The following is a 112577-nucleotide window of genomic DNA, read 5'->3' on the forward strand; positions in this document are numbered from 1 at the left end:
TAGACGTGGTCGGTGATCGACTTCTGCGCGGACTTCTGGGTCTGCGGGTCCAGGGTCGTCCGGATCGTCATGCCGCCCTGGTTCCACCGCTTGGCCCGCGCCTCCTTCGTCTTGCCGAAGACGGGGTCCTGCAGGAACACCTCGCGCACGTAGTCGCAGAAGAAGCCGGCGCCGTTGACGGCGGTGATGCAGCCGCTCTTGGGACGGCTGATCTTGAGCTTGAGCGGCTTGGCCTGGGCCGCCGCGGCCTCGGCCGGGGTGATGTTCTTCGTCTCGGCCATGCGCTGCAGCACGATGTTGCGGCGCTTGGTGGCTTCCTTCGGGGCGTTGACCGGGTCGAAGCGGCTCGGCGACTGGACGATGCCGGCCAGCAGCGCGGACTCGTCGAGGGTCAGGTCCTTGGCCCGCTTGCTGAAGTAGCGCTGGGCGGCGGCCTCCACGCCGTAGGACTGCTGCCCGAAGAAGGTGATGTTCAGGTAGTTGTTGAGGATGCGCTCCTTGCCGAGTTCCTTCTCGACCTGGATGGCGTACTTCAGCTCCTTGACCTTGCGGCCGATGGTTTGCTGAGTGGCGACGGCGACCTTGGCCGGGTCGTCGCCCGCTTCCTCGACGAAGACGTTCTTGACGTACTGCTGGGTGAGCGTCGAGGCGCCTTCGGAGACGCCGCCGGACTGCGCGTTCTTGTTGAGCGCGCGGAGCACGCCCTTGAGGTCCACGGCGCCGTGCTCGTAGAAGCGGGCGTCCTCGATCGCGACGATCGCCTTCCGCATGTACGGCGAGATCTGACTCAGCGGCACGACTGTGCGGTCGCGGGAGTACACCTTCGCTATCTCGCCGCCCTGGGCGTCGAGGATGGTGGTGCGCTGGCTCAGGGGCGGGGTTTTGAGATTGGCCGGGATCTCGTCGAATCCTTCGACGGACTCCTTGGCAGCCAGCCCCATCGCCCCGATGGCCGGCAGGGCCAGACCCGCCAGGACCGCTCCGGAGAGCACGCTGACGCCTAGGAATTTCGCGGCCTGCCGGGTCACGGTGGGGCCCTCGCCCGAGCGCTTCTTAGCCATAGGAGGAAGCCTACGTTCTCATTCGGCGGACAGACGCCTGTGTGTTCGCCTACGCTGTTTCACGCCAGTAACTGTGGTGCGGTTCCGCATCACCGCCGCTCTCACTCTTGTGAGTGATGAGACGTGTCCGTATTGCCGCCTGTGTTACCGGGTGCCCGCCGCGACAAGGGTGGATCGCCCCGGTGTGCGGGGGTTGGTCGCTGATGTCGCCAGGTCACTCCGTTGGGTGATCTGCCGCGTACGCATAGTCCGTTCGGGCCATTCAAGATTGGGCCCGAAGGGGGTGTTGCCCCCTGCCTGCCTTCCGTAACGTCCTCAACTGGCAACGGTGAATATGCCGCTGCCGCCGTGGGGGAGCCTCGATTCGGGAGAGGACGGCGCCAGCATGAGCTGGGTAACCGACTGGAGTGCGCAGGCAGCCTGCCGCACTACCGATCCGGATGAACTATTCGTTCAGGGCGCAGCGCAGAACAGGGCCAAGGCGGTCTGCACCGGGTGTCCGGTGCGTACGGAGTGTCTGGCCGACGCGCTGGACAACCGTGTGGAGTTCGGCGTGTGGGGTGGGATGACCGAGCGCGAGCGGCGGGCGCTGCTGCGCCGTCGGCCCACGGTCACGTCGTGGCGCCGGCTCCTGGAGACGGCCCGTACGGAGTACGAGCGCGGTTCCGGAATCCTGCCGCTGGGCGACGAGGAGTACGACGAGTACGCCGCCGTCGGGTAGCCGACGGCGCCTGTGCCGGTGCCCGTGCCCATGGAGGTACCGGCGTCGGTCGCGATTGCGCGCACGCCGACGTTCTTCGGTGACGTCGAGCGGTGACGTCGGGCTGTCGTCAGCGGTGACGTCGCGCGTGGTGGCACCCGGGCAGTCGTCCGGTGCCGACGATGCCGGTGCCGTGCCGACTCGGTACCGGGGCGCGTCCGCGCTTCTCGCTGCGTGTTTCTCACGGCGCTCTGAGCGCCGCCGTGCCCTAGGGATCTCCTGACGTGCCCTAGGGGCTTTCTCCTACAGGCTCTTGGTGTCCTTGCCGTCGGCGGTGGCCTCTGCAGGGGCGGCGTCGTGCCGGGCCGACTGGACCGCGAGACGTTCACCGATCGCCCGCAGGCCTGCCAGATCGTGTACATCTCCGGGCAGGGCAGCCACCTCGGCCACAGGGACCTCGGGGTGCAGCGAAGTGAAGCGGTCGCGCGTACGACGCTCACGGGTGAGGACCTGTATGCGCTCGGCGTGCAGGCGCAGCAGTCCCGCGGTGAGGCGCGCGGTGGAGTCCGTGGACGGCGCGGGTGGTGCGGGGTCTCCAGAGGGCGCGGGCTGGGGGGAGCCGCTCCCGGGAGAGGAGGTGTCGGAGGGAGTGCGGGTGCCGGGGTCATCGGCGGTACGTGACCCAGTCTGCCCGCTGTCTCGATCCACAATGCCGACGCCATCAAGATTTTCTGAGGAATCCGGGGTGCGCGAGACTCCCGAGCCGTCCGCCAGGGCCTGCGCGGCGGCCAGGGCCCGCTCGGCCGAGAGTCGGGCCGCCCCGCTGCCGTGGACCCGGTTCAGTACGAGCCCGGCCAGCGGCATCCGTTCGGCGGCCAGCCGTTCGACGAAGTAGGCCGCTTCCCGGAGGGCGTCCCGCTCCGGGGCGGCGACGACCAGGAAAGCCGTGCCGGGGGCCTGGAGCAGCCGGTAGGTGGCGTCCGCGCGGGTACGGAAGCCTCCGAACATGGTGTCCATGGCGGAGACGAAGGTCTGTACGTCCCGCAGGAGCTGTCCCCCCATCAGCTTGTTGAGCGGGCCGCTCATCATCGACATGCCGACGCCCAGGAACTTCATCCCGGCCCGGCCGCCGATCTTCGCCGGCGTCATCAGGACCTTGATGAACTTCCCGTCCAGGAAGGACCCCAGGCGGCTCGGCGCGTCGAGGAAGTCGAGCGCGGAGCGGCTCGGCGGGGTGTCGACGACGATCAGGTCCCACTCGTCGCGGGCGCGCAGCTGGCCGAGCTTCTCCATGGCCATGTACTCCTGCGTACCGGCGAAGCCGGCCGACAGGGACTGGTAGAAGGGGTTCTCCAGGATCGCCCGGGCGCGCTCCTTGTCGGCATGCGTCTCGACGATCTCGTCGAACGTCCGCTTCATGTCGAGCATCATGGCGTGCAGTTCGCCACCGGCGGAGGTGTCAATTCCGGTTACTGGGCGGGGCACGTTGTCGAGTTCGTCGATGCCCATCGACTGGGCCAGCCGACGGGCCGGGTCGATGGTGAGGACGACGACCTTCCGGCCGCGCTCGGCGGCCCGTACGCCCAGCGCGGCGGCGGTCGTGGTCTTGCCGACGCCGCCCGAACCGCAGCACACCACGATGCGGGTGCGGGGGTTGTCCAGGACCGGGTCGATGTCGAGGACGGACGCCGGGTCGAGGCCGTTCGCCCAAGCGCCGGCCGCCCCCGCCGTGGCCGCGTCCCCTGCGGTGACAGTCACCGAGCCACTCCTTGCTTCCGCAGTTCGCGTGCCATGCGGTACAGACCCGCCAGATGCACGCCGTCGCCGAGCAGTTCCAGTTCGTATGTGGGGAGGCCGAGCCCGGATATCTCGGCGCGGCCGCGTCGCTCCAGGGCGACCCGTTCGGTGTGCTCGCGGGCCTGCTCGACCAGCGGGTCGACCAGCTGCTCGACGAGGCCGGCACGGTCCGCCGCGGCGAACCCGGTCTGGGCCAAGGCCTCCGACAGCGCTCGCGCCACGGCCGCGCGCCGACCATTGGCGGCGACGTCGACGGATGCCGCGTCGAGTATTTCCGGCCGCACCATATTGATCACCACGCTGCCCACCGGCAGCTTCGCGGCGCGCAGTTCGGCGATGCCGTCGACGGTCTCCTGGACGGGCATCTCCTCCAGCAGCGTCACCAGGTGCACCGCCGTCTCCGGGGACTTCAGCACCCGCATGACGGCCTGCGCCTGATGGTGGATCGGGCCGATCCGGGCCAGCCCCGCCACCTCGTCGTTGACGTTGAGGAAGCGGGTGATGCGGCCGGTGGGCGGGGCGTCCATGACGACGTGGTCGTAGACGAAGTTGCCCAGGCGGTCCTTGCGGCGCACCGCCTCGCACGCCTTGCCCGTCAGCAGGACGTCCCGCAGTCCGGGCGCGATGGTTGTCGCGAAATCGATCGCGCCGAGCTTCTTCAGCGCCCGCCCGGCGCTGCCGAGCTTGTAGAACATCTGGAGGTAGTCCAGGAGCGCGCGCTCGGCGTCGATGGCGAGCGCGAAGACCTCGCCCCCGCCACCCGGCGCTACCGCGATCTTGCGTTCCTCATAGGGCAGCGCCTCCGTCTCGAAGAGCTGCGCGATGCCCTGTCTGCCTTCGACCTCGACCAGCAGGGTGCGCTTGCCCTCGGCGGCGAGGGCGAGCGCGAGGGCAGCGGCGACCGTGGTCTTGCCGGTGCCGCCCTTGCCGCTTACGACATGGAGCCTGCTCATGATTCGGAGCCTAACCAGTCCCCGAGCGGGCTACGCACGAGGCTGTCGGTGTGAGGCATTACAGTCGGGCCCATGACCAAGTGGGAATACGCGACTGTGCCGCTGCTCGTCCATGCGACCAAGCAGATTCTGGACACCTGGGGCGAGGACGGCTGGGAGCTCGTCCAGGTCGTGCCGGGGCCGAACAACCCCGAGCAGCTGGTGGCCTACCTCAAGCGGGAAAAGGCGTGAGCGCCGTCGAGGCCCGGCTCGCCGAGCTGGGCCTGACCCTGCCGGACGTCGTGCCGCCGCTGGCCGCGTACCAGCCCGCCGTGCGGACGGGTGACTACGTCTACACCGCCGGTCAGCTGCCCATGGTCAAGGGCTCCGTGCCCGCGACCGGCAAGGTCGGCGCCGAGGTCAGCGCGGAGCAGGCCAAGGAGCTGGCGGCCGTCTGCGCGCTCAACGCCCTGGCCGCCGTGAAGTCGGTCGTCGGCGACCTCGACAAGATCGTGCGCGTGGTCAAGGTCGTGGGCTTCGTCGCCTCCGCCCCGGACTTCACCGCACAGCCGGGTGTCCTCAACGGCGCCAGTGAGCTGCTGGGCGAGGTCCTGGGCGACAAGGGCGTGCACGCGCGCTCCGCAGTCGGCGTCACGGTGCTGCCGCTGGACGCGCCGGTCGAGGTCGAGATCCTGGTGGAAGTACGGGACTGACCGCGGGAGGGGTCCCGAGCGGTCCCCTCGAACATCCGCGCGTGAGCGCATAGCATCCGGCCATGTCGACTTCGAACGGCCAGTGGTACCCGCCGGAGTGGCCGGACCGGATCAGAGCGCTCACCCGCGGGGAGTTCCAGCCCGCAGCGCCCCGCCGCGCCGCGACCGTACTGCTGGTGCGTGACACCACCGGCGGCCCGACCGTTCATATGCTGCGCAGACGCGCCTCCATGGCTTTCGCCGGAGGCGCGTACGCGTATCCGGGGGGTTCCGTGGACCCCCGTGACGAGCGGGACGTGCCCTGGGCCGGGCCCTCACGCACCGAGTGGGCCCGCCGTCTCGGCGTCGACGCCGCCACCGCCCAGGCCATCGTCTGCGCCGCCGTCCGCGAGACCTTCGAGGAAGCGGGCGTGCTGCTGGCGGGCCCGACGCCGGAGTCGGTCGTCGCGGACACCACCGGCGCCGACTGGGAGGCCGACCGGGCGGCGCTCGTCACCCGCGAGCTGTCCTTCGCGGACTTCCTCGACCGGCGCGGTCTGGTGCTGCGCAGCGATCTCCTCGGGGGCTGGGCGCGCTGGATCACCCCGAAGTTCGAACCGCGCCGCTATGACACCTGGTTCTTCGTCGCGGCGCTCCCCGAGGGCCAGCGCACCCGCAACGCGTCCACGGAGGCGGACCATACCGTCTGGGCCGCCCCTGCCGACGCGGCCGCCGGCTACGACCGGGGCGAGCTGCTGATGATGCCGCCGACCATCTCCACGCTGCGCGCGCTCCTGCCGTACGGGACCGTCGCCGAAGTCCTGACGGCGGCGCGCGAGGCGGACCTCACACCCGTGCTCGCGCAAGCCCGCCTCGTCGAGGGCGAGATCGTGTTGAGCTGGCCGGGACACGACGAATTCACCAAACACATCTCCTCAGGGGCCGACGCATGACGTTCGCAGCAGCTCTTCCCGGCAAGCCGCGCGAGGGCGCCATCGGCGGCCCCGCGACCGCCCGCGCGGTCTGCGTGCTGGCTTCCAACCCGTCCGCCATGACGCTCGACGGCACCAATACCTGGATCGTCTCCGAACCCGACTCCGACCTGGCCGTCGTCATCGACCCGGGGCCGCTGGACGACACCCACCTGCGGGCCGTCATCGCCACGGCCGAGTCGGCGGGCAAGCGCATCGCGCTGACGCTGCTCAGCCACGGTCACCCCGACCACTCGGACGGCGCCGGGCGCTTCGCCGAGCTGACCGGTACGTCCGTACGGGCGCTGGATCCCGCGCTGCGCCTCGGCGGCGAGGGACTCGGCGTGGGCGATGTCATCACCACGGGCGGCCTGGAGCTGCACGTCCTGTCCACTCCGGGGCACACCGCCGACTCCCTGTGCTTCCACCTGCCCGCCGACCGGGCGGTCCTCACGGGGGACACCGTCCTGGGACGCGGCACCACGGTCGTCGCCCACCCCGACGGGCGGCTCGGCGACTACCTGGACTCGCTGCGCCGACTGCGCTCGCTCGCGGTCGACGAGGACGTGGTCACGGTGCTACCCGGCCACGGGCCCGTGCTCGACGACGCCCGGGGCGCCATCGAGTACTACCTGGCCCACCGCGCCAAGCGCCTCGCCCAGGTCGAGACCGCGGTCGAGAACGGTCACGGCACCCCGGAGGAGGTCGTCGCCCATGTCTACGCGGACGTCGACCGCTCGCTGTGGCCCGCGGCGGAACTCTCGGTGCGGGCGCAATTGGACTACCTCGGCGAGCACGGGCTGATCTGACCGAGCCGGAGCCGAACGGGCCATCGGACCTGCCCATGAACCACAGGGCAGAGCTCCGGCGGCGTACAGGTTGATCTGAGGGCCCGACGGGCGCCCGGTGGCTCCCGGGTACGCGAAAGCCCCTGCCGCACGCCTGAGCGGGCGGCAGGGGCTTTTACGAGTGTGCGTACGAACGCCCCCGGGTCAGCGGGAGCGCTTGGCGAGCCGCTCCACGTCCAGGAGGATCACGGCACGGGCCTCCAAGCGGAGCCAGCCGCGGCCCGCGAAGTCCGCGAGCGCCTTGTTGACGGTCTCCCGGGACGCACCGACCAGCTGGGCCAGCTCCTCCTGGGTGAGGTCGTGCACGACGTGGATGCCCTCTTCGGACTGGACGCCGAAACGGCGGGACAGGTCGAGGAGAGCCTTCGCGACACGGCCGGGGACGTCGGAGAAGACCAGGTCCGACATCGAGTCGTTGGTGCGCCGCAGTCGGCGGGCGACCGCGCGCAGCAGGGCGGTGGCCACCTCCGGGCGGGCGTTGAGCCAGGGCTGGAGGTCACCGTGGCCGAGGCCGAGGAGCTTGACCTCGGTCAGGGCGGTGGCGGTGGCCGTGCGCGGGCCGGGGTCGAAGAGCGACAGCTCACCGATCAGCTCGCCCGGGCCCAGGACGGCCAGCATGTTCTCGCGGCCGTCGGGGGAGGTGCGGTGGAGCTTCACCTTGCCCTCGGTCACCACGTAGAGCCGGTCGCCGGGGTCCCCTTCGTGGAACAGGGCGTCGCCCCTCGCGAGGGTGACCTCGCCCATGGAGGCGCGCAGCTCAGCGGCCTGCTCGTCATCGAGCGCCGCGAAAAGCGGGGCGCGCCGCAGAACGTCGTCCACGAGTTCTCTCCTTGTCGACATGCACAGAGGACCGTGGTCCCCATGATGCCCGTCGGTAAAACTGTGTGATCAAACACAAGTGTGGCGCATCGTCGACCGAAGCCCTACGGCAGGGGTCCGATTGGGCTGCGGTTTTCCTGCGGCCGGGGCGGATGTCAGTGCCGGGCTCTAGTCTGGCCGGGTGTCCAATACGCCGGTGAGAGCACAGGGCAGGGGGACCGGGAGGGTGATCCCGGCCCGCGATTCCGCTGTGGGCGAACGTGTGTCCGCGAAGAAGACGAATGCCGCGACCGGGCCCAAACCGCCAGGTGGCGATGCGGCCGCGAAGATCGGCGAGGCCGACGGATCCATCGCCGCTCCTGCCTCGGGCTCCGCCTCCGGACCGACTGGTTCCGCCATCGGATCCGGCTCCGTGCCCACCTCCAGGAGATCAGTGAAGGCCGCTGCCGCCAAACCGGCGAAGCCGGAGTCCCGGACCGCGCTCGTCCGCCGGGCGCGTCGTATCAATCGCGAGCTCGCCGAGGTCTATCCGTACGCCCACCCCGAGCTGGACTTCGAGAACCCGTTCCAGCTGCTGGTAGCCACCGTGCTCTCCGCCCAGACCACGGATCTGCGGGTCAACCAGACGACTCCCGCCCTCTTCGCGGCCTACCCCACGCCGGAGGACATGGCGGCGGCCGACCCCGAGACGCTGGAGCAGCTCATCCGGCCGACGGGCTTCTTCCGCGCCAAGGCCAGGTCCCTGCTCGGTATCTCCGCCGCGCTGCACGAGCGCTTCGACGACGAGGTGCCGGGGCGCATAGAAGACCTGGTGTCCCTGCCCGGCGTGGGCAGAAAGACCGCCCATGTGGTGCTGGGCAACGCCTTCGGTATGCCCGGGATCACCGTCGACACGCACTTCGGGCGACTCGTCCGGCGCTGGAAGTGGACGGACCAGCAGGACCCGGAGAAGGTCGAGGCGGAAATCTGCTCGCTCTTCCCGAAGAGCGACTGGACGATGCTCTCGCACCGCGTGATCTTCCACGGCCGGCGCATCTGCCACTCCCGCAAGCCCGCCTGCGGCGCCTGCCCGATCGCGCCACTGTGTCCTTCCTACGGGGAGGGCGAGACGGACCCCGAGAAGGCACGGAAGCTGCTCAAGTACGAGAAGGGCGGCCAGCCCGGTCAGCGGCTCAAGCCTCCGCCCGACTACCCGGGCCTGCCGGGCCGTCCACTGGGAGCCGAGTGACCGCAGGCCCACCAGTGACCGCACACACGCCGAGGGGACAGGCATGACGAGCACGTACGGCGGTGGGACCGCCATCACCTCCGAGGGGCTGCCCGAGTGGCTCGCACCCGTGGCCCAGGCTTCGAGGACGATCGAGCCGCACCAGCTGAGCCGCTTCCTGCCGCCGGAGACGGGCGGTCGGCAGTCCGCCGTGCTGGTGCTCTTCGGCGAGGGTGAGCAGGGGCCCGAGCTGCTGCTCCTGGAGCGGGCCGGGACGTTGCGCTCGCACGCGGGCCAGCCGTCGTTCCCCGGCGGCGCGCTCGATCCGGAGGACGGCGACCCGGCCGGTGACGGACTGCTGCGGGCCGCGCTGCGCGAGGCCGAGGAGGAGACCGGCCTCGACGCGTCCGGTGTGCAGATCTTCGGGGTCCTGCCGCAGCTCTACATCCCTGTGAGTGGTTTCGTCGTGACGCCGGTGCTCGGTTGGTGGCGCGAGCCCAGCCCGGTCGGCGCGGTCGACCAGGCGGAGACGGCCAGAGTGTTCACGGTCCCGGTCACCGAGCTCACCGACCCGGGGAACCGGGCGATGGCCGTCCACCCGAGCGGTCACCGGGGTCCGGCCTTCCGCGTCGGCGGCGCGATGGTCTGGGGGTTCACCGCCGGGGTGATCGACCGGATCCTGCACTACGCGGGCTGGGAGCGCCCCTGGGACCGCGAGCGCGAGGTCTCCTTGGACTGGCAGGGCTGATCCGCGTGAGACGGTGGCCTGCGAGCCACCCGACCCGAGGCCGACGACCGCGCCGGCCCCTTCAATGCGAGGCATTTTTCGGTGAACGTGCTGGACATCGTGCTGCTGCTCGCCGCCGTGTGGTTCGCGGTCGTCGGCTACCGCCAGGGCTTCGTCGTCGGCGTGCTGTCGGTGATCGGCTTCCTCGGCGGCGGCCTGGTCGCCGTCTACCTCCTCCCGGTGATCTGGGACAGCGCCACCGAGGCCGCACCGGGCACGGCGGCCGCCATCGCGGCCGTCGTGATCGTCATCGTCTGTGCCTCGGTGGGCCAGGCCGCCACCACCCACCTCGGCAGTAAGCTCCGCCGCCACATCACCTGGTCGCCCGCGCGCGCACTGGACGCGGCGGGCGGCGCACTCGTCAATGTCGCCGCGATGCTGCTGGTGGCCTGGCTGATCGGCTCCGCCCTCGCCGGCACCTCCCTGCCCACCCTCGGCAAGGAGGTCCGGAACTCCAAGGTGCTGCTGGGCGTCGCCCGGGTGGTTCCGGCCCAGGCCAACACCTGGTTCGCCGACTTCAGCACGGCCCTCTCCCAGAACGGGTTCCCGCAGGTCTTCGCGCCCTTCTCCAACGAGCCCATCACCTCCGTTCCCGCACCCGACCCCAGGCTCGCCGGCAGCCCCGTCGCCACGGCGGCCCAGCGCAGCATCGTCAAGGTCGTGGGCACCGCGCCCAGCTGCGGCAAGGTCCTGGAAGGCACCGGCTTCGTCTTCGCACCGCACCGGGTGATGACCAACGCCCACGTCGTCGGCGGCGTCGACGAGCCGACCGTGCAGATCGGCGGCCAGGGCCGACGCTACGACGCGACCGTCGTCCTCTACGACTGGAAGCGTGACATCGCCGTCCTCGACGTGCCGTCACTCGACGCGCCCGTGCTGCGCTTCGCCCGGGACGACGCGGAAAGCGGCAAGAGCGCCATCGTCGCGGGCTTCCCCGAGAACGGCTCGTACGACGTGCGCGCCGCCCGCGTCCGAAGCCGCGTCCAGGCCAACGGACCGGACATCTACCACCGCGGCAATGTCCGGCGTGATGTGTACTCCCTCTTCACCACGGTCCGCCAGGGCAACTCCGGCGGCCCGCTGCTCACCCCGGACGGCAGGGTCTACGGCGTGGTCTTCGCGAAGTCGCTGGACGACGCGGACACCGGCTACGCCCTGACGGCGGACGAGGTGCGTGAGGACGCCGTCGTCGGCAGCACGGCCACGGGGAGGGCGGACAGCCAGGGCTGCGCGCTCTGAGGCGGTGGTTGCCGGTCCGGAGCGGTCCGGGAGTGGTCAGCGGCCGCGTGGATGGCGCAGCCGCGCCGACACCCATCGGGCGCGGCGGCGGATGATGCGCGGAATGCCGAGGTGGGGGTCATGACAGGCCTCCGGCCCGTGATCACCCCGCATCGCGCTCTCGGATGCCTCCGTCACGGCCAGCGCGGCATCGCCCTCGGCGCCGCGCTGCTGCGTCACATCACGGTAGTCGTGCGTCCAGCCCATACCGAGGTCTGTGCCCGGCCCCAAAGGTCTGTAATCGCCTGGGGGTCCGTCAATTGGCCTATGCGCCGGGCAATTGGCCATTCGACGGACAGGTGTTCCCATGTGTTCGAGGGTGAGCCCGGGGCGAGAGGGGCCGACGGGGCGGCTCGGGGGACCCGCTGTTCCCGGGAAGGGGGGCAACCCCCGGACCCCCGGCCCGGCCCTCTGCTGTGGTGGCTAGCGGTCCGGTTCGGGGTCCTTGAGCCAGTTGATGAGCTCCGTCGAGTACGCCACCGGATCCTCCTCATGCGGGCTGTGTCTCCCGGGGGGGGCAACCCCCGGACCCCCGGCCCGGCCCTCTGCTGTGGTGGCTAGCGGTCCGGTTCGGGGTCCTTGAGCCAATTGATGAGCTCAGTCGAGTACGCCACCGGATCCTCCTCATGCGGGAAGTGTCCGAGCCCGTCGAACAGCCGCCAGCGGTACGGGGCCTCCACGTACTCCCCGGAGCCCGCCGCGCTGCGGGTGCGCATCACTGGATCGAGGGATCCGTGCAGGTGCAGTGTCGGCACCCGCACCGGCCGCTTCATGCGGCGGTTGAACTGGAGGCCGTCCGGGCGTGCCATCGACCGCACCATCCATCGGTACGGCTCGATCGAGCAGTGGGCCGTCGAGGGGATCGACATGGCCCGCCGGTAGGTGTCGACCGCTTCGTCGTCCGGCAGCCGGGGCCCCGACCACTCGCGGATCAGCCGGCCCACCAGTGCGGCGTCGTCCGCGACGAGCTGGCGCTCCGGCAACCAGGGGCGCTGGAAGCCCCAGATGTACGAGCCCGCCGCGCTCTGCTTGAGGTCGGCGAGCATCGACGAGCGCCAGCGGCGCGGGTGCGGCATCGAGGACACCACGAGCCGCCGCACCAGCTTCGGCCGCATCACGGCCGCCGTCCATGCCAGATAGCCGCCCAGATCATGGCCGACCAGCGCGGCGTCCGGCTCGCCGAGGGAGCGGATCACGCCGGTGATGTCGAGGGCGAGATTCGCCGGGTCGTAACCCCGGGGCGTCCGGTCGCTGCCACCCACACCGCGCAGGTCCATCGCCACCGCCCGGAACCCCGCGTCCGCGAGCGCCGGCAGCTGGTGCCGCCACGTCCACCAGAACTGCGGAAAGCCGTGCAACAGCAGCACCAGCGGCCCCTCGCCCATCTCGGCGATATGGAAGCGCGCACCGTTGGCCGCGACCTCCCGGTGGGTCCAGGGCCCGTCGGGGCGTACGACCGCCGTGGGCGAGGACGCGGAGCCGGTGGGCGCGGGCGGGAAGACCGGTGAGTCGGGTTCGGGGGACGCGGGCGCTGCGGAAGTATCGGGCACCGTCATACGGACGAGCGTGTCACAGATGCGTCCGCCTGGCTCGTGCCGACCAGCGGACGCGGGTGCGGCTTGACCGTGCCCAGCACGGCCGCCGTTTCCTTGGCCGAGGCGATGCTCTTCTCCGGCTTGCTGACCTTCTTGAACTTGGCCACCGCCAGCAGCCCGAGAAGCGCCGCGATCACCAGGAACGCCCCGCCGACGATCAGGAAGGACCAGGCGAGCCCGAGACCCAGATTGTGGATCCCGTAGGCCGCCGCGAAGCTCAGCACCGGCAGGGAGAAGAGCGCCAGGGTGCCGGCGGCGGCGATCGCACCGCCGCCGATGCCGACGCGCTTGGCATCCTGCCGCAGCTCGGCCTTGGCCAGTGCGATCTCGTCGTGCACCAGCGCGGACAGCTCGGTGGTGGCCGTCGCCACCAGCTGGCCGAGGCTGCGGTTGGCACCGTCGTCGGCTGCGCTCATCGGCTGCTCCCTCATCTTCATCAGCTTCGTCATCTGCGGGTCTTGGGCGCGTCTTCAGCGGATGTAAAGACCCTTAGATCATGCCGGACCATCGTCGCCGGTGGTGTGCCCGGAGGCGACTTCGGCCAGCCTGCGGTGTTCTGCGGCCTTCGCTTCGTGGATGGCTGCCATCCGGAGGTGGTAATCCGGGTTGCCCTGCTCGTAAATGTCCGGTATTCCGTCCTCGTCCTCGTCCCGCTCCTCATCCGCGCACAGCTTCTTGTACTTGTTGTCGCGCAGCTTGAGCAGTGTGCCCGCGATGACGGCCGCTATCAGCGAACCGATGAGTACGGCCGCCTTCACCTCATCGGTCAGAAGTTGGTCACCCGCGAAGGCCAGCTCGCCGATCAGCAGGGAAACGGTGAAGCCGATACCGGCCAGTGAGGCGACGGCCAGCACATCCGGCCACTCGAGGTCGGGGTTCAGCTCGGCCTTCGTGAAACGTGCCGCCAGCCATGTTCCGCCGAACACGCCTATCGCCTTGCCGACCACCAGGCCGAGGACGACCCCGAGCGTCTCGGGCTTGCGGAAGACATCCGACAGCGCGCCGCCGGAGAGTGCGACGCCCGCTGAGAACAGCGCGAACAGCGGCACGGCCAGCCCGGCGGACAGGGGGCGGACTATGTGCTCGATGTGCTCACCGGGGGAGTACCGCTCGCCCTCGTGGCGCGTGCAGCGCAGCATCAGCCCCATGGCGACGCCCGCGATGGTCGCGTGCACGCCGCTGTTGTACATCAGCGCCCAGTTGACGATCGCCAGCGGCACGTAGATGTACCAGCCGCGGACGCCCTTGCGCAGCAGCAGCCAGAAGACGGCCAGGCCCAGTACGGCGAAGCCGAGGGCGGCGAAGTTGAGCTCCGAGGTGAAGAAGACCGCGATGATCAATATCGCGAAGAGATCGTCGACGACGGCGAGGGTCAACAGGAACGCGCGCAGCGCCGAGGGCAGGGCCGTTCCGATCACCGCCAGTACGGCGAGGGCGAAGGCGATGTCCGTGGCGGTGGGCACGGCCCAGCCGTCCAGCGCGCCGCCACCGGTCTTCGTGACGGTGAAGTAGACGAGCGCGGGGGCGGCCATGCCGCAGATCGCGGCGATGACGGGAAGGGCGGCCGCCTTCGGGTCGCGCAGCTCGCCGGCGACCAGCTCGCGCTTGAGTTCGATGCCCGCGACGAAGAAGAAGACGGCCAGCAGGCCGTCTGCGGCCCAGTGCTGCACCGAGAGGTCGAGGCCGAGGGCACCCGGGCCGAGGTGGAAGCCGCGGATGGTCTCGTAGCTGTCGCGCAGCGGGGTGTTCGCCCAGATCAGCGCGGCCACGGCCGCGACGAGCAGCAGCACGCCACCGACGGTTTCGGTGCGGAGTGCTTCCGCCAGGTAATTGCGCTCGGGCAGCGGCAGCCGTCCGAGGAAAACGGAACGGCGGTGGTTCTTGGGCGCGGCCACGGCGGTGGACCTCCTGGGGGCGACTGGATACACGTGTGCTGTGTGCCGACCAGACTTCCCGGCGCGCCTTTGATTCTTGTCGCGATTTTTACGCGATGAGTACTTACCTTAACCGGAAAGAGTGAAGGGCACCCGGTCGCGCCGGGTGCCCTTCACGGTTGCCTGCTTCCGCGCGCCCGACTTCGGGCGGCGGTCGAGTGGCTGGACCGGGTCAGTCCTCGCTGCTCGCGGCGGGGAGCTGGGACTGGATCAGGCTCATGACCGAGGAGTCGGTCAGCGTGGTCACATCGCCGAGCGTGCGGTTCTCGGCGACGTCCCGCAGCAGTCGGCGCATGATCTTGCCCGAGCGGGTCTTGGGCAGCTCGGCGACCGGCAGGATCCGCTTCGGCTTGGCGATCGGGCCGAGCTGCTTGGCGACATGCGCCCGCAGCTCCTCGACCAGACCCGCCTCTTCCGCGTCGGCGTTGCCCCGCAGGATGACGAAGGCGCAGATGGCCTGGGTGGTCTGCGGGTCGTTCGCACCGACGACGGCGGCTTCGGCGACCTTGGGGTGCGAGACGAGGGCGGACTCGACCTCGGTGGTGGAGATGTTGTGGCCCGAGACCAGCATCACGTCATCCACCCGGCCGAGCAGCCAGATGTCGCCGTCGTCGTCCTTCTTGGCGCCGTCGCCCGCGAAGTACTTGTGCTCGAAGCGCGACCAGTACGTGTCGATGTAGCGCTGGTCGTCGCCCCAGATGGTGCGGAGCATCGCCGGCCACGGCTCGGTGAGGACGAGGTAGCCGCCGGCCCCGTCGGGCACCTCGTTGGCGTCGTCGTCCACGACGGTCGCCGCGATGCCGGGCAGGGGCACCTGCGCCGAACCGGGCTTGGTCTCGGTGACCCCCGGCAGCGGACTGATCATCATGGCGCCGGTCTCGGTCTGCCACCAGGTGTCGACCACGGGCGTCCTGTCGGCACCGATGTGCTTGCGGTACCAGACCCAGGCCTCGGGGTTGATGGGCTCGCCGACCGAGCCGAGGATCCGCAGGCTGCTCAGGTCGAACTTGGCCGGGATGTCGTCGCCCCACTTCATGGCGGCGCGGATCGCGGTGGGGGCGGTGTAGAGGATCGTCACGCCGTACTTCTGGACGATCTCCCACCAGCGCCCCTGGTGCGGGCTGTCCGGGGTGCCCTCGTAGAGGACCTCGGTCGCGCCGTTGCTCAGCGGTCCGTAGACGATGTAGGAGTGGCCGGTCACCCAGCCGACGTCGGCGGTGCACCAGAAGACGTCCGTCTCCGGCTTGAGGTCGAAGACGGCGTGGTGGGTGTACGAGGCCTGGGTGAGATAGCCGCCGGTGGTGTGCAGGATGCCCTTCGGCTTACCGGTGGTGCCCGAGGTGTAGAGGATGAACAGCGGGTGCTCGGCGTCGAACGCCTGGGGCGTGTGCCGGTCCGACTGACGCTCGACCAGGTCGTGCCACCAGACGTCGCGGCCCTCGGTCCAGGCGACGTCGTCCTGGCCGGTGCGGCGGACGACGAGGACGCTGCGGACGTCTTCCGTGCCGGGGCGGGTCAGGGCCTCGTCGACGGCGGGCTTGAGGGCGGAGGCCTTGCCGCGCCGGTAACCGCCGTCGGCGGTGATGACCACGCGCGCGTCCGCGTCCTTGATGCGGGTCGCGAGGGCGTCCGCCGAGAAACCGCCGAAGACGAGCGAGTGCGGGGCGCCGATCCGGGCGCAGGCCAGCATCGAGACGACCGCTTCGGGGATCATCGGCAGGTAGATGGCGACCCGGTCCCCGGCCTGGACGCCGAGCTCGGTCAGGGCGTTGGCGGCCTTGGAGACCTCACGCTGCAACTCGGCGTAGGTGATCGAGCGGGTGTCACCCGGCTCACCCTCGAAGTGGATGGCCACGCGGTCGCCGAGGCCGTTCTCCACATGGCGGTCGACGCAGTTGTACGCCACATTGAGCTTGCCGTCGGCGAACCACTTGGCGAACGGCGGGTTCGACCAGTCCAGGGTCTCGGTCGGCTCGGTCTCCCAGCTCAGGCGGCGGGCCTGCGCGGCCCAGAAGCCCAGCCGATCAGCCTTCGCCTCCTCGTACGCCTCCGCCGAGACATTGGCCTTTGCGGCCAGGTCGGCAGGCGGTGCGAAGCGGCGCTCCTCCTTCAAGAGGTTGGCCAGGCTTTCGTTGCTCACGACATCTCCCTTTCCCAGGGTGCCCGTTGCGTCCCGTCCATAGCTCATCAGCCCGGGGCACACCCTGACAAGGGGTGTGGACAAAAATTGGTTTAGACCTGTCCTTTATTGGGGTTTCACGAGGTCAGACGGGTCGACGGCGGATGGGGACACGCGCGGGGGCCCGCTTTCGCACCGCCCGGCAGCGACGCGTCACACGGCGTCCAAAACTTTCGGGCGGACCGCGGTGAAGGTGCGCGACCGCTCGTCCAGCACATACGCCTGCGCTTCCGCCACGTGGAAGTACATGCCCTGCAACCGCAGCGCCCCCTCGGCCACCCGTCGGGCGACGCAGGCGTGGGCCCTGAGGTGATCGAGCTGCTGGAGCACGTTGACGAGGGCGAGCCGTTCGACGTCATCGGACACGGGCCGGTCGGCGAGCGCCACTTCTCCGCGCCCGAGCCGTCCGATGCGCTGCATACGAGCCACGCTCGGTCGGCCATGCCGGAGCCAGCGGCCGAGCGGGGTCGGTGCGCCGGGCTCGGGGGCGGAGGTGTCGAGGAGCGCCTGCATCGCGCCGCACCCCGAGTGCCCGCACACGGTGATGCTGCCGACCTTCAGTACCTCGACCGCGTACTCCACCGCGGCCCCGACCGAGTCGCATGTGCCGTCGCTGCCGGGCGGCGGCATCAGATTGCCGACGTTGCGCACGGTGAAGAGATCGCCGGGCCCGCTCGAGGTGATCATGCTGGTCACCAGCCGGGAGTCGGCGCAGGTCAGAAAGAGCTGGCTGGGGGTCTGCCCCTCGCGGGCCAGCCGCGCCAGCTCGTCCCGTACGAGGGGTGCCGTATTGCGCTGAAAAGCGCTCACCCCGCCGAGGAGTTGCTGATCACCGCTGTGCTTGATGCCGGGCTGCACGACTGCGGGGGTGCGGGTGCAGTGGTGGTTGTGCCAGGGGGTCCAGGGGCGGCACACGTGCGTGCTGGCGGGCTCCGCGATGGGCCGGCCGTGACGGCCTCGCAGAGTGACCCATCCGCCACCTGCCCGATGGGCGTGGGACCAGGTTTGCAGCGCGTCATACGCCGCATGGTCCATAAAGGAGCCACCCAGCTCGACCACCGCGTTGGCCTCGGCGGGCACCTGCGCGAGCGCCCGGGACAGCCGTGGGACCGCGAGGAACGTCAACTGGCCATTGACGCGCACCCGGTGGCAGTCCCTGTCCGCGTCCACGGTGATACGGGTGTGGGCGAGACGCCGCAGGGAGAGGAAGGCCGCGATCGCGATGCCGACGGCGACTCCTTGCAGCACGCCCAGGAGCACCACGGCCCCGAGTGTCGCCGCGTACATGGGGAATTCGCGGTGCCGCTGTACGTGCTTGATGTGTGCGAAGCTCACCATCCGCACACCGACCGCCATCACCAGCGCGGCCAGCGCGGCTAGTGGGATCAGCTCGAGCACGGTGCTGAGCAGCCCGGCGCAGACCAGCACCCACACCCCGTGCAGGACCGTGGCCTTCCGCGTGGCGGCGCCCGCCTTGACGTTGGCCGTGCCGCGGATCGCGCCGCCCGCGATCGGCAGCCCGCCGAGCAGCCCGGACACCACGTTTGCCGCGCCCTGGCCCGCGAGTTCGCGATCCAGTGAGGCGGGAGGGTGCTCGCCGTCCGCCCGCGCGGCACGCAGGCGGTCCACCGCGACGGCGGACAGCAACGACTCCATACTGGCCACGAGCGTGACGGTGAGCACGGCCGCGAACACCCCGAGCACCGGGCCGTCCGGCAGGGCCGGCAGCACGCGCAATTCCCACTGGGGAAGGCTGACCCGTGGCAGATCCATGCCGACACCGACCGCGGTGGCGGCTGCCACGGCCGCGAGCGGCGCCGGAAGCGTACGGGCCCACCGTCCGGCCCGGCCGGGCAGCCTGGGCCAGCCCGCCACCACGGCCACCGTGATCCCCCCGATCAACAATGCGGCCGGGTGCGGGTCCGCCAGACGCGAGGGCAGCGCCGCGAGGTTCTCCAGCGCGGAGATGCTGGGCCGGTCGCCCAACACGACGGGCAGCTGGCCGAGCGCGATCGTGACGCCGATGCCGGCGAGCATGCCGTGCACGATGGCCGGGCTGACGGCCAGCGCGCTACGGGCCACTCGGGCTGCGCCGAGGGCGAGTTGAGCAAGCCCCGCGAGCGCGGTGATCGCGCACGTCGCCCGCCAGCCGTAACGCTGCACGAGCTCGGCAGTGACGACCACCAGACCGGTGGCGGCGCCGCTGACCTGGAGTGGGGCCCCACCCAGCAGGCCGGCGACGATCCCGCCGACCGCTGCCGCGACCAGCCCCGCCTGGAGCGGCGCGCCCGTCGCGAGCGCGATACCGAGTGAGAGCGGGATCGCGATCAGAAAGATGACCACGGAGGCGGAGAGGTCCTGGCGCCAACCGCGAGGGCGCCGGTCCGGCAAGTTCTGGCCGTCCGGCCGGGGCGGGGGCGTCGGGTGAGTCGTCTGCGTCGGCTGAGCGTGCATGGGCGTTCCCGTCTTCGTCGGGGCGGCGCGGCCGCGGTGGGAGGCGCGGCCGTGGTCACGGCGTGCAGCGGCGGGAGCGGCTGCGGTGGCGGGCTTTTATCAACTCTCGGTAAACGAATCGTAATGCAGAGTAAAGAGGCGGGGAAGTTCGTCAGGGCTGCCGGAAGGCGACTTCCTCCCAACGAGTGAATCCGTGCGTCTATGTGCTTGTCGTTTCGTACCTCTATCGACCCATGCGGCACCGGTGTTGGGCGCGGCCGGACGTCGGACGGAGGGTGGGGAGCCTCGGGCCGGTCGGAGAAAGCGGGGGAGGGTCCGGCCTTTGCTCTCTCGCTGGTGCGCGGGTTTGCCGTCCGGGGTCGGAATTCACCCCCGGTTGGCATAAAACCGAACATCCGGCACCTGGGGGAGGTGAGGGGGTTACGTGCAAGTGAATGGCGTGTACATGCTCTGACCTGGTGGTCGTTTTCGCCGGCGTTGAGCGCGTGGAGGGCTATGGCTCAATCCACGGGGGTCGGGCCGAAAGTCGATGAAAACGGGACCCATTTCAGCTCTTGCTTCCGTGGGTCGGTGGCGGACCGGCCGACTGGTCGATCGAGAAGTGGACGGGAGAAATCCGGAATGCGGGAGCGTCGGCCAAGAGTGGAAGCGTAGGGACCGGTATCGCGGGCGGGGCGCCGCCCGTCGTTCCTCGAACGGTGAGAAAACTCCTCGACGGATAGGCCATCCGTCCGGGCGGGCCGCCGGAGACCTATTCCGGCGGCCGGGCCTCTCTCGGGCTCCCTGGTCAGGGGAGTTCCTCAACCGCCGTCTGTGGACGGCCGATCGGTGAGTTCAGACGGGCTGCGGAGCGGCCAACAGTCGCTCGTTCAGAACGAAACTCGGATCGACCTGGGCCGCCAGGTCGGCGCCTGTCTTCGCGTTGCCCCAACTCTCCGCGTTCTTCAGGTGGAAGTGCACCATCTGGCGGGTGTAGCGCTGCCAGTCGCGCCGCTCGTACGCGCCGTCCGCCGCCTCGCGCAGCGTGCGCAGCGCCTCGCGGTTGGGCCCCTCGAGGAGTTCGAAGAGGGGTGGCCGGCCCTTCTCCATGGCGCGCACCCAGTCGGAGTGGGCCAGCGTGGTGAGCAGGTCCTCGCCGACCTCCTCGCGCAGGAAGTCCAGGTCGTCGGCGCCCTGCACCTTGTTGCCGACCACCTTCAGGCAGACGCCGAAGTCACGGGCGTACTCCTTGTACTGGCGGTAGACCGAGACGCCCTTACGGGTCGGTTCGGCGACCAGGAACGTCATGTCGAAACGGGTGAACATCCCGGAGGCGAAGGAGTCGCTGCCTGCCGTCATGTCGACGACGACGTACTCACCGGGCCCGTCGACAAGGTGATTGAGGCACAGCTCGACCGCGCCGACCTTGGAGTGGTAGCAGGCCACGCCCAGGTCCGACTCGGTGAAGGGGCCGGTCGCCATCAGCCGGACGGCGGCATCTTCGTCCAGTCGTACGGTGCGGGCGCAGGCCTCGAGGATCGGGTTCTCCTCGCTGATCCGCAGCAGTCGCGAGCCCTCACCCGGCGGCGTCGTCTTGATCATGGTTTCGGCGGAGGCGATGCGAGGGTTCGTGCCGCGCAGATAGTCCTTGATCAGCGGCAAGTGTGCGCCCATCGCGGGGAGTGCGGCCGTCTCCGCCTCGTCCAGACCGAGCGCCGCGCCCAGATGTTGATTGATGTCGGCGTCTACCGCGATGACGGGGGCCCGGTCGGCGGCGAGATGGCGGATGAACAGTGAGGACAGCGTGGTCTTGCCGCTGCCGCCCTTCCCTACGAAAGCGATCTTCATGTTCACCAAGCGTAGGTGTGCAAGCGCGGAAAGTGAGAGATGTGAGTGAAGAAAACCACTCCTTCGAGGGGTGTGAGGCCGAAGTGCGTACTGTCTTACCCATGAGTACGACAGCCGATCCGCTCGCCGCCCTGGGCTCGCTTCCTGGCGTTGCCGACTCCGTGGACTCCGTACGCAAGGCGGTGGACCGCGTGTACGGCCACCGGGTGATGCGCCGCCGCAGTAACGAGGTCACCGCTGAGGCGGCGCTGCGTGGCGCCCGGGGGTCGGCCGCGCTGTCAGGGGCCGACTGGGCGCTCGAGGAGGTGCGCCGACGGTCCGACTTCGGCGCCGAGGGCGAGCCGCGCACGGTGGGCGCGGCGCTGCGGCTGACCGCCGAGTCGGGGCAACTGCTGAGTGTGTGGCGGCAGTCGCCGCTGCGTGTGCTGGCCAGGCTGCACCTGGTGGCCGCGGGTGGAGCCCGGCCGGACGACACCGTGGGGCGCCCGCGGCTAGCGGGTGAGCCGGTGGACGAGCCGTTGATCGAGCTGGCGCTGCCGGGCGCGGACGAGGTGGCCGGTCGGCTCGAAGGGCTGGCCGGGCTGCTGATCGCGGGTAGCGAGGCGCCCGCGCTGGTGACAGCGGCGGTGGTGCACGGCGAGCTGCTCGCCCTGCGGCCGTTCGGCTCGTGCAACGGCCTGGTCGCGCGGGCTGCTGAGCGGATCGTACTGATCGGCAGTGGACTGGACCCCAAGTCGATCTGTCCGTCGGAGGTGGGACACGCGGAGTTGGGGCGCGCGGCTTATTTGGGCGCGCTCGACGGCTACGCGTCCGGGACCCCGGAAGGTATGGCGGCCTGGATCACGCACTGCGCCCGTGCTGTCGAGCTGGGTGTGCGGGAGAGCACGGCCGTGTGCGAGGCGCTTCAACGCGGCGCTGCCTGACGGCTCTCCGTCGCACGCGACTCCGGGGGAGTCTCCGTCAGCACGCGCTGAGCAGAGACGGATGCGCCCGGAGGGTGCGGGTGTGCCCCGGTCGCGCTCGGGCGGTGCCGATGTCCGTCCGGGCATATGCAGGAGGCGGACAGGGTTGCGGCGGTACCGGTGAGGCTTTGGTACCGCCGCTGGCACGTCGGCCGAGTTACCATGCGTGCACGAGATTTGCCCATCAGGCCGGGATCTTCGCCCGTTACCTGGTGCGGCTGGCCCGTAATCGACGGGTCGGCGTCGCGTGGGTGCTCGGCTTTCGTGCTTCGGTCCGTGGGGCCTACTGCGTGAAAGGCATCCTCTCGGATGTCCCTGGTCTCGCGGGCCGTCAACTCCTTTCTACTCCTGTCGTGGTGGAAGCGGAAGCCCAAGCCGCGGTTTCTTTACTTTTGGCGCTAAAACCGGTCAATGCGGACGTGGGGCGGTCGTCGCCGGCTGGCGAACCAGACCAGACCGGCCGTAGCGGCGGCGCCGACCGCGGCCGCCGCCATCAGAGCCGGGCGTGAGGGCATCGCCAGGGTCGACACACGCTGCTTGAGTCGTACCGGGCGGGTGAAGGTGAGGATCGGCCAGTCGCGGGCGATCGCCTCACGGCGCAGTGCGCGGTCCGGGTTGACCGCGTGCGGGTGGCCGATCGATTCCAGCATCGGGATGTCGGTCGCGGAGTCGCTGTAGGCGTAGCAGCGCGCCAGGTCATAGCCCTCCGACTCTGCGAGCTCGCGGATGGCCTCGGCTTTGGTCGGGCCGTAGGCGTAGTACTCCACCTCGCCGGTGAAGGCGCCGTCCTTGACGACCATGCGGGTGGCGACGACGCGGTCGGCGCCCAGCAACTCGCCGATCGGCTCGACCACCTCGGCGCCGGAGGTGCTGACGATCACCACGTCGCGTCCGGCGGTGTGGTGCTCCTCGATGAGGGATGCGGCTTCGTCGTAAATGATCGGATCGATGAGTTCGTGCAGGGTCTCGGCGACGATCTCCCGCACCTGCCGGACATTCCAGCCACGGCACAGTTCGGAGAGATACTGGCGCATCCGCTCCATCTGGTCGTGGTCGGCCCCGCCGACCAGGAAGACGAACTGGATGTACGCGGTGCGCAACACGGCGCGCCTGTTGATCAAGCCGCCTTGGTAGAAGGACTTGCTGAAGGTGAGCGTGCTCGACTTCGCAATGACCGTCTTGTCCAGATCAAAGAACGCGGCTGTCCGAGGGAGCGAGTGGTTTTCCACGTCGCCGAGCATAGGCCGCCCTCCATTCGGCGTAAGCTGAGGCGTGTGGGTTTGCCTGAGAAGGCTCTCGGGTACACCATGGAAGTCACGGATCGTTCGCGACCGTGTCTAACCCGGTCCGACTCCTCCCCCCCCGAGTCGGCCGTGGGGACGACCCCCGCTCTCCCCCCCGGCGGGGGTCGTCGCATGTCCGGATGCATTTTGAGCGCCCTCATCCCGCGTTCCTCCCCTTGGTTCGGCCCGTCCGGCCGTGGTCTCTCCTCCTTCATACGCGTCACGCAGCGTAATCGCCATGCTGCTCTCCGGAAGTCACCGGTATAGGTGAGCGGGATATTCACAACCGTTGAGTTGTCCACAGTTTTTGTCCAAGATCCACAAGGTTTTCCAGTTCGATGCACGGTGATTCCCCGCGAGTTCCGCGATGTTCGCGGAAGAGAGCGCGTAGTGGGAGGGGGAGACCGTGACCGGATCCATCACATCCGATTGGCGGACGGACGCCGTCGCCGGAAGGCCGGGCGGCCCGCTGGTCGTCACGGAGGACGAGGGGCTGTTGGATGACCTGCTGCGGCTGTGCGCCGCAGCCGGGGCCGTGCCCGAAGTCGCTCAGGCAATGCCCGCGCGGAGGGGGAGCTGGGAGAGCGCGCCACTGGTCCTGGTCGGCGACGACTGCGCGGCCCGGCTCGGGGGCGCCCTGCGCAGGGAGGGGGTGGTGCTGGTCGGCAGGGACCAGGACGACCCTGGCGTCTGGCAGCGCGCGGTGGGCATCGGAGCCCGCAATGTGGTGCTCCTGCCCGACGGCGAGAGCTGGCTGGTCGACAGGATCGCCGATGCCGCGGAAGGCGTGGGCCGCCCGGCGCTCACGGTGGGGGTGATCGGCGGACGGGGCGGCGCCGGGGCGAGCACGCTCGCCTGCGCGCTGGCGGTCGGCGCGGCCCGCGCGGGACAGCGCACGATGCTGATCGACGGCGATCCACTGGGCGGAGGGCTCGATGTGCTGCTCGGTGGGGAGAAGGCCGAGGGGCTGCGATGGCCGGCCTTCGCCGACTCGCGGGGCCGGGTGGCCGGGCGGGCGCTGGAGGAAGCGCTGCCCGAGCTGCATTCGCTGCGTGTCCTCAGCTGGGATCGGGGCGACTGCCTCGCGGTGTCGTCCGACGCCATGCGGGCCGTGCTGGCCGCGGCCCGCAGACGAGGCGGGGCGGTGATCGTGGATCTGCCGCGCCGACTCGACGACGCGGCGGTGGAAGCCCTCGAACAGATGGACGTGGGGTTGTTGGTCGTGCCCGCGGAGCTGCGAGCCGTCGCGGCCGCACACCGGGTCGCCTCGCTGGTCGGCATGGTCCTGAGCGACCTACGGCTGGTGACGCGTACGCGGGCCGGCTCGGGGCTGCGGGGCGAAGAGATCTCGAATCTCCTCGGCCTGCCCCTGGCGGGCGAACTCCCACCGGAGCCTGGCCTGTCGGACGCCCTGCTCACCGGCCGGCCACCGGGGAGCGGCGAGCGCGGACCGCTGGCGCGCTTCTGCGCGGAATTCTGGGCGCGGACGTCGGCCGACGGCACGGGCATGCCGACATGAGCGCCGAGCTGCTGGACGCGGTACGCCTGCGGCTGGCGGAGAGCGGGGTGGAACCGACGCCCGCACGGGTCGCGGAGGCATTGCGTCGGGAAGGCCGACTGCTCGGCGACGCCGAAGTGCTCGGCGTCGCGTCCCGGCTGCGGTCCGAGCTGATCGGCACCGGGCCGCTCGAGCCCCTGCTCTCCGCGCCTGAGGTCACCGATGTCCTGGTGACCGCGCCGGACCAGGTGTGGGTGGACCGGGGAGCGGGCCTGGAGCGCGCTGATGTGTCCTTCCCCGACGCGGCGGCGGTGCGCAGGCTCGCGCAGCGGCTCGCCGCGATCGCCGGACGCCGACTCGACGACGCCCGGCCCTGGGTGGACGCCCGGCTGCCGGACGGGACGCGTTTGCACGCCGTGCTGCCCCCGGTGGCTGTCGGCTCGACCTGCCTCTCGCTGCGCGTGGTGCGACGCCGGGCCTTCGCGCTGGACGAGCTGGTCTCCGCCGGGACCGTGCCGCCCGGCGGGCAGCGCCTGCTGCGAGCCGTGGTGGACGCCCGGCTCTCCTTCCTGATCAGCGGCGGCACGGGGTCAGGAAAGACGACCTTGCTGTCCACCCTGCTCGGACTGGTCGCGCCGGACGAGCGCATTGTGCTGGCCGAGGACTCGGCCGAGCTGCGCCCCGAACACCCGCATGTGGTGCGGCTGGAGACGCGGCCCGCGAACCAGGAGGGCACGGGCCTGGTCACCCTGCGGGACCTGGTCCGCCAGGCGTTGCGGATGCGGCCGGACCGATTGGTCGTCGGCGAGGTGCGCGGCCCTGAGGTCACCGATCTGTTGGCCGCTCTCAACACCGGTCATGAGGGTGGGTGCGGCACGGTCCACGCCAACGCGGCGGCGGATGTGCCCGCCCGGCTGGAAGCGCTGGGTTCGACTGCGGGGCTCGACCGCGGGGCGCTGCACAGCCAGTTGGCGGCCGCGCTGTCGGTCGTGGTCCACCTGGCGCGCGACCGGGGCGGTCGGCGGCGGATCGCGGAACTCCACGTCCTGGACCGCGACGCCGGAGGCTTCGTGACGACCGTACCGGCGGCCGTGTGGGGCGAGAGCGGCTTCGAGCGGGCACGGGGTTGGGACCGGCTGGCAGAACTGTGCGAACGGGGCGGTGGTGCGCTGTGACCGTTTCCGTAGCGGCGCCCCAGACGGTGGTCCCGGTGTGCGGGGCGGTGTTGTGCGCGGTGGCCTCGCTCTGGAGCTCGACGCGGCCGGGCCGGGAGTCGCGGCGGGCCAGAGCCCTGTTCGCCGGCAGCAGAGGAGGGCTGCCCGGTGGCGCGTCACTTTCGTGGGTCGGGGAGCGCGCCGGTCGATGGTTTCGATGGGGCCGGGAGAAGCGGGAGCTGCTCTGCCTTCCGATCGGTTGTGCCGTAGCGCTGCTGGGCGAGTCGATGCTGCCGCTGATCGGCGCGGTGGCCGCTGTGCCCCTTGTGAGACGTGGACTCGCCACCCGGCGGCGCAAGCGCGAGCGGGATCGGCGTGAGTCGGCCGTGATCGACCTGTGCGGGGTCGTCGCGGGTGATCTGCGCGCGGGGCAGCAGCCCGGCGAGGCGCTGGTGGGGCTGGTGGTGGACCTCGGGGCGGCATGGTCTGCCGTTCCCGCGGCGGCGCGGTTCGGCGGCGATGTGCCGGAAGCCTTGCGGAAGGTGGCGCGGCAGCCGGGGGCCGAGGGGTTGAACGGAGTGGCCGCCTGCTGGCAGGTCTCGGTCGACGGCGGGGCGGGGCTCGCCGCCGGACTCGAACGGGTGGCGGCGGCTCTCAGTGCCGAGCGGGACCAACGGGAGGATCTGTACGCCCAGTTGGCCGGTACGAGGTCCACCGCGGTGATGCTCGCCGTGCTTCCGGTGCTCGCCCTGCTGATGGGCAGCGCGCTCGGAGCGGCTCCGTTGTGGGTGCTGCTGCACACGTCCGCCGGGCTGGGCTGTCTGACGCTCGGTGGCGTTCTGGAGTGCGCGGGGCTCGCGTGGACCGGTCGGATCGTACGGGCGGCCGGGGGAGTGGAAGGGAGTGGGAGGGCGTGAGCGAAAAAGTTATCCACAGCCTGGGGATATTTATTTCGATCGCCACCGGGGGCGTGGGCCTGGTGATCGCCCTGGGCTGGGCGGGCCGGGCGCGCGGAGTCCGCTCGGTTCGCCGACGGGCAGTGTCGTTGCTGAGGGGGAGTGAATCGGCCGGGCCGGTGGGTCGACTGCGGCGGTGGTCGGGGTGGGCGGAGGTGGCGCGGGCCGGGCTCCCGGCCGTCGGGGCGGGGCTCGCTGGTCTCGTCCTCATCGGAGGGATCGCCGGGTGTGTGGTGGGGCTCGGGGTCGCGTACGGCGTGTGGCGGTGGCAACGACGCGACAAGCGTACTCGTGATGAGTCGCTCGCGAAGGGATCGGAAGCCCAACTTCCGTTCGCGGCGGATCTCTTGGCGGCCTGCATGGCTGCGGGGGCTGGTCCCCGGGAGGCGGCCGCTGCGGTGGGGGCCTCGTTGGGCGGGCCCGTGGGCGAGCGTCTCGCCCAAGCCGCTGCCGAGGTGCGGCTCGGCGGGGACCCGGGCACGGCCTGGGGTCGGTTGGGGAGCCTTCCCGGCGCCCGGGGGCTGGCCCGTTGTCTGGAGCGGGCCCAAGCGACGGGGGTGCCGGCGGTGGAGCCCATGTCGCGGTTGGCGGGACAGTTGCGCGCCACGCGAGGGCGCACGGCGGGCATACGGGCCCGGCGCGCAGGAGTCCTGGCGACGGCCCCGCTGGGGCTGTGCTTCCTGCCCGCGTTCCTGACGGTCGGTGTGGTGCCGGTGGTCATCGGCCTGGCGAGCGCGCTCATGAACGGCAAATGACGGTGTGTGAGGCACGTAAAGCGTGTCGGACATGTGAGGCAAAGGACAGGGGGATCAAGTGATGGTCGTGCAGTGGTGGTCGAAGCGTTGGGCCCGGATGAGGGCGTCCGGCGAGGACGGAATGACGACGGCGGAGTACGCCGTTGGGACGCTGGCGGCATGCGCGCTCGCGGCGGTGCTCTACAAGGTGGTCACCGGTGGGGCGGTCGGTTCGGCGTTGCAGTCGCTGATCGTCAAGGCCCTCCATGCGTCGTTCTGACGGCGGCTATGTGACGGCGGAGGCCGCATTGGTCCTACCGACGCTGACGCTGTTCGGCATGGCACTGCTCTGGGGGCTGATGGCGGCGACCGCGCAGATCCAGTGCGTGGACGCGGCCCGTGCGGGTGCTCGGGCGGCGGCTCGTTCGGAGTCGGATTCGGCGGCGGTCGCCGCCGCCAGAACGGCCGCTCCGGCCGGGGCCCGGATCGCGCTGGCGAGGGAGGGAGACCTGGTGCGGGTGCGTGTCGATGCCCGGACCGCGGGCCCGGGACCGCTGACGGTGCGGCTGGGTGGAGAGGCGGTGGCCCTTGCGGAGGAGACGGTGGGGTGACGGGGGCATGGCGTCGGTGTGGGTGGCGATCGCCGCGGCGGCCTTCTGCGCGGTGTTCGCGGCGACGCTGGCCATGGGGCAGGCCGTGGTGGCCCGCCACCGGGCGGGCGGCGCGGCGGACCTGGCGGTGCTGGCGGCGGCCGACCACGCCTTGTCGGGGCACCGGACGGCGTGCGGCTTGGCCCGGATGGTGGCCACCGCCCAGGCGGCGCGGGTGGTGCGGTGCGCCGTGAGCGGCGAGATCGCCGAGGTGGTGGCCGAAGCACGGGCAGGGCCGTACACCGTCCGCGTGAGTTCCCGCGCCGGGCCTCCGGGCCTCACGGGCCCGGTCACCGCCCCGTGAGCCGGCGGGCGGCGACGGTCCATCCACCCCGGCGGCCCGCCTGTCCCACCGACAAGCGGTCTCCCCCCTCACGAGCGGCCGTGGGCGCTAAGGGAGCGGGGCGCCCGGCGCTTCCTCGGTGGGGGCGTCGGCGAGGAGGCGGGTCAGGAGGCGGATGGCGGCTCTCTTGTCGAGTGGGTCGTTGCCGTTGCCGCACTTGGGGGACTGGATGCACGAGGGGCAGCCGCTGTCGCACTCGCAGGCGGCGATCGCCTCGCGGGTGGCGGTGAGCCAGCTCGCGGCGGTGTGGAAGGCGCGCTCGGCGAAGCCGGCGCCGCCGGGCTGGCCGTCGTAGACGAAGACGGTCGGCAGGGCCGTGTCGGGGTGGAGGGGCACCGAGACGCCGCCGATGTCCCAGCGGTCGCAGGTGGCGAAGAGGGGGAGCATGCCGATGGAGGCGTGTTCCGCGGCGTGCAGGGCGCCGCCGACGGCCTCGGGGTGGATACGGGCCTCGTCGAGGTGGTCCTCCGTGATCGTCCACCACACGGCGCGGGTGCGGAGCGTGCGGGGCGGCAGGTCCAGCTTGGACTCGCCGAGGACCTCGCCGGTGATGAGTTTGCGGCGGAGGAAGGAGACGACCTGATTGGTGACCTCGACGGAGCCGAAGCACAGCCGCGCGTCCCCCCAGGGGATCTCGGCGCTCGTCTCCAGGATGGAGATGGCCGTGGTGTCGCGGGCCGTCGTCGAGTAGGGCGGCGCGGCTTCCTCGACGAGGGCGACGGAGTCCTCCAGGTCGAGGTGGCGGACGAGGTAGGTGCGGCCCTGGTGGAGATGGACGGCGCCGTCGTGGACGGCCGTGTGGGCGGCGGAGGCGTCCACCGTGCCCAGCAACCGGCCCGTGCCCTCCTCCACGACCTGCACGGGGCGGCCGCCGCCGCCCCGGATGTCGACCAGGTCGACGGCGCGCTCCCGGCGGGTCCAGTGCCAGGCGGAGCCCCTGCGGCGGAGCAGCTTTCGGCCTTCGAGCTGGGACAACAGGCCCGGCGTCTCGGGGCCGAAGAGTGACAGATCGGATTCGGTGAGCGGCAGTTCGGCGGCCGCGGCACACAGATGGGGGGCGAGGACGTACGGATTGTCCGGGTCGAGGACGGTGGACTCCACAGGCTGCCGGAAAAGCGCCTCGGGGTGGTGGACGAGGTAGGTGTCCAGCGGGTCGTCACGGGCGATGAGGACCGCGAGCGCGCCCCGGCCTGTACGGCCCGCGCGGCCGGCCTGCTGCCACAGGGAGGCGCGGGTGCCGGGGTAGCCGCAGATGAGGACGGCGTCGAGGCCGGCGACGTCCACACCGAGTTCCAGGGCGGTGGTGGCGGAGAGACCCAGCAGTTCGCCGGTGTGCAGGGCGCGCTCGATGGAGCGGCGCTCCTCGGGGAGGTAGCCGCCGCGGTAGGCGGCGACCCGGGCGGGGAGGGAGCGGTCCACCGCGGCCAGGCGCTCCTGGGTGATCAGTGCCACGAGCTCGGCGCCGCGCCGTGAGCGCACGAAGGCGACGGTCCGGACGCCCTGGACGGCTAGGTCGGTGAGGAGGTCCGCGGTCTCGGCGGTGGCCGTACGGCGGACGGGGGCGCCGCGCTCGCCGTGGAGCTCGGTGAGCGGAGGCTCCCAGAGGGCGAAGACGACTTCGCCGCGCGGAGAGGCGTCCTCGGTGACCTCCACCACCGGCAGCCCGGTCAGCCGGGTCGCGGCGGTGGCCGGGTCGGAGGCGGTGGCTGAGGCGAGGAGGAAGACGGGATCGGAGCCGTATCGGGCGCAGACACGCCGAAGCCGTCGCAGCACTTGGGCGACATGTGAACCGAAGACGCCGCGGTAGGTGTGGCACTCGTCGATGACGACGTAGCGCAGGGTGCGCAGGAAGGAGGCCCACCTGGGGTGGGCGGGCAGGATCGAGCGGTGCAGCATGTCCGGGTTGGTGAGCGCGTAATTGGCGTACTGACGCACCCACTCGCGCTCCTCGACGGGCGTGTCACCGTCGTAGACGGCCGGCCGGACGCCCTTGCCGAGCGGGGCGGCGAGGGCCCGGACGGCGCGCCGCTGGTCGGCTGCCAGGGCCTTGGTGGGGGCCAGGTACAGGGCGGTCGCGCCGCGCCCGTTGGGCGCCTCGGAGCCGTCCAGGAGCGCGCTGAGGACCGGGGCGAGGTACGCGAGCGACTTGCCGGACGCGGTGCCCGTGGCCACCACCACCGACTCGCCGCGCAGCGCGTGCTCGGCCGTCAGCGCCTGGTGCACCCACGGACGGTCGATTCCGGCAGCCCGGATCGCGCCGATCACTTCCGGCCGGATCTTCTCGGGCCAGGGGGCATGACGTCCCGGACGAGGGGGCAAGTGCTCCGTATGAGTGATGCGTGCAGCCCGGCCTGCCCCGGTGGCGAGTCTGTCGAGGACCACCCGGGGAGCGGGATGTACGCCCGCCTCCGGCGGGAGTTGATCGTGGGCCATTGGCATCGAGTGTGTCATTGGCTTGACGGACAATGGACTCAAGGCGTCGTGCGCGCCTGCCGGTAAGTGATTGAATGCCATCGCGGCTGCCGATCCATGGGGGGCGACCGCTCGATGCAAGGTGCTGGAGGATCCGTGGACCTGTCCCTGTCGACCCGGACCGTAGGCGACCGTACGGTCGTCGAGGTCGGTGGCGAGATTGATGTGTATACCGCGCCCAAGCTGCGTGAGCAGCTGGTCGAGCTTGTCAACGACGGCAGCTATCACCTCGTCGTGGACATGGAGGGCGTCGACTTCCTCGACTCCACCGGGCTCGGCGTGCTGGTCGGCGGGCTCAAGCGCGTGCGTGCCCATGAGGGCTCGCTGCGCCTGGTCTGCAACCAGGAGCGCATTCTCAAGATTTTCCGTATCACCGGCCTGACCAAGGTGTTCCCGATTCACACCTCGGTCGAGGACGCGGTGCAGGCGACCGACTGACGGTCGCCGGACGACACTGCCGCGCGGGGGGCACCGGGCTGTGAGGGCCCGGCCCCTCCGTGAGTTCGCCCTGTTCCAGGAGTGGGGAAGAGGGCACGTGCGACCGAGGGGGATGGCATGGCCACCGTCGAACTGCTGTTCAGTGCCCTTCCCGAGCATGTCCGCACCGCCCGGTTGGTAGCCGCCGCGGTGGCTCGCCGGGCCGGTGTCGACGAGGCCTTGCTGGACGAGGTGCGCCTGGCCGTGGGTGAGGCGTGCACGCGCGCGGTCGGGCTGCATGCCGGCCATGGCGTGACCACCCCGGTGCGGGTCGTGCTGATCGAGGACGAGAAGAAGTTCTCCATCGAGGTCGGGGACGACGCCCCTCATCCGTCCGCCGCCGATGCCGCCGCGGGCGGCCCTGGGGAGGCTTCCGGCGCGCCGGAAGAGGGCGAGGACGACATGGGCCTCGCCGTCATCAGCGGGCTGGTCGACGACGTCGAGGTGACCGCGGACGAATCCGGCGGCCTCATTCGGATGAGCTGGCCGACGATCCCGGTGCCCGTGCTGCCGTAGCCCGGCTCCGCCGTTCCCTGGGTTCTCCGGTGTCCCTGCCGGTGCCCCCGGCGTAGCCCGGCCGCCCGGTGCCGCGGCCGGATTCCGGCCCTCTTCCACCGCCGTCGTAGCCCCGCGTCACCCGTTTGTCGTAGTCCGGCCTCCTCGATTTGGCCTGATTCGACGTCATCACCGGCCGGGCGTCTACGGTCCGTGGCACCGCTGTTGTCGATGGCCGAATCCCTTCCCCCTTCAGGGTGCGATTTCAGCCGTCGATCTTCTCCGTGGCGGCGACGCGCGGATTCCTGCCGACGCCGCGGATCTTCACCGTCGCGCCCCGCTCGTCGATCTCCTTCACCGATCTCTTCTTCGGATCTTCACCCGTAGATCGGGAATCCGGCGGATCATCCATCCGGCCTTCACTTGCGCAGGCTCATTCCGTTTGCCGCGCTCTGTTTTGATCTCGCCATGCTCCCTACAATCCGTCCATCTTGAGCTCAGGACGCCTGAGCGTGGCGGCTGCTCCGCGGTCGCGGGTCAGCCGCGCGCCCATGTGCCAAACGTCAAGGAGGACGAATGGCGGGGCCCCTTACCCCTGAACAGGTGGACTTCACTCAGAATCTCGCGGTCGAGCTGACCGAGGGCAACCGCACGCTGGTGCTGGTGATCGCGGCCGTCGCGATCGCGGCACTCGCGGTGGCCGTGGTGCTGGTGCGTCAGGTGCTTGCGGCAGGCGAAGGCACCGACAGCATGAAAAAGATCGCCGCGGCGGTGCAGGAAGGCGCGAATGCCTATCTTGCCCGGCAGTTGCGGACACTCGGCGTTTTCGCCGTGGTCGTGTTCTTCCTGCTCATGCTGCTGCCCGCGGACAACTGGTCACAGCGCCTCGGGCGTTCGGCCTTCTTTCTGATCGGCGCGCTCTTCTCCGCGGCCACCGGCTATATCGGCATGTGGCTCGCGGTGCGTGCCAATGTGCGGGTCGCCGCCGCCGCGCGCGAGGCCACTCCCGCCGAAGGAGAGCCACAGAAAGATCTGACGGCCGTGTCGCACAAGGCCATGAAGATCGCATTCCGTACGGGCGGTGTCGTCGGCATGTTCACGGTGGGGCTCGGTCTGCTGGGCGCCTCCTGCGTGGTGCTGGTGTACGCGGCGGACGCGCCCAAGGTGCTGGAGGGGTTCGGCCTCGGCGCGGCGCTCATCGCCATGTTCATGAGGGTCGGCGGCGGCATCTTCACCAAGGCCGCGGATGTCGGTGCCGACCTGGTCGGCAAGGTCGAACAGGGCATTCCCGAGGACGACCCGCGCAATGCCGCCACCATCGCGGACAACGTGGGCGACAACGTGGGCGACTGCGCGGGCATGGCGGCGGACCTCTTCGAGTCCTATGCCGTGACCCTGGTCGCCGCGCTGATCCTGGGCAAGGCCGCCTTCGGTGACGCGGGTCTCGCCTTCCCGCTGCTCGTCCCCGCCATCGGGGTGCTCACCGCGATGATCGGCATCTTCGCCGTCGCGCCGCGCCGTGCCGACCGCAGCGGTATGACCGCCATCAACCGTGGTTTCTTCATCTCGGCGGTCATCTCGCTGGTCCTGGTGGCCGTGGCGGTGTTCGTGTATCTGCCGTCCGGCTACGCCGACTTGAAGGGCATCGACGACCAGGCCATCAGTGGTCACAGCGGGGACCCGCGCGTCCTCGCGCTCGTCGCCGTGGCCATCGGCATCGTGCTCGCCGCCCTCATCCAGCAGCTCACGGGCTACTTCACGGAGACCACGCGACGGCCGGTGCGGGACATCGGCAAGTCGTCGCTGACGGGGCCGGCCACCGTCGTCCTCGCCGGGATCTCCGTCGGTCTGGAGTCGGCGGTCTACACGGCGTTGCTGATCGGGCTCGGTGTCTACGGGGCGTTCCTGCTCGGCGGCACGTCGATCATGCTGGCCCTGTTCGCTGTCGCACTCGCCGGTACGGGGCTGCTGACGACCGTCGGCGTGATCGTCGCCATGGACACCTTCGGCCCCGTCTCCGACAACGCGCAGGGCATCGCCGAGATGTCCGGTGACGTCACGGGCGCGGGCGCGCAGGTGCTGACCGACCTCGACGCCGTGGGCAACACGACCAAGGCGATCACCAAGGGCATAGCCATCGCCACGGCGGTGCTCGCCGCGTCGGCCCTGTTCGGTTCGTACCGGGACGCGATCGCCACGGCCGTATCGGAGGTACACGCCAAATACGATGAGCAGGGCCTGAATCTGGACATCTCGCAGCCCAACAACCTGGTCGGGCTCATCCTCGGCGCCGCCGTCGTCTTCCTCTTCTCGGGGCTGGCGATCAACGCGGTGTCGCGGTCGGCGGGCGCGGTGGTCTACGAGGTGCGGCGGCAGTTCCGCGAGCACCCCGGGATCATGGACTACAGCGAGAAGCCGGAGTACGGGCGCGTGGTGGACATCTGCACCAAGGACGCGCTGCGCGAACTCGCCACCCCCGGTCTGCTCGCCGTCATGGCCCCCATCGCCGTCGGCTTCGCGCTCGGGGTCGGCGCCCTCGGCTCGTACCTCGCCGGCGCGATCGGCACCGGCACCCTGATGGCGGTGTTCCTGGCCAACTCCGGTGGCGCCTGGGACAACGCCAAGAAGCTGGTCGAGGACGGCCATCACGGCGGCAAGGGCAGTGAGGCGCATGCCGCGACGGTCATCGGAGACACGGTCGGCGACCCCTTCAAGGACACCGCCGGTCCGGCCATCAACCCGCTGCTGAAGGTGATGAACCTGGTGGCGCTGCTGATCGCTCCCGCAGTGGTGAAGTTCTCCTACGGCGACGACCCCAACAGCGGGCTGCGGATCGGTGTCGCGGTGCTCGCCATCGCGGTCATCGTGGTCGCGGTGTACCTCTCCAAGCGGCGCGGAGTCGCCGTGGGCGACGAGGAGAGCCCGGGGCGGGCGGCGAAACCCGCCGATCCGGCGGTGGTGTCCTAAAGACGGCCGGCGGGCGAGGGCCGGGGACGACGGAAGGCGGCGGGCGGCGTGCGCGAGCACGCCGCCCGCCCGTTCACGCTCGTGGCGCGCGGTTCGACCGGGGTGCGGCGAACGCCACGCCGAGTGTGGTGCAAATGGCTTCAAAAGGGGGCGCATGGTGTGCTCGGCTCGGGGGCCGCACGGCTCGGCCGTGTAAGTTCCGGGCCGAGAGCCATCGAAGGGACCAATCCGGTGAACAAGAAGCTTGTGGCTGCACTGTCCGGCGGTGCGGCGCTCGTTATGGCGCTGACCGGTTGCAGCGACAGCGACAACGGTGACAAGAAGCTCGACGACTGGGCCAAGAAGGTCTGCGACCAGATGCAGCCCCAGGTGAAGAAGATCCAGGACGCCAACTCCTCGATCGCCTCCGTCCAGAACGAGGAGGACTCGAAGAAGATCCAGCAGACCGACTCCAAGGCCTTCCAGGCCAACGCCGACGCCTATAAGGCGCTGGGCTCGGCCGTGCAGAACGCGGGCGCGCCGCCCGTCAAGGACGGCGAGACCAGCCAGAAGAACGCCGTCAAGGCGCTCAACGACCTCTCCGCGGCCTACACCAACCTGAAGAAGCGGATGGACGGTCTGGACACCGGGGACAAGGGCAAGTTCGCCGCGGGGCTCAAGGGCATCGCGGGCGACATCGGCAAGCTCAGCAGCCAGAGCGACGAAGCCCTCAAGAAGCTGCAGTCGGGTGACGTCGGTAAGGCGATGGCGAAGCAGCCCGGTTGCCAGAAGACGTCGACCTCGGCCACGCCGACGAAGAAGTAGCCGCACCAGCAGCCACTGGGTAAGCGGCTATCGGCAGACACCGCTCCGACGCACGCGTGGCCCGGCCGGAAAGCAGGAACGGTTCGGGCCCGAAGTGGGCGGGGGACAGCCGCGGTTGGTTCCGCCCGGCGTGACGCCCCGGCAGGGCGCGGCGCCGGGCTTTCGCCTTTTGTCAGTGGTGCCCCCGACAATGGTCCCGTGAGTACGAACCTGCCCGCCGCCTCCGACCGCGCGCGCACCGCCCGGCTGCGCGATGCCCTGCTCGCCGCCGCCTTCACCGCCGACGGCCTGCTCGACCTGCTCGGCGCCCCCGCCTACGCCGCGCTCGCCCGCAGCGAGACCGTTCCCGCCCTGCGCGCCACGCGTGGCGACAGCCCGCTGGAGACGCTGGTCCGGCTCTTCCTGCTGCAGCGGCCGGTCGAGTACGGGCGGGCCGCCGCCGCACTCCCGATGGACGACTGCCTCGCCGACGGCTGGCTGGTCCGCGAGACCGGCGGTCTCGTGCGGGCGACCGTGGACGTCCGTCCGTTCGGCGGCCCCGAGGGGCAGGACTGGTGGATTGTCTCCGACCTCGGCTGCGCGGTCGGCGGCGCCGGCGGCATCGCCGGGGGCGCGGACGGCCCGGACGGGGTCGACCGTTCGGAGCTGGTCCTCGGCGTCGGCGGCGCGTCCACGACCCTCGCCGGGATCACCGTCCGTACGCCCGTGGCGAGCGCCCTCGACCTCGGCACCGGCTCCGGCATCCAGGCGCTGCACGCGGCCCAGCACGCCACCCGGGTCACGGCCACCGACCTCAATCCGCGCGCCCTGCACATGACGCGGCTCACCCTCGCGCTGTCGGGGGCGCCCGAGGCGGATCTGCGCGAGGGCTCGCTGTTCGAGCCGGTCGCCGACGAGACGTACGACCTGATCGTCTCCAACCCGCCCTTCGTGATCTCCCCCGGCGCCCGGCTCACCTACCGCGATGGCGGGATGGGCGGCGACGACCTCTGCCGCACCCTCGTCCAGCAGTCCGCCGCCCGGCTCAACGACGGCGGTTACTGCCAGCTGCTCGCCAACTGGCAGCACGTGGAGGGCGAGGACTGGCGGGAGCGGCTGGCGTCCTGGGTGCCCCGGGGCTGCGACGCGTGGATCGTCCAGCGCGAGGTGCAGGACGTCGCGCAGTACGCCGAGCTGTGGCTGCGTGACGCCGGTGACCACCGCACGGCTCCCGCCGACTACGCGGCCCGCTATGACGCGTGGCTGGACGAATTCGAGGCCCGCAAGACGAAGGGCATCGGATTTGGCTGGATCACGCTGCGCAAATCCGGCTCGGATCGGCCGTCCGTGATGGCGGAGGAGTGGCCGCACCCCGTCGAACAGCCGCTCGGCGCGTCCGTGCGGGCCCACTTCGAGCGGCAGGACTTCCTGCGCGCGCACGACGACGCGTCGCTGCTCGCCGCCCGTTTCAAGCTGGCCGACGAGGTCGTGCAGGAGCAGGTCGGGCTGCCAGGCGCGGAGGACCCGGAGCACGTCGTCCTCCGCCAGAACCGCGGCATGCGCCGGGCGACCAAGGTGGACACGGTCGGCGCGGGCTTCGCGGGCGTGTGCGACGGCTCACTCAGCGCGGGCCGGATCCTGGACGCCATCGCCCAGCTCGTCGGGGAGGACGCGGTGCTGCTGCGCGACCGTACGCCCGACTCGATCCGGCTCCTGGTCGAGCAGGGTTTCCTCACGCCGGTGGGCGACTGAGGGTTGCCTGTGGGGGGAGTGCGGGGTGCCCATAGGGGCTGAGGGATGTCCGTGGGGGCTGATCGGCCGAACGCGCGAGCGCCGGCCGGTCGCCCCGCCGCCGACGGGCGTCCCGCGTCGCCCGGAATGACGGCGTCCCGCATCGCCCGGACTCATGACGTCCCGGGTCGCCCGGACTCATAGGGGGTGGAAAAGGAGGGGGCGGGTTCCCGTCATAGTCGACGGGTTCACGTCACGTTCGCCCGTACGCCTTGTGCGGGTGCCACGCTGCCCGGCATGGAGAGTGCGCCCGCGGGCTTCGCCGGTACGGCCTTCACGCTGTTCGGCGGGGCGCTGCTGTTGTGGACCGGAGCGCGTGCGGTGCTGGGGGCACCTGTGGTGGAGGGGGCGAGCCCACGCGCCGCGGTAGCGCTCTCCCTCCTCTTCGGCGCGGGCGCGCTCGTCACCGGTCTTTGGATGCTGCTCGGCGCCTGAGCCCCTGCCGCGCGGGCCGGGCCGGTTCCGGAGGATGAGGTTCCGCCGGCCCGTCGACACGCAACGCGCCACGAGCCGGTACAGCCGATATAAAACGTGCCGCTTACCGTCGGAAACCCCCGTACGCCCCGCTTTCCACGCGGTCCTTGGGTGGCCTCCGACGCCCCCTTCGCACCGGCGGTGTGCCGGTCCGGGCGGCAGACAGGACGCTTGTCGGGTTACCGTTCGAGTGGCGTTGCGGGCTTTTTCCGTTTGACACGGGGGCGGGATGTACCGTCACACTCCGCAGCGTCACCGCAGCGCCCACACCGAGTGCCGACCGGAAGAAGAGCGAAGTTGTCCCCGACCAGCGAGACCGCACAGGGCGGCCGCCGACTCGTCATCGTCGAGTCGCCTGCCAAGGCGAAGACGATCAAGGGCTACCTCGGCCCCGGATACGTCGTCGAGGCGAGCGTCGGGCACATCCGTGACCTGCCGAACGGGGCCGCCGAGGTCCCGGCCAAGTACAAGGGCGAGCCGTGGGCCCGCCTCGGCGTGAACGTCGACGCCGACTTCCAGCCCATCTATGTCGTCAACCACGACAAGAAGGACCAGGTCAAGAAGCTCAAGGACCTGCTGGCCGAGTCCGACGAACTCTTCCTCGCCACCGATGAGGACCGCGAGGGCGAAGCCATCGCGTGGCACCTCCAGGAAGTTCTCAAGCCCAAGGTCCCGGTCCGCCGGATGGTCTTCCACGAGATCACCAAGGACGCGATCCGCGAGGCCGTGGCCAACCCGCGCGAGCTGAACAAGAAGCTCGTCGACGCCCAGGAGACCCGCCGCATCCTCGACCGCCTCTACGGCTACGAGGTCTCGCCGGTCCTGTGGAAGAAGGTCATGCCCCGGCTGTCCGCCGGCCGGGTGCAGTCCGTGGCGACCCGCCTCGTCGTCGAGCGGGAGCGCGAGCGCATCGCCTTCCGCTCCGCCGAGTACTGGGACCTCACCGGCACCTTCGCGACGGGCCGCGGCGGCGACGCCTCCGACCCCGGCACCTTCGGCGCCCGGCTGACCGCCGTCGATGGCCGCCGCGTCGCCCAGGGCCGTGACTTCGGCTCGACCGGCGTGATCAAGGAGGGCTCCACCGTCCTCCACCTCGACGAGGCGAACGCCCGCGCGCTCGCCGCGGCCCTCGCGGACACTCAGTTCGCCGTCCGGTCCGTCGAGTCCAAGCCGTACCGCCGCTCGCCGTACGCGCCGTTCCGTACGACCACGCTGCAGCAGGAGGCCTCGCGCAAGCTGGGCTTCGGTGCGAAGGCGACCATGCAGGTCGCCCAGAAGCTGTACGAAAACGGCTTCATCACCTATATGCGTACGGACTCCACCACCCTCTCCGAGACGGCCGTCCAGGCCGCCCGGGCGCAGGTCACGCAGCTGTACGGCGCCGACTACCTGCCGGAGAAGCCGCGCACGTACGCCGGCAAGGTCAAGAACGCGCAGGAGGCCCACGAGGCGATCCGGCCGTCGGGCGATCGTTTCCGCACACCCGCCGAGACGGGCCTGACCGGTGACCAGTTCCGCCTGTACGAGCTGATCTGGAAGCGGACCGTCGCCTCCCAGATGAAGGACGCGGTCGGCAACTCCGTCACCGTCAAGATCGCCGGTCGCGCGAGCGACGGCCGGGACGCCGAGTTCAGCGCGTCCGGCAAGACGATCACCTTCCACGGCTTCATGAAGGCCTACGTCGAAGGCGCCGACGACCCGAACGCCGAGCTGGACGACCGCGAGCGCCGGCTCCCGCAGGTCACCGAGGGCGACCCGCTGACCGCCGAGGAGATCTCCGCCGACGGTCACGCGACCAAGCCCCCGGCCCGCTACACCGAGGCCTCGCTGGTCAAGGAGCTCGAAGAGCGCGAGATCGGCCGCCCGTCGACCTACGCGTCGATCATCGGCACGATCCTCGACCGCGGCTACGTCTTCAAGAAGGGCACGGCGCTCGTCCCGTCCTTCCTTTCGTTCGCCGTCGTCAACCTGCTGGAGAAGCACTTCGGCCGGCTGGTCGACTACGACTTCACTGCCTCCATGGAGGACGACCTCGACCGCATCGCCCGCGGCGAGGCCCAGGCCGTGCCGTGGCTGCGCCGCTTCTACTTCGGTTCCGAGGGCGGGACGGAAGAGACCCACGTCGCTTCCGCCGCCGACGCCGGCAACGGCGACGGTGACCATCTCGGCGGCCTCAAGGAGCTGGTCACCGACCTCGGCGCGATCGACGCCCGCGAGGTGTCCTCGTTCCCTGTCGGCGAGGGCATCGTGCTGCGCGTCGGCCGCTACGGCCCGTACGTGGAGCGCGGCGAGAAGGACTCCGAGGGCCACCAGCGCGCCGACGTGCCGGAGGACCTGGCGCCGGACGAGCTGACCGTGGCGTACGCCGAGGAGCTCCTCGCCAAGCCGAGCGGCGATTTCGAGCTGGGCACCGACCCGGTCAGCGGGCACCCGATCATCGCCCGCGACGGCCGCTACGGCCCGTACGTGACCGAGGTCCTGCCCGAGGGCACCCCGAAGACCGGCAAGAACGCCATCAAGCCGCGCACCGCGTCGCTCTTCAAGACCATGACCCTCGACACGGTCACCCTCGACGACGCCCTCAAGCTGATGTCGCTGCCGCGCGTCGTCGGCGAGGACGCCGAAGGCGTGGAGATCACCGCGCAGAACGGCCGCTACGGCCCGTACCTCAAGAAGGGCACGGACTCGCGGTCGCTGGAGACCGAGGACCAGCTCTTCACGATCACCCTCGACGAGGCCCTCGCCATCTACGCCCAGCCCAAGCAGCGCGGGCGGGCCGCGGCCAAGCCGCCGCTGAAGGAGCTGGGCACCGACCCGGTCAGCGAGCGTCCGGTCGTGGTCAAGGACGGCCGTTTCGGCCCGTACGTGACCGACGGCGAGACCAACGCCACGCTGCGCCGTGACGACGACGTCGAGACGATCACGCCGGAGCGCGGCTACGAGCTCCTCGCGGAGAAGCGCGCCAAGGGCCCGGCCAAGAAGACGGCCAAGAAGGCCCCGGCGAAGAAGACGACGGCCAAGAAGACGACGACGGCCAAGAAGACCGCCGCGAAGAAGACGGCCGCCAAGAAGACCACGACGACGAAGAAGACGACGACGGCCAAGAAGGCCACGACGAAGAAGGCCGCGGCGAAGAAGACCACCGCTGCCGCTTCGGCGGGGTCGGCTTCGGACGAGTAGCCCGAGTGGGCTGGTTGTGGCTGAGTTCAGCCACAACCAGCCCGTCCGGCGTTTGAGGACACCGCCGCGCACCGGTGGTGCGGACGGCACGGGCCCGCTGCCCGACACATCCGCCGGTAGGGCACCGGTGGGGTCAACGCGAAGCCCGGTCATCGCCCGGTCATATGGGTGCCTTCGGGCAGAGGATTGTGATTCGGTCAGTCCGGATAGGCTGGCAGGATGACGCGAGCCGAGCAGCCAACAGTGGTGACCCCCACATCCGGCGCCCTAGCCGCGGATTCCCGCGAGCGCGCCGTACGGGCCCTGCTGCGCTTCCCGCCGCTCCGGCGGTTGTGGCGCGCCCAGGCCCTCGGCGGGATCGGGGACTCCCTCGCCCTCCTCGTCCTGATGCTGCTGTCGCTCCAAGCGGCGGTCGCGGCGGGTTCGTTCGGGGGCGGCTACCGAGGCGCCGCATTCGCCGTCGCGGCGGTCCTCGGCGCGCGGTTGCTCGCGACCCTGCTCTTCGGCGCGGTCCTGCTCGGCCCGCTCTCCTCCCTCATCGCCCCGGCCGGTCCCCTCGACCGCCGCTGGACCATGATCGGCGCGGACGGGGTGCGGCTCGCGCTGCTCGCCGTCGCACCGCTGTGGATCGACTGGACCGAGGGCCGGGCGCTGGGCTGCCTGCTCGTCTCGGCCTTCGTCGTCGGCGTCGCCGAGCGCTTCTGGACCGTCGCCCGGGAGAGCGCGGCCCCCGCGCTGCTGCCCGCACCGCCCGCAGAAGGCGCGGCCGTGCGGCCGCTGCCGGACCACTGTGACGCCCTGCGGCGGCTCTCCATCCGTACGAACTTCGTCGCCCTGCCCGTCGCCGCCGCCGTGCTCGTCGTCGTCACGCTCGTCGGCAATCTGCTCGGCTCGGGGATCGACTGGTTCCATCTGCACCAGGCGGCCCTCGGCTCGTTCGTCGCGGCCGGGCTGTTCGCGACCTCGATCGCGCTCCTCCAGGCCCTCGAACTCCCCGCCACGCAGACGCCCCGCACGCGCTCCCCGCTCGAGGGGCTGCGCCGCCCCAAGACCGCCCAGGGCCCCGACAAGGGCCGCACGGGCGCGATCCCGGTGCTCGTCCCGGCCTGCGCGGCCGTCGCGGGCGCGATCGCCGCGGCCGTCGGCGTCGCCACCCTCCAGGCCGTCGACCTCGGCGGGGGCCCGGTCGGCTTCGCGCTGCTCGTCCTCGCGCTCGGCGGCGGCCCGGTCATCGGCATCCGCACGGCCCGCAAGGTGCTGCCCGGCTTCTCGCGCCGCCGCCTGCTGGTGCTGGCGATCGCGATGACGGGCGTGGCGCTGCTGGCCGCCGGCCTCGTGCCCGACCCGACAACGGTGCTGCTGCTCGTCCTGCTCGCGGGGGTGTCCGCCGGCGTCGCCGCCAACACCGGCCACTCCCTGCTCGACCAGGAGACCGAGGAGGCCCGCCGGGCCCGCACGACCGAGCATCTGCACGCCGTCGTCCGCGTCGCCGTCGCGCTGAGTGCGGTCGTGGCGCCCCTGCTCGCGGCGGCCATCGGGCCGCACCGGCTGGCCAGCGGCAGCTTCGTCTTCGCACACGGCGGGGCGGCCTTCACGCTGATGCTCGTCGGCGCCCTGCTGCTGCCCGTGGCCGCGCTGGTGCTCGGCAAGATCGACGACCGGGACGGGGTGCCGTTCCGGCGCGACCTGCTGGATGTGGTGCGCGGTGGCGACCCGGACCGGACGCCCTCGGGCACCGGCTTCTTCATCGCCTTCGAGGGCGGCGACGGCGCGGGCAAGTCGACTCAGGTCGAGGCGGTCGCCGAGTGGATCCGCGGCAAGGGCCACGAGGTGGTCGTCACCCGTGAACCCGGCGCCACGTCGATTGGCAAGCGGCTGCGCGCGATCCTCCTCGACGTCTCGTCGGCGGGCCTGTCGGACCGCTCCGAGGCCCTGATGTACGCGGCCGACCGCGCCGAGCACGTCGCCTCCGTCGTCCGGCCCGCCCTGGAGCGCGGCGCGGTCGTCATCTCCGACCGCTACATCGACTCCTCCGTCGCCTACCAGGGCGCCGGGCGCGACCTCTCGCCGACCGAGATCGCCCGTATCTCGCGGTGGGCCACGAACGGGCTGGTGCCGAACCTGACGGTCCTGCTGGACGTCTCGCCGGAGACCGCCCGCGAACGCTTCACCGAGGCCCCGGACCGGCTGGAGTCGGAGCCGATGGAGTTCCACCAGCGGGTACGGACCGGGTTCCTGACCCTCGCCGCCGCCGACCCGGCGCGCTACCTGGTCATCGACGCGGGCCAGGAGCCCGCGGCCATCTCCACCGTCGTACGCCACCGCCTCGACCAGGTGCTGCCCCTCTCCGAGGCCGAGATCAAGGCCCTGGAGGCGGCGCGGAAGGCGGCGGAGGAGGAAGCCCGCCGCAAGGCCGAGGAAGAGGCCGCCCGCAAGGCGGAGGAGGAGCGGCTGGAGCGCGAGCGCCAGGCCCAGCTCGCCAAGCTCCGTGCCGAGGAGGAGGAGCGGCAGCGCCGCGAGCGGGCGGAAGAGGAAGAGCGCAAGCGCCGCGAGCTGGAAGAGGCCCGGCGGCGCGAGGAAGAGCGCCTGGCCGAAGAGGCCCGTCAGGCGGAAGAGGAAGCCCGACGACAGGCGGAGGAGGAGCGCAAGCGCCGCGAGGCGGAGGAGCGCGCCCACGCCGCCGAGCAGGAGCGGCTGCGCAAGCAGGCCGAGGAAGAGGCACGACTGCGCGCGGAGGCCGCGGAACGGCGCCTGGAGAAGCAGCGCAAGGCGGAAGAGGCGCTGCTGAGGGCCGAGCAGGCGCGGATCGCCGAGCAGGAACGGGCGGCGGAGCGGGAGCGGCTGGCCGAGGAGGAGCGCGCGGCCGAGCGGGCCCGGGTCGCCGAGCAGGAGCGTTTGGCCGAGCAGGCCAGGGTCGCCGAGCAGGCTCGCCTGGCCGAGCAGGCGCGAGTGGCGGCTGAGGCCAAGGCCGCGGCCGACGCGGCGGCCGAGGCCGAGGCCGCGCGGCTCGCGGCGGAGGCTGCCGCGGCATCCGAGGCGGATCGTTCCGGGGCCGATGATTCCGAGGCTCCGACGGTCGAGCGGCCGGCGTTCCGGCCGTCCGACGCGCGCAAGGGCGCGGGCGCACGCCGGAACGCGGACGCGCGGCGTGCCTCGGACGAGACGCAGACCGTTCGGACGCCGACGGTCCGTCCCGCCGACCCGCGTGACCAGGACTGGACGCGGAACGCCGATACGGCGGTGATGCCGACTGTCCCGCCCGTACCTCCCGTTCCTCCTGTACCGCCCACCACTCCGCCCTCGGCGAGCGATGGCGGGCCGGACGACCAGCGGATCACGTGGGGCGTGGGGGAACGCGGCGGGCGAGCCGCCGGTAAGGCCAACCCCAAGCCGGGGCCCGAGTCGGAGTCCGAGGAGACCGCGGTCCTTCCGCAGCCCGACGCCGACGCCACCCCGCCGAAGCCGTCCGTACCGCCCGGCGCGATGGACGACACGGCGGTGCTGCCGCCCGTGAAGCCCGAGGCCGAGCGGCGCGAGCGGTCCGGCAGGGGCGAGCGATCCGACAGGTCTGCGCGGTCCGCGCGCCCTGAGCGCGTCGAGCGCCCGGCGGACCCGGCGGACCGGGTGCCGACGTGGCTCTTCCGGTCCGAGGACGACGAGCGGGGCCAGGCCCCGGCGGAATCGGACAGCGAGCGTACGCGCGAACTGCCGCAGGTCGGCGAGGGCGGCGCGCAGCGGGGCGGCGACTCGGACGGTCGCGCGGAGCCCACGCGTACGGACCACCGGCGCCCGGGGTGGGCCGGCCGGACTCCGAAGAAGGACGCCCCCACTCTCGCGGACGAGCTCTTCGGTGACCGTGCCGAGGAGGACGAGGGCCGTCGTCGGCGCAAGGGCAGGTGAGACGGGGGCAGTCGGCCGGTGGGTGAGCCCGCTGCGGCGTGGCGCCGCCGGTGGGCCGGTCACGGCTGCCCGGCCGACGCGGGGATCGTTGTCAGTGCCGTGTCCCACAATGGGTAACCGCAGGACCAACAGCGCGGAGGACAGCCATGGCGGTGTGGGACGACCTGGTCGGCCAGGACCGAGTGCAGGAGCAGCTCGCCGCTGCCGCGCGGGACGCGGACGCGCTCGTCACGAGCGTCGCGTCGGCCTCCGCCATGTCCCCGGCGCCCGCCCCCGCGAGCGGTGGCGGTTCCATGACGCACGCGTGGCTGTTCACCGGCCCTCCGGGTTCGGGCCGGTCCACCGCGGCCCGGGCCTTCGCCGCGGCGCTCCAGTGCGTCAGCCCCGACCGGGCATTCAACGGCCCCGGCTGCGGCTTCTGCGACGGCTGCCACACCTCGCTCGTGGGGACGCACGCGGACGTCGAGATCGTCCGTACGGATCAGCTGTCGATCGGCGTCAAGGAAACCCGTGACCTGGTCCGCCGGGCCCAGCTGTCGCCCGCCACCGGCCGCTGGCAGGTGATCGTCCTGGAGGACGCGGACCGGCTGACCGAGGGCGCGGGCAATGTCCTCCTCAAGGCGGTGGAGGAGCCCGCTCCGCGCACGGTGTGGCTGCTGTGCGCGCCGTCCTTGGAGGACGTGCTGCCGACGATCCGTTCCCGCTGCCGCCTGCTGACCCTGCGCACCCCGCCGCCCGCGGCGGTGGCCGACCTCCTGGTCCGCCGCGACGGCATCGAGCCCGAGCTGGCCACGCAGGCGGCCCGCGCCACCCAGGGCCACATCGGCAGGGCCCGCCGGCTCGCCACGGACGAGCGGGCCCGTGCCCGTCGTGCCGCGGTCCTCAAGCTGCCGCTGCGCGTGGACGATATCGGCGGTTGCCTCAAGGCCGCGCAGGAGCTGATCGACGCGGCGGGGGAGGACGCGAAGCAGGTCGCCGAGGAGGTCGACACCAAGGAGACCGAGGAGCTGCGTGCGGCTCTCGGCGCCGCCGCCGGCACCGGAGGCCGGCTCCCGCGCGGCACGGCCGGCGCGATGAAGGAGCTCCAGGACCGGCAGAAGCGCCGCGCCACCCGGACGCAGCGCGACAGCCTCGATCTCGCCTTGATCGATCTGACCGGTTTCTACCGCGATGTGCTGGCACTCCAGCTCGGCTCCCGTGTCGAGATCGCCAATATCGACGCGCGGGACGCGCTGGAGCGCATAGCGTCGGCCTCCAGGCCGGAGCGGACGCTGCGGCGCATCGAGGCGATCATCGAGTGCCGCCGCGCACTCGACAGGAACGTGTCGCCGCTGCTGGCGGTCGAGGCGATGACGGTGGCGCTGCGGGCGGGGTGAGGGCCGGGAGCCGGGTTCCGTAGGGGCGGTTCGGCAGGGGTCGGGCAAGGCGTACGGCATTCGGCGGCTGATCGCTCCGTACTGGCGCGTACCTCACTCGTACGAGGACTAGTAGGCCTGGGGATCAGCCAACTTGGGCATTCCTGCGGATACGCTCCGTATGCCTGCAATGGCCCTGCGTATGGCCTGTGCGTACCTGTCCACCCGCCCCCACCCCGAGGGAACAGCTTTGGACACCAGCCGTCTGCTCCGCACCTCCTCCACCGTCGTCGTGACGGCGGCCCTGCTGATCTCCGGATGCGCTTCGGGGACCGCGACGCCGAGGGCGGCCGCGTCGGCGAGATCGCAGGGCCCGGCGGATGTGGGGGACGACGCCGGCGGCGCGGCGCAGCGGTTCGCGCCGCTACCCACCGAGCTGCCCGTCGATCTCCGGCCGTATTACGCGCAGAAGCTCACCTGGCGTTCCTGCGCGGGCGACCGCTTCGAGTGCGCCACGCTGCGGGCCCCGCTGGACTACGACCGGCCCCGGGCGGGCGGCGACCTCAAGCTCGCGGTCTCCCGCAAGAAGGCCACCGGCCCCGGCAAGCGGCTGGGCTCCCTGCTGGTCAACCCCGGCGGCCCGGGCGGTTCGGCCGTCGGCTACCTCCAGGGGTACGCGGGCACCCGCTACCCGGCCGCCGTCCGTGCCCGGTACGACATGATCGCGGTGGATCCGCGCGGCGTGGCCGGCAGCGAGCCCGTCACCTGCCTGTCCGACGCGGAAATGGACGCGTACACCCGGGTCGACATGAGTCCGGACAGCCCGTCGGAGGTCAGCGAACTCACGGACGCTTACGCGGCCTTCGCCGACGGTTGCGCCAAACGCTCCGGCAAGGTCCTCGGCCATGTCTCGACCGTCGAGGCGGCCCGCGACATGGACGTCCTGCGCGCCGCCCTGGGCGACGACAAGCTCCACTACGTCGGCGCCTCGTACGGCACCTTCCTCGGAGCCACCTACGCCGGACTCTTCCCGTCCCGCGTCGGCCGCCTCGTGCTCGACGGCGCGCTGGACCCCTCCCTCGACGCCCGGCGGGTGAACCGCGACCAGACGGCCGGCTTCCAGACCGCCTTCGAGTCCTTCGCGAAGGACTGCGTCGGGCGTACGGACTGCCCCCTGGGCACCGGGAGCACCGCCGCCGCCGGTGACCGCCTCAAGGCCCTCTTCAAGCAGATCGACACGCACCCCCTGCCGACGGGTACCTCGCGCGACCTCACCGAGAGCCTTGCCACCACGGGTGTGATCTCGGCCATGTACGACGAGCGCGCCTGGCCCCTCCTCCGCGCCGCCTTGCGCTCCGCCCGGAGCAACGAAGGCGGCCCGCTGCTCAAGCTCTCGGACGCCTACTACGAGCGTGATCAGCGCGGTTCCTACGCCAACCTCATGTACGCGAACTCGGCCGTCAACTGCCTGGACCTCCCCCCTGCCTTCCGCAGCCCGGCCGAGGTGCACAGCGCCGTCGACGACTTCACGAAGGCATCCCCGGTCTTCGGCGAGAGCCTCGCCTGGGCGGCTCTGAGCTGCGCTTACTGGTCCCTGCCCGCCACCGGCCACCCCCACCGCATCGAGGCCCAGGGCGCCGCCCCCATCCTCGTCGTCGGTACCACCCGCGACCCCGCCACCCCCTACGCCTGGGCCCGCGCCCTCGCCTCCCAGCTCTCCTCGGGCCACCTCCTCACCTACGAGGGCGACGGCCACACGGCCTACACCCGGGGCAGCGACTGCGTCGACACGACGATCAACGACTACCTCCTCACCACCACCCCTCCCCCCGCCGCCCGGAAGTGCACCTGACCTGCGCTTCCCCCTCCCACCTACGCGGTACGGAGCACCCCTGGAAACTGTGTAGACTAGGCCGCGCTGCTGATGCCGCTCCGGCGCTCGGCAGCTTGCCGCCTTAGCTCAGTTGGCCAGAGCAACGCACTCGTAATGCGTAGGTCTCGGGTTCGAATCCCGAAGGCGGCTCTGTGGAAGCCCCAGGACTCACTCGCCGTGACCTGGGGCTTTTGCTTTTAACGGATGCGGCGCCGACGTCGGGCACGGGCCGTCTTGCTGTCCACGGTCTCAGTTCTGGTCTCAGTTCCGGTCTCGGTGGGCCCCTCATCGGTGGCCGGGCCTGTAAGGGCGAAGAACTCGCCCATGCGCCGCATCGCCTCCTTCGACAGGTCAGACCTGCCCTTCACATACCGCCGGGTCTGGCTGATCTGGGTGTGCCGAAGGATCTCCATGATGGTGGGCATGTCGACGCCGAGTTCGTTCAGGATCGTGCCGGCCGTGTGGCGGCTTCCGTCGTAGAGACGACGGTCGTCGATCCCGGCTTCTGCGAGCAGCTCCTTGAACTCCTCGTAGTCGGCGCGCGGGTCGAGCGGGCGTCCGTCCGGCCGTGAGAACACGACGCCGTGTTCCTGCCACAGCTCGCCGGCTGCGGCTCGCATCTCTTCCTGCGTAGCCCTGTGGTCGTGCAGGAACGGGACGAACACGGGGGGGATCGGGACGGCGTTCCGGCTCTTCTTGGTCTTGGGCCGAGTGAAGACGAGGCCGCCCTCCTTGCGCTCGGGACAGGCACTCGCGTGTCTCGTGCACGCCTTGGTGCATGGCTTCGGGCAGCCGCGCTTGTAGCCCTTGTGCGTGGTGCAGCCCGGCGGACAGGGACCGAAGCGATGGAGGCGCGCGCCGCAGGCGTGCGGCTCCCCGCAGCCATGGCGCCACGTGAGGCGCTGGAGCTGCCACTCAGGGTGGAACAGCTCCGCCTCCAGGTCTACGTACGGCCAGCGCAGACCGAGGGTCTCACCCTGCCGAAACCCCATGCCGACGCCCACGATCCACCGCATGAAGGTGGGCCGCTTCGCGGCAGCTTCGAGGAATGCCTTGGCCTCCTCCTTGGTGAACGGGTTGGCCTCCGTCTCGTCGACGCTCGGGGGATCCACGAGCGTGGCGACGTTCTCCCCGACAAGGCGGCGCCGATGGGCAATTTTCAGAGCGCGGGACAGGATGCGGTGCACCTTGACCACGTGAGATGGGGCATGCCCGGCATCGAGCAGTGCCCGGTACATCCGCTCCAGATGCTCCGGCTGCAACTTGTCGATCCGGTGCTGACCGACGCCCGGGATGATGTCGTTGCGGGTTTTGGACCAGTAGTCGTCCAGAGAGCGCGGCTTGAGCGTCAGACTCGCGATGTCAGTGAGGTAGGTCTCCATCCACTTCGCGACGGTCGGCTTCCGGCCCGCAGCGGGCGCGCGGCCCTGGTCGCGCTGACGCTCCAAATCCCGCACCCTGCGCTTGATCTCGGTCTCGGTCTTGGCGCGGCGATGACGGCGATCGGGACTTCCGTCGTTCTTCACGCCCATCGTGACGCGGCCGTGCCACCAACCGTCGGTGCCGAAGTAGATGGACGACTCCAGATTGGGCTTGCGTGGGCTCATGCGCTCCTCCATGCGAGAGGCGCCCCAAGCAGGATGCTCGGGGCGCCTCGGCGGTGCTCAGGTCAGTTGGGTAGCGGGGCGAGGTTCGCGACGTACGCCTCCAGGTCGCACCGTCGAATGCGCCGAGAACGCCCACGCTTCACGTACTTCAACGCGCCCTCCTCCATCAGCTCGTAGACGGTGGAGCGGCCGAACCGCAGCACGTCTGCGGCTTCCTTGACGGTGTACTGCAACTGATCCGAGGGCCGTGGCGAGGTGTTCATTGAGGGGCCTCCTAGGCGGGGACTCTCGGGTGCCGTGGTCTGTACTGTCCGAAGCGTGGATTTCTGCGTCATTGCGTCACCCCCGTCATTTGGGGGTTTGACCTGCGGGTTTTTGGTGACGTAGGCCGCCCGGGGTGTGTCACAGGGACGGGGCGGTCTCTGTCACCTGTGACGCTGGTGACGCCGGATGACGCGAGTTCGGGCCGTCTGCGTCACTGCTGTTGCCGGTGGTCAGGGGCGGTCTTGTGGCCGGTGGTGACGCGGGTGACGCAGCGTCTCTCTTCTTAGGACAAGAAGGGGTGTCTGTGGTGGTGCGGTGCCCCAAGGCGTGAAGAAGGAGCCGCTCCGCGGCGCGCCTTGCGCAGGGCGGCAAGCCGCCGGAACAGCAAGAGGAGCACCCCGGGCGGGGCGTGCTCCTCTTGCTTGTTCGGGTGGGTCAGAACGCCGCTTCCTGTTGGGGCGGGGGCGGAGCGGTGGGCCGGGTCATCTCGATGTAGCGGGCGGCACTGGTGCGGCCCCAGTCGATGAGGACGCCGCGTGCGGCGAGGGTCGGTTGGAGTCGTTTGAGGCGGTCGGAGAGGACTTTGCCGGTGGTGGGCCAGCCCTTGGGCAGGGGACGGCACTCCTCCCCGCTGTAGAGGCCGGTGAGGCAGTGCAGCCACTCGGCCGACGTCATCCGCACCTCTGCGCCGGCGTCGAGGCCGGCGGCGTGCTGCAGAACGGTCTGGGCGAGAAGGTCACCCTCGATGACATCGTCATTGAGGTCGTCCAGGCTGGCCCGGTAGGCGCTCAGCGCACCGAGACCGGTCGCCGCATCGAGCTGCGCGCACAGGTGCGCGAAGTCCGCCATGCGCAGGTCGGCCGGGCTGACCGCGTCAGCGGCGCGAACCTTGACGGTGAGATCGAGGAGGGAGCCGAGCACAACCGGCAGGATCTCTTCGTACTCCGCCCAAAGCTCCGCTTCGGTCCGCCGAACACGGGGCCGCTCCAGACGGAGCGGGAGCAGGCGTTCGGCGAGGTCGGGCCGGATGACGCCGACGTCGATGCCGGTCAGGAGCAGGGGGCGACGGTAGCGGGCCCGTACGACGTCGCCGTCGGTGTATAGGGCCCGCTTGACGGTCTCGGCCCCCGTCACGATGCAGCACATGGCATCCGACAGGTCCGGGGCGAGGTGGGAGAGGTTATCGAGCGCGGTGACCCACCCGGCGGCCACGGCCGCGATCAGGTTCTCCTCATCTCGCGGCGCCCGGCGTAGGTCGCCGCTCATGCCCTCGATGATCCGTACGAGCATCCGGCCGCCGGTGGACTTGCCCGCGCCCTGGGGGCCGGTGAGGAAGGGGGCGGGGACGGGCACGGACGGTCCGAGACAGCCGATGAGCCAGGCGATGGCCAGGCACTCGGTTGCCGCGTTGGCGAAGTTGCACAGCCTTAGGAGGAGGTCGATGCTTTTGCCGTCGGTGTCCTTGGCGGGCAGGGGGAGTTCGCCGGTGAGTTGGGTGCGCCGCCAGCACACTTCCTGCGGGTCGGGGGTGGTGATGTCCCAGCCGGTGGGGTGGATGCGGACGGACTGTCCGTCGTTGCGGCCCAGGTCGAGCCACGTGGCGCCGTCGAATCCGGGGGCGACCCGGATGTGTACGGGCTGCACCGGCTGGCTCATGGCAAGTGCTTCGATCAAGTCCAACGCCTCCTTGAGGGCGGTCCCGGTGAACACGCCGCGCCCGTCGGCGTAGAGGCCGACCATGAGTTCCTGGCGGTGGCTTCCCGAGGTGCCCTGGGAGCGGATCGGGCGGGCCACGGGGTGGCCGTTCTTCTGGGCGTACACCGCGCCGTCGGCGGTGCGGAAGTACCGGAAATTCTGCTGTGCGTAGCCGGTGATGATCTCGCGGGCCGGGGTCTTCTCGTCGTCGGACACGGCTACACCCCCAGTGTGCTGCGGGCGTTGGTCCACGCGTCGGTGCAGTGCCGCGGGGATTCCCCCTTGGCCTGCGCGGCCGTGAACAGCCGCGTCACGTGGGCATCGGTGAGGCAGCCGCACCGGCCGTGCGTGGCCAGCACGGCGAGGAAGGTGCGGTACACCGTCGTGTGGACCGCGCTACGGGCCTCGGTGATGCGCTGCTCGGCCATGCAGATGCCGCGCTCGAGGTAGGCGGGCGTGCGGTGGCGGCACTCCCCGCCACCGATCGGTGCGGGCACGGTGCTGGCCTGCGGCGCAGGCCGACCCGTGGAGGCGCCTCTCCTGGCCAGCGCGCGGACGACCGCCGGCAATGCCGAAATGGTGCCGGTGCCCTGCCCGCGCCATCGCACGTAGGCCATCGTGGACTTGATGTCGACACCATCGCGGACGGCGTTCGCAGAGCGCATGGTGCCCTGGTAGATCCAGTGCTCCCCGCGTGTCGTGGCCACCGTCCGGGTGGGCGGCAGGGTCTCGTGTGCCCATGCGACGGCCGCCGGGGTGTCGAGGTCGACCACGGTCAGCCCGGCCCCGGCGGGGTGGTAGGCGACGGCCACGGCCTGTCGCCACACCGGTGCCCATGCCGGGGAGGTGAGGACGCGGGGGTCGGTGGTGGCGGCTGCCCAGGCGTGGCAGACGGCGGGGCACTGGCAGGTGCCCGCGTTCTTCATGTTCGGCCGGCCGCCGCAGACGTTCCTGGCACACCCGCGGCAATTGCCGAACGGCACCTTTCCTTCCCGTAGAGGCAGCACCGGCACACCGGCCCCGGCCAGCTCCAGCGCGGTGTTCAACAGCTCGTTCATGCGGCGGCCCTCCCACAGGTGGCCAGGTACTGGGTGGCGATCCATTGGGTGTAGGCGGGCGGGATCGCCTCGGCGATCTCCTTCCGGACGTCCGTCCAGTCGATGCCCATCGCGGTCTGCCATTCCGTGACGGTGCCCTTGCCGCCGCCGTCGCCGTAGACGGGGTAGTAGGGGCCGTCGTAGTACCGGCCGTGCCGGTAGCCGCGGGTACGGCCCCGGTGCGGGAGATGAACGGGCGAGGTGAACGACCAGCCGGACGTCTCGAACTTGCGGTGCCGAGTGACGCCGAGGCCGAACATCTCGCCGCACAGGACGAAGTCGCGGCGGATCGGGGCGGGCATGACGTTCTCGATCACCCACGGCCGCCCGATGGACTCCATCGCTGCCCGGCCGGCGGGGATGAGGTCCGGGTATTCCCGGCCCTTGTTCGTGCCCTTGGTCAGCGCGGTGTGGTGCTGGCAGGGCCACGAGGAGTGGATGAAGTCGAAGTCCGCGCCGTGCTCGCGCACGAACTCCACCGCGTCGGCCTGCACGAAGGGGAAGGGGTAGTTCGGCTGCGGCGCGATGTCGACACCGAGGACATCGAACCCGGCCCGGTGATAACCGACCGCAGCGCCGCCGGCACCGCAGCACGCGTCCAGAACTCGCGGGCGGGATCGTCGTAGGAGGGCGTGTTGGGTCATGCTGGGGTTCTCCTGTTCCTTCGGGAACGGTGCAGAACCGGGGCGGTCGCGCTTCTTTGGCGAGAGGGAGCGGCCGCCCCGGGAACAGCTACTGGTCGGCGTGCCAGCGGATGTACTGCTGGCGGACGTAGTCGCGTGGGTCGCTAATGGACTCGGTGTCGTCCAGGTCCATCAGTCGCAAGGCCGCTTCGGTCGCGGCCTCATTCGCGTCACTGGGAAGCCCGTCGGTGTCGTGCGTGAGGGCGATGCGGTCCAGGACCGCTGCTTTACGGAGCCAGAACTCCCGCCCCATCCGGGTGCCGAACGGCCTGTTGGCTGCCTGCTTGGCGACCCATCCGATCTCGCTGACGATGCTCGGGGCCGTGGCGTACGCGGCGTCCGGTGTCGGCCGCCCCCCGTTCTCGGGGCGGTGGTCGGCGGTGATGTACAGGCGGGTGCGGGTGCCGCAGCGGGTGGGCTGCGGGCGTACGGGCCTGGTGGTGAAGGCCCGGGACAGAGCCCGGATGACCTGGGGGGCGTCCGGGGTGTCGCAGATGACGCGGATCTTGAACATGGTTCGCCTCTCGGCTCGGGGTTAGAACGGCGGTTCGTCGGAGTAGGCGCCCTGTCGGCGGCGGCGCGCCGTGAGGAGTCGTCGGGCCCAGCGCGGGGGGTTGGGGAGCCAAATCCATGCGAGGGGCAGGAAAGGGGCGCAGTCGCAGTCGTCGTAGTCCGGTTCGTCCGCGCCGGGGATGCCGCTCATCACTTGGCCGCTGCCGTCGCAGTTGGTGCAGTGCGGGTCGGGCAGTCGGTGGAGGGCCAGAATCGGGCGGGGGCCGGTCTCGCGGCCGTTGCGGTTGTGCGAGATCCACAGAGACCAGTAGCGGAGCTCAAGGCGGTGCCGGGCGAGTAAGCGGCGGTACATGCGGTAGCCGTCCTTTCAGCCGTGGAAGCGGTTGCGCTTGAAGATGGCTTTGCGGATGTTGACCGTGGTGGCGCCGCCCTTGGGGTTGTGGCTGAGGATCTGGACGGCGATCCAGCCGCCGAAGATGACGGCGGCAAGGATGATCAGTTGGTGGATGAAGGCTGCGAGGGCGGCGATGAACGTGGTGAGCAGGACCAGCCCGCCGCACACGGCGCCGAATCCGATGCCGCCCAGGGCGACGTTTACCGCCGTGCGGGAGATGGCCGGGCGGTGCTCCGAAGGCGCCGTCACCGGGACGGGTGCCGGGGTCAGGGCGTAGCCGGTGATGATCCGGCCGTCGGGCAGGACGATGCTCTGCACCGCCGGGGCGCCGCCCGTCACCGTGGGCATGAGGTGTGCGGTCTGGGCGGGGACGAGTGGGGTCGGGTGGTGGACTTCCACGGCCGTTTCGTACCGGCCGTGCCGGGGCTCCGTAGGGCTCATGCGCGGTGTCCTTCCGGTGAGTTCGTAGGCGGTTCAGGGAGGCGCGGGCAGGGGCTGAGGGAGGCGCTCTGGGCCCGTTTTCCATGGGGTTCGCGGGGCGCCTCCCTGCCTCCCTGGCAGGTCATCTGTGCTGGTCAGGGCCAGGGAGGCGGGGCAGGGAGGGGCTCAGGGAGTTCTCCCTGTCTCCCTGCGCCGGCCCCCGCCCGCTCCCTCTACTCCGCGCGGGCTTCCGCGCCGTCGGCGTCGCGTTCGGCGAGGGCCGTGGTGAGACGGTCGCGACCGATGACCATGCGGCCGTCGGACTTGTATGCCTCCGCGCCGGTGCCCTCCAGCACGCGCTTGAGATCAGCGAACGTCCACTGCCCGTACGTGCCGGGGTTGTGGACGGCCAGGCGTTGGAGGACGTCCTGGGTGAGCACGCGCGGGGCGGTGCCGACCACGTGGGCGATGTCGGTGAGCGGATCGATGGGCTCGTCCGTGGTCACCGTGGTCAGGGTCGTGACGCCGGAGCGCATGGCCTTGGCCCGGTCGGCGATTTCGGTTGCTTGGTCGCCGTCGATGTAGTGCGTGCGGATCGTGGTGGACGACTGTCCGGGGGCGAGCTGGACTCCGTCGCCGGCCACGACCAGGGTGCCCTTGTCCAGGCCCTGGCGGAGCTTGTGCGGGGCGGCCCCGCCGTCGACGGCCTTGGCTCCCAGCGCCATCTTGGCCTGCGCCTCGGTGCCCAACACCAGCGAAGCGCGGATGTGCGCGCCCTCACGGACGAGCTTGGGGAGGTTCTGGTCGGTGGGGTCCTGCGTGCCCTGCCACAGGGTCACGTTCACCGCTCGGCCCTGGTTGTGAATCTTGCGGGTCGCCATGAAGTACCGGGACGTGGCCTTGGTGCCGCCGTAGGGCCGCTTGTCCTCGCCGACTGCCGGGCACATGAACGCGACCTGCGCTTCGTCGACGATGATGACCAGCGGGTCGAACTGCGTCCCGGCCGGCGCGAGGAGACGGCGCTCCATCTCGGCTACGCCCCGCTCCGCCATCTCCGTGACGTCGATGACGTGGTCATCTGTCGGCCCTTGGATGAGGACGGTGGCGAGACCGTCGAACATGTTCCAGTCGCCGACGCCCTTGAGGTCGCCGATCCAGAACTCCACGGACTTATCGAGGGCGAGCCACAGGGCCAGGGCCCGTAGGGCTGCGGTCTTGCCCTGGTTGGACAGACCGGTCGTGAGCAAGTGCCGCTGGTAGAGGCTGACCAGGGCAACGTCACCGCGCAGGTCGTGGCCCCACGGGGCTCGGCCGGTCTTGTAGTTCGCGGTCACGTCCGGGTCGACGACCAGCGGGGAGGGGCCGATCGGCTCGTCCAGAGCGCCGCTGTCGGCGATCCACAGGCGGACCGTGCGGGCCGCCTCTGGGATGGTGATGAACACCTCGTGCTCGTGCCGGGCCAGGTTCTCGGCGAGCTTGCGCCGCCGGTTCTGGACCTCCTCGGTCGACACCCCGGAAGGCAGGGTCACGTCGACTTCGACGCCGCATCCGGCGATGCGGATCGGCCCGAGCATTGCCGCCCCGGCATCGCCCATCTCCTTGATGGCGCCCCGCAGCGAGGGGATACCGAGGTCTCGCAGGGCGGTGACCACGATAGACGGGGTGATCGGGGCACCGGCGTGGTCGCGGTCCTTCACGGGCAGGGTCCACTGCGGAGCTGCCTGCCCGTGCCTGCCCACACCCCACAGGGCGAGGACGGCCAGCCACGGGCCTACGGTGACCAGCGGCCCCCACACCACGGAGACGATCAGGACGGCCCACCGGATCAGCTCGATCAACGCCATGGTCGGCGTAGCGACGTCCGTGAAGTCCTTGTTGGCGACGGCCAGGACGATGCCGAGCAGCAGCAGCCCACCGGCGGTCAGCCCGGCGCCAGCCGCGGCGCCCTTGGCGAGACGTACGGGGGCCGTCAGCAGGTCCATGCGCCGCTGGTGCCGGGCGGCCCGGAAGCGCTGACCGCGCTCCTCCCACTCCACGGCCGCTTCGTATTGGCCGGCGGCTTCGGCGGCGCGGAGCATGCGTTCGTAGCGGGCGGCGGTGCGGCCGTCCCAGGTGCGGCGGGCCACGATCCGGGTCCCGCCGACGACGTACATGCCGTGCCGCACCACCGTACGACCGGCCGTCTTCGTACGATCATGCGTCGCCACACGGCGCACCGCCCGCCCGGTGCGCACCCAACGTGCCACCTGGGGGGCCTGTTTGGCCTCCGGTTCCGCCGTAGGGGATGCGGGGCTGGGGATGGTGCCGGTCGGGGCGGGCGGGTCTTTGAAGAGCTGGACGACGTTGCCGGTGTTCTCGGGCATGCTGGGGTCCTCCCGTCCTGCGGATGAGCGGATAGGGGCCCCGGGGCGGCCTGGTTCCTTGGCCGGGACGGCCGCCCCGGGGGCGAGATCATCGACCGTGGCGGTCGACCTCGCGCTGAATGCGCTGCACCTTCATGCGCGCGTCCTTCACGGCCTGCCGCGCCGCCGCCTTGTCGGCCCGGGGGGCGGTGCGCTCAGCGGCGCGGGCGTCCGCAGCCGCGTTCTTCGCGGCCTCCAGCCGCCACCACAGGGCATCGGCCTCACGCTGCGCCCGCTCAAGGGCGCGATTTTCGATCGCGTCGAGGCGGGCCTCAAGGCGCGGGTCGACCGCGTCAGCGAGGGCCTGCTTCGAGGTGCGGACCATGAGCCAGGTGCGTTCGCGCTTCTCGGCCGGGGTGTATGACGGCTTCACAGCGGCTCCCTTCCTCATCGGCCGGTGGTCAGAGCTGGTTGGGCTCAAGAGCGAAAAACGCGATCACGGCGGTGCGCATGTCGGGGTGGGCGTTGACCATTGCCGCGTGAATCTGGGTGAAGGCGTCCTCGCGCGTCGTTCCCGGGGGCGGGGTGTAGGTGCCGCTCTGCGTGAGGCTGTGGCCGGCCCGTTTGAGGGTCAGCACGAAGAAGTGGCTGCCCTGTCGCTGTACGACCGGGGCGAGGTGCTGGGTCTGGGTGGTCACGGCGAATCTCCCGGTGATCTCGGTGTGTTCAGGCGGTGCGCTGTTCCTCGGGGTAGGCCCAGGGCCCGGAGCTACCGGCGGGTGGCGTAGCCGTCGGGCGCCAGGCGCCACGGGTAGGCCGGGATGCCGAAGCCGGTGCCGACCGAGTCGGAGCACGTCCCGGGTGACGGCATCAGGCGCTCGCCTCCGCCCCTTCCGGAGCGGCGGCGCGTTCGGCGCGGAGCGTGTCACGCAGGCCCCGGGCCTTGTCCGCAGACGTGCGGACCGCCTTACGGATCGCGTCAGCCGTCAGAGCCGTGTCGGGCCAGTCGGCCGTGACCGACCGCGCCTCATCGAGCAGCTCGTCAGCCGTCCGCGTCGGCCGGGGGCTGCGGGCGACCTCCGGGACCCGACCGGTCGCCCGACGGGGCCGGGCAGACTCAGCAGCCACCGCAGCACGGACAGGCACGGAGACGAGCGGTACCGGATCGGCGTCCGACTCCGGTCCCGGGGCCAGTTCGAAGGCCGACGGGTCGGCCGACTGCTCCATGGGCCCGTGAGCCGACTCTTCCAGGTCAGAGGTAGACCGATCCATCCCGACTTCCTCCTTTTCCTCCGCATTCGTCTCCGAGGTCGGCGGCTTGAGCGCGGCGGCCAGGTCGGCGGCGGAGGCGACCGCCCGGCGGTGAAGGCCGGGGGTCATGCCCGGCTCGGTCGTACCGGTGTGGATCTGCCAGGCGCGGGTCCATGCGTCCTCGTAAGCCACGCTGCCGTGCGGTGCTGCGGACATGAGCCGGTTGGCGATCCGGACCACGGGCCGGTGGTGCCACCGCCGGGCCCGGGAGTGCCGACGTCGCTCGCGCCCATCCCCGTCGTCCTCGTGGGCGGCGAGGGTGCAGACCCACTGGCGGATCTCGAAGAGCAAGGGGCCGAGCAGCGTCACGGCGGCCAGCCCCACCCCGGCGACCCGTGCGTCACCGGCGGCCAGGCCCAGCCCGACGCCGTAGGTGTAGTTGATGGCGGCGGCGAACCCTGCGGCGGCCAGGACGAACGCCCGCAGTAGCCACCGCACCCCGCCGGACAACTTCCGCTCGTCGGCGTAGGCCACACCGGCCGCCATCACCCACGCCGCACCCTCCAGAGAGAAGGGCATCGGCAGCAGCATCGGCGAGATGTGCACGAAGTGCAGGATCTGCGCGGGCAACGATGCCAACCCGGACGCCACCACCAGAGCCAGCGTGCCGGTGCGGTACACGTTCCGGGGCGTGAGGGCCTGCCCCCGGTGCTCGGCCCGCTCAGCACGGCGTCGCGCTCGTTCGGCACGGCGCTGCTCGCGCAGCCGCTCGGCCCGCTCATCCGCAGTCCGCTCGCGCTCCGCCCGCCGCTCATCGGCGGCCCGAGCGTCCAGACGCCGCTGTTCGGCCCTGGCGGCGTCGTCCGCGCGCCGCTCCGCCCGGTAGTCGGTAGGCGGGTTCACGCCGCTTCACCGGCGTCCTGGTTGGCCAGTGCCCGGCGGGCGGCCAGGACCCGTCGCCGGGCCCGGCGGATGCGGCGTTCGTCCAGCTCGGACGGCGCCCGGTCCAAGGTGATGATCTGGGCGTCCAGCAACTCGACTTCCGCCCGGACGACGGGCATCTCGCGCTCGATGGCGTCCAGTTCCGCGTTCGTCGGCTCAAGCCAGGGCTCGAACGCGGTAACAGCCTCTTGAACAGTGACGATGAACTTCATGGGTCGAGCTCCCTTCGCGAGGAACGGCCCAACAGCGGCCCCGGTGTTCGAGCACCGGGGCCGCGCCGTTCATGGATTGAGCAGGGATTTCAGACGGTGGCGATGATCAGCGCGGCGACGAGCAGCCACGCGTGGTGCCAGCTCTGATCGAGTGCGTAGGCGCCGGTGCCCAGGTGGGCGGCGGGCTTCCCCTCAGCGGTGACGGGGCCCGCGGGGTGCGCCGGCGTGCCGAGTGCGTAGAACTCGCTCTGCCGGGTGACCTTGGCCAGCCAGGCGAGCGTGGAGCGGCGGTCGGCCCACCAGTGCGAGATGGCGTCGACTCCGAGCCCGGCGACCAGGCCCAGGGCCGACACGCGCAGTCCGAGTAAGGCCACGACCGGCAGCAGCAGGACCACCTTGGTGGTCGTCAGCGTCGCCACGTGGCGGGCGTCGGCCAGGCGTCCGGGCCAGCCCGGGCGGCCCTTGGTGGCTGCCTGGTGCGAGGTCTGCACCCAGTGGTCACCCACGCTGTGGGCGACGTAGAGAGCGATGAAAACAGGGGCGAACGTGTCCACGGTGGTACCTCTCGGTCGGCGGAGGAACGAAAGGCCCGGGGGCGACCGGCAGGGGTCGCCCCCGGGGGTGGTCAGCGGTTCTTCCGCGCCCGCTCGATGGCGGCGAACACGTCGGCGGGGTTGCTGTAGCGGGTGTGGGTGGTGCCGTCGGCGTAGGTGATGTGCTCGTTGCCGTCGGCGTCCGTGACGACCTTGGTCGTCTCACCGTTCTGAGTCGACGTCGTGACGCTGCTGCCGTCCAACCGGTTGTGAACGGTCATGTGCTGACCGCCGTGCACGGTGCCGTGGTTGCGGAAGGCGTCGTTGAAGCGCTTGTTCATGACTGAACCCCTCTGGGAATGGCACCACTTCGGGCTAGGCCCTAGGCAGAGGCCGGAGGATCCGGCTCCCCTCAACCCCGCCCGTACGACCGCAAAAAGGGGCCGGACGGGCGGAGGAGGCAACCGGCCGGCTTCGCCGGCGCCCCGTTGCCACGGAGCGCCGGACCCGAGCCGGAATCGGTGCGTCATCGTCGCTGCTCTGACGCCAGCAGGGCGGCGCGCATCAGGTGGCAGACACGGGGGTGACCTCCCGAAAAGGAGGGCTGATCCCCAAGGCTGTTCTCCAGGGCTGACACGCAGGGAAGGGGCCGCCGGCGGCCGTCACCCGGGCCGCCACGGGGACGGGGACTCACACCCCGTCGATTCGCTCGCTGTTCAGTTCTCAAAGGCCGGCAGTTTCTCGATGAGCGCGGTAACCCCTGGTCAGGGCTCCCGTTTACGCGGGACTCACCAAGTACTGATGGGCGTGGTTCCTGGCAGTGCTCACTGGACCCGACCTGACCAACCTGGCTAGCCCGGTTCCGATGGGAATAACGTAGCCATCCTGGCTAGCCACGTCAACACCTGACTGTCTTGGCTGTCCTGATTGCTGGAGGAGGTCGTAGCATCGACGGCATGACGTTCACGCCTGAACCCTTGGACCCGGACGACGACCGGCCGCCGTACGAGCAGGTGGCGAGCGGTCTCAGCGCCGCCATTCGGACCCGGAAGTTGGGTCCCGGCGACAAGATCCCGTCGCAGAAGGAGTTGACGGAGGCGTACGGATTCGCCCGAGCGACCATCCAGCGCGCCCTCCGTGAGCTGGAGGACGAAGGGCTGATCGTCTCCCGCAAGGGCAGCGGCGTGTACGTACGGAACCGCACGGAACGGCCGGCGGGCCTTCGCCCGTACGTGGAGCAAGCTTTCGCCAGTCAGACGGTGTCGATCGACTTCGCGGGGTTCTCCAGCGAGACGCTGCACGGGGCGCTTCAGGAACCGATCGATAAGATCCGCATCGGGCGCCTGACCCCGTCGAGTATCAACATCCGCATCCTGGTGCCGGACATGTCAGTCCCCCAGGCCGCACCTGTCAGGCGCGAGGATGGCGCCGACGATCCGCGTCTACGGGCCCGCATGCACGACATGATGGTCAGCTTCACCCGAAGCATCTCCAACACGCTGCGCGAGCTCAGCGTGCTTGGGCTGGTCAGTGACGCGAAGGTCAGCGTGCGTGTCCACAGTGGGACGCAGTTCTTCAAGCTCTACGTGATCAACCAGGCGGACGCCTTCTTCGGCTACTACCCGATCCGGCCGAACAAGGTCATCACCCAGGGCGAAGCCATAGAGATCTACGACTTCGTGGGGGCCGACGCCACCCTGTTCCACTACTCGCTGAACGAGGGCGAATCGTCCAGTGGGGCCCAGCAGGTGAATCAGGCACGCATGTGGTTCGACAGCGTGTGGGAGACCATCGGAAGGGACTTTGACCCGGATGGGAAGTAGCACCCTCGCGGAGGTTCTCGGAGCCACCCGAGCCGTCCTGTTCGACTTCGACGGGCCTGTCTGCGACGTGTTCGCGGGTCTGCCCGCGCATGGGGTAGCCATGGACCTGGCGAGGGCCGTGGCCAGCCTGGATGCGAATCTCGGCGGCAAGGTTCGTGCAATGGATGACCCGATGGAGATCCTGCGCCTGGCGCCCCAGGGCGGCGAATCTGTGCTCAGGGGCATTGAGGATGCTCTGACATCCGCCGAAGTCGCAGCCATCAAGGTGGCGGGGGCGCCGATCTCCGGGGCCGTGGAAGCTCTGGAAGCCGCTCACTCATCGGGTCGGAAGGTTGCTGTGGTCAGCAACAACTCCAAGGAGTGCGTCCGCGAATTCCTGTCCAGGCACGACCTAGGGCACCTGGTGCATGAGGTCGTCGGACGGGCCGCCTATCGACCGGATCTGATGAAGCCCGCCCCACACTCGCTCTTGCTGGCCGCGCAGCGACTCGGCGTCGCGCCCGAGCACTGCACGCTCATTGGTGATTCCGTGACGGACGTCGAGGCGGCGGACGCAGCCGACGCGATGGCCATTGGGTACGCCAACAAGCCGGGCAAGAATCTGGCCCTGACTGAGGCGGGGGCGAATGCGGTCGTCACCGACATGGCCGCCGTAGCCCTTGCGTTGGCGTCGACTCCCTACGGGTGAGCCAGGCGGGGCCCGGTCTCAGTTGCGGTCTCAATTGCAGCCCGATCCGTGCTCGTCCACCGTCGTCCACCAAGGTGTGGCACACGGCTTGAGCTGCACCGCAGCGTCCGTCGCGGACGTCCTCGGACTACCGTGGAACAAGATCCGACAACTCGTAATGCGTAGGTCTCGGGTTCGAATCCCGAAGGCGGCTCTGTGGAAGCCCCAGGACTCACTCGCCGTGACCTGGGGCTTTTGCTTGTCCGCGATCTTTGGGGCGCTCAGGTCCCGATGGGGCGGAGGCCCCGTCCCGGCCTTCCCCGGCCGCGCTGCCGGGCAGCAGAATGATCTCCGGGCCCATACGCGGCGCCGACGTCGGATCGTTCGAACAGGGGATCTTCGTTATGCGTATCGCCGTCATCGACGACTACAACAACGCCGCCGCCGCCCTTCCCTGCTGGTCAGGGCTGCCTGCCGGGGCTGACGTGCGGTTCTTCTCCGATCATCTCGTCGATCCCGACGCTGTGGTCGAGCGGCTCGGGGATTTCGACGCCGTCGTTGCCATGCGCGAGCGGACGGCCTTCACCGCGGAGGTGCTTGCCCGGCTTCCGCGGTTGAAGCTGCTCGTCACCGCCGGGATGCACAATGCCGCGATCGATCTCGGTGCCGCCGCACGGCAAGGCGTTGTTGTGAGTGGGACGCGCATGACGCCGTTCCCGGCGGCCGAGCTGACCTGGGCGTTGATTCTGGAGCTGAGCCGCAGGGCCGGCGCGCAGGATGCCGGGCTGCGGAGCGGGAGTTGGCAGAGTGGGGTCGGGACCGGGCTTGCCGGGGGGACGCTGGGGGTTGTCGGGCTGGGGAAGCTCGGGACACGGGTTGCCGCTGTGGGGGCCGCCTTCGGGATGGACGTTGTTGCCTGGAGCCCTCATATGACCGCCGAGCGGGCTGAGGCCGGCGGTGCTCGGGCGGTCGGCAAGGAGGAGCTGTTCTCCTCTTCCGACGTCGTCAGCGTGCATCTGCGGCTGTCCGAGGCGACGACCGGGCTCGTCGCCGAGGACGATCTGCGGCGGATGCGGCGCAGCGCGTTCCTGGTCAACACCTCTCGCGCGCAGATCGTCGACGAGGCCGCACTGATCAAGGCGCTCGGCGAAGGCTGGATAGCCGGTGCGGGGCTCGATGTGTACGAGGAGGAGCCGCTCCCCGCCGGGCACCGGCTGCTCCATGCCCCGAACACCGTGCTGACCCCGCACATCGGCTATGTGACCGGCGACAACTTCGCGCTCGTCTACGGCGATTCCGTCGAGGCCGTCAACGCCTACCTCGGCGGATCGCCGGTCAGGGTGCTGGGCGGGGAGTGACTCAGTGGCCCATGCCCAGGCCTCCGTCCACCGGGATCACCGCGCCCGCCACGTACGCGGCTGCGTCGCTCGCCAGCCAGGTCACCGCGCCGCTGACCTCGTCGGCCGTGGCCGTGCGACCGAGCGGGATCTGGGCGCGTTGTTCGGCGAGGTGGGCCTCGGAGAGGCCGGCGGTCATGTCCGTCTCGATGAGGCCGGGGGCCACCACGTTCGCGGCGATGTTGCGCGCGCCGTATTCGCGGGTGAGGGAGCGTGCCAGGCCCACCAGGCCCGCCTTGCTGGAGGCGTAGTTGGTCTGGCCCGCGCTGCCGAGGAGGCCCGCCACCGACGAGATCAGGATGATGCGGCCGCCCCGTTGCCGCAGCATCTGGGGGACGGCGCGTTTCGAGCAGCGCCAGGCGCCCGCGAGGTTGGTGTCGAGGACGCGCAGGAACTGTTCCTCCTTCATGCGGATCAGGAGGCCGTCCGCGGTCATCCCCGCGTTCGACACCAGCACGCCGACCGGGCCCAACTCCCGCTCCACCGTGGTGAAGGCCTTGTCCACGGACGCCGTGTCGGTGACGTCGCACTCGACGCCGAAGGTGCCCTCGGGAGTCTCACTGCCGCGGTGGGTGACCGCGACCCGGTCGCCCAGGGCCACGAAGGCCCGGGCTATCTCCGCGCCGATGCCCCGGTTGCCGCCGGTGATCAGCACCGTGCGGGGTTCCCGCTCTGCCATGGGGGGTTCCTTTCGCTTGCGTTCCGCTCCCACCACTACGTCAGTGGTGCCGGCTCCGAATCAGTGATCGTCCGCGACCAGTCGAACTCCAGGTCGTCCTCCACGCCCAGCCGCTCCGCCAGGCCCCGCAGCCCGCTGTAGTCGTGGATCAGCGGCCGTTTGCCCGTCGCGTTCTCGATGTCGTGGAGCATCTCGTGGCCGCCCGGCAGGCCGGTCTGGTCCATGATCCGGTGCCAGGTGGCGAAGTCGTTGGCCACGAAGCCGTCCAGCCCCGCCACCAGGGAGTCCAGGAAGAACCGGCGGCCCTTCTCGTCCAGATCGCCGTAGACCTGCTCGGCGAGGACGGTGGATATGGAGGCGTGGCAGTACTCGTCGCGGTTGTGTATGCGGACGGTGGCGCTGTTGACCGGCTGTATCTCCGTGTCGTCCGCGATCAGGTTCAGATACGCGTTGATGGAGATCTCCGCGACCGTCGCGAAGCCCAGGGTGGTCAGCGAGCGCTGCCACTGCTCCGGCCAGGAGTCGCGCAGCCGTGCGTGTTCGCGGGCGACGCGCGGCAGGGGCAGCGCGGCGTCCGGGAACGCCTCGTGCCGCCGGCGGCGGGTGACCGCGCTCGCGTTCATGTGCATGAGGGTGTGGTACTGCTCGTCGACCATCGCCTGGGCCACCGAGCGCTGCAGCTTCTCCCCGCCCAGGCTGGGGAACCAGCCGTCCAGGGCCAGTTGGAAGGCCGGGTTCACGACCTGGCCCTCCAGCAGCACCGTCGTGCGGTTGTAGGCGACCCACGCCCAGCTGAGCAGCCGGGAGCGCTCCTGGGGGTCCAGGGCCAGATACGTGGGGTGTTCGCGGAACGGCAGTATGCGCTCGGGGTAGTCGAGCCTGTCGACGTCGAACAGCTCGTCCAGCTCGGGTTCCTCGCGCTTCACCGCTGCCCTGCGGTGCCAGTTGCCCGCCAGGCGGACGATGACCGCGTGCTCCGCCGGGTCGTTCTCATCGTGTTCCGGAACACCGTCCGGCAGCTTCGGGGCGTTGCTCTCCATGTTCACTCCTCCGTTGTGAATCAGTGCTCCGCTTCCCGCTTCGGGTCCGTCAGCCACAGCGCGGCCACGGCCGCCAGGGCCGCCAGGACCGTGCACATCACGAACACCTGCCGGAAGCCGTCGAGGGTCTTGCCGCTCTCGCCGCCCAGCACGGCCATGAGCGCCGCGAAGGCCGCCGTGCCCAGGGCCGCGCCCACTTGCCGTGCCGTCGTCGCCAGACCCGCGCCGGCCGCGAACAGGCGGGATGGCAGGGCGGTGGCGGAGGCGCTGGACAGGCCGGTCATCACCGCGCCGATGCCCACACCGCCGATCAGGGTGGCGGGCAGCCAGATCACCAGGAAGTCCGGCTTCGACTCCAGGCCGATCATCCAGATCCCGCACTGGACGGCGAACAGGATTCCGCCCACGACGACCGCCACCCGCTGGTGTGCGCGGGCGTAGCGGCCCGCCAGCACCGAGGCGATCACCGACATCACCGCGCCGGGCGCCAGCGCCAGCCCGGCCTCCACCTCCGAATAACCCCAGATCTCGGTGGCGAACAGCGGCGCGGCCAGCAGCCAGCAGTACATCGAGCCGCCGAACAGCACGAACGCGATGTTGGCGACCCGGAACTTACGGCTGCGCCACAGCGAGATCTCCACGGCCGGCGCCGGGTGGCGGCGGGACCGCAGGAGCGCAACGGCCAGCAGCGCCGCCCCGCCCAGCAGCGCGCCGAGGAACGCGGGCGAGGTCCAGCCCCAGCTGCTGCCCTCCGTCAGGGCGGCGACCACGCCGCCCACGCCGAGCGCCACCGCGAGGGTGCCGATCAGGTCGGGCATCCGGCCGGCCGGGCCCGTCCGGGGCGGCAGGATCCGGTACGACGCCACGACCAGCACCACACCCAGCGGTACGTTGATCAGGAACACCGACGGCCAGCCGAAGCTGTCGACCAGCAGGCCGCCCAGCGGCGGGCCGATGGCCGCCGCGGCCGAGCTGCTGGCGCCCCACAGACCGATGGCGCTCGACCGGCGCTCCGGCGGGCGTGAGGACAGCACCAGGCTCAGCGCGGATGGGATCATCCCGGCGGCGGAGATGCCCTGGAGCACCCGCATGCCGACCAGGAACTCCACCGTGGGCGCGATGGCGCACAGGCCGGAAGCCAGGGTGAACCCGGCTACCGACCACAGGAACAACGCCCGCCGCCCCATGACGTCGGCGAGCCGCCCGGCGGGCGCGAGTACGGCGGCGAAGACGACGGTGTAGCTGCTGACCACCCAGGAGAGCGCCGACAGGGAGGCGTCGGGGAAGCTCTTGTGCAGGCTGGGGAACGCGACGTAGGTGACCGAGACATCAAGGAACGCGACGAACGTCGCGCCGCACGCCATGAGCAGCGTCAGCCCGCCGCGCGCGTAGGCGGCGTCCTGTCCGGTGTCCGGTGGTGGGGTGGGGGTCTTCGGGGGAACTAACTGGGCGGCGGCATCCGAACCGGACATGAACCCTTGCAACCTTTCTTGACCTGTACCTCGCGCCCCGGCCCGGCGGGCCGGAACGCGTCAACTCGCCTGTTCTGCGGGAAGTTCCGTCGAAACCTGTGACGAGGCCTCTGCTGAGACCTGTGCTGAGATCTCTCTTGAGACCTGCGCCGAGGCCTCCGTCGACGTCTCGGTGTGCGTCTCTCTGCGGACCTCCGTGTGGAACCGGCACGCGCTGCCCCCGGTGCGCATGCATTCCACGGTGGTCTCCTCGACCTTCACCCCGAGGCCCTCGAACCAGCCGCCCCGCATGTCCAGGCAGGGGCATGAGTAGCCCTCCAGGGAGCGGGCGGCCTTGAGCATCCGCAGTGCGAAGAACTCGGTGACGACCGTCTCCAGGCTCTCCTCGCCGATCTCCTCGACGTGGCTGCGCATCATCTGCTCGGTCGTCATCGTGCGGGTCAGTCCCGCCACCGCCTCCGCCAGCTCGGCGGGCGAGGAGCCGTCCGGTACGCCGTGGGTGTTGGCGTACCAGGTGCCGACGCGGCGGCCGACGAACCGCAGCGCCTCCGCGTTGATCTCGTTGGCGACCTCCTGCCCGAAGCGCTTCTTCACGCCCTGGTACCAGCGGGCGTCGTGCAGCCACCAGAACTGCCGCAGTGCCACCGTCAGTTCGTTCTCGGAGACGTCCGGGACGCTCTTGAGATCCGGGAGCCGGTCCGGGTGCCTGTCCGGGCGGTCCTTGCCGTCGTCACTCACGCTTCCACCTCGTTCGCTGTGCCGGGCCCGACCAGCAGGGCCGTGGCCGTGTCGTGCGCGCCCTCCTCCGCCGCCAGTTCCAGCAGCACGATCAGTGCGTCGTCGGCCGCGTCGTCCAGCAGGAGCAGGTCGGCCGTGGCCAGCGCCTCCTGCTCGGGGTCGCCCGCCGGGCTGATGCACACCACGGGGCCCACCAGGCCCCAGCGCTTGGCGACGTAACCGATCACGGCATTGGGTACGGACTGGAAGAAGAGCAGCGGCTGGACGGACCGGCCGGCGTCCACGGCCTTGCCGACGGCCCGGTCGGTGGCGGTGTCACCGGCCTTGCTCACGACGAGCACGGCCGTGCGCCGCTCCCGTCCGGGCTGCGCGGGCGGCTCGCCGTAGGCGCGCCTGAGGCAGCGCTCGGCGGCCTCGGCGGCCAGCGGGGCGAACGACGACACCACGAACCCGGCCAGCTTCGGCGGCCCCTTGACGGGGTCGTCCCCGGCCTCCGGCCATTCGGCCCGGGACAGGACCGAGAGCCCCGAGTACGGCGGCGACCCTGTTACTGACAGTTCCGTCATGCCGCCACCGCCCCGAGCACCAGTGCCGTGTTGGCACCGCCGAAGGCGGCGTTGAGGGAGAGCACGGCCCGGGGCGCCACCCGCTGGGGGGCGTCCACCACCAGGTTCAGCTCACAGGCCGGGTCCGGCCCGAGGTAGCCCGCGTTCACGGGGACGGTTCCTTCCTGGAGCGCCAGCACGGACACCGCGAACTCGACGACCCCGGAGGCCTCCAGGGTGTGGCCGTGCAGCGACTTGGTGGAGCTGACGGGCACCTTCTGGGCGGTCTCGCCGAACGCCCGCCGGATCGCGGCCGTCTCGGCGGAGTCGTTGAGGGGGGTGCCGGTGCCGTGCGCGTTGATGTAGTCGATGTCGTGGGGGGCCAGCTCCGCGCGGCCGAGCGCCGCCTCGATGGCGGCGGCCATGCCGAGCCCCTCGGGGTGCGGCTGGCACACGTGGAACGCGTCCCCGGCCCGCCCCCAGCCCAGGAGCCCGGCGATCGGGACGGCTCCCCGGGCGGCGGCCGCCTCGGCGGACTCCAGGACCACCGCGCCCAGGCCGTCGCCGAGCAGCAGCCCCTTGCGGTCCTGGCTGAACGAGCGCAGGTGCCCGTCCGCCGCCAGGGCCCGGCCGGCGTCGAAGAGCGCGTAGGCGTCGGCGTCGACGAAATAGCCCGCCGCCACCACGACCCGCTCCTCGCGCCCGGCGGAGATCAGGGCCGCCGCGTCCGCGATCGCGGTGCTCGCCGCGACACAGGCGTTGGTGTACGTACGGGTCGCGTCGCGCAGCCCGCACCGCTCGGCGATCTCGGTGCCGCTGGTGTGCTGCGCCTGTGCGTGGTGCTCGGGCAGCGTCAGCCTGGGCGGCGTCTGGTCGGCGTGCCGGGCGAAGAGCAGTGGCGTGCGGGCCGTCGTATCGGCCCCCAGACCGGCCTGGCCGATCGCCTGGGTGACCGCGTCGGTGATCTCGTCGATCAGGTTCGGGTCGCCGGGCAGGGTGGCGGCCCGGTCCACCCGCCGCTTGCCCACGTCGAAGCGGGTGACCGGCCCGAAGGCCGGCTGCCCGGCGGCGAGTCCCTGCCGCAGCGCTTCGAGGCCGCGCCCGAAAGCCGTGGTCACGGCAAGTCCGGTGACCACAACGGGTTTACGCGGGCTGTGCTGCCTTACGGTCACTCCCCTCACCCCCTGTCTCCGTTCCGTCGCCCGAACCGTTCATCGGAGAGGGAAGAACCTCGCCGAGGACGACCAGCGCGTCGTCCAGCGTCGTCATCCGGGCGAGCTGGGCGTCATCGAGGTCCAGCTCCAGGCCGTACCGCTCCTCCAGCGAGTGGACGAGCCACGCCAGCTCCAGCGAGTCGACGCGCTCGGCGATGTCGTCGGCCTCCCGCTCCCCGTACTCGGCGAGGATCTCGACCAGCAGTTCCTTGGTCAGGGCGGGTGCGGAGGTCATCGGCTCTGGCCCGCGGTCGTGCGGTCCACTATCTGGGAGACGAAGTCGCCGAGGGTCACCTTGGCCAGGCCCTCCAGCTCCTCGTCGGTGAACTGGACGTCGTACTTCTCCTCCAGCCGCATCGTGACCTCGGCGAGGGTGAGCGACTCCAGCTCCAGGCCCTCGTCGCCGAGCGGGGTCGCGTCGGTGACGCCGTCGACCTCGTAGTTCAGCTCGCGCAGCACGTCGAGGACGAATTCGCGGATTTCGGTGCTCACTTGGTTGACTCCTGACTTATGGGTGTTCATGTGTGGGGGATGTATGAGTGAGGTCGGATCGGGTGCGGTATCGGGTGACCCGGAGCCGGTCGGTCCGGGCAGTGCGGTCGTCGTCCGGCTGACGCACAGCCGGGAGCGACGGCCGGACAGCGCCCCGCTGCTGCGGGAGGCGGCGGCGGACGCCCTGCGGGTGCCGCCCGGCGAGATACGGATCGGGCGGGAGCCCGGGGGCCGCCCCCGGCTGGGCGGCGCGGCCGAGGGGCTGCACGTGAGCGTCAGCCATTGCGCCGGTGTGGTGGCGGTGGCGCTGAGCCGGCTGGGCCCGGTGGGAGTGGACGTGGAGCGCCTGCGTCCGCTGCCGGCCGTGGCACTGGGCCGCCGTTGGTTCTCGGCGGCCGAGGCCCGGTGGCTCGGTGAGCGGGCGGCCGAGGAGCAGGCCGCCGCCTTCCTGTGGTTGTGGACCCACAAGGAGGCCATCGGGAAGGTGCGGGGCCTCGGGCTATCCGACGGCGGTCTGCGCCGCGCGGTGCCGTACCCGGAGGGTTTGGCGTGGTCGGACGGGCTGTCGCAGCCCGACGGGCTGCCGCACCCGGACGGGCTGCCATGGACGGACGTCGGCTCGCGGACGGACGACGGCTCGCGCACGGACGTGGGCCCGTGGGCGGACGCCCCCCACCCCGCACAGGCCGTGCTGGCACCCGTGCCGGGCGATCCGGGAATGAGTACGGCCGCCCGCCGGGTACCCGGCGGGTACCTGCTGGCCGTGGCCGCCGCCGGACCCGCCGCGACAGGCGCACCGGTCGTGCTGACGGGCCCCGATCCGACGCCTTGATCCCGTCAGACGCGACCCCGGCGAACATGCCCCCGTGGAACCCACCCCCGTGAAACCGGGCCCCGTGGACCCCGCCCCCGCGCAACCCGCCCCCCTGCAACGGGATTCCGTACAGCCCCCCGAACACGCCGTGCCCCCCGTGTGATTCATCGCGTGTACCCGTCCCGCTCCGCGACCGCCCGCAGGGCGTCCTGGTCGTGCAGTGGCTTGCCCGTCGCCGTGCGGGGCAGCTTCGGCATGACGTACCAGCGGCGCGGCAGCTTGAAGTCGGCGAGCTGCCTGCCGAGCGCCTCCTCGATCCCGTCGAGCGTGGTGGCGGTCTCCAGCTCCACGTAGGCGTTGATCCCGTCCCCGTACAGGACGACCGCCTCCCGCACGCCCGGCAGGGCGGTGAGGGCGTCCTCGACCTCGCTCAGGTCGACCTTCAGCCCCCGGACGGAGACCTGGGAGTCGAGCCGGCCGCGCACGGTGATCAGACCGGTGACGTCGTCCATCTCCCCGGCGTCGCGGGTGCGCAGCCAGCCGTCGGCCCAGCGACCCGACGGCCGGTCGCCGATGTGGTCGACGAGGTAGGGCGATTCGGGTGTGGCGACGAGGAGTTCGCCTTCGTCGACACGGACCCGGACCCCCGGGGCGGCCCAGCCGGTCGCCGGACGCATGGCGCCGCTCATGTCGGTGGCGATGACGCCCGTCTCGGTCATGCCGTAGCAGTCGCCGAGCGGGGCGTCGAAGCGGTCGGCGAAGGTGGCGGCGAGCTCCGGGCGGGTCCGGCCGCCGCCCGACATCGCCTGGACGAGCTGGGGCATGCGCGGCGGCTCGGCCACCGACCCCAGCAGGGTGAACTGCGCGGGCACGCCCATGAGCATGGTCGGCGCGGGGTGTGCGAGGACGGTGTCCATGACCCCGGCGGGGGTGGTGCGGGCGGGGAGGGTGAAGCGGACGTTGTTGTGAAGGCTGTGCAGCAGTCCGCCGATGAGGCCGTAGGTGTGGGTGAGCGAGGTGAGCGCGATCATCCGCCCACCGGGGCCCGGCATGCCGTCGATCCGTGCGTAGCTGTCGAGCTCGGCGGTCAGGCTCGCGGCCGTGCGGCCGATGGCCTTCGACGGGCCCGTGGTCCCGGAGCTGAGCTGGAGGAGCACATGGTCGGTCGCGGCGGGGCGGCCCGGGTACGGCGTGAGGTCCACGTCCACCTGGTGGAATCCGCGCAGTGCGCCACCGGACTTCGTGGTGGAGATCAGGAGTTGGGGCGCCGCGGTGTCCAGCGCACGATCGGTCTCGGGGACGGTGAGCCGGTGGTCCAGCAACACCGCCTGGGCGCCGAGCCGCCAGACGGCGAGCAGGTGGACCACGTACGCCAGTGAGGGCGGCAGCCGTAGGGCGGCCGTGCCGCCGGGCCTCAACCCGGCCTGGGTGAGGGTCGCTTCGCAGTCACGCACGGCCCGCCGGAGGGTGCCGCGGTCGATCTCGCGGTCGAGGACGAGACACACGTCGTCCGAGGAGCCGCTCAATAAGGTGTCGTCGACCCAATCGGCACCGGTCGTGGCGCCGGGTAACTGCGTTGCTGCCCCGTGATACATCGATGCTCCAGAGTGTCCAGCCCGCAGCGGCGGGCGCCCGTTTCCGGGCCGCACAGAAGGTTGCACGGAGGCTGGCGACTTACGCGAGTGAATTATCGAAGGTGCGCCTGCGTCTTGCGGGATCGAGCCGTCTTCCCCCGTCTCGATCCATGACGCCGTGTCCCCCGGCCATGGTTGCCCCCGTACCCGAAAGCCACCGTAGACGCGGCCTCGCGAGTGCGCAACAACTGTCCGAGAGCAGCCGATGTAACCCACCGTTACCTGTCCGTAATACGTAGGGATTTGGCCGCTCCGACTGGAAACGTGCCATCGTTCCGGACGTGGTGGAATGGATCAAATGACGTGCGTCACATTAGGGCAAACATCCTGCGGATGTTGCTAGGTTGATTTCCCGTCACCGCCGGGTCCCGTCATGGGGGGCGGGCGGTCGAGGAGGCAACTCCGCTTGGACAGTGCCGTGGTACGGGGGTATGAGGGCCATGTTCACGAGTAGCGAGCAGCGAGAAGTGCGGGGCCGGCGGGCGGGGGAGACACGCCGGGCCGCGAAGGTCACCCGGGTCGTCGAAACGGAATGTACAGCTTCTGTTTTCCCCTGGGTGTGATCTCCCCGATCCATTTGGTCGTGGTCCGTCACTTCACCGGATGGTCGTCCTCCGCGCGTCCGTGCCATTCGGCGCCATGGTCGCCTTCGTTAATTTCGTGTGAATTATTTCTGCGCCGGGAATAGTCGGCCGAAGGTCGGCTCCGCCATTGACATTTTTGGCCTTGATTCGGCCCGCTGATTCATCCAGGGAGAGTCCTTGCATGCGTACGCTCATCGTGGACAATTACGACTCGTTCACCTACAACCTTGCCCACTACGTGGCGCAGGCCACGGGTTACGAACCCGTCGTGGTCACCAACGACGATCCGCTGTGGCGGCCTGAGCACCTGGCGGAGTTCGACGGCGTCATCATCTCCCCGGGACCGGGCACCCCCGAGCGGGAGACGGACTTCGGGATCTGCCACGACATCATCCGCGACTCGGAAGTGCCCCTGCTCGGCGTCTGCTTGGGGCACCAGGGTCTGGCGCATGTGCACGGCGGCACGGTGGAGCGGGCCCCCGAGCCCCGGCACGGCAGGTCCTCTCCGGTGCTCCACGACGGTACGGGCCTGTTCGCCGGGCTGCCCTCGCCGTTCGAGGTGGTGCGCTACCACTCGCTGGCCGTCAGCGCCCTGCCCGAGGAGCTGGAGGCGACGGCCTGGACGCCGGACGGGATCCTGATGGGGCTGCGGCACCGCACCCGCCCGCAGTGGGGCGTGCAGTTCCACCCCGAGTCCATATGCACCGAGCACGGTCACCAACTGCTGGCGAACTTCGCGCGGTTGGCCGAGCGTCACGGACGCCCGGGGCGCCGCCGCGGTACGCCTTCGGCCGCAGTCGCGGGCGCCACCACCGCGACCGTTGCACCGCCCCCGGAGGCCGTCCCCGGGCCGCGCTTCCGTGTGCACACCACCGTCCTGCCCACCCAGTGGGACCCCGAGGTGGCCTACGACCACCTCTTCCGTGCCGCACCGCACGCCTACTGGCTCGACAGCAGCCGCCCGGACGACCGGCTCGGCCGGTTCTCCGTCATGGGGGACGCCACCGGCCCGCTGGCCGAGGTGGTGCTCGCCGACGTCGAGAACTGCACTGTGACCCGGCAGAAGTCCGACGGCACCACCGAGGTCCTGAGCACCCCGTTCCTGGACTGGCTGGACGCCGATCTGCGCGCACGCCGCGGCGACGTCCCCGAGTTGCCCTTCGAGTTCGCCCTCGGCTGGGTCGGCTACCTGGGCTACGAGCTGAAGGCCGAGTGCGGTGGCAGTGCCGCCCACTCCTCGCCCAACCCCGACGGCGCCCTGATCTTCGCCGACCGCGCGGTGGTGTTCGACCACGCCACCTCCACCACCCACCTGCTCGCCCTCGCCCCCGCCGACGACGACACCCAGGCCCGCGCCTGGCTGGATGCCACCGCCGAGCGCCTGGGCCGCCTCAAGGGGCTCGGCGCCGACGCCACGCCGGCCGAGCCGGGCGCGTCGCTGGAGGTGAGCCTGCGCCACGGCCGGCGCGCCTACCTCGACCTGATCGGCGCCTGTCACGAGGCGATCAACGCCGGCGAGACCTACGAGGTCTGCCTCACCAACATGATCGACGCCGAGGGCTCGATCGACCCCTGGGACAGCTACCGCTTCCTGCGCCGCACGTCCCCGGCGCCCTTCGCCGCGCTGCTGAACTTCGGCGCGCTGTCCGTGCTGAGCACTTCGCCCGAGCGGTTCCTGCGCATCGACCGGCACAAGGTCGCCGAGTCCAAGCCCATCAAGGGCACCCGCCCGCGCGGCGTCACGCCCGCCGAGGACCGGGCCCTGACGGAGGACCTGCGGGCCAGCGAGAAGGACCGCGCCGAGAACCTCATGATCGTCGACCTGGTCCGCAACGACCTCGGCCGGTGCGCGGAGGTCGGCTCGGTCTCGGTGCACAAGATGTTCGACATCGAGAGCTACGCGACCGTGCATCAGCTCGTCAGCACCGTCCGCGCCCGGCTCAAGGCCGACAGCTCGGCGGTGGACTGTGTGCGCAACGCCTTCCCCGGGGGCTCGATGACCGGCGCCCCCAAGATCCGCACCATGCAGATCATCGACGAGCTGGAGGCGGGCCCGCGCGGCGTCTACTCCGGCGCGATCGGCTACTTCTCCCTCAACGGTGCCGCCGACCTCAGCATCGCCATCCGCACCACCGTCATCACCCCCGACCGGGTCCGCTACGGCGTCGGCGGCGCGATCACCGCGCTTTCCGACCCCGAGGAGGAGTACGAGGAGACCGCCGTCAAGGCCACCCCGATCCTGCGGCTGCTCGGGGCGACCTTCCCCGAGCGGGCCCTCGAGACGCCCGGCCTGCGATGAGCACGACAGCGACGCCGACCGTATTCGTGGCCGGGCCCTCGGGGCGGCTGACGGAGGAGAGGACCCCCGTCGCCACCCGGCTGCTGGCCGCCGACTCCTGGCTCGTCCAGGACGGTGCGGCCCGTGCCGTCGAGGGCCACCGGCGGCGGTTCGCGATCGCCTGCGCCGAGGCCGGCGGCCCGCCCGCCGAGCAGGTGGACGCGTTCTGGGACGCGGCGCTGAGCAGGCTGCCCGGCACGGGGGAGTGGTTCCCGAGGGCGGAGCTGGTGGCGGACGGATCCGGGACACGGCTCCAGTTCCGCCTCCGCCTCGCCCCCGCCCGCACCACCTCCGTACAGGTGTGGGTCTCCGGGCGGAGCGATCAGCGGACGCTGCCCCGCCGCAAGGGCCCCGACCTGGACCACCTCGGCGAGCTGCGGGCCGCCGCGATCGAGGTCGGGGCGAACGAGGCACTGCTGACCACCCCCTCCGGCCTGGTCCTGGAGGGCGCCACCGCCAACCTCCTGTGGTGGGACGGCGACGCGCTCTGCGCCGTCGACCCCACGCTGCGCGTCCTGCCCGGCGTCACCAGCGGCTGGGTGCTGAAGCTGGCCGCCGAACGGGGCATCCCGGTGCGCCTGCGCCGGGTCGTGCCGACCGACCTGGCCGGCCGGGAGGCGTGGTTCACCAACGCGCTGCACGGCATCCGCCCGGTCACCGCTTGGGTGGGTTCCGACATCCGGCCCGGCGCGCCCCGGCTGGCCGCCGCCTGGCAGGCCGAGTGGCTGGCCGCCGCGACCCCGCTGGCCGCGGCCACCCCGCCGGCTGCCGCGACGCCGCAGGCCGGGGCCACCCCGCAGGCCGGGGCCACCCCGCAGTCTCACCTCGACCACCGGAGCGCCTGACATGCCCCTGGACCCGGCCTTCGTCGGCCGTGCCTACCCGCCCACCGCCCCGTACGAGGTGAGCCGCGAGAAGATCCGCGAGTTCGCCGAGGCCGTGGGCGACGCCCACCCCGCCTACACCGACCCCGCCGCCGCCCGCGCCCTCGGCCACGACGACGTGATCGCCCCGCCCACCTTCCCCTTCACCATTGCCCACCGGGCCGCCGACCAAGTCGTCAAGGACCCGGAGCTGGGCCTCGACTACAGCCGTGTCGTCCACAGCGACCAGCAGTTCAACTACACCCGTCCGCTGCGGGCGGGCGACCGGGTCTCGGTCGTCACCACCGTCGAGTCGGTCCGGTCGCTGGGCGGCAGCGACACCCTCGGCGTGCGCGGCGATGTCATCGACGCGGACGGGGAGCACGTCGTCACCGTGCGCATGAGGATCGTCGCGCGCGGAGCCGACCGGAAACGCTGACGGCGGGCCGGGCCGACGGACATGGCAACTGCCCCACAGGAAACGGAAACCGGAACATGACCGCGTTCACTTTCGTATCGAACCCTTTCGGCACCCCGTCCACCCCCACCCCCACCACCGGTACCGGCTGGAACCCCGGCTCCTGGCAGGAACACCCGGCCGCCCAGCAGCCCGAATGGCCCGACACCGCCGCCCTCGACACCGTCATCGACCAGCTCGCCCTCCTCCCGCCACTGGTCAGTGCGGCGGAGAGCGCCCGGTTACGCGCCGCCCTCGGCGCGGCCGCCCTGGGCGACGGCTTTCTCCTCCAGGCCGGTGACTGCGCGGAGTCCACCGGCTCCTTCCACGCCGACGCCGTGTACAACAAGGTCAAGGTCATCCTCCAGATGTCCACCGTCCTCGCCTTCGGCAGCGGCCTGCCCGTGGTCAAGGTGGGCCGCATCGCCGGCCAGATGGCCAAGCCGCGCTCCAACCCGGTCGAGCCCGTCGACGGCCCGTCCGGCCCCCTGCTCCTGCCCAGCTACCGCGGCGAGATGGTCAACGGCAGCGCACCCACGCCCGAGGCCCGCCGCCCCGACCCCGACCGTCTGCTGTACGCCTACTACCGATCCGCCTCCAGCCTGAACCTGCTGCGCATGTTCACCGCGGACGGCTTCGCGACCCTGGACGAGGTGCACGCCTGGAACCGCGAGCACGTGGCGGCGTCCGCCGACCCGCGTCACGCCGCGCTGCTCGACGACATGGACCACGTCCTGCGCTACCTCGCCTCGCGCCCCGGCACGCAGCCCGCCGCGCCGGAGCAGCACGGCTTCGACTTCTTCACCTCGCACGAAGCCCTGATCCTTCCCTACGAGCAGGCCCTGACCCGCTGGGACCACAGCGGATCCGCCTGGCACGACGCCTCGGCCCACATGGTGTGGATCGGTGAGCGCACCCGCCAACTGGACGGCGCCCACGTCGAATTCGCCGCCGGTATCGACAACCCGGTCGGCGTGAAGGTCGGCCCGACCATGGAGCCCGAGGAGCTCCTCGCCCTCTGCCGCCGCCTCGACCCGACCCGCGACCCGGGGCGCCTCACGCTGATCACCCGCATGGGCGCGGGCCGCATCCGCGAGGCCTTGCCGCCGCTGGTGCGCGCGGTCCGGGACGCGGGCTACCCGGTGCTGTGGATCTGCGACCCGATGCACGGCAACACGATCGCTGCGTCCGACGGCCTCAAGACACGACGTTTCGACGACATCGTCGACGAACTGCGCGGTTTCATCGAAGTCCACCGTGCGGCGGGCACCCACCCGGGCGGTGTGCACCTGGAACTCACCGGCGAGGACGTCACGGAGTGCCTGGGCGGCACCACGTCGGAGGTCCTGGAGGGCAATCTGTCGGATCGCTACGAGACGGCCTGCGACCCGCGCCTGAACCGGAGTCAGGCGCTGGAACTGTCGTTCATCGCTGCGGAGTTGTTGCGGGGGTAGACGGGCGACGGGGGGCGAGCCCGGATCGACGTCGTCGATCCGGGCCTGACCACAGGTCAGTTGGTGAAGCCTTCCAGCTCCGCAGTTTCCAGAGTGATTCCCACCGGGTCGGGAAGCTCTACGACGGTGCCATACGGGTGTGCCCGTCGGTTCAGGTACGTTCCGTCCTTGGGCTCGCTGTAGACGACGAGAGTGGAGTGGTCGCGGTCGACGAGGAGGTAGACCGGGATGCCTGCTTCGGCGTAGCCGTCGCGCTTCTCTCTACGGTCGCGGCGATCGGTGTCCGAGTCGCTGGAGGTGACCTCGAGGGTCATCAGGACGCCGTCGGGATCTGCCCATTCCCCTTGCCCTCGTGCCAGGAAGTGTCGTCGTGGTGCGAGGGTGCCGTCCGGGCGGGCGCGACCCTTGCGGTAGCCCTCGATCTTCAGCCCTCGGTCGGTATACAGGCCGAGGTCAGGCCGCTGCTGCATGCACCGCTCGATCAGCCACAGGATGATCTCTCCATGAACCGGATCCGGCACCGGCTTGACCTCTAGCTTTCCGTTGATGAATTCCAGCTTCACGGTCTTGGGCGCAAGGCGTTCGAGTTCTTCGAAGTCCTCGACGGGCATCTGGGGCCGCTCGGCGGTGCTTGGGGTCATGGTGTCGCCTCCTCCCCTTAATGGTGCCCCGACGTCGGGCGGCGCGTCCTGCATGGTGGTCATGTCCTTCTCCTTTCGCGTGTGCGGAGGGTCGCGCGCAGCCGCTCGACCCTGGAGTGGATCTCGGCCTCCGTCGGGCCGAGCAGTTCATCGGACAGGTCACCCCGGCACGGGCGGCAGAGGCCGCCGGGCAGGGCCTCCGGGCGGCCCGGGGTGCGGCAGCCGGTGCATTCCATGAGGCGACGGGGTGGGGCTTGGCCTGCCGCATGTGGGCTGCGGACCGGTTCCGGCGGCAACTTGTCGATCAGCCGCTTACGGGTCAGCGCGCCCGGTGAGTGGACGACGTCCGGCAGCCCGGCTGTGAGGATCCGCGCGAAGTCCGACGGCGTCACCCCGCGCGCCAGCCATTGGGCCGCGAGGCCCTCCAGGGCGGCGCATTCGGCGGCCGAGAGCGTCAGGCGGGCGTCGGTGCGGCCGAGGGCGGCGAGGGCCTCGTACGCGTCCGACCGCAGCGGCCTGGTGGTCGGTGCCGGTCGCGCGGGGCGCGGGCGCTCGTCCGGGTGAACCTCGGTGGGTGGTTGGGGTGCCGCCGCTACGGGCGAATCCACGGCGTCGCTCGGTACGTCGTCCGGCACGTCGCCCGCCAGGAAGCGCGCCCACCAGGCGTCACCGCGCGGGGTGCGCGAGAAGTACGTACGGAACACCCACTGCGTACGCCCCTCCCCGATCTGCTCCCGCACCCGCCGCAGGTGGCCCGCGTGCGAGAGGGCGTTGAGCCCGGACCGTACGGCCTGCTGGCCGTAGGCGGGCAGGGTGGCGGCGAGGGTCTTCGTGTCGATGGCGGCGCCGTCCGGCAGCCGGTCGATGTACGAGGCGATGCACGCTTCGCGTTCGGGTAAATGTGCGAAGTCGTCGCGGCGGCGGGGTGCTTGATCCGGCGCGGAACGTTTGCCGTAACCGGGTGACGCCATGGCGGGCGGGCGTGGGGCACCGATAAGGTTGGCAGTAGCCAAGGAGATCCCCTACAGATCTTGTTGGTCAAACCCCCGTCTGGTGTCGTTAGCACCGGCGGGGGTTGTCTGTTGTGGGGGACGCTACACGGCGACAGCGCCCCGTGGCGACTCGGTCACAAATTGTCATCCATGCGTGTGGGGACGGCAGTTGGGAGGGTGGGTGGGTTATCACCCACCACCCATTCCACAGATAGGGAGCTCGGATCCCGACCCCCGAATCCCGACGCTCAAGCGTCGGCCTACCGCGCCAGGGAGCCGCGCTCCTTGCGTTCCACTACAAGCGATGCCGTCGCGGCGACGTCTTGGTGTGGGCCGTCCGCGAAGACGAGCACGATCTCCCCCCGCCCGTTCCGACGCACGGCCTTGACCTCACGTTCACGGCCCCGGACCGTCACCACGTCACCGCTCTCCACCCGCTGCGACCACACTCGAAACTTCATGTCTGTCACCCTTCTTCATCTGGCGCGAGGCCTCTCGAACGAGCGTGTTCAGGCGGGACCGTCGGCGCAGCGGTCGCCGAGGTCGAAGCGGCAGAAGATCGTCTTGCCGCCTCCTCCTTCCGGGGCCCACCACAGGGCATCCGCCAGCCGGTGAATGATCAGCAGCCCACGGCCTGAATCAGGAAGAACTGCCTCTGGCAGGCAGTGAGCGAGCTGAGGTGAGAAGGGCTCCTCGCGGGGGAAGGTGGGCGGGCTGGAGTCTTCGTCGGCTACGCCGAGGAACAGCCACTTCGGCCACTTGGCGAGCGTGATATCGATCCGGCGCGGGGCACCTTGGTGAGTCAGGGCCTTGTCAGGTACCGCATGGTGGACCACGTTGCCAACCAGCTCCGAGACGACTAGCCGTGCGTCCTCAGCCAGCCAGCCCAGCCCCCAGTCTTTCAGCGCGCTGCGCACCGTGTTGCGCGCGACGAGAACGGTGTCTGGCGAGTCGGCGTAGAGCGTCAACGCGCGGAACTGTTCCAGGCGGACGGTGTGCGCTCCGTCGATATGAGTAACGATCGGAGTTAGCGTGCCGACGTCGAGGGCCCGTTCATCGCTCATGCGGTGAGCATCGTGCCGGTCAATGGGACGTAGGAACCTCCCTCGAAACCCACTTCGGGACGTCCTGGGCCGGGTAGAACGTCCCTATCGACGTCCTGGGCTGTGGGGAGAAGGCTGATGCCGAACGAGAGACTTCGTGCCGTAATGGAATCTGGAGGCTGGACGTGCAGCACCCTCGCGGAGAAGGCTGGGGTGGACCCCAAAACGGTCGAACGCTGGGTGACTCTCGGTCGTACTCCGCGTCGCGTGACAGCCACGTCGGCGGCAGAGGCGTTAGGTGAAGACGTGTTTGCACTATGGCCAGCGCTCCGACAGGCGCGTGCTGCACGCGCGGTCAGTCCCGAGCTGGTAGCCCTCTACGACCAGCGTGCGGACGTTCCCATGTCGTCATTCATCGACATGCTCTCGAAGGCCCGTGAGCAGATTGACGTGCTTGTGTACGCTGCCGTCTTTCTACACGAGACGTACCCGCGACTTAACGATCTCCTGCGAGGGCGTGCCGCAGAAGGCTGTGCAGTCCGCGTCGCTGTGGGCGACGCAGATTGCTCGAACGTGCAGCAGCGCGGGCATGAGGAGCAGTTCGGTCATGGCATCGAATCCCGCTGCCGCCTCGCCCTCATGCACTATCGGCCGCTTGTCGGTGTACCCGGCATCGACGTACGGACCCACGGGACCACCCTCTACAACTCCCTCTATCGCGTGGATGATCAGGTGATGGTCAACGCCCATGTTTGGGGAGTAAACGCCTACGGAGCTCCGGTCTGGCACCTCCGCCGCAATGGCGCGGGTGGGATGTTCGACACGTACGCCCGTAGCTTCGACGCTGTGTGGGCGACAGCGAATCCGGTGGGAGAAGAGGGCAGTGATGCGCACTGAGTACTACGACGACCCGGACGCGCCTGAGCCGAACAGCATGGTCGTCGCCGCTTCCGCTGTGGTCGTCGACGAACACAAGCGCATCCTGCTCCAGCGCCGCCGGGACAACGATCTCTGGGCTCTCCCGGGCGGCGGCATGGACATGGGCGACTCTCTGCCGGGCACAGCGGTGCGGGAAGTGAAGGAAGAGACCGGGCTGGACGTAGAGATCACGGGGCTCGTCGGGACCTACACCGACCCGCGCCATGTCATTGCCTATTCGGACGGCGAGGTGCGCCGACAGTTCAACGTCTGCTTCACCGCCCGCGTCATCGGCGGCCGGCTCGCCATCTCTGACGAGTCCACGGAGCTCAGGTTTGTCCCGCCTGAAGAGCTGGCCGAGCTGCCCATGCACCACACGCAGCGGCTTCGGCTCACACACTTCCTGGAGCGGCGTCCGCAGCCCTACCTGGGCTGACGCGGTGTCCTGGGCATCGGAAAAACCGTGTGGTTCGAGCTGGGCGTCTTGCTAGGCTCCGACCGCACGTGAGTGCGTGACTACTGCTGTGACGAGGGAGGTTGATGAATATGGCTGGCGCCGACCTTCATCAGCATGCCCTCACACCACACAGGAGTTTCGCGTGTCATTTTCTTTCTCGCTGACCGGCGCTGATCTGACCACCGAGCGTCTCGTGCTGACGCACTGGTCCACCGACGAGTTGTCCGCCGTCCTCGACGGCCGTCGGCTCGCTCACTGGGCGGAGGACTTCCCCGCCGAGGGTGACCGTGCCATCGCCGGTTTCATGTCCGAGCAGCCGGAATGCCTGCGGGAGACGTACGGCCAGCGGCAGATCATCGAGCGGGCGACCGGGCTCGTTGTCGGTGCCATCGGTCTGTTCTGGCCTCCCAGTGACCGTTCCATAGAGATCGGGTACGGGGTCGTCCCGTCCCGGCGCGGTCGCGGCTACGCCACCGAGGCCACCCGGGCCCTCGCGGGGTTTGTTCTGACCGCCCCTGGCGTGGACACCGTGTACGCCAACGTCGAGCTCTCAAACCCGGCCTCAGGCCGGGTGCTGGAGAAGGCAGGGCTGCGGCGCGTCGGCAGCGACGCGGAAACGGCCCGGTACGTCGGCACGGCCGCCGATCCGACCGCCTGCTAGTCCCTGCGGGACGGGGCCGCCACCAGCTGTACCCAACGGTGGCGGCTCAGTCCGCCAGCACCTTCGGCGTCCGGCCCTGCTCGACGTCCAGCAGCCGTTGCGCCTGCATCCGCGCCACCGAGAGCAGGATCTTCGCGCTGTCCGGCTGCTTCTCTTCGTCCTGATAGATCAGCTCGGCAAGTACCGCGCCTATGCGCACTGTCATCGTGAGACTCGGTGTGGCGTAGGCGGCCCGGGGTTCGGAAAAGGCCACGCTCTCGTTGCCGACCGTCGGCATGGACACCGCTCTGTTCCCGGGCGCATTGGCCTTGTTTCGGCCCTTGAGCGCAGCTCCCGCCGCCTTTCGGTCGGGGTATGCGGCAAGGTGGACGTACACGCTGCCGGTGTCGCCCGGTGCCTTGTACTGCACGACGGCCGTGCTCCACATCGTGTAGCAGTCGCGGGAGTTGCCCTCGGTGCACCGCTGGTCCTTGGGGATGTCCCGAGCGGACGTCGGTGCTACTCCGGTTCTCCATCCCGTCGGCATGCTCCGCAGGTCCGGCAGCGCCTTCCGCAACCCCTCGGCATCGAGCCTCACGTCCGGATCAGGGAACGTCTCCCGCTGCGCACCGTCCTCGGAGCCGGTCGCCGTCTCTGGCGCCGCCGTTCCCTCTCCACCGCACCCCGCCGAGCCGCCCAGCGCCATCAGCACCACGGCGAGCGCGCATGCGCGACTGAGCGGCCCCCTCCGAACGCGTCGCACGATCCCCTCCGGCCTTCCCACTTTGAGCGCAAACGCCGAGCATAAGGGGGCCGTGCCCGCGCTCACGACTCCGGGCGGTGTGCGTGGAAGATGCCCCAGCGGAGGTGGTTGTCGCGGCAGGCGGCGACCCAGAGGGGCAGGTTTTCCAGGAGGCTCTTCACATAGGCGGGGCTGATCACGTCCTGGAGCTGCGCCGCCCGGCGGTGGGTCTCTTCGGTCAGGCGGAGATAGTGGGTGAGCAGCTGCTCGCTCCGGTCATCGAACTCGACGTCCGGCAAGCCGAGTTTACGAAGCTGCTCGCGGTAGAAGGACGAAGTCGCGAGGGCGGTGACCTCCAGGCGGGCCACGACCGGGCGCAGTGCCTCCGCAGGGGTGCCCTCCGCCGCCATGATGTCCGTGAACACCAGGTCGCCACCCGGCTTGAGGACGCGGGTGGCCTCCCGGAGGAGCGTTGCGCGGTCGCCGCTGTGGCAGAAGGCTTCCTGGGACCACACGACGTCGAAGTGGGCGTCGGGGAACGGGATGTCCTGGAAGGAACCGGTGACGACCTGGATGAGGTTGTCGAGGCCGCGCTCGGCGTTGGTCCGCCGGTGGCGTTCGTTCTGGCTCTCGCTGATGTTCAGTGCCACGACCTGGCCCCTGAACCGCTCCGCCAGATAGCGCGTCGCGCCGCCGTACCCGGAGCCCAGGTCCAGCACCGTCCTGTCCGGGCCCAGGCGGTCGGCGACCTTGTCGGCCGCCTTCTCGACCGTGCGCCGGGAGGCTTTCGCCACCGGTTCGTGCTCGTGGGCGTAGATGCCGGTGTGGATGTCCTCGCCGCCCCAGACGGCGTCGTAGAAGGCGTCGACGTCACCGGTGTCGTAATAACGACGGGCCGCTTCGGCGGCGTTCGCGGCGTTCGCGGCGGCCGCGTTGTTCGCGTTGCTCTGCGTGCTCTCGTTGCTCATGCTGTCGTCCTCGCTCGGTCGGTCGTCCGGGTGCGAATCCACACAGGTACAGGGCGTGACACTAACGGAGGCTATCCCTCCGTAGTGCCGTGCGCGTAGGGGGTGCGCGCGATCCGGTCTAGTCTGCCGAGTCGTGGCAGAACAGCGACACATCCGCGCGCAGCGAGCCCGAGCCCAGGCCATCGGGGGTGGTGTCCGCTGCGGCGGCGTGGTCGAAGTGCTGGAGCGGGTCGTCGGGGTGCAGGCCCAGGACCCGGCGTCGGCCGCGCTCGGGGTGCGGGCCCGGTCCGTCGGGCTGACCGCCGGGGACGTGCGGTGGGCGGTGGGGGAGGAGCGGGCGGCGGTGCGCGGCTGGTTCATGCGCGGCACGCTGCACCTGGTGGCCGCCTCCGATGTGCGCTGGCTGCTGGACCTCCTTGGCCCGGTGTTCCTCCGGTCGGGGGAACGGCGGCTGAGAGAGCTCGGCCTCGACCCGAGGCTGTGCGCCCGCGCCGAGCGCGTCATCGGTCTCGCGCTCGCCGCCGACGGCCCGCTCACCCGGGCCGAACTCACCGAGCGGCTCGGGACCATCGGCGTCCCCACCCAAGGGCAGGCGGCCTTCCACCTCATCCGCCGTTCGGCGCTCACCGGGCAGATCTGTTACGGCCCGGAGGGCGACGGCCCGGCCGCGAAGGCCCGCTTCGCGCTGCTCGACGCCTGGCTGCCCGCCGCCGGGCGGCAGCCCTGGGAGGGCGAGGCCGCCGTCGCCGAACTGGCCCGCCGCTACCGAGCGGGGTACGGGCCCTCCGAGGCCCAGGACTTCGCCACCTGGTCCGGACTACCGGTGCCGACGGCCAAGCGCGCCTGGGCGGCGGTCACGTCCGACGAGGAGGGCGGGGGTCCGGCCGAGGCAGGCGACGTGCGGCTGCTGCCCGCGTACGACAACTACCTCACCGCGTACCGGAGCAGGGAGTTGTCCGTGCCGGCCGCGCACGAGCGGCAGGTGTGGCCCGGCGGCGGGCAGATCCGTGCGTCCATCGTCGCCGACGGCTGGGCCGTCGGCACCTGGAGCCGTGGTGCGAAGGGGTGCGGTGGGGTGATGGTCAGCCCGTTCGGCGCACTGTCCGCCGGGGTCGAGGACGGGGTCGCGGCGGAGGCCGCCGACATCGACCGGTTCCTGGAGAGGGAGTAGGCGGGGCGCACACGGTTCCGCCGGGAGCGGCCGGGACGCCGGATCGCGCGCCCCGGCTGCCCGCCGTCGCCCTCCGCCGCCGCGCATCGCACAGCACTTCGTACGGCGATCTGGCGCTCCCTGCTCGAACCTTGCCGAAAAATCCACTATCCGGGTGAACTGCGCCTTCTTATGTGTGGCGCGGCGTTCATTGCGGGATGGTCAGAAATAGGCTGGCACGCCATCGGCGGGGCCCTGGGCGTGAGAGGAGTACGGCGATGACCATTACGGACGTCGTGCGCACCCCTCCCTGCTCGCTCTGTCAGGAAGCCGGCGACACACCGCTCACCCGTTCCCCTGAACCGCGGCTGGTCGTGCCGGTGGGGGAGGTGCAGTGGAAATCCCGTATCGATCCGGCGTCGTCCGCTCACGCTCACCCCGCCGGTCGCCTGGTAGGAGGATCTCCGTGGCAACCCTCTGCAGACCGGCCATCGCCGTTCCGGAGCATGTGATCACCAGGGACGAGACCCTGGAGTTGGCCCGCACGCTGCACGCGGGGCACCCCCAGCTCGATCTCGCCCTGAGACTCATCGGCAACACCGGCGTGCAAACCCGCCATCTCGTACAGCCGATCGAGGAAACCCTGAAACATCCGGGGTTCACCGCGCGCAACGCCCTCTACGAGGAGGAGGCGAAGGCGCGCGTCCCCGAGGTCGTCCGGCGGGCGCTGGCCAACGCCGAGCTCGATGTCCGCGACATCGACATGATCGCGTACGTGTCGTGCACCGGCTTCATGATGCCGTCGATGACCGCCTGGCTCATCAACAACATGGACTTCCGCACCGACACCCGGCAGCTGCCCATCGCCCAGCTGGGCTGTGCCGCCGGCGGGGCGGCCATCAACCGCGCCCATGACTTCTGCATCGCCTATCCCGACGCGAACGTGCTGATCGTCTGCTGTGAGTTCTGCTCGCTGTGCTATCAGCCGACGGACCTCGCGGTCGGGACACTGCTGTCGAACGGGCTCTTCGGGGACGGCATCGCCGCCGCCGTGGTGCGCGGCCGTGGCGGCACAGGGGTCAGCCTGGAGTGCAACGGCTCGCACCTGGTTCCCGACACCGAGGAGTGGATCTCCTACGGGGTCCGGGACACCGGCTTCCACTTCCTGCTCGACAAGCGCGTGCCCGGCACGATGTCCATGCTCGCCCCGGCGATGCGGGACATGGCGGCGCCCTACGATTGGGACGTCTCCGGGCTCGACTTCTACATCGTGCACGCGGGCGGGCCCCGGATCCTGGACGACCTGTGCAAGATCCTGCGCCTGGAACCGGAGATGTTCCGCTACAGCCGGGCCACGCTGACCGAGCGCGGCAATATCGCCAGCGCGGTCATCTTCGATGCCCTCGACCGGCTCTTCGAGGACGGCGGTGCCGACCACGACGCCCGGGGCATCATCGCGGGCTTCGGCCCCGGCATCACCGCCGAGATCGCCCTGGGGACCTGGTCCGACCGGGGCAAGGAGCGGGAGCCGGCGGCGCGCGAGGCAGTGACGATCCCGGTGTGAGTCACGGCGCACAGGCCGCTGGGGGACCGGGCCCGGCCCGGTCCCCCAGCGCGCACGCGTATCCCAGAGGCTTGCCCAGGGAGTGCCTCAGGGATTGCCTCAGGGAGGGAAGTCCTCAGAGGTTTCCTCTGAGGTTTTCTCTGAGGTTTTCTCAGAGGTCGAACTCCGCGGGGTTGATGCCGAGCGCGTAGCAGACCTCGCGGACAACGGCCTGCTCGGTCTTGTCGAAGTCGCCGTCGGCACCGCCGATGACAATGCCGATCTGGACGACGGCACGCGCCTCCACCGGCTTCTTCTGCACCTTGCCGATGGTCTGCATGACGCTGACCTTGCCGAAGTCGAAATCGACCGTCAGCTTCTGGCAGTAGTCGTTGAAGCGCGCCTGCAAATCGTCGGCGGGGAAGTTCTTCAGCACATCGTTGGTGGCGATGAGCGCGGCGACCCGCTGCCGCTCGGACGCGTCGATCGAACCGTCAGCGGCTGCCACCAGTGCGCACATCGCCATGCTCGCGTCACGGAACGCCCCACTCTTGAGGTCGTTCTTCTTCGCCATCAGCTGGCCCTGCATCGTGGTGGCCGAGTCCTTGAGCCGGTCCCAGAGCGCCATGTGCCATCTCCTCGTGAACAAATAGGGGTGCACTGGGGAGAACTGTTCCGGTGGGTAAAGAAGTTCCCAATGGGACGCTTTGGATTTATGGCACCGTCGATTTACGGCCAACTCAGGACGGGGCGGCGTGGAGTCCGGACGTGTCGGCGCGGAGTCTGGACGGCCGGCGCGGAGTCAGGACGGGCCGACGGGAATCAGGACAGGTCGACTTCCAGTGGGTCCAGGTGCAGTGGCTCGACCTTGCCCTCCATCATCGCGCCCAAGCCGACCACCGCGCACACGTCGGGGTCCTTCGCGATCTCCACGGGCATCCCGGTGCCGGTCCTGATCATGGAGTCCAGGCCGGGCAGCACCGCGCTGCCGCCCGCGAGCGTCAGGCCCCGCACTCCGAGGTCCGCCACCAGGTCCGGCGGGCACTCGCGCAGGACCCGGCCGATGGCGTCGAGCACGGCGGTGAGCGGGGTGTTGATCGCCTCGCGGACATGGGCGGTGCTCACGCGGACGGTCCGGGACAGCCCCGTGGCCACGTCCCGGCCCCGCACCTCCGTGCTCTCCGGCGACGGGATCGCGCGGAGCGCCAGATGCAGCGGGTGCAGGCCCTGGGTCGGCAGCATCAGCTCGTGCTGGTTGCGTACGTGCTGGACCACCGCGTAGTCGATGGCGTCCCCGCCCACGAGCACCTTCTCGGCGGCCACGATCGACCCCAGCGACAACACCGCCACCTGCGTCGACGCCGCCCCGCACACCACGATCATCGACGCCTCGGGCTGCTCGACCGGCAGCCCGCAGCCGACGGCGGCGGCGATCAGGGTGTCGACCAGCTCGACCCGGCGCGCGCCGAGCCCCGTGAGCGTCTCGACGGCCGCGCGCTGCGCGAGCGGATCGGAGTCGTGCGGAATGCAGACGGCGGCCCGCAGCACGGGGCTGCGCCGCCAGGCCTTGCGCAGCTTCTGGCTCATGAGGTGGCGCAGCATCCGCTGGGCCATGTCGATGTCGACCACCGTGCCGCCCGAGATGGGCCGCACGACGCGGATGTGCTTGGGGGTGCGGCCCGCCATGCCGTCGGCGAGGGAGCCGACCGCGATCAGCGAGCCCGTGTGGGTGTTGAGGGCGACGATGCTCGGCTCGTCCACGACCAGGCCGGTGTCCTTGAGGTAGACGCGCGTTCTGGCCGCACCGAGGTCGACGGCGACGTTGCAGCGGCGCAGCTGCTCAAGGCCGAGCGTCATGGCAGGTCCTCCCCAAGGGGCCGACGGATTGCGTGCCGCCGCGCGCGGCGGCCTCTGCCGTCATCGTGCGCGGCATGGCGCGGAAGCGCCCGTTGGGATGCGCCGCATGGGGTGACGGCCTGTCAGGGCCAGGGGATTGGCGTGGTCCGATCGGGTGGCTGTGTCCTCAATCGCCGGACGGGCTGCTGTGCTGTGTCCTCAATCGCCGGACGGGCTGATTTCAGCCCGTCCGGCGATTGAGGACGCGCCCGCAGGGCGCCCGCCGCCGCAGGCGGCAAAGACGCGCCTACCCCTTCGCATCCGCATAGCACTCCACGACCGCCGTGGTGAAGGGGAAGCGGACCGGGGTGCCGTCGAAGACGACGTCCCCGGCGCGGTCCGAGGCGGTGCGGATGGCCGCGGTGACGGCCTCCGCCTCCTCCTCGGGGCAGTGCACGATGACCTCGTCGTGCTGGAAGAACACCAGTTCGGCGCGGAGGTCCGTGAGCTCCTGGCGGAGCGCGGCGAGCAGGGCGAGCGCCCAGTCGGCGGCGCTGCCCTGGACGACGAAATTGCGTGTGAAGCGGCCTCGGGCGCGGCTGGCCGGGGTGCTGCCGTATCCGCTGCCCTCCTCCGGCTCGGCGGCCTCCTGGGGAAGGCCGGCCTCCTCGGGCACGGCCGACGAGGCCGGCGGGCAGGTGCGGCCGAGCCAGGTCCGTACGAGCCGGCCCGCCTCGCCCGCCCTCGCCGCGTCGTCGACGTACGCGACGGCGGCGGGGAAGCGGCGGCGCAGGTCGGCGAGGTGCTTGAGGCCATCGCCCGAGGTCTGGCCGTAGACCGCGCCGAGCAGCGCGAGCTTGGCCCGCTCGCGGTCACCGGAGAACGCCCGGTCGGACAGGGCGGCGTACAGATCCCGCTCGTCGGCCGCCACCTCCATCAGCCCCGGGTCGCGGGAGACGGCGGCCAGGATCCGAGGCTCCATCTGATCGGCGTCGGCGACGACGACTCGGGATGCACGGCGCGCGCCGGGTGCTGCGCGCGTACGACCGGGACGGCCGCATCCTCGGCGGGACGCTGGTCGAGCTCCCCCAGGAGCGGGCGGCGGAGGTGGACGGGATCCTCCGCGATGTCCTGGCGGATCCGGAGGTGGCCCTGGTGCACGTCCGTGCGGTGGAGTTCGGGTGCTTCATGGTGGAGATCCGCCGTGGCCTTGACCGGCGGACCGGATGACAGGATGCCGTCCGCCGTCCGTCGTGTCGTCCGCACCACCGCTGCGCGGCGGTGTCCTCAATCGCCGGACGGGCTGGAATGGGCTGAGCTCGGCCCGAACCAACGGCCTGGAAGGGGCTGAGCTCAGCCCCGAATCAAGCCCGTCCGGCGTTTTGAGGACGCGGCCGCAGGCCGTAAGTGCGACCCCTACCAGCTCGACTTGCGCACTCCCGGCAGGTACCCCGCGTGTGCCTGCTCGCGCAGATTCACCCGGGACAGCCCGAACGTGCGCAGGTATCCGCGCGGGCGTCCGTCAACCGAGTCCCTGTTCCGTACGCGCGTGGCACTCGCGTCGCGCGGCTGGCGCCGCAGCTCGCCCTGGGCCGCCAGCCGTTCCTCCTCCGGCGTGTGCGGATTGCGGATGACCGTCTTGAGCAGGGCTCGGCGGGCCGCGTAGCGGGCGACCGTCAGACGGCGCTGTTCGTTCTTCGCGATCTTGCTCTTCTTCGCCATCAGACACGACCCCCACGGGCACGGATGCGGGCGACGGCGGCCTCGATGCCGATCACGTCGACGGTCTTGAGGCCCTTCGCGCTCAGCGTGAGCCGCACATGGCGGCCCTCGCTCGCCAGCCAGTAGCGCTTGCGCTGGATGTTGGGGTCGAAGCGGCGGCCGGTGCGCCGGTGCGAGTGGGAGATGGAGTTGCCGAAGCCGGGCTTGCGGCCGGTGAGTTGGCAGTGGGCGGACATGGGTCAGACCTCCGGTCCTCGGGCGGCTCCTCCGAGCCTAATGAAAATGGAAACCATTTCTGCATAGTAGCCCGTATGGCCCGCAACGAGCTACGCCCCGTCATCAAGCTCCGGTCCACCGCCGGGACCGGTTTCACCTACGTCACCCGCAAGAACCGCCGTAATGACCCCGACCGCCTGGAACTGCGGAAGTACGACCCGGTCGTCGGCCGTCACGTCACCTTCCGAGAGGAGCGCTGAGCGCCATGAAGCCCGGAATCCACCCCGCCTACGGGCCCGTCGTCTTCCGCGACCGGGCCGCGAACTACGCCTTCCTCACCCGTTCCACCGCCACCAGCGACAAGACGGTCGAGTGGGAGGACGGCAACACCTATCCCGTCATCGACGTCGAGATCTCCTCGGCGAGCCACCCCTTCTACACCGGCACCGCCCGGGTGATGGACACCGCCGGCCGCGTGGAGCGCTTCGAGCGGCGCTACGGCAAGCGCGAGGGCCGCCGATGACCGCGCCGCATCCGTTGCCCGTGGTGCTGGTCGGCGGACTGCACGCCGACGCCCGGCGGGCCACCGTCGACCGGCTCCTGCGCACCGCGCCGGGCAGTGTCGCGCTCCACCACGACCTGGCGACGGCCGCGGAGGGGACGGTCCGCCGCACGGTCAGGGACGGCTCCGGAATCCGGGACGAGGGCGAGACACCGCTGGTCAACGACTGCGCGTGCTGTGCCCTGCGCGAGGACCTGATGCCGGAGCTGGAGCGGCTCGCCCGCGCCGGGGACTGCCGACTCGCCGTCGTCGAGCTGTGGGACTCCGTCGAGCCCAGGGCCATGGCCGAGGTCGTCGTGGCCTGTGGTGGCGACGACGTCCGGCTGACCGGAGTGTTCACGGCCGTCGACCCCGCCCTCGTCCTGCCCTACCTGGGCTGCGGTGACGACCTCGCCGAGTTCGGGCTCGCGGCCGCGGCGAGCGACCAGCGCACGGTGGCCGACACCTTCGCGCGTCAGCTGGAATACGTCTCCGTGCTCGCGCTGACGGAGGACGGCGAGGGGGAGCCGGTGACTCCCGCCGCCGACGCGAACCGGGTGACGGAAGGGGAGGACGTCGGCCCTGCCGACGCCGCCGACTTCGCGCTGCTCGCCCAACTCGCCCCGGCCGCCCGGCACATTCGGATCGAGTCGGTGGAGCTGGGGGCCGCCGCTGTCGCCGGCTTCGACGTGGAGGCCGCCGCCGCCCGGCAGCACCCGGCGTGCGCGCTGCTGCCGCAGACCGCCGACACGGACGGGGTCGCCACGCTCGTATGGCAGCGGCGCAGGCCCTTCCACCCCGGGCGGCTGTACGCGGCGCTGGAGGACCTGAGCTGCGCCGCGGCCCGCAGCCGGGGGCGGTTCTGGCTCGCCGACCGGCCCGACACGCTGCTGTCGTGGGAGGCGGCGGGCGGTGCGCTGCTGGTGGAGGACGTCGGGCCGTGGCTCGCCGCACTGCCGGACGCCGCCTGGGAGATGGTGCCCGCGACCCGCCGGGTGGCCGCCTCGCTGGACTGGCACCCCGAGCACGGTGACCGTACCCAGTACCTCACCTTCACCTCGCCGGGGCTCGACACCGACGGGCTGACGTCCCTGCTGGAGTCGTGCCTGCTCACGGACGCGGAATACGAGGCGGGACCGGAGGAGTGGCGACGGCTGTCGCGCGCTTTCGACGAACTCCTCGATCCGGTCGGCTGATTCGGGCTACGGGTTCGATCTACGGGTTCGACCTACGGGTCCGGCTTGCTGGCCCGGCCTGCTGGTTCGACCTACGGGTCCGGTCCGCTGATCCCGTCCACTGATCCGTCCACTCCGTCCACCGATCCGAGCCGCCGAGCGGCGCCTTTCCCTTCCCCCTTCGCCCCGGCCCCACCAATTCCCGAAGCCCGAGAAAGGACAACGCCCATGGCGCGCCGTCCCGAGCACCGCAAGAATCTCAAGCCCCGGCCGAATCCCCTGGACGCCGCGGGAATCACGTACATCGACTACAAGGACATCGATCTGCTGCGGAAGTTCATTTCGGACCGCGGGAAGATCCGTAGTCGGCGCGTGAGCCGTGTCACCGCACAGCAGCAGCGGCAGCTGTCCCGTGCGATCAAAAACGCCCGTGAGATGGCCCTGCTGCCGTATTCCTCTTCCTCTGCCGCGAAGTAGCGGTGAGAACACCCTGCGTGCACGTGCATCGGCTCATGCAGAAGCACATGAACGCAGCTATGATCCGGAGCAGTTGTCATCCCCGAATCCGCGGCCGGGGATGCCCCTGCAACTCTCCGGGAGAGTCCAGTGCCCCAGGCGTACAACGGCATGGCCGCATCGGACATCGAAGATGTCGTCTGGCAGAAGAGCCGGCATTCCAACTCCCAGGGCTCGTGCGTGGAGTTCGCGAAGCTGCCGGAGGGCGGGATCGCCATGCGGAACTCCCGCTTCCCGGACGGCCCCGCGCTCGTCTATACGCCGGCCGAGATCGAGGCCATGCTGCTGGGTGCCAAGGACGGCGAATTCGACCACCTGGCACGCGACTGACGCCCCTCGTGTACGACCGCGCCCCCCGTCGGGGACGGCCGCACGCGTCAGTCGCGTGGCAGGCGGAACAGCGCCCACACGACCTTGCCGTGCAGGGCGCCGGCCAATGGGTGCCAGCCCCAGCCGTCGCTGAAGGACTCCACCAGGAACAGACCCCGGCCGCGCTCGTCGGCGGCCTCGGCCTGGCTCGCGACCGGGCTCTCCTCGCTCGGATCGCGCACCGCGCACACCAGCCGTGACGTCCAGCGCATCAGATGCAGCCGCACCGGCGGTTCGTACCCCCCGTGACCACGGTCGTCCGGCAGGGCGTAACGCATGGAGTTGGTCACCAACTCCGAGACGACCAGAGCGACATCGTCGAACAGTCCGTGCAGGTCCCACTGGTGCAGCGTGGTCCTGGTGAACTTCCGAGCCGTTCTGACCGCTTCGAACCGTGGTGGCAGCGCACAGGACGCCGAATTGGAGACGGCGGATGAGTCGATCGCGGGAAGCCCTCGCCACAGCGGAGAGAGCACAGTCGATCCTTCGGTACCCATCCGAGGCACTCCTGGCATTCGTGGACGTGACGTGCACGTGTGCGAGGCCCATCGTTCCCAATGCGCATGGCGGATGCAAGGGCAGATGCACGTGCACGCGGGGGATTTGGGGGCGCACAGGGGGTTTGGTGCCCAATTTTCCTGCGCCCTCCAGGCGATGTGTACTGGCCGACTCCGGTACGAGACCGGTCTCGGTAACCGGATGGGCACTCAACGAAGCCTGGAAGTGGCAGACTTCGGCGCCGGGGGAACGGGGGTCGCCCTCAGAAGGGTGCGGAAACCTCAGGCCGGGACAGGAAGGGTCGCAGAGATGACCACGAGCGAGTCGAGCGGTTCCGTGGTGCGCCGCATACTCCTGGGCTCACAGCTCAGGAGGCTGCGCGAGTCGCGTGGCATCACGCGCGAGGCAGCCGGGTACTCGATCCGTGCGTCCGAGTCGAAGATCAGCCGTATGGAGCTGGGCCGGGTGAGCTTCAAGGCGCGTGACGTGGAGGACCTCCTCACGCTCTACGGGGTCACGGACGACGCGGAGCGCGAGGCCCTGCTGGGCCTGGCCCGCGAGGCCAACGTCGCCGGGTGGTGGCACAGCTACGGCGATGTGCTCCCCGGCTGGTTCCAGACGTACGTCGGGCTGGAGGGCGCCGCCTCGTACATAGGGATCTACGAGGTGCAGTTCGTGCACGGCCTGCTCCAGACCGAGGGCTACGCCCACGCCGTCGTCGTGCGCGGCCAGCCCGAGGCCCACGCGGCGGAGGTCGAGCGCCGCGTCTCGCTGCGCATGGAGCGCCAGAAGCTCCTCTTCTCCGAGCGCGCCCCCGTCTTCCACGCCGTGCTGGACGAGGCGGCGCTGCACCGCCCGTACGGCGGTCCGGAGGTCATGCGCGAGCAGCTCCAGCACCTCATCGACATATCCGAGCAGGCCAACGTCACGCTCCAGGTGATGCCCTTCGCGCACGGCGGGCACGCGGGGGAGAGCGGCGCCTTCACCATGCTGCGCTTCCCCGAGTCGGACCTGTCGGACGTGGTGTACCTGGAGCAGCTCACCAGCGCGCTCTATGTCGACAAGGCCGAGGAAGTGGCGCAGTACGGACGGGTGATGGAGCGGCTGCACGACGACAGCCTCTCCCCCTCCCGCAGCAGGGACCTCTTGAGGCGGCTCCTACAACTCGTCTGACACATCAGTACGATGACGTTCCATCAGGAGTCCGCACCTCGATTGGGCGTCACGGGCGCCCCGGTCCGCAGACAGGATGGCGCATGTCCTACTTCGACGAGTTGGCGTTCCAGTACATCGACGGCGAGTGGCGGGCCGGCAGCGGCTCCTGGGACATCGTCGACTTCAATCCGTACGACGGCGAGAAGCTCGCCTCCATCGCCGTCGCCAGTGTGGCCGAGATCGACCAGGCGTACCGCGCCGCCGAGCGCGCCCAGCCCGCCTGGGCGGCCACCAATCCGTACAGCCGCCGGCTCGTCTTCGAGCGGGCGCTGCGGATCATCGACGAGCGCGAGGAGGCGCTGACCGAGGCGATCACGGCGGAGGTCGGCGGCACGGCCGTCAAGGTGGCCTTCGAGCTGCGGTTGGTCCGGGAGTTCCTGCGAGAGTCGCTGCACCTCGCGCTGCTGCCCGAGGGGCGCGTCCTGCCATCGCCGGACGACACCAAGGAGAACCGTCTCTACCGGGTGCCGGTCGGCGTGGTCGGGGTGATCAGCCCGTTCAACTTCCCCTTCTTACTGTCGATCAAGTCCGTCGCCCCGGCGCTCGCGCTCGGCAACGCCGTCGTCCTCAAGCCGCACCAGAACACCCCCATATGCGGCGGCGGACTGGTCGCCAAGGTCTTCGAGGAGGCCGGGCTGCCGCCCGGTCTGCTCAACGTGGTCGTCACCGACATCGCCGAGATCGGTGACGCGCTCATCGAGCACCCCGTGCCGAAGGTCATCTCCTTCACCGGATCCGACCGGGTCGGCCGCCACGTCGCCACCGTCGCCGCCTCGCACTTCAAGCGCACGATCCTCGAACTCGGCGGCAACAGCGCACTGATCGTCCTCGACGACGCCGATCTCGACTACGCCGTCGACGCGGCCGTCTTCAGCCGCTTCATCCACCAGGGGCAGGTCTGCATGGCCGCCAACCGGGTGCTCGTGGACCGATCGGTCGAGGCCGAGTTCACCGAGAAGTTCGTCGCCAAGGTCAGGACCCTCAAGGTCGGCGACCCCGCCGACCCGGCCACCCACATCGGCCCGCTGATCAACGCCGGCCAGGCCGAGAGCATCACCACGCTCGTGGAACAGACCATCGCCGACGGGGCCACCGCCCTGTTGCACGGCGCGTCCGACGGCACGCTCGTCGGGCCGTCGGTGCTGACCGGCCTCGCGGCCGACTCCCCGGTCCTGGGGCAGGAGATCTTCGGCCCGGTCGTGCTGATCATCCCGTTCGACGGCGAGGAGGAGGCGGTACGGATCGCCAACGACACCCCGTACGGGCTGAGCGGCGCCGTGCACACCGCCGACATCGAGCGGGGGGTGCGGGTGGCCAAGCGCATCGACAGCGGCATGGTCCACGTCAACGACGGCACCGTCCACGACGAGCCGATCGTGCCCTTCGGCGGCGAGAAGCACTCGGGTGTGGGGCGGCTGAACGGCGAGGCGGTGGTCGACGCCTTCACCACCACCAAGTGGATCTCGGTCCAGCACGGGCGCAGCAGATTCCCGTTCTGACCGTCCCGATCCGCGCGGCCGCCTGGAGCACCGTTTTCGGACTAATGCGGGTTGAGGACAGAAGTTGACCGCATGGGGTCCTACTTTTGAGGCATCGCGAGAGAGCGGCGCGAGACAACGGCCCGAAAGGCAGGACCCCATGGTTACGCACGTGATCGAGAAGGACCCCTCCGACGAGCGCGGCACCCTGCTGGCGTTCGTGGAGGCCCAGCGCGGCGGTCTGCGCCGGGCAGTCCTCGGCCTGAGCGAGGAGCAGGCGGCGGTCAAGCCCAGCGCGAGCGAGCTGTCGCTCGGCGGTCTGCTGAAGCACGTCGCCGAGGTCGAGAGCAACTGGGTGCGGATGGCCCAGCAGTTGCCGCCCGAGATCGAGCGGGACCAGTCGACCTGGTCGGACAGTTTCCGGCTGACCGAGGGCGAGAGCGTCGCGGGAACGCTCGCCTACTGGGACAGGGTCGCCGAGGAGACCGAGCGTTTCATCCGTTCTGCCGACAGCCTGGAGCAAACCTTCCCGCTGCCGGACGCCCCGTGGTTCCCGCCGTCGTCGCGGGTGTCGCTGCGCTGGATGCTGCTCCACCTGGTGGAGGAGCTCGGCAGGCACGCGGGCCACGCGGACGTGATCCGTGAGTCCCTCGACGGCAAGACCGCCTTCGAGCTGGTGGCCGAGGCGCAGGGGGCGGCGGGCCAGGGCTGAGCCGGGCGGGGGGCCCGTTCCGCCTAGGCTGGCTCCAGGGCCCCGCAGGTGTGCCCCGGTACGGGCACGACCAGGTGGAATGAGGAAAGACGATGTCGGCGATCCGGCTGTTGGTGCTGGGAGCGGTGCGCCAGCACGGGCGCGCCCACGGCTATCAGGTGCGCAACGACCTGGAGTTCTGGGGCGCGCACGAGTGGTCCAACGCCAAGCCCGGATCGATCTACCACGCGCTCAAGCAGATGGCCAAGCAAGGACTGTTGATCGCGCACGACGTCGCCCCGAGCGAGGCCGGCGGGCCCCCGCGGACGGAGTACGAGCTGACGGGCAAGGGCGAGGAGGAGTACTTCACGCTGCTGCGTGAGGCCCTCTCCTCCTACGACCAGAAGGTCGACGTCCTCAGTGCGGGCGTCGGATTCATCGTCGACCTGCCGCGCGCCGAGGCCATCGCGCTGCTGAAGCAGCGGGTGGAGTCGCTGGAGGAGTGGCGATCCGAGATCGGCCGGCACTGGACCCCGGACGTGGGCGAGGACTGGGGCCACATCGGCGAGATCATGGGCATGTGGGTGCACACCGCGCAGAGCGGGGCGCAGTGGACCCGCGGGCTGATCGAGCGCCTGGAGGGCGGGGCCTACGTCATGGCGGACGAGGGCGATCAGTGGAAGGGCATCGTCACCAGCGACGAGCAGTGATCCGGCGGCCGGGAGCGCGCTGAGCGCCGACGGGGGTCGGACGCCACGGACGAAAGTCGGTAATCAAGTTTGACTACGTTCGGGACGGGGAGTACTTTCCTCGCGTAGTCAAGTTTGACTACCGATCGGAGGAGAGCGCATTGACTGACACCGATCACGCGATCGTTGTCGAAGGACTGCGGAAGGCCTACGGGAAGAAGCGAGCCCTCGACGGCCTGGACCTCACTGTCCCGCGCGGCACCGTCCACGGGTTGCTCGGGCCCAACGGGGCCGGCAAGACCACGGCCGTCCGCGTCCTCGCCACCCTGCTGCGACCCGACGCCGGCCGGGCCGAGGTGGCCGGACGCGACGTACTGCGCCACCCCGACGAGGTCCGTCGGCGGATCGGGCTGCTCGGCCAGCACGCCGCCGTGGACGAGGAGTTGAGTGGCCGTCAGAACCTCGACATGTTCGGCAGGCTCTATCACCTCGGCCCCCGCCGGGCCGCCGCCCGCGCGGGGGAACTGCTGGAACGGTTCGACCTGGCCGACACCGGGCGCAAGCCGGTCGGCCGCTACAGCGGCGGCATGCGGCGCCGCCTCGACCTCGCCGCCGCGCTGATCCCGGCCCCCGAGGTGCTCTTCCTCGACGAGCCCACCACCGGCCTCGACCCGCGCGGCCGCACCGAGGTGTGGGAATCGGTGCGCTCCCTGGTCGGCGGCGGCACGACCGTGCTGCTGACCACCCAGTACCTGGAGGAGGCCGACCAGCTCGCCGACCGGATCTCCGTCGTCGACACCGGCAAGGTCATCGCGGCGGGCACCCCCGACGAGCTCAAGGCCCGGCTCGGCGGCGACCGCATCGACGTCGTCGTGCGCGACGCCGGCCGACTGGCCGACGCCGGGGCCGCCGTGGCCCTGGCCGCCCGTGCTGCGGCGGTCACCACCGACGCCGACCGCCGACTGATCAGCGCGCCGGTCACCGACCGGATGGCCGCGCTGACCGGGACCGTCCGGGCACTGGCGGCGGCCGGCATCGAGGCGGCGGACATCGCGCTGCGCCGCCCGACGCTCGACGAGGTGTTCCTGCACGTCACGGGCGCCGCACCGGTCGGCGCCGAAGCGAAGGAAGGAGCGGCCGCATGACCCATGCCCCCGCGCACGTCCCCGACCGTGCCCCCGCACCGGCGCACCCCTCGACATGGGTGCTCGCCGATTCCTGGACCATGACCCGGCGCGGCCTCGCGCACTGGGCCCGGCAGCCCGTCCAGGTGCTCGTCGGCCTCGCCTTCCCGGTCATGATGCTGCTGATGTTCGCCTACTTCCTCGGCGGCGGCATGACCGTCCCGGGCGGTGGCGACTACAAGGAGTTCCTCGTCCCCGGCATGCTCGCGCTGACCATGGCCTTCGGCCTGGAAGGCACGATGGTCGCCGTCACCCAGGACCTCAACAAGGGCGTCATCGACCGCTTCCGATCCCTGCCGATGGCCCCCTCCGCCGTCCTCGTCGGCCGCAGCGCCCTGGACATGCTCCAGTCCGTGCTCAGCCTGCTCGTGATGATCGGCGTCGGGCTGCTGATGGGCTGGCGCTGGCACGACGGCCCCGGCAACGCCCTCCACGCGGTGGGACTGCTGCTCCTGCTGCGGTTCGCGATGCTGTGGCTCGGCATCTACCTCGCGATGGTGGCGGGCAAGCCCGAACTCGTCCAGGCCGTACAGATCCTCATCTGGCCCGTCGGCTTCCTCTCCAACGTCTTCGCGTCCGCCGAGACCATGCCCGGCTGGCTCGGCGCCATCGCCGAGTGGAACCCGATGTCGGCCACGGCCGCCGCCGTCCGGGAGCTCTTCGGCAGCCCCGGCGTGGACGGCGGCTCATGGGCCGCCGTCCACGCCCTGTCGATGGCGGTGGCCTGGCCGCTGCTCCTGCTCGCGGTCTTCCTGCCGCTAGCCCTGCGGCGCTACCGGGGTCTGGGGCGGTGAGGGGACGGGCAGCCGCTCAGTGATGGAAGGCGGTGGCGACGGCCTGGGGCCGGTCCAGCGGTCCCGGCTGTCGCCGCAGCTCCGGCAGGAGGGCGCCCAGGTCGTCGAGGAACAACTCGGCGAGGTCGAGCGAGAAGCCGTTGCGGCAGACGACACGCAGCACGGACAGGTCCTCCCGGTTCGGCGGGAAGGTGTACGCGGGCACGAGCCAACCGCGCTCCCGCAGCCGCCGCGACACATCGAACACGTCGTAGTTCGTGACGCCGTCGGCCGTCGTGAACGCGAAGACGGGCAGTTCGTCGCCGCGGGTCAGCAGCCGGAAGTCACCGAGCGCCTCGATCCCGTCGGCCAGCTTGCGGGCCACGTCACGGGAGTTCCGCTGCACCGCCCGGTAGCCCTCCCGGCCCAGCCGCACGAAGGTGTAGTACTGCGCGGCGACCTGCGCGCCCGGCCGGGAGAAGTTCAACGCGAAGGTCGGCATGTCCCCGCCCAGGTAATTGACCCGGAACACCAGCTCCTCGGGCAGTGCGGCCGCGTCCCGCCACAGCGCCCAGCCCACGCCGGGGTAGACCAGCCCGTACTTGTGCCCGGAGGTGTTGATGGACGCGACGCGCGGCAGCCGGAAGTCCCACACCAGCTCCTCGTCGAGGAACGGCGCGACCATCGCGCCGGACGCGCCGTCCACATGGACCGGGATGTCCAGGCCCGTGCGCTCCTGGAGATCGTCCAGCGCCGCGCAGATGTCGGCCACCGGCTCGTAGGACCCGTCGAAGGTCGAGCCGAGTACGGTGACGACCCCGATGGTGTTCTCGTCGCAGAGCGCCGCGGCCCCGGCGCCGTCGAGGTGGAAGCGGTCGCCCTCCATGGGCAGCACCCGGGCCTCGACCTCCCAGAAATTGCAGAACTTCTCCCAGCAGACCTGGACGTTCGCGCCCATGACGAGATTGGGCCGGGCGCCGCCCGACGGATAGCGATCCGCGTTCGCGAGCGCCCAGCGCCGCTTGAAGGCCATCCCGGCGAGCATGCACGCCTCGCTCGAGCCGGTGGTCGAGCAGCCGACGGCCGAAGCCGGGTCGGGCGCGTGCCAGAGGTCGGCGAGCATCCGCACACAGCGCTTCTCCAGCTCCGCCGTGCGCGGGTACTCATCCTTGTCGATCATGTTCTTGTCCCGGCACTCGGCCATCAGCACACCGGCCTGGGGCTCCATCCAGGTGGTGACGAAGGTCGCCAGGTTGAGCCGGGCGTTGCCGTCGAGCATCAGCTCGTCGTGGACGAACTGATAGGCGGCGTGCGGGGGCATGGGCCCGTCGGGCAGGGCGTGGCGCGGTGGCTCCGACGCCATGCCGCCGAGCGGGTCTGCTTCGCCGTAGAAGGGGTTGACGGAGAAGCCCCGCGGGGAGGCGTCCGCCCGGTCGTCCGTGCCATTGCCCTTGTGCAGTGCCATGGTCTGCGCGTGCCCCTTACTGTGCGGTCTAAGCGGCGGACCAGGCAGCTCGTCACCGGGGCTCTGCCCCGGACCCCGGTCCTCAAGCGCCGGACGGGCTTGATCGGGCCGGGGTCGCCTCCTATGCGAACAGGCTCATCGTTGTGAGATCACCACTGCCGTGCCGTACGCACAGACCTCCGTGCCGACGTCCGCCGCTTCCGTCACATCGAAGCGGAACATCAGCACCGCGTTGGCGCCGCGGGCCCTGGCCTGCTCGACCAGGCGCTCCATCGCCTGGTTACGGGTCTCGACCAGGGTCTTGGTCAGACCCTTGAGCTCGCCGCCGATCAGGGATTTCAGGCCCGCGCCGATCTGGCTGCCGAGGTGCCGGGAACGGACGGTGAGGCCGAAGACCTCGCCGATGACCTTGTCGACCCGGTAGCCGGGGACGTCGTTCGTCGTGACCACCAGCACATCGGACTGGCTCTGCCCGCCACCGAAATCCTCGATGCCCATCGCACGCACCTCCGTGTTGTGCAGTTTTGCCGGATGTCTACCGAGACGCACGTCGGGCCCGGAACGTTGCGCCGACCGGGTGTACCGCCCCGGCAACCCTCTGGAACCAGGACCCCGGCGGCCGCGTTGATAACTTGGGGCCGCACACACGCCTCCCCCCGCCTGTGCCCGGGCCTCGCACGAGCCTGCGCCTCGACCCAGGAGCCTGTCCCCGTGACCCCCATGACCACCCTCGCGCTCGGCCCCCAGTGGCTGGACCCGGACTACCTGATCGGTGAGTTCGGCCTCTACGGCGTGCTGGCCATCGTCTTCGCCGAGTCGGGCCTGCTCATCGGCTTCTTCCTGCCGGGAGACTCGCTCCTGTTCACGACCGGCCTGCTGGTCACCGCGGGCACGCTGGACAAGCCGCTGTGGCTGGTCTGTCTGCTCGTCGTGCTCGCCGCCGTCCTCGGCGACCAGGCGGGCTATCTCTTCGGCCGGAAGGTGGGTCCGGCGCTCTTCAAGCGACCCGACTCGAAGATCTTCAAGCAGGAGAACGTCGAGAAGGCCCATGAATTCTTCGAGAAGTACGGGCCGAAGTCCCTGGTGCTGGCCCGCTTCGTGCCGGTGATCCGGACGTTCACGCCGATCATCGCGGGCGTCGTCCGGATGAACTACCGCTCCTTCCTGATCTTCAACATCATCGGTGGCACCCTGTGGGGCGCCGGCGTGACGCTGCTGGGCGCCGCACTCGGCAACGTCGAGTTCGTCAAGACCAATATCGAGGCGATGCTGGTCGCGATCGTGCTGATCTCGGTGGTCCCGATCGCCATCGAGTTCCTGCGTGCCCGTTCCAAGGCGAAGAAGGCCCCGCCGGTCCTCGGCGGCGGCCCCGAGGACGGCCGACCGCCGGCCCAGCGCGGCCGGCACGCCAAGCGCTGAGCCCCCGCCGACACCGCCCCGTCGACACCGCCCCGCTGCGGTCCCGACCCTGGTCGCGACCGAAGTGGGGCGCTTTCGTCCGCATGTGCGGACCCCCACTGGGCACACGCGCCACTGATCGTGCATGGTGGCCGTAAACAGGGCGGGCGTACGAGGAGCAGTGGTGGTGGATCGGCAGTGGGGCGGCAGCAGCGCCTCGGACGCGGAGACGGTCGAGGACCGCAAGCCGCAGTCCGACGAGGCGCACAGCGCCTTCACCCCGCCGCTGGGCGTGCCCCTGCCGGCACCGCCGGAGGACGAGCACCCCACCTCCGAGTTCGCCGTGCCCGAGGGCGTCGCCCCCGAGCCGGAGAACGAGCCCGAGGGCTCGGCCTTCACCCTTCCCCCGGGCACCGCCGGGCCGAGCACGACCCAGGGGACGCCGTACGCGGCCTTCACACCGCCCTACGGCATACCCAAGGTCAACCTCACCAAGGAAGTGCCCTGGCAGGACCGCATGCGCACCATGCTGCGCATGCCGGTGGGGGAGCGACCGGCCCCCGAGCGCCCCGGGAAGGCCGACGAGGCCGGTCCCGCCGTTCCGCGCGTACTCGACCTGACCCTGCGCATCGGCGAGCTGCTGCTCGCCGGCGGTGAGGGCGCCGAGGACGTCGAGGCCGCGATGTTCGGCGTCGCGCACGCCTACGGGCTCGACCGCTGCGAGCCGACCGTCACGTTCACCCTGCTGACCGTGAGCTACCAGCCGTCCCTCGTCGACGACCCGGTCACCGCCAACCGCACGGTCCGCCGTCGCGGCACCGACTACAACCGGCTCTCCGCCGTCTTCCGGCTCGTCCACGACATCACGTCCCAGGGGCTCACCCTGGAGGAGTCCTACGGCCGCCTCGCCGAGATTCGCCGCAACCGTCACCCCTATCCGGGCTGGGGGCTCACCGTCGCCTCCGGGCTGCTCGCGGGCGCCGCGTCCATGCTCGTCGGCGGCGGGCTCGTGGTCTTCCTCGCGGCGGCGGCCGGAGCGGTACTCGGCGACCGGCTGGCCTGGCTGGCCTCGGGGCGCGGACTGCCGGAGTTCTACCAGTTCGTCGCGGCGGCGATGCCGCCCGCCGCGATAGGCGTCGCGATCAGCGCCAGCCACCCGGACGTCCAGGCGTCCGCGGTGATCACCGGTGGGCTGTTCGCCCTGATCCCCGGGCGGGCCCTCGTCGCAGGCGTCCAGGACGGTCTGACCGGCTACTACATCACCGCCGCCGCCCGGCTCCTGGAGGTCGGCTACCTCATCGCGGGCATCGTCTGCGGCGTGCTGATGGTCCTCTACGGGGGCGTGCACGTCGGCGGCGCGGGGACCCTCGACCCCGAGGCGGCGCTGGAGCACGTGGAGCGGCCCCTCATCCAGATCATCGCGGCGATGCTGCTGGCCCTCGCCTTCGCGGTGCTGCTCCAGCAGGAACGTCACACCGTGCTCTGGGCCACGGTCAACGGCGGCGTCGCCTGGGTCATCTACGCGGCCCTCGCCGACACGGCCGGGATGGACCCGGTGCCCGCCACGGCCATCGCCGCCGGGGTGGTCGGCCTCTTCGGCCAGCTGCTGTCCCGCTACCGGTACGCGTCCGCGCTGCCGTACGTGACGGCGGCCATCGGCCCGCTGCTGCCCGGTAGTGCCACGTATTTCGCGCTGCTGAACTTCGCGAAGAACGAGCTGAACGCCGGCATCGCCAGCCTCACGAGGGCCGCCGCGCTCGCCCTGGCCATCGCCATCGGGGTGAACCTGGGCTCCGAGGTCGCCCGGCTCTTCCTCAAGGTCCCGGGCCCGCCTGCGCCTGGGCGGCGGGCGGCGAAGCGGACGAGGGGGTTCTAGGCCTTTCCGGTGGGCCTTCGGCTGCGGGCCGTCGTTGCCGCCTGCGGCGGCGAGCGCCCTGCGGGCGCGTCCTCAAGCGCCGGACGGGCTGCAAAAGCAGCCCGTCCGGCGCTTGAGGGCCGGGGTCCGGGGCGGAGCCCCGGTAACCACTCAGTGGTGCGAGCCGCCCGCAGCCTCGAGGCGCTTGTACGAGGCCTCGATCTCGGCCTCGGCCTCGGCGCGGCCGACCCAGTCGGCGCCCTCGACGGACTTGCCGGGCTCGAGGTCCTTGTAGACCTCGAAGAAGTGCTGGATCTCGAGGCGGTCGAATTCCGACACGTGGTGGATGTCGCGCAGGTGCTCCACGCGCGGGTCCGAGGCGGGGACGCAGAGCAGCTTGTCGTCGCCGCCGGCCTCGTCCGTCATGCGGAACATGCCGATGGCGCGGCACTTGATGAGGCAGCCCGGGAAGGTGGGCTCGTCCAGGATGACGAGGGCGTCCAGCGGGTCGCCGTCCTCACCGAGGGTGTTCTCGACGAAGCCGTAGTCGGCCGGGTAGCTGGTCGAGGTGAAGAGTCGGCGGTCCAGACGGATGCGACCGGTCTCGTGGTCCACCTCGTACTTGTTCCGCGAACCCTTCGGGATCTCGATGGTGACGTCGAACTCCACGGGTGGCTCCTTCATGATCAACACATGCGTCTGGGTGCTTCGCGCTACCGGGGGCGGGTGCCGTGCTCTCGGTGAAGCGCAGTGATTAAGTGTCCCTCACGCGGGTGTGTGGTGGCGAAAGGGGCTGGTCCGTAGTGCCTGAGGCCAGAACGTGGCAGTTCAGGTGGTGGCGGAACGCCCCACGGGAGCAGCGCCGGACCGTGCGGTTCGTCGCGGCGTCCGCCGTGACCGGCCTCGTGGTCGCGACCGGCGCGGTGGCGGCCGCCGGTCCCTGGGACGAGGGTCAGCGTAAGGCCGAGCGCGCCCGTGCCGCGGCGGGACCGGCGACGGGTGGCGAGCATCACGCCGAGGCCCGACGCCCCCTCGTGGCGCCGGTCCTCGCCCCCCTCGGCGGGCAGGGCGGCGCCACGGGCGGAAAGTCCGGCCGCGCCACCGCCCCGGCACCCACCCGGGACGGTCTGACCGACACGTTGAAGCCGCTGCTGGAAGACGGCGGCCTGGGCCCCGACCGCTCGGCCTCCGTGGTCGACGTCGCCACCGGCGAGCAGCTCTACGGCGCCGACCAGGACACCGCCTACACCCCCGCCTCCACGGTCAAGCTGGCCACGGCGGCAGCCGCGCTCTCCGCGCTCGGCCCCGACCACCGCATCGACACGACCGTGGTGAAGGGCAAGGACGGCATCGTGCTCGTCGGCGGCGGCGACCCGACCCTCACGGCCCGGGAGGGTACGGCGGACGCCGCCGGCCTGCGGACGCTGGCCGACGCCACGGCCCGCGCCCTCAAGGCCCGCGGCACCGCCCGCACCAAGCTCACGTACGACACCTCCCGCTACTCCGGGCCCGCGCAACACGTCATCGGCCCGAACGAGAACATCGCCCCCGTGAGCGCGCTCATGATTGACGAGGGCCGCCAGGACGACTCCGACCGCGGCCCCGCCGAGCGCGGCGCCGACCCGGCCGCCGACGCGGCGGGGCGGTTCGCCTCCCTGTTGCGCGAGCGAGGCGTCGAGATCGACGGTGACCCGTCCGGCGGCTCGGCACCGGCGAAGGCGGAACGTCTCGCCGTGGTCTCCTCCCCGCCGCTGTCCGCCCTGGTCGAGCGGGCCCTCACCAACAGCGACAACGACATCGCCGAGGCCCTCGCCCGCCAGACCGCGCTCGCCTCCGGCCAACCGGCGAGCTTCGAGGGCGCCGCGAAGGCCGTCACCGACCGCCTGGCCAAGCTCGGCCTCCCCATGTCCGGCGCCCGCATCGCCGACGGCAGCGGCCTCGACCGCGCCGACCAGGTCTCGGCGGCCCTCCTCTCCCAACTCCTCGCCCGCGCGGCGGACCCCGCGCATCCGGAACTGCGTCCGGTCCTGACGGGCTTGCCGGTGGCGGGTTTCAGCGGGACGCTGCGCTCGCGTTACGCGGATGAGGCCGGACGCGGCCTCGTCCGTGCCAAGACGGGCACGCTGACGGGGGTGAACTCCCTGGCGGGTACGGCGGTGGACGCGGATGGCCGCCTCTTGGCTTTCGCCTTCATGACCACGGGGTCCGGTGACCCGGAGGGTGCGCAGCGAGCCCTGGACCGTATGGCGACTGCGGTTGCCGGGTGCGGTTGTCGTTGACGGATGCCGCTGCGCGGCGGGCTTTGACCGTTGGCGGGTTCCCCGCCGTTGCCGCTGCGCGGGGCGTTGTCAGGTCGGTGCCGGGCCTGCGGGGGCCTCCCCCTCCTGCCGGGGGGAGGAAAGACCCAGTGGTGACCGGCACGTGAGAACTGACCGCAACGCCAGAGGTTTTTTCCCCACCCACCACGGGAGGTGGCGGGTCGGAGCGGGCCCCTTGCGGGGCGTAAAGCGAAGCAGCCCCGCAAGGGGCCCGCGGAGGCCCGACACCGCACCGAAACAGCCCCGCGCAGCGGACACGCCCCGCGTCAGCGGGAAACGGCGGGGAACCCGGCAAAGGTCAACCCCTAACCGCCAGCCGCGCGCAACACGTACCGTGAAAGGCATGACAAGCCTCGGTGGTGCGGAGATGGTCGACTGGAAGCTCGCGGTGGCGACCGCGACCCGGCTCGTGCGGCCGGGGCCGGAGGTGAGCCGGGACGAGGCGCGGGCGATCGTCGCGGAGCTGCGGCGGCACGCGAAGGCGTCGGAGGGGCATGTTCGCGCGTTCACGCGAATGGCACCACCGGTCCAGGACGGTGACGCCTTCGCGGGTGACACCCCCGTGCTCGTCGTGGACCGGGCCGGGTGGATCAAGGCGAACGTCGAGGGGTTCCGGGCGATCCTCGGGCCGTTGCTGGAGAAGATGCAGGACCGCCGCAGCGGTGCGAGCACGGCCGTGCTCGGTGCCGTCGGCGGCAAGGTGACCGGTGTCGAGCTGGGGATGCTGCTGTCGTTCCTGGCGTCCAGGGTGCTCGGACAGTACGAGACGTTCGCCCCGGGCACGGGTGATCTCCCCGGTGCCGGCGCCGGAGGCGGAAGGCTGCTGCTCGTCGCGCCGAACATCGTGCACGTCGAGCGCGAGCTCGAAGTGGATCCGCACGACTTCCGGCTGTGGGTGTGCCTGCACGAGGAGACGCACCGGACGCAGTTCACGGCCGTGCCCTGGCTGCGCGCCCATATCGAGGGCGAGATCCAGTCGTTCCTGGGGGAGACCGAGGTCGACCCGGCGACGCTGCTGGAGCGGCTGCGCGAGGCCGCCCAGTCGCTGGCGGGCGGCCGGCCGGAGGGCGAGGACAGTGGGGCGCCCCGCATCGTGGATCTGGTCCAGACGCCCGCGCAGCGGGAGATCCTGGCCCGGCTGACGGCCGTGATGTCGTTGCTGGAGGGGCACGCCGACTATGTGATGGACGGTGTGGGGCCGCAGGTCGTGCCGTCGGTGACGGAGATCCGGGAGAAGTTCCAGCAGCGGCGGGCGCGCGGCGCCGGCCGGCTGGACGCGGCGCTTCGCAAGCTGCTCGGACTGGATGCGAAACTCCGGCAGTATCGCGACGGTGAGCGTTTCGTGCGGGCCGTGGTCGACGAGGTCGGTATGGACGGGTTCAACCGGGTATGGACTTCGCCCAACACGCTCCCGACCAAGGCGGAGATCGCCAAACCCGCGGACTGGGTCACGCGAGTGCACCGTAAATCCGAGAAGTAATTCGAACACGCCCCCTGTGGGATGAACGCCCCCGTAATCACCCGTCCGAGGGACCGTGAGCCAAGGGTGGGCGTGCGATGCTCGGGTAAAGGCTCGCTTCTGTCACCATCGACGCACACAGCGTGACTGATGCTCGAAGCTCGTACAGCTCCGAACCCCCTCCATTGGAACGATTGGACACAGGGACATGGGTCCACATCCCGCGGTCGCCGCGATACGCCTGGCGGTCCGCCGCGTACTCCACGACGTCCTCACCCTCGCTCCGCCCGCCGCCGTGCCCTCCGGGGACCGCCGGCCGCTCGTCCTCGTCGCCTGCTCCGGCGGCGCCGACTCCATGGCACTCGCCTCCGCCCTCGCCTTCGAGGCCCCGAGGCTCGGGGTCCGGGCCGGCGGGGTCACCGTCGACCACGGCCTCCAGCACGGCTCGGACCTCCGCGCCGCGGAGGTCGTCAGCCGTCTCGCCGCCTTCGGTCTCGACCCCGTCGAGGCCGTGACGGTCACCGTGGGCAGGGAGGGCGGCCCCGAGGCCGCCGCCCGTGACGCCCGCTATGCCGCCCTGGACGCCGTCGCGGAGCGCCACGGCGCCGCCGCGGTGCTCCTCGGCCACACCCGGGACGACCAGGCGGAGACCGTCCTGCTCGGGCTCGCCCGCGGCTCGGGCATCCGCTCGCTGTCCGGCATGGCCGTCGCCTCCGGGGCCGGTGGCCGCTACCGCAGGCCCTTCCTCGGCCTGGACCGGCAGACGGCCCGCAAGGCCTGCATGGTCCAGTCGCTCCCCGTCTGGGACGACCCGCACAACGAGGACCCGGCGTACACCCGCTCCCGGGTCCGCCACGAGGCGCTGCCCGTGCTGGAGAAGGCGCTCGGCAAGGGCGTCGTCGAGGCCCTCGCCCGCACCGCCCGGCTCTCCCGGGACGACGCGGACGCCCTCGACGCCTGGGCCGCCGACGTCGAGCCCTCCGTGCGCGACGAGACGGGCGCCCTGGAAGCCGCGAAGCTCTACCGGCTGCCCCCCGCGGTCCGCCGCCGTGTGCTGCGCCGCGCGGCCATCTCGGCGGGCGCCCCGGCCGGTTCGCTCTTCGCCCGGCACATCGAGGAAGTCGACCGGCTGATCACCGGTTGGCGCGGCCAGGGGGCCATCAACCTGCCCGGGCGCGTCGCGGTTCGCAGGCAGGGTGGCAGACTGGTCCTCCGGCAGGGCTGATTCGAACGAGCAGCGAACGAGCCTCGGCTCGCCTCGGATGAGCCGGATGAGCCTTAAACAAGCGGAGTGGCGCGGGTGGACGACAAGGACATGGGCACCGACCTCAAGTCGGTGCTCATCACCAAGGAAGAGATCGACGCGAAGCTGGCCGAGCTGGCGGCGGAGATCGACGCGGAGTACGCGGGCAAGGACCTGCTGATCGTCGGTGTCCTCAAGGGCGCCGTGATGGTCATGGCGGACCTGGCGCGTGCGCTGTCGACGCCCGTGACCATGGACTGGATGGCCGTGTCCTCGTACGGCGCGGGCACGCAGTCCTCCGGCGTGGTCCGGATCCTCAAGGACCTCGACACCGACATCAAGGGCAAGCACGTCCTGATCGTCGAGGACATCATCGACTCCGGTCTGACGCTGTCGTGGCTGCTGTCGAACCTGGGCTCGCGCGAGCCGGCGTCCCTCAAGGTCGTCACCCTGCTGCGCAAGCCGGAGGCGGCCAAGGTCGCCATCGACGTCAAGTGGGTCGGCTTCGACATTCCCAACGAGTTCGTCGTCGGTTACGGCCTCGACTTCGCGGAGAAGTACCGCAACCTGCCCTTCGTGGGCACGCTCGCGCCGCACGTCTACGGCGGCTGAGCCATCCGGCCCCGGACAGGGCCCCTCTCCGGCGGGCGGGAACCGACCGACGGTTCCCGCCGTTGGAGCATGCGAAGACGGTTTGGTTGACCGTCTCCGGCAGCGTCGGGTGACAATGCTGGGGTACCGTCCGAAGGTCAGAAGTTTCAAGCATTCTTTTTCAAGCACTGCAAGGTCGAGCAGAACACCGTACGCACAGGCACCCCGATCAGGGGCGGCCGTGCCTCACTGTGGCAGGAGGGACGGGGCGCTTGCGCCCCGTATGGATGGACGTGAAGCGCTACTTCCGTGGGCCGGTCATGTGGATCGTGCTGGCCGTCCTCGCCGTGGTCGTGTTGATGCAGGTCGTCGGCTCGTCCGGCGGCTACAAGTCGGTGGACACCAGTCAGGTCGTCAACGCGATCGACAAGAACCTGGTGAAATCGGCCGAGCTGACGACCGGTGACGAGAACAAGGTCAAGGTCGAACTCAAGCCAGGCCAGAAGGTCAAGGGCAGTTCCAAGATCCAGGCGAACTACATCGGCGACCAGGGCGTCGAGATCTCCAAGGATCTTCAGGCCAAGGCCGACGACGACAACAAGGACACGCTGCCCGACGGGTACAACATCGCCACGTCGAAGCAGAACCCCTTCATCGGGGTGCTGCTCTCGCTGCTGCCGTTCGTCCTCATCGTCGTGGTCTTCCTGTTCCTGATGAACCAGATGCAGGGCGGCGGCTCCCGGGTCATGAACTTCGGGAAGTCCAAGGCCAAGCTCATCACCAAGGACACCCCGAAGACGACCTTCGCCGATGTGGCCGGGTCCGACGAGGCGGTCGAGGAGCTCCACGAGATCAAGGAGTTCCTCCAGGAGCCGGCGAAGTTCCAGGCCGTCGGCGCCAAGATCCCGAAGGGTGTGCTGCTCTACGGCCCGCCCGGTACGGGCAAGACGCTGCTCGCGCGCGCCGTCGCCGGCGAGGCGGGCGTGCCGTTCTACTCGATCTCCGGTTCCGACTTCGTCGAGATGTTCGTCGGTGTGGGTGCCTCCCGGGTCCGTGACCTGTTCGAGCAGGCCAAGGCCAACGCCCCGGCCATCGTCTTCGTCGACGAGATCGACGCCGTCGGCCGGCACCGCGGCGCGGGCCTCGGCGGCGGTCACGACGAGCGCGAGCAGACCCTCAACCAGCTCCTGGTCGAGATGGACGGCTTCGACGTGAAGGGCGGCGTCATCCTGATCGCCGCCACGAACCGCCCGGACATCCTCGACCCCGCGCTGCTGCGCCCCGGCCGCTTCGACCGGCAGATCGCCGTCGACCGCCCGGACATGCAGGGCCGTCTGGAGATCCTCAAGGTCCACCAGAAGGGCAAGCCGGTCGCCCCGGACGTCGACCTGGGCGCGGTCGCCCGTCGTACGCCCGGCTTCACCGGCGCCGACCTGTCGAACGTGCTGAACGAGGCGGCGCTGCTCACGGCCCGCAGCGACAAGAAGCTGATCGACAACCACTCGCTGGACGAGGCGATCGACCGTGTCGTGGCCGGACCGCAGAAGCGGACCCGGATCATGAGCGACAAGGAAAAGAAGATCACCGCGTACCACGAGGGCGGTCACGCCCTGGTCGCGGCGGCGTCTCCGAACTCCGACCCGGTGCACAAGATCACGA

Annotated in this window: 109 protein-coding genes, 1 tRNA gene and 2 pseudogenes (2 of these 112 running past the window's edge); 59 read left to right on the forward strand and 53 right to left on the reverse strand. The window is 70.7% G+C overall.

Annotation, left to right across the window (positions count from 1 at the left end; translation table 11 throughout):
* A protein-coding gene (locus ACZ53N_RS05265; RefSeq protein ID WP_469139612.1) for a transglycosylase domain-containing protein crosses the window boundary here: on the reverse strand, positions 1 to 1061 show its 5' end (the start). 1126 nt of this gene lie to the left of the window's left edge; only the first 1061 of its 2187 coding nucleotides appear in the window; it begins with the start codon at positions 1059 to 1061; its stop codon lies beyond the left edge, outside the window.
* Between the two features lie 385 nt (positions 1062 to 1446).
* On the opposite strand from ACZ53N_RS05265, the gene ACZ53N_RS05270 reads away from it, so the two are divergent.
* Complete coding sequence (locus tag ACZ53N_RS05270) at positions 1447 to 1782, forward strand: WhiB family transcriptional regulator (RefSeq protein WP_184739076.1); 336 nt, start codon at positions 1447 to 1449, stop codon at positions 1780 to 1782.
* Positions 1783 to 2064: 282 nt separating this feature from the next.
* Here the strand turns inward: ACZ53N_RS05270 and bagB are convergent, their stop codons facing one another.
* Both bagB and bagA read right to left on the reverse strand, forming a co-directional pair.
* Positions 2065 to 3519, reverse strand: a complete 1455-nt coding sequence (gene bagB / locus ACZ53N_RS05275) for an ATPase BagB (RefSeq protein WP_469139613.1) — start codon at positions 3517 to 3519, stop codon at positions 2065 to 2067.
* Entirely contained in the window at positions 3516 to 4511 is a 996-nt protein-coding gene (gene bagA, locus ACZ53N_RS05280) for an ATPase BagA (protein WP_469139614.1), read from the reverse strand. The genes bagB and bagA overlap by 4 nt, the downstream gene beginning before the upstream one ends.
* A 72-nt stretch (positions 4512 to 4583) precedes the next feature.
* Here bagA and ACZ53N_RS05285 point away from each other — a divergent pair, with 72 nt between their 5' ends.
* The 4 genes from ACZ53N_RS05285 (at position 4584) to ACZ53N_RS05300 (ending at position 6962) form a co-directional block, all read left to right on the forward strand.
* On the forward strand, positions 4584 to 4742 hold the full coding sequence (locus tag ACZ53N_RS05285; RefSeq protein WP_003967454.1) for a DUF4177 domain-containing protein: 159 nt from the start codon (positions 4584 to 4586) through the stop codon (positions 4740 to 4742).
* Positions 4739 to 5203 (forward strand): RidA family protein, encoded by a 465-nt coding sequence (locus ACZ53N_RS05290; RefSeq protein ID WP_469139615.1) that lies wholly within the window; start codon positions 4739 to 4741, stop codon positions 5201 to 5203. The genes ACZ53N_RS05285 and ACZ53N_RS05290 overlap by 4 nt, the downstream gene beginning before the upstream one ends.
* Before the next feature lie 62 nt (positions 5204 to 5265).
* Positions 5266 to 6135 (forward strand): NUDIX hydrolase, encoded by an 870-nt coding sequence (locus ACZ53N_RS05295; RefSeq protein WP_469139616.1) that lies wholly within the window; start codon positions 5266 to 5268, stop codon positions 6133 to 6135.
* Positions 6132 to 6962 carry an MBL fold metallo-hydrolase gene (locus tag ACZ53N_RS05300; protein WP_469139617.1) on the forward strand — a complete coding sequence of 277 codons (831 nt, stop codon included), beginning with the start codon at positions 6132 to 6134 and terminating at the stop codon, positions 6960 to 6962. The genes ACZ53N_RS05295 and ACZ53N_RS05300 overlap by 4 nt, the downstream gene beginning before the upstream one ends.
* 183 nt (positions 6963 to 7145) lie before the next feature.
* Here ACZ53N_RS05300 and ACZ53N_RS05305 read toward each other — a convergent pair whose 3' ends face one another.
* The gene (locus tag ACZ53N_RS05305; protein ID WP_004939715.1) at positions 7146 to 7820 is read right to left on the reverse strand and encodes a Crp/Fnr family transcriptional regulator; all 675 of its coding nucleotides are present in this window, start codon (positions 7818 to 7820) and stop codon (positions 7146 to 7148) included.
* 397 nt (positions 7821 to 8217) lie between these two features.
* On the opposite strand from ACZ53N_RS05305, the gene nth reads away from it, so the two are divergent.
* The 3 genes from nth to ACZ53N_RS05320 all read left to right on the forward strand — a co-directional run bounded on the left by nth (position 8218) and on the right by ACZ53N_RS05320 (position 11053).
* Complete coding sequence (gene nth / locus ACZ53N_RS05310; protein WP_469139819.1) at positions 8218 to 9048, forward strand: endonuclease III; 831 nt, start codon at positions 8218 to 8220, stop codon at positions 9046 to 9048.
* Positions 9049 to 9091: 43 nt separating this feature from the next.
* Positions 9092 to 9775: an NUDIX hydrolase gene (locus ACZ53N_RS05315; RefSeq protein WP_469139618.1), complete on the forward strand. Its 684-nt coding sequence runs from the start codon at positions 9092 to 9094 to the stop codon at positions 9773 to 9775.
* Between the two features lie 81 nt (positions 9776 to 9856).
* On the forward strand, positions 9857 to 11053 hold the full coding sequence (locus ACZ53N_RS05320) for a MarP family serine protease (protein WP_469139619.1): 1197 nt from the start codon (positions 9857 to 9859) through the stop codon (positions 11051 to 11053).
* A gap of 36 nt (positions 11054 to 11089) precedes the next feature.
* On the opposite strand, the gene ACZ53N_RS05325 is transcribed toward ACZ53N_RS05320, so the two are convergent.
* The 8 genes and pseudogenes from ACZ53N_RS05325 to ACZ53N_RS05360 all read right to left on the reverse strand — a co-directional run bounded on the left by ACZ53N_RS05325 (position 11090) and on the right by ACZ53N_RS05360 (position 21081).
* Complete coding sequence (locus ACZ53N_RS05325; RefSeq protein WP_469139620.1) at positions 11090 to 11299, reverse strand: hypothetical protein; 210 nt, start codon at positions 11297 to 11299, stop codon at positions 11090 to 11092.
* 216 nt (positions 11300 to 11515) lie between these two features.
* Positions 11516 to 11656: pseudogene (locus tag ACZ53N_RS05330) on the reverse strand (alpha/beta hydrolase); the annotation flags it as partial.
* Positions 11650 to 12648, reverse strand: a complete 999-nt coding sequence (locus tag ACZ53N_RS05335; RefSeq protein WP_469139621.1) for an alpha/beta fold hydrolase — start codon at positions 12646 to 12648, stop codon at positions 11650 to 11652. The gene ACZ53N_RS05335 and the pseudogene ACZ53N_RS05330, both read right to left, overlap by 7 nt.
* Positions 12645 to 13103: a phage holin family protein gene (locus tag ACZ53N_RS05340; protein ID WP_469139622.1), complete on the reverse strand. Its 459-nt coding sequence runs from the start codon at positions 13101 to 13103 to the stop codon at positions 12645 to 12647. The genes ACZ53N_RS05335 and ACZ53N_RS05340 overlap by 4 nt, the downstream gene beginning before the upstream one ends.
* A gap of 78 nt (positions 13104 to 13181) precedes the next feature.
* A complete protein-coding gene (gene nhaA, locus ACZ53N_RS05345) occupies positions 13182 to 14582 on the reverse strand; it encodes a Na+/H+ antiporter NhaA (protein WP_469139623.1) in 1401 nt (466 codons plus the stop codon).
* Between the two features lie 211 nt (positions 14583 to 14793).
* Positions 14794 to 16761 carry an acetate--CoA ligase gene (gene acs / locus ACZ53N_RS05350; protein ID WP_469139624.1) on the reverse strand — a complete coding sequence of 656 codons (1968 nt, stop codon included), beginning with the start codon at positions 16759 to 16761 and terminating at the stop codon, positions 14794 to 14796.
* Positions 16762 to 16953: 192 nt separating this feature from the next.
* Positions 16954 to 19254 carry a SulP family inorganic anion transporter gene (locus ACZ53N_RS05355; protein ID WP_469139625.1) on the reverse strand — a complete coding sequence of 767 codons (2301 nt, stop codon included), beginning with the start codon at positions 19252 to 19254 and terminating at the stop codon, positions 16954 to 16956.
* Positions 19255 to 20088: 834 nt separating this feature from the next.
* Positions 20089 to 21081, reverse strand: a complete 993-nt coding sequence (locus ACZ53N_RS05360; protein WP_469139626.1) for an ATP-binding protein — start codon at positions 21079 to 21081, stop codon at positions 20089 to 20091.
* Positions 21082 to 21182: 101 nt separating this feature from the next.
* Here ACZ53N_RS05360 and ACZ53N_RS05365 point away from each other — a divergent pair, with 101 nt between their 5' ends.
* Positions 21183 to 22004: a Fic family protein gene (locus ACZ53N_RS05365; protein WP_469139627.1), complete on the forward strand. Its 822-nt coding sequence runs from the start codon at positions 21183 to 21185 to the stop codon at positions 22002 to 22004.
* A 437-nt stretch (positions 22005 to 22441) separates the two neighbouring features.
* Here the strand turns inward: ACZ53N_RS05365 and ACZ53N_RS05370 are convergent, their stop codons facing one another.
* Positions 22442 to 23284, reverse strand: coding sequence for an HAD family hydrolase (locus ACZ53N_RS05370; protein ID WP_469139628.1), 843 nt, complete (start codon positions 23282 to 23284; stop codon positions 22442 to 22444).
* 448 nt (positions 23285 to 23732) lie between these two features.
* On the opposite strand from ACZ53N_RS05370, the gene ssd reads away from it, so the two are divergent.
* The 7 genes from ssd to ACZ53N_RS05405 all read left to right on the forward strand — a co-directional run bounded on the left by ssd (position 23733) and on the right by ACZ53N_RS05405 (position 28622).
* The gene (ssd, locus tag ACZ53N_RS05375) at positions 23733 to 24845 is read left to right on the forward strand and encodes a septum site-determining protein Ssd (protein WP_469139629.1); all 1113 of its coding nucleotides are present in this window, start codon (positions 23733 to 23735) and stop codon (positions 24843 to 24845) included.
* On the forward strand, positions 24842 to 25999 hold the full coding sequence (locus ACZ53N_RS05380) for a TadA family conjugal transfer-associated ATPase (RefSeq protein ID WP_469139630.1): 1158 nt from the start codon (positions 24842 to 24844) through the stop codon (positions 25997 to 25999). The genes ssd and ACZ53N_RS05380 overlap by 4 nt, the downstream gene beginning before the upstream one ends.
* Positions 25996 to 26895, forward strand: a complete 900-nt coding sequence (locus ACZ53N_RS05385) for a type II secretion system F family protein (protein ID WP_469139631.1) — start codon at positions 25996 to 25998, stop codon at positions 26893 to 26895. The genes ACZ53N_RS05380 and ACZ53N_RS05385 overlap by 4 nt, the downstream gene beginning before the upstream one ends.
* A 296-nt stretch (positions 26896 to 27191) precedes the next feature.
* Positions 27192 to 27689, forward strand: a complete 498-nt coding sequence (locus ACZ53N_RS05390) for a type II secretion system F family protein (protein ID WP_469139820.1) — start codon at positions 27192 to 27194, stop codon at positions 27687 to 27689.
* Between the two features lie 61 nt (positions 27690 to 27750).
* Positions 27751 to 27948, forward strand: a complete 198-nt coding sequence (locus ACZ53N_RS05395) for a DUF4244 domain-containing protein (RefSeq protein WP_469139821.1) — start codon at positions 27751 to 27753, stop codon at positions 27946 to 27948.
* A complete protein-coding gene (locus ACZ53N_RS05400) occupies positions 27935 to 28279 on the forward strand; it encodes a TadE family type IV pilus minor pilin (protein WP_469139632.1) in 345 nt (114 codons plus the stop codon). Before ACZ53N_RS05395 ends, ACZ53N_RS05400 begins: the two co-directional genes overlap by 14 nt.
* Before the next feature lie 7 nt (positions 28280 to 28286).
* On the forward strand, positions 28287 to 28622 hold the full coding sequence (locus tag ACZ53N_RS05405) for an Rv3654c family TadE-like protein (RefSeq protein ID WP_469139633.1): 336 nt from the start codon (positions 28287 to 28289) through the stop codon (positions 28620 to 28622).
* Between the two features lie 87 nt (positions 28623 to 28709).
* Here ACZ53N_RS05405 and ACZ53N_RS05410 read toward each other — a convergent pair whose 3' ends face one another.
* Complete coding sequence (locus ACZ53N_RS05410; RefSeq protein WP_469139634.1) at positions 28710 to 31175, reverse strand: DEAD/DEAH box helicase; 2466 nt, start codon at positions 31173 to 31175, stop codon at positions 28710 to 28712.
* A 54-nt stretch (positions 31176 to 31229) separates the two neighbouring features.
* On the opposite strand from ACZ53N_RS05410, the gene bldG reads away from it, so the two are divergent.
* The 11 genes from bldG (at position 31230) to ACZ53N_RS05465 (ending at position 48578) form a co-directional block, all read left to right on the forward strand.
* Complete coding sequence (bldG, locus tag ACZ53N_RS05415) at positions 31230 to 31571, forward strand: anti-sigma factor antagonist BldG (RefSeq protein ID WP_030392670.1); 342 nt, start codon at positions 31230 to 31232, stop codon at positions 31569 to 31571.
* 117 nt (positions 31572 to 31688) lie between these two features.
* Positions 31689 to 32126 (forward strand): ATP-binding protein, encoded by a 438-nt coding sequence (locus ACZ53N_RS05420; RefSeq protein WP_469139635.1) that lies wholly within the window; start codon positions 31689 to 31691, stop codon positions 32124 to 32126.
* A gap of 555 nt (positions 32127 to 32681) precedes the next feature.
* Positions 32682 to 35072 (forward strand): sodium-translocating pyrophosphatase, encoded by a 2391-nt coding sequence (locus ACZ53N_RS05425; protein WP_469139636.1) that lies wholly within the window; start codon positions 32682 to 32684, stop codon positions 35070 to 35072.
* Between the two features lie 231 nt (positions 35073 to 35303).
* On the forward strand, positions 35304 to 35876 hold the full coding sequence (locus ACZ53N_RS05430) for a small secreted protein (protein WP_469139637.1): 573 nt from the start codon (positions 35304 to 35306) through the stop codon (positions 35874 to 35876).
* A 198-nt stretch (positions 35877 to 36074) separates the two neighbouring features.
* Positions 36075 to 37607, forward strand: a complete 1533-nt coding sequence (locus ACZ53N_RS05435) for a DUF7059 domain-containing protein (protein WP_469139638.1) — start codon at positions 36075 to 36077, stop codon at positions 37605 to 37607.
* A 276-nt stretch (positions 37608 to 37883) separates the two neighbouring features.
* Complete coding sequence (locus tag ACZ53N_RS05440) at positions 37884 to 38081, forward strand: hypothetical protein (protein ID WP_469139639.1); 198 nt, start codon at positions 37884 to 37886, stop codon at positions 38079 to 38081.
* A 336-nt stretch (positions 38082 to 38417) separates the two neighbouring features.
* Positions 38418 to 41300, forward strand: a complete 2883-nt coding sequence (gene topA / locus ACZ53N_RS05445) for a type I DNA topoisomerase (protein ID WP_469139640.1) — start codon at positions 38418 to 38420, stop codon at positions 41298 to 41300.
* Positions 41301 to 41519: 219 nt separating this feature from the next.
* Entirely contained in the window at positions 41520 to 45200 is a 3681-nt protein-coding gene (tmk, locus tag ACZ53N_RS05450; RefSeq protein ID WP_469139641.1) for a dTMP kinase, read from the forward strand.
* 146 nt (positions 45201 to 45346) lie between these two features.
* Entirely contained in the window at positions 45347 to 46576 is a 1230-nt protein-coding gene (locus ACZ53N_RS05455) for a DNA polymerase III subunit delta' (RefSeq protein ID WP_469139642.1), read from the forward strand.
* Between the two features lie 229 nt (positions 46577 to 46805).
* Positions 46806 to 48407 (forward strand): alpha/beta hydrolase, encoded by a 1602-nt coding sequence (locus ACZ53N_RS05460; RefSeq protein WP_469139643.1) that lies wholly within the window; start codon positions 46806 to 46808, stop codon positions 48405 to 48407.
* A gap of 97 nt (positions 48408 to 48504) precedes the next feature.
* Positions 48505 to 48578, forward strand: a tRNA-Thr gene (locus ACZ53N_RS05465).
* A gap of 47 nt (positions 48579 to 48625) precedes the next feature.
* Here ACZ53N_RS05465 and ACZ53N_RS05470 read toward each other — a convergent pair.
* The 15 genes from ACZ53N_RS05470 to ACZ53N_RS05540 all read right to left on the reverse strand — a co-directional run bounded on the left by ACZ53N_RS05470 (position 48626) and on the right by ACZ53N_RS05540 (position 60722).
* Positions 48626 to 50035, reverse strand: coding sequence for a tyrosine-type recombinase/integrase (locus ACZ53N_RS05470; RefSeq protein WP_469139644.1), 1410 nt, complete (start codon positions 50033 to 50035; stop codon positions 48626 to 48628).
* A 62-nt stretch (positions 50036 to 50097) separates the two neighbouring features.
* A complete protein-coding gene (locus ACZ53N_RS05475) occupies positions 50098 to 50298 on the reverse strand; it encodes a helix-turn-helix domain-containing protein (RefSeq protein WP_365380085.1) in 201 nt (66 codons plus the stop codon).
* Between the two features lie 436 nt (positions 50299 to 50734).
* On the reverse strand, positions 50735 to 52210 hold the full coding sequence (locus ACZ53N_RS05480) for an ATP-binding protein (protein WP_469139645.1): 1476 nt from the start codon (positions 52208 to 52210) through the stop codon (positions 50735 to 50737).
* Positions 52211 to 52212: 2 nt separating this feature from the next.
* The gene (locus ACZ53N_RS05485; protein WP_469139646.1) at positions 52213 to 53052 is read right to left on the reverse strand and encodes a bifunctional DNA primase/polymerase; all 840 of its coding nucleotides are present in this window, start codon (positions 53050 to 53052) and stop codon (positions 52213 to 52215) included.
* Complete coding sequence (locus ACZ53N_RS05490; protein ID WP_469139647.1) at positions 53049 to 53735, reverse strand: DNA methylase; 687 nt, start codon at positions 53733 to 53735, stop codon at positions 53049 to 53051. The genes ACZ53N_RS05485 and ACZ53N_RS05490 overlap by 4 nt, the downstream gene beginning before the upstream one ends.
* 88 nt (positions 53736 to 53823) lie before the next feature.
* Positions 53824 to 54288, reverse strand: coding sequence for a hypothetical protein (locus tag ACZ53N_RS05495; protein ID WP_469139648.1), 465 nt, complete (start codon positions 54286 to 54288; stop codon positions 53824 to 53826).
* A gap of 21 nt (positions 54289 to 54309) precedes the next feature.
* A complete protein-coding gene (locus ACZ53N_RS05500) occupies positions 54310 to 54639 on the reverse strand; it encodes a hypothetical protein (protein ID WP_469139649.1) in 330 nt (109 codons plus the stop codon).
* A 15-nt stretch (positions 54640 to 54654) separates the two neighbouring features.
* Positions 54655 to 55122, reverse strand: coding sequence for a hypothetical protein (locus tag ACZ53N_RS05505; RefSeq protein WP_469139650.1), 468 nt, complete (start codon positions 55120 to 55122; stop codon positions 54655 to 54657).
* A gap of 212 nt (positions 55123 to 55334) precedes the next feature.
* A complete protein-coding gene (locus ACZ53N_RS05510; RefSeq protein WP_469139651.1) occupies positions 55335 to 57464 on the reverse strand; it encodes an ATP-binding protein in 2130 nt (709 codons plus the stop codon).
* Positions 57465 to 57552: 88 nt separating this feature from the next.
* Entirely contained in the window at positions 57553 to 57876 is a 324-nt protein-coding gene (locus ACZ53N_RS05515) for a hypothetical protein (protein WP_469139652.1), read from the reverse strand.
* Between the two features lie 28 nt (positions 57877 to 57904).
* Positions 57905 to 58141: a hypothetical protein gene (locus tag ACZ53N_RS05520; protein ID WP_469139653.1), complete on the reverse strand. Its 237-nt coding sequence runs from the start codon at positions 58139 to 58141 to the stop codon at positions 57905 to 57907.
* 172 nt (positions 58142 to 58313) lie between these two features.
* Complete coding sequence (locus tag ACZ53N_RS05525; RefSeq protein WP_469139654.1) at positions 58314 to 59597, reverse strand: hypothetical protein; 1284 nt, start codon at positions 59595 to 59597, stop codon at positions 58314 to 58316.
* Positions 59594 to 59848, reverse strand: coding sequence for a DUF6284 family protein (locus tag ACZ53N_RS05530; protein WP_469139655.1), 255 nt, complete (start codon positions 59846 to 59848; stop codon positions 59594 to 59596). Before ACZ53N_RS05530 ends, ACZ53N_RS05525 begins: the two co-directional genes overlap by 4 nt.
* 89 nt (positions 59849 to 59937) lie before the next feature.
* Positions 59938 to 60402, reverse strand: coding sequence for a transcriptional regulator (locus ACZ53N_RS05535; RefSeq protein WP_469139656.1), 465 nt, complete (start codon positions 60400 to 60402; stop codon positions 59938 to 59940).
* Positions 60403 to 60473: 71 nt separating this feature from the next.
* On the reverse strand, positions 60474 to 60722 hold the full coding sequence (locus ACZ53N_RS05540) for a hypothetical protein (RefSeq protein WP_469139657.1): 249 nt from the start codon (positions 60720 to 60722) through the stop codon (positions 60474 to 60476).
* 615 nt (positions 60723 to 61337) lie between these two features.
* Between ACZ53N_RS05540 and ACZ53N_RS05545 the strand changes: the two genes are divergently transcribed.
* From ACZ53N_RS05545 to ACZ53N_RS05555, 3 genes are all read left to right on the forward strand, one after another.
* Positions 61338 to 62204, forward strand: a complete 867-nt coding sequence (locus ACZ53N_RS05545; RefSeq protein ID WP_469139658.1) for a winged helix-turn-helix domain-containing protein — start codon at positions 61338 to 61340, stop codon at positions 62202 to 62204.
* Positions 62194 to 62892, forward strand: a complete 699-nt coding sequence (locus ACZ53N_RS05550; protein ID WP_469139659.1) for an HAD family hydrolase — start codon at positions 62194 to 62196, stop codon at positions 62890 to 62892. The genes ACZ53N_RS05545 and ACZ53N_RS05550 overlap by 11 nt, the downstream gene beginning before the upstream one ends.
* Before the next feature lie 383 nt (positions 62893 to 63275).
* On the forward strand, positions 63276 to 64229 hold the full coding sequence (locus ACZ53N_RS05555) for a D-2-hydroxyacid dehydrogenase family protein (protein WP_469139660.1): 954 nt from the start codon (positions 63276 to 63278) through the stop codon (positions 64227 to 64229).
* A gap of 1 nt (position 64230) precedes the next feature.
* On the opposite strand, the gene fabG is transcribed toward ACZ53N_RS05555, so the two are convergent.
* From fabG to ACZ53N_RS05595, 8 genes are read right to left on the reverse strand one after another with little or no spacing between them, the layout of a single operon-like run.
* Positions 64231 to 64947: a 3-oxoacyl-ACP reductase FabG gene (fabG, locus tag ACZ53N_RS05560; protein WP_469139661.1), complete on the reverse strand. Its 717-nt coding sequence runs from the start codon at positions 64945 to 64947 to the stop codon at positions 64231 to 64233.
* A 35-nt stretch (positions 64948 to 64982) separates the two neighbouring features.
* Positions 64983 to 65987 (reverse strand): AurF N-oxygenase family protein, encoded by a 1005-nt coding sequence (locus ACZ53N_RS05565; RefSeq protein WP_469139662.1) that lies wholly within the window; start codon positions 65985 to 65987, stop codon positions 64983 to 64985.
* A gap of 20 nt (positions 65988 to 66007) precedes the next feature.
* Positions 66008 to 67459, reverse strand: coding sequence for a DHA2 family efflux MFS transporter permease subunit (locus tag ACZ53N_RS05570; RefSeq protein WP_469139663.1), 1452 nt, complete (start codon positions 67457 to 67459; stop codon positions 66008 to 66010).
* Between the two features lie 60 nt (positions 67460 to 67519).
* A complete protein-coding gene (locus ACZ53N_RS05575; protein ID WP_469139664.1) occupies positions 67520 to 68197 on the reverse strand; it encodes a hypothetical protein in 678 nt (225 codons plus the stop codon).
* Positions 68194 to 68763, reverse strand: coding sequence for a beta-ketoacyl synthase chain length factor (locus ACZ53N_RS05580; RefSeq protein WP_469139665.1), 570 nt, complete (start codon positions 68761 to 68763; stop codon positions 68194 to 68196). The genes ACZ53N_RS05575 and ACZ53N_RS05580 overlap by 4 nt, the downstream gene beginning before the upstream one ends.
* Positions 68760 to 69860: a beta-ketoacyl-[acyl-carrier-protein] synthase family protein gene (locus tag ACZ53N_RS05585; protein WP_469139666.1), complete on the reverse strand. Its 1101-nt coding sequence runs from the start codon at positions 69858 to 69860 to the stop codon at positions 68760 to 68762. The genes ACZ53N_RS05580 and ACZ53N_RS05585 overlap by 4 nt, the downstream gene beginning before the upstream one ends.
* A gap of 25 nt (positions 69861 to 69885) precedes the next feature.
* Positions 69886 to 70191: an acyl carrier protein gene (locus tag ACZ53N_RS05590; RefSeq protein WP_469139667.1), complete on the reverse strand. Its 306-nt coding sequence runs from the start codon at positions 70189 to 70191 to the stop codon at positions 69886 to 69888.
* On the reverse strand, positions 70188 to 70448 hold the full coding sequence (locus ACZ53N_RS05595) for an acyl carrier protein (protein ID WP_469139668.1): 261 nt from the start codon (positions 70446 to 70448) through the stop codon (positions 70188 to 70190). The genes ACZ53N_RS05590 and ACZ53N_RS05595 overlap by 4 nt, the downstream gene beginning before the upstream one ends.
* Positions 70449 to 70491: 43 nt before the next feature.
* On the opposite strand from ACZ53N_RS05595, the gene ACZ53N_RS05600 reads away from it, so the two are divergent.
* The gene (locus ACZ53N_RS05600) at positions 70492 to 71280 is read left to right on the forward strand and encodes a 4'-phosphopantetheinyl transferase superfamily protein (RefSeq protein ID WP_469139669.1); all 789 of its coding nucleotides are present in this window, start codon (positions 70492 to 70494) and stop codon (positions 71278 to 71280) included.
* A 146-nt stretch (positions 71281 to 71426) separates the two neighbouring features.
* Here ACZ53N_RS05600 and ACZ53N_RS05605 read toward each other — a convergent pair whose 3' ends face one another.
* A complete protein-coding gene (locus tag ACZ53N_RS05605) occupies positions 71427 to 72857 on the reverse strand; it encodes a class I adenylate-forming enzyme family protein (RefSeq protein ID WP_469139670.1) in 1431 nt (476 codons plus the stop codon).
* An 804-nt stretch (positions 72858 to 73661) separates the two neighbouring features.
* Here ACZ53N_RS05605 and pabB point away from each other — a divergent pair.
* The 4 genes from pabB to ACZ53N_RS05625 are packed head-to-tail and all read left to right on the forward strand — an operon-like array spanning position 73662 to position 78592.
* Positions 73662 to 75779, forward strand: a complete 2118-nt coding sequence (pabB, locus tag ACZ53N_RS05610) for an aminodeoxychorismate synthase component I (RefSeq protein ID WP_469139671.1) — start codon at positions 73662 to 73664, stop codon at positions 75777 to 75779.
* On the forward strand, positions 75776 to 76663 hold the full coding sequence (locus ACZ53N_RS05615) for an aminotransferase class IV (protein WP_469139672.1): 888 nt from the start codon (positions 75776 to 75778) through the stop codon (positions 76661 to 76663). Before pabB ends, ACZ53N_RS05615 begins: the two co-directional genes overlap by 4 nt.
* A 1-nt stretch (position 76664) precedes the next feature.
* Positions 76665 to 77120, forward strand: a complete 456-nt coding sequence (locus tag ACZ53N_RS05620; RefSeq protein WP_365370533.1) for a MaoC family dehydratase N-terminal domain-containing protein — start codon at positions 76665 to 76667, stop codon at positions 77118 to 77120.
* Between the two features lie 56 nt (positions 77121 to 77176).
* On the forward strand, positions 77177 to 78592 hold the full coding sequence (locus ACZ53N_RS05625; protein WP_469139673.1) for a class II 3-deoxy-7-phosphoheptulonate synthase: 1416 nt from the start codon (positions 77177 to 77179) through the stop codon (positions 78590 to 78592).
* A 56-nt stretch (positions 78593 to 78648) separates the two neighbouring features.
* Here the strand turns inward: ACZ53N_RS05625 and ACZ53N_RS05630 are convergent, their stop codons facing one another.
* The 4 genes from ACZ53N_RS05630 to ACZ53N_RS05645 form a co-directional block, all read right to left on the reverse strand.
* Positions 78649 to 79233, reverse strand: a complete 585-nt coding sequence (locus ACZ53N_RS05630; protein WP_469139822.1) for a Uma2 family endonuclease — start codon at positions 79231 to 79233, stop codon at positions 78649 to 78651.
* A gap of 59 nt (positions 79234 to 79292) precedes the next feature.
* Complete coding sequence (locus tag ACZ53N_RS05635; protein ID WP_469139674.1) at positions 79293 to 80204, reverse strand: hypothetical protein; 912 nt, start codon at positions 80202 to 80204, stop codon at positions 79293 to 79295.
* A gap of 281 nt (positions 80205 to 80485) precedes the next feature.
* Positions 80486 to 80686: a hypothetical protein gene (locus ACZ53N_RS05640; protein WP_469139675.1), complete on the reverse strand. Its 201-nt coding sequence runs from the start codon at positions 80684 to 80686 to the stop codon at positions 80486 to 80488.
* A 48-nt stretch (positions 80687 to 80734) separates the two neighbouring features.
* The gene (locus ACZ53N_RS05645; RefSeq protein ID WP_469139676.1) at positions 80735 to 81289 is read right to left on the reverse strand and encodes an ATP-binding protein; all 555 of its coding nucleotides are present in this window, start codon (positions 81287 to 81289) and stop codon (positions 80735 to 80737) included.
* Positions 81290 to 81406: 117 nt separating this feature from the next.
* On the opposite strand from ACZ53N_RS05645, the gene ACZ53N_RS05650 reads away from it, so the two are divergent.
* From ACZ53N_RS05650 to ACZ53N_RS05660, 3 genes are all read left to right on the forward strand, one after another.
* A complete protein-coding gene (locus ACZ53N_RS05650) occupies positions 81407 to 82165 on the forward strand; it encodes a helix-turn-helix domain-containing protein (RefSeq protein ID WP_469139677.1) in 759 nt (252 codons plus the stop codon).
* Entirely contained in the window at positions 82152 to 82622 is a 471-nt protein-coding gene (locus ACZ53N_RS05655) for an NUDIX domain-containing protein (RefSeq protein ID WP_469139678.1), read from the forward strand. The genes ACZ53N_RS05650 and ACZ53N_RS05655 overlap by 14 nt, the downstream gene beginning before the upstream one ends.
* Positions 82623 to 82785: 163 nt before the next feature.
* A complete protein-coding gene (locus tag ACZ53N_RS05660; RefSeq protein WP_469139679.1) occupies positions 82786 to 83304 on the forward strand; it encodes a GNAT family N-acetyltransferase in 519 nt (172 codons plus the stop codon).
* Between the two features lie 46 nt (positions 83305 to 83350).
* Here ACZ53N_RS05660 and ACZ53N_RS05665 read toward each other — a convergent pair whose 3' ends face one another.
* Positions 83351 to 83881 (reverse strand): hypothetical protein, encoded by a 531-nt coding sequence (locus ACZ53N_RS05665; RefSeq protein WP_469139680.1) that lies wholly within the window; start codon positions 83879 to 83881, stop codon positions 83351 to 83353.
* Between the two features lie 227 nt (positions 83882 to 84108).
* Positions 84109 to 84993 carry an SAM-dependent methyltransferase gene (locus ACZ53N_RS05670; protein WP_469139681.1) on the reverse strand — a complete coding sequence of 295 codons (885 nt, stop codon included), beginning with the start codon at positions 84991 to 84993 and terminating at the stop codon, positions 84109 to 84111.
* Positions 84994 to 85126: 133 nt separating this feature from the next.
* Between ACZ53N_RS05670 and ACZ53N_RS05675 the strand changes: the two genes are divergently transcribed.
* Together ACZ53N_RS05675 and ACZ53N_RS05680 are read left to right on the forward strand one after the other, a co-directional pair.
* Entirely contained in the window at positions 85127 to 86164 is a 1038-nt protein-coding gene (locus ACZ53N_RS05675; protein ID WP_469139682.1) for a winged helix DNA-binding domain-containing protein, read from the forward strand.
* A 445-nt stretch (positions 86165 to 86609) separates the two neighbouring features.
* Positions 86610 to 87707, forward strand: a complete 1098-nt coding sequence (locus ACZ53N_RS05680) for a type III polyketide synthase (RefSeq protein WP_469139683.1) — start codon at positions 86610 to 86612, stop codon at positions 87705 to 87707.
* 151 nt (positions 87708 to 87858) lie between these two features.
* Here the strand turns inward: ACZ53N_RS05680 and ACZ53N_RS05685 are convergent, their stop codons facing one another.
* The 3 genes and pseudogenes from ACZ53N_RS05685 to ACZ53N_RS05695 all read right to left on the reverse strand — a co-directional run.
* Positions 87859 to 88314, reverse strand: coding sequence for a tellurite resistance TerB family protein (locus tag ACZ53N_RS05685; RefSeq protein WP_184739182.1), 456 nt, complete (start codon positions 88312 to 88314; stop codon positions 87859 to 87861).
* Positions 88315 to 88508: 194 nt separating this feature from the next.
* Entirely contained in the window at positions 88509 to 89543 is a 1035-nt protein-coding gene (locus ACZ53N_RS05690) for a rod shape-determining protein (protein WP_469139684.1), read from the reverse strand.
* Between the two features lie 286 nt (positions 89544 to 89829).
* Positions 89830 to 90573, reverse strand: a pseudogene (locus tag ACZ53N_RS05695) (DNA polymerase); the annotation flags it as partial.
* Between ACZ53N_RS05695 and ACZ53N_RS05700 the strand changes: the two are divergent.
* Positions 90534 to 90752 (forward strand): DUF1203 domain-containing protein, encoded by a 219-nt coding sequence (locus ACZ53N_RS05700; protein WP_469139685.1) that lies wholly within the window; start codon positions 90534 to 90536, stop codon positions 90750 to 90752. The pseudogene ACZ53N_RS05695 and the gene ACZ53N_RS05700 overlap by 40 nt on opposite strands.
* A gap of 186 nt (positions 90753 to 90938) precedes the next feature.
* On the opposite strand, the gene rpsN is transcribed toward ACZ53N_RS05700, so the two are convergent.
* A complete protein-coding gene (gene rpsN / locus ACZ53N_RS05705; protein WP_130878327.1) occupies positions 90939 to 91244 on the reverse strand; it encodes a 30S ribosomal protein S14 in 306 nt (101 codons plus the stop codon).
* Positions 91244 to 91480 carry a 50S ribosomal protein L28 gene (gene rpmB / locus ACZ53N_RS05710; protein WP_184739194.1) on the reverse strand — a complete coding sequence of 79 codons (237 nt, stop codon included), beginning with the start codon at positions 91478 to 91480 and terminating at the stop codon, positions 91244 to 91246. Before rpmB ends, rpsN begins: the two co-directional genes overlap by 1 nt.
* Positions 91481 to 91555: 75 nt before the next feature.
* Between rpmB and rpmG the strand changes: the two genes are divergently transcribed.
* The 5 genes from rpmG to ACZ53N_RS05735 all read left to right on the forward strand — a co-directional run bounded on the left by rpmG (position 91556) and on the right by ACZ53N_RS05735 (position 94022).
* Complete coding sequence (gene rpmG, locus ACZ53N_RS05715) at positions 91556 to 91720, forward strand: 50S ribosomal protein L33 (RefSeq protein ID WP_130878325.1); 165 nt, start codon at positions 91556 to 91558, stop codon at positions 91718 to 91720.
* A 5-nt stretch (positions 91721 to 91725) separates the two neighbouring features.
* The gene (locus ACZ53N_RS05720) at positions 91726 to 91983 is read left to right on the forward strand and encodes a type B 50S ribosomal protein L31 (protein WP_130878324.1); all 258 of its coding nucleotides are present in this window, start codon (positions 91726 to 91728) and stop codon (positions 91981 to 91983) included.
* Positions 91980 to 93197 (forward strand): GTP-binding protein, encoded by a 1218-nt coding sequence (locus tag ACZ53N_RS05725; protein ID WP_469139686.1) that lies wholly within the window; start codon positions 91980 to 91982, stop codon positions 93195 to 93197. The genes ACZ53N_RS05720 and ACZ53N_RS05725 overlap by 4 nt, the downstream gene beginning before the upstream one ends.
* Positions 93198 to 93404: 207 nt before the next feature.
* On the forward strand, positions 93405 to 93653 hold the full coding sequence (gene rpsR / locus ACZ53N_RS05730; protein ID WP_469139687.1) for a 30S ribosomal protein S18: 249 nt from the start codon (positions 93405 to 93407) through the stop codon (positions 93651 to 93653).
* 129 nt (positions 93654 to 93782) lie between these two features.
* On the forward strand, positions 93783 to 94022 hold the full coding sequence (locus tag ACZ53N_RS05735) for a DUF397 domain-containing protein (RefSeq protein ID WP_469139688.1): 240 nt from the start codon (positions 93783 to 93785) through the stop codon (positions 94020 to 94022).
* Positions 94023 to 94069: 47 nt separating this feature from the next.
* Here ACZ53N_RS05735 and ACZ53N_RS05740 read toward each other — a convergent pair whose 3' ends face one another.
* Positions 94070 to 94558 carry an ATP-binding protein gene (locus tag ACZ53N_RS05740; protein ID WP_469139689.1) on the reverse strand — a complete coding sequence of 163 codons (489 nt, stop codon included), beginning with the start codon at positions 94556 to 94558 and terminating at the stop codon, positions 94070 to 94072.
* Positions 94559 to 94868: 310 nt separating this feature from the next.
* On the opposite strand from ACZ53N_RS05740, the gene ACZ53N_RS05745 reads away from it, so the two are divergent.
* The 6 genes from ACZ53N_RS05745 to ACZ53N_RS05770 all read left to right on the forward strand — a co-directional run bounded on the left by ACZ53N_RS05745 (position 94869) and on the right by ACZ53N_RS05770 (position 100610).
* Positions 94869 to 95732, forward strand: a complete 864-nt coding sequence (locus ACZ53N_RS05745; protein WP_469139690.1) for a helix-turn-helix domain-containing protein — start codon at positions 94869 to 94871, stop codon at positions 95730 to 95732.
* Between the two features lie 83 nt (positions 95733 to 95815).
* On the forward strand, positions 95816 to 97273 hold the full coding sequence (locus ACZ53N_RS05750; RefSeq protein ID WP_469139691.1) for an aldehyde dehydrogenase family protein: 1458 nt from the start codon (positions 95816 to 95818) through the stop codon (positions 97271 to 97273).
* Positions 97274 to 97412: 139 nt separating this feature from the next.
* Complete coding sequence (locus tag ACZ53N_RS05755) at positions 97413 to 97964, forward strand: DinB family protein (protein WP_469139692.1); 552 nt, start codon at positions 97413 to 97415, stop codon at positions 97962 to 97964.
* Positions 97965 to 98056: 92 nt separating this feature from the next.
* Complete coding sequence (locus ACZ53N_RS05760) at positions 98057 to 98653, forward strand: PadR family transcriptional regulator (protein WP_469139693.1); 597 nt, start codon at positions 98057 to 98059, stop codon at positions 98651 to 98653.
* A gap of 140 nt (positions 98654 to 98793) precedes the next feature.
* The gene (locus ACZ53N_RS05765; protein WP_469139694.1) at positions 98794 to 99777 is read left to right on the forward strand and encodes an ATP-binding cassette domain-containing protein; all 984 of its coding nucleotides are present in this window, start codon (positions 98794 to 98796) and stop codon (positions 99775 to 99777) included.
* A complete protein-coding gene (locus ACZ53N_RS05770) occupies positions 99774 to 100610 on the forward strand; it encodes an ABC transporter permease (RefSeq protein WP_469139695.1) in 837 nt (278 codons plus the stop codon). Before ACZ53N_RS05765 ends, ACZ53N_RS05770 begins: the two co-directional genes overlap by 4 nt.
* A 16-nt stretch (positions 100611 to 100626) precedes the next feature.
* On the opposite strand, the gene ACZ53N_RS05775 is transcribed toward ACZ53N_RS05770, so the two are convergent.
* Both ACZ53N_RS05775 and ACZ53N_RS05780 read right to left on the reverse strand, forming a co-directional pair.
* Positions 100627 to 102054 carry a glutamate decarboxylase gene (locus ACZ53N_RS05775; RefSeq protein WP_469139696.1) on the reverse strand — a complete coding sequence of 476 codons (1428 nt, stop codon included), beginning with the start codon at positions 102052 to 102054 and terminating at the stop codon, positions 100627 to 100629.
* 135 nt (positions 102055 to 102189) lie between these two features.
* On the reverse strand, positions 102190 to 102552 hold the full coding sequence (locus tag ACZ53N_RS05780; protein WP_469139697.1) for a YbjQ family protein: 363 nt from the start codon (positions 102550 to 102552) through the stop codon (positions 102190 to 102192).
* A 222-nt stretch (positions 102553 to 102774) separates the two neighbouring features.
* Between ACZ53N_RS05780 and ACZ53N_RS05785 the strand changes: the two genes are divergently transcribed.
* Together ACZ53N_RS05785 and ACZ53N_RS05790 are read left to right on the forward strand one after the other, a co-directional pair.
* Positions 102775 to 103473 carry a DedA family protein gene (locus tag ACZ53N_RS05785; protein ID WP_469139823.1) on the forward strand — a complete coding sequence of 233 codons (699 nt, stop codon included), beginning with the start codon at positions 102775 to 102777 and terminating at the stop codon, positions 103471 to 103473.
* Positions 103474 to 103597: 124 nt separating this feature from the next.
* Positions 103598 to 105328, forward strand: coding sequence for a threonine/serine exporter family protein (locus ACZ53N_RS05790; RefSeq protein WP_469139698.1), 1731 nt, complete (start codon positions 103598 to 103600; stop codon positions 105326 to 105328).
* A 150-nt stretch (positions 105329 to 105478) separates the two neighbouring features.
* Here ACZ53N_RS05790 and ACZ53N_RS05795 read toward each other — a convergent pair whose 3' ends face one another.
* A complete protein-coding gene (locus ACZ53N_RS05795; RefSeq protein WP_130878794.1) occupies positions 105479 to 105976 on the reverse strand; it encodes an inorganic diphosphatase in 498 nt (165 codons plus the stop codon).
* Positions 105977 to 106110: 134 nt separating this feature from the next.
* Between ACZ53N_RS05795 and dacB the strand changes: the two genes are divergently transcribed.
* From dacB to ftsH, 5 genes are all read left to right on the forward strand, one after another.
* Complete coding sequence (gene dacB, locus ACZ53N_RS05800; protein ID WP_469139699.1) at positions 106111 to 107586, forward strand: D-alanyl-D-alanine carboxypeptidase/D-alanyl-D-alanine endopeptidase; 1476 nt, start codon at positions 106111 to 106113, stop codon at positions 107584 to 107586.
* A 382-nt stretch (positions 107587 to 107968) separates the two neighbouring features.
* A complete protein-coding gene (locus tag ACZ53N_RS05805) occupies positions 107969 to 109105 on the forward strand; it encodes a zinc-dependent metalloprotease (RefSeq protein ID WP_469139700.1) in 1137 nt (378 codons plus the stop codon).
* Positions 109106 to 109292: 187 nt separating this feature from the next.
* A complete protein-coding gene (gene tilS, locus ACZ53N_RS05810) occupies positions 109293 to 110309 on the forward strand; it encodes a tRNA lysidine(34) synthetase TilS (RefSeq protein ID WP_469139701.1) in 1017 nt (338 codons plus the stop codon).
* Between the two features lie 90 nt (positions 110310 to 110399).
* Positions 110400 to 110939 (forward strand): hypoxanthine phosphoribosyltransferase, encoded by a 540-nt coding sequence (gene hpt, locus ACZ53N_RS05815; RefSeq protein WP_130878793.1) that lies wholly within the window; start codon positions 110400 to 110402, stop codon positions 110937 to 110939.
* 266 nt (positions 110940 to 111205) lie between these two features.
* Positions 111206 to 112577, forward strand: the 5' portion of a protein-coding gene (gene ftsH / locus ACZ53N_RS05820; RefSeq protein WP_469139824.1) for an ATP-dependent zinc metalloprotease FtsH. The gene runs 659 nt beyond the window's last position; 1372 of the gene's 2031 nt are visible here — the first part of the coding sequence; it begins with the start codon at positions 111206 to 111208; its stop codon lies off the right edge, out of view.

The sequence above is a fragment of the Streptomyces sp. NPDC033229 genome (assembly GCF_055576875.1).

Coding starts and splice junctions, on each gene's coding strand:
- ACZ53N_RS05270 (WP_184739076.1), top strand. CDS start 1,447: ATGAGCTGGGTAACCGACTGGAGTGCGCAGGCAGCCTGCCGCACTACC.
- bagA (WP_469139614.1), bottom strand. CDS start 4,511: ATGAGCAGGCTCCATGTCGTAAGCGGCAAGGGCGGCACCGGCAAGACC.
- ACZ53N_RS05285 (WP_003967454.1), top strand. CDS start 4,584: ATGACCAAGTGGGAATACGCGACTGTGCCGCTGCTCGTCCATGCGACC.
- ACZ53N_RS05295 (WP_469139616.1), top strand. CDS start 5,266: ATGTCGACTTCGAACGGCCAGTGGTACCCGCCGGAGTGGCCGGACCGG.
- ACZ53N_RS05300 (WP_469139617.1), top strand. CDS start 6,132: ATGACGTTCGCAGCAGCTCTTCCCGGCAAGCCGCGCGAGGGCGCCATC.
- ACZ53N_RS05315 (WP_469139618.1), top strand. CDS start 9,092: ATGACGAGCACGTACGGCGGTGGGACCGCCATCACCTCCGAGGGGCTG.
- ACZ53N_RS05325 (WP_469139620.1), bottom strand. CDS start 11,299: ATGGGCTGGACGCACGACTACCGTGATGTGACGCAGCAGCGCGGCGCC.
- ACZ53N_RS05335 (WP_469139621.1), bottom strand. CDS start 12,648: ATGACGGTGCCCGATACTTCCGCAGCGCCCGCGTCCCCCGAACCCGAC.
- ACZ53N_RS05340 (WP_469139622.1), bottom strand. CDS start 13,103: ATGAGCGCAGCCGACGACGGTGCCAACCGCAGCCTCGGCCAGCTGGTG.
- ACZ53N_RS05355 (WP_469139625.1), bottom strand. CDS start 19,254: ATGCACGCTCAGCCGACGCAGACGACTCACCCGACGCCCCCGCCCCGG.
- ACZ53N_RS05360 (WP_469139626.1), bottom strand. CDS start 21,081: ATGAAGATCGCTTTCGTAGGGAAGGGCGGCAGCGGCAAGACCACGCTG.
- ACZ53N_RS05365 (WP_469139627.1), top strand. CDS start 21,183: ATGAGTACGACAGCCGATCCGCTCGCCGCCCTGGGCTCGCTTCCTGGC.
- ACZ53N_RS05370 (WP_469139628.1), bottom strand. CDS start 23,284: ATGCTCGGCGACGTGGAAAACCACTCGCTCCCTCGGACAGCCGCGTTC.
- ACZ53N_RS05380 (WP_469139630.1), top strand. CDS start 24,842: ATGAGCGCCGAGCTGCTGGACGCGGTACGCCTGCGGCTGGCGGAGAGC.
- ACZ53N_RS05395 (WP_469139821.1), top strand. CDS start 27,751: ATGGTCGTGCAGTGGTGGTCGAAGCGTTGGGCCCGGATGAGGGCGTCC.
- ACZ53N_RS05400 (WP_469139632.1), top strand. CDS start 27,935: ATGCGTCGTTCTGACGGCGGCTATGTGACGGCGGAGGCCGCATTGGTC.
- ACZ53N_RS05405 (WP_469139633.1), top strand. CDS start 28,287: ATGGCGTCGGTGTGGGTGGCGATCGCCGCGGCGGCCTTCTGCGCGGTG.
- ACZ53N_RS05410 (WP_469139634.1), bottom strand. CDS start 31,175: ATGGCATTCAATCACTTACCGGCAGGCGCGCACGACGCCTTGAGTCCA.
- ACZ53N_RS05420 (WP_469139635.1), top strand. CDS start 31,689: ATGGCCACCGTCGAACTGCTGTTCAGTGCCCTTCCCGAGCATGTCCGC.
- ACZ53N_RS05425 (WP_469139636.1), top strand. CDS start 32,682: ATGGCGGGGCCCCTTACCCCTGAACAGGTGGACTTCACTCAGAATCTC.
- ACZ53N_RS05440 (WP_469139639.1), top strand. CDS start 37,884: ATGGAGAGTGCGCCCGCGGGCTTCGCCGGTACGGCCTTCACGCTGTTC.
- tmk (WP_469139641.1), top strand. CDS start 41,520: ATGACGCGAGCCGAGCAGCCAACAGTGGTGACCCCCACATCCGGCGCC.
- ACZ53N_RS05455 (WP_469139642.1), top strand. CDS start 45,347: ATGGCGGTGTGGGACGACCTGGTCGGCCAGGACCGAGTGCAGGAGCAG.
- ACZ53N_RS05470 (WP_469139644.1), bottom strand. CDS start 50,035: ATGAGCCCACGCAAGCCCAATCTGGAGTCGTCCATCTACTTCGGCACC.
- ACZ53N_RS05475 (WP_365380085.1), bottom strand. CDS start 50,298: ATGAACACCTCGCCACGGCCCTCGGATCAGTTGCAGTACACCGTCAAG.
- ACZ53N_RS05485 (WP_469139646.1), bottom strand. CDS start 53,052: ATGAACGAGCTGTTGAACACCGCGCTGGAGCTGGCCGGGGCCGGTGTG.
- ACZ53N_RS05490 (WP_469139647.1), bottom strand. CDS start 53,735: ATGACCCAACACGCCCTCCTACGACGATCCCGCCCGCGAGTTCTGGAC.
- ACZ53N_RS05495 (WP_469139648.1), bottom strand. CDS start 54,288: ATGTTCAAGATCCGCGTCATCTGCGACACCCCGGACGCCCCCCAGGTC.
- ACZ53N_RS05500 (WP_469139649.1), bottom strand. CDS start 54,639: ATGTACCGCCGCTTACTCGCCCGGCACCGCCTTGAGCTCCGCTACTGG.
- ACZ53N_RS05505 (WP_469139650.1), bottom strand. CDS start 55,122: ATGAGCCCTACGGAGCCCCGGCACGGCCGGTACGAAACGGCCGTGGAA.
- ACZ53N_RS05510 (WP_469139651.1), bottom strand. CDS start 57,464: ATGCCCGAGAACACCGGCAACGTCGTCCAGCTCTTCAAAGACCCGCCC.
- ACZ53N_RS05530 (WP_469139655.1), bottom strand. CDS start 59,848: ATGAAGTTCATCGTCACTGTTCAAGAGGCTGTTACCGCGTTCGAGCCC.
- ACZ53N_RS05540 (WP_469139657.1), bottom strand. CDS start 60,722: ATGAACAAGCGCTTCAACGACGCCTTCCGCAACCACGGCACCGTGCAC.
- ACZ53N_RS05545 (WP_469139658.1), top strand. CDS start 61,338: ATGACGTTCACGCCTGAACCCTTGGACCCGGACGACGACCGGCCGCCG.
- ACZ53N_RS05550 (WP_469139659.1), top strand. CDS start 62,194: ATGGGAAGTAGCACCCTCGCGGAGGTTCTCGGAGCCACCCGAGCCGTC.
- ACZ53N_RS05555 (WP_469139660.1), top strand. CDS start 63,276: ATGCGTATCGCCGTCATCGACGACTACAACAACGCCGCCGCCGCCCTT.
- fabG (WP_469139661.1), bottom strand. CDS start 64,947: ATGGCAGAGCGGGAACCCCGCACGGTGCTGATCACCGGCGGCAACCGG.
- ACZ53N_RS05565 (WP_469139662.1), bottom strand. CDS start 65,987: ATGGAGAGCAACGCCCCGAAGCTGCCGGACGGTGTTCCGGAACACGAT.
- ACZ53N_RS05570 (WP_469139663.1), bottom strand. CDS start 67,459: ATGTCCGGTTCGGATGCCGCCGCCCAGTTAGTTCCCCCGAAGACCCCC.
- ACZ53N_RS05580 (WP_469139665.1), bottom strand. CDS start 68,763: ATGACGGAACTGTCAGTAACAGGGTCGCCGCCGTACTCGGGGCTCTCG.
- ACZ53N_RS05590 (WP_469139667.1), bottom strand. CDS start 70,191: ATGACCTCCGCACCCGCCCTGACCAAGGAACTGCTGGTCGAGATCCTC.
- ACZ53N_RS05600 (WP_469139669.1), top strand. CDS start 70,492: ATGAGTGAGGTCGGATCGGGTGCGGTATCGGGTGACCCGGAGCCGGTC.
- ACZ53N_RS05605 (WP_469139670.1), bottom strand. CDS start 72,857: ATGTATCACGGGGCAGCAACGCAGTTACCCGGCGCCACGACCGGTGCC.
- pabB (WP_469139671.1), top strand. CDS start 73,662: ATGCGTACGCTCATCGTGGACAATTACGACTCGTTCACCTACAACCTT.
- ACZ53N_RS05615 (WP_469139672.1), top strand. CDS start 75,776: ATGAGCACGACAGCGACGCCGACCGTATTCGTGGCCGGGCCCTCGGGG.
- ACZ53N_RS05620 (WP_365370533.1), top strand. CDS start 76,665: ATGCCCCTGGACCCGGCCTTCGTCGGCCGTGCCTACCCGCCCACCGCC.
- ACZ53N_RS05625 (WP_469139673.1), top strand. CDS start 77,177: ATGACCGCGTTCACTTTCGTATCGAACCCTTTCGGCACCCCGTCCACC.
- ACZ53N_RS05630 (WP_469139822.1), bottom strand. CDS start 79,233: ATGACCCCAAGCACCGCCGAGCGGCCCCAGATGCCCGTCGAGGACTTC.
- ACZ53N_RS05635 (WP_469139674.1), bottom strand. CDS start 80,204: ATGGCGTCACCCGGTTACGGCAAACGTTCCGCGCCGGATCAAGCACCC.
- ACZ53N_RS05640 (WP_469139675.1), bottom strand. CDS start 80,686: ATGAAGTTTCGAGTGTGGTCGCAGCGGGTGGAGAGCGGTGACGTGGTG.
- ACZ53N_RS05645 (WP_469139676.1), bottom strand. CDS start 81,289: ATGAGCGATGAACGGGCCCTCGACGTCGGCACGCTAACTCCGATCGTT.
- ACZ53N_RS05650 (WP_469139677.1), top strand. CDS start 81,407: ATGCCGAACGAGAGACTTCGTGCCGTAATGGAATCTGGAGGCTGGACG.
- ACZ53N_RS05670 (WP_469139681.1), bottom strand. CDS start 84,993: ATGAGCAACGAGAGCACGCAGAGCAACGCGAACAACGCGGCCGCCGCG.
- ACZ53N_RS05685 (WP_184739182.1), bottom strand. CDS start 88,314: ATGGCGCTCTGGGACCGGCTCAAGGACTCGGCCACCACGATGCAGGGC.
- ACZ53N_RS05690 (WP_469139684.1), bottom strand. CDS start 89,543: ATGACGCTCGGCCTTGAGCAGCTGCGCCGCTGCAACGTCGCCGTCGAC.
- ACZ53N_RS05700 (WP_469139685.1), top strand. CDS start 90,534: ATGCACGGCGCGCGCCGGGTGCTGCGCGCGTACGACCGGGACGGCCGC.
- rpsN (WP_130878327.1), bottom strand. CDS start 91,244: ATGGCGAAGAAGAGCAAGATCGCGAAGAACGAACAGCGCCGTCTGACG.
- rpmB (WP_184739194.1), bottom strand. CDS start 91,480: ATGTCCGCCCACTGCCAACTCACCGGCCGCAAGCCCGGCTTCGGCAAC.
- rpmG (WP_130878325.1), top strand. CDS start 91,556: ATGGCCCGCAACGAGCTACGCCCCGTCATCAAGCTCCGGTCCACCGCC.
- ACZ53N_RS05720 (WP_130878324.1), top strand. CDS start 91,726: ATGAAGCCCGGAATCCACCCCGCCTACGGGCCCGTCGTCTTCCGCGAC.
- ACZ53N_RS05725 (WP_469139686.1), top strand. CDS start 91,980: ATGACCGCGCCGCATCCGTTGCCCGTGGTGCTGGTCGGCGGACTGCAC.
- rpsR (WP_469139687.1), top strand. CDS start 93,405: ATGGCGCGCCGTCCCGAGCACCGCAAGAATCTCAAGCCCCGGCCGAAT.
- ACZ53N_RS05740 (WP_469139689.1), bottom strand. CDS start 94,558: ATGGGTACCGAAGGATCGACTGTGCTCTCTCCGCTGTGGCGAGGGCTT.
- ACZ53N_RS05745 (WP_469139690.1), top strand. CDS start 94,869: ATGACCACGAGCGAGTCGAGCGGTTCCGTGGTGCGCCGCATACTCCTG.
- ACZ53N_RS05750 (WP_469139691.1), top strand. CDS start 95,816: ATGTCCTACTTCGACGAGTTGGCGTTCCAGTACATCGACGGCGAGTGG.
- ACZ53N_RS05755 (WP_469139692.1), top strand. CDS start 97,413: ATGGTTACGCACGTGATCGAGAAGGACCCCTCCGACGAGCGCGGCACC.
- ACZ53N_RS05760 (WP_469139693.1), top strand. CDS start 98,057: ATGTCGGCGATCCGGCTGTTGGTGCTGGGAGCGGTGCGCCAGCACGGG.
- ACZ53N_RS05770 (WP_469139695.1), top strand. CDS start 99,774: ATGACCCATGCCCCCGCGCACGTCCCCGACCGTGCCCCCGCACCGGCG.
- ACZ53N_RS05775 (WP_469139696.1), bottom strand. CDS start 102,054: ATGGCACTGCACAAGGGCAATGGCACGGACGACCGGGCGGACGCCTCC.
- ACZ53N_RS05780 (WP_469139697.1), bottom strand. CDS start 102,552: ATGGGCATCGAGGATTTCGGTGGCGGGCAGAGCCAGTCCGATGTGCTG.
- ACZ53N_RS05785 (WP_469139823.1), top strand. CDS start 102,775: ATGACCACCCTCGCGCTCGGCCCCCAGTGGCTGGACCCGGACTACCTG.
- ACZ53N_RS05790 (WP_469139698.1), top strand. CDS start 103,598: ATGGTGGCCGTAAACAGGGCGGGCGTACGAGGAGCAGTGGTGGTGGAT.
- ACZ53N_RS05805 (WP_469139700.1), top strand. CDS start 107,969: ATGACAAGCCTCGGTGGTGCGGAGATGGTCGACTGGAAGCTCGCGGTG.
- tilS (WP_469139701.1), top strand. CDS start 109,293: ATGGGTCCACATCCCGCGGTCGCCGCGATACGCCTGGCGGTCCGCCGC.
- hpt (WP_130878793.1), top strand. CDS start 110,400: ATGGGCACCGACCTCAAGTCGGTGCTCATCACCAAGGAAGAGATCGAC.